At 67.6% G+C, this 109,168-nt stretch carries 102 protein-coding genes (1 of these 102 running past the window's edge); 79 read left to right on the top strand and 23 right to left on the bottom strand.

Annotated elements, in window-relative coordinates; all coding sequences use genetic code 11:
• From ING98_10895 to ING98_10885, 3 genes are all read left to right on the top strand, one after another.
• Nucleotides 1-1,218 (top strand): homoserine dehydrogenase (locus tag ING98_10895; GenBank protein MCA3102375.1); only part of this gene is annotated, 1,218 nt, incomplete at its 5' end.
• A 3-nt stretch (nt 1,219-1,221) separates the two neighbouring features.
• Nucleotides 1,222-2,634, top strand: coding sequence for a threonine synthase (locus tag ING98_10890; GenBank protein ID MCA3102374.1), 1,413 nt, complete (start codon nt 1,222-1,224; stop codon nt 2,632-2,634).
• 33 nt (nt 2,635-2,667) lie between these two features.
• Nucleotides 2,668-3,513: a nitroreductase family protein gene (locus ING98_10885; GenBank protein MCA3102373.1), complete on the top strand. Its 846-nt coding sequence runs from the start codon at nt 2,668-2,670 to the stop codon at nt 3,511-3,513.
• A 13-nt stretch (nt 3,514-3,526) separates the two neighbouring features.
• Here ING98_10885 and ING98_10880 read toward each other — a convergent pair whose 3' ends face one another.
• The 3 genes from ING98_10880 to ING98_10870 form a co-directional block, all read right to left on the bottom strand.
• Complete coding sequence (locus tag ING98_10880; GenBank protein ID MCA3102372.1) at nt 3,527-4,078, bottom strand: cob(I)yrinic acid a,c-diamide adenosyltransferase; 552 nt, start codon at nt 4,076-4,078, stop codon at nt 3,527-3,529.
• Between the two features lie 112 nt (nt 4,079-4,190).
• Nucleotides 4,191-6,338, bottom strand: a complete 2,148-nt coding sequence (locus ING98_10875) for an STAS domain-containing protein (GenBank protein MCA3102371.1) — start codon at nt 6,336-6,338, stop codon at nt 4,191-4,193.
• Nucleotides 6,335-8,089 (bottom strand): SulP family inorganic anion transporter, encoded by a 1,755-nt coding sequence (locus ING98_10870; protein MCA3102370.1) that lies wholly within the window; start codon nt 8,087-8,089, stop codon nt 6,335-6,337. The genes ING98_10875 and ING98_10870 overlap by 4 nt, the downstream gene beginning before the upstream one ends.
• A 286-nt stretch (nt 8,090-8,375) precedes the next feature.
• Between ING98_10870 and ING98_10865 the strand changes: the two genes are divergently transcribed.
• Together ING98_10865 and ING98_10860 are read left to right on the top strand one after the other, a co-directional pair.
• The gene (locus ING98_10865) at nt 8,376-8,744 is read left to right on the top strand and encodes a c-type cytochrome (protein MCA3102369.1); all 369 of its coding nucleotides are present in this window, start codon (nt 8,376-8,378) and stop codon (nt 8,742-8,744) included.
• Between the two features lie 80 nt (nt 8,745-8,824).
• On the top strand, nt 8,825-9,124 hold the full coding sequence (locus ING98_10860; GenBank protein MCA3102368.1) for a cytochrome c: 300 nt from the start codon (nt 8,825-8,827) through the stop codon (nt 9,122-9,124).
• A 54-nt stretch (nt 9,125-9,178) separates the two neighbouring features.
• Here ING98_10860 and ING98_10855 read toward each other — a convergent pair whose 3' ends face one another.
• The 9 genes from ING98_10855 to ING98_10815 form a co-directional block, all read right to left on the bottom strand.
• The gene (locus ING98_10855) at nt 9,179-9,604 is read right to left on the bottom strand and encodes a DUF1841 family protein (GenBank protein ID MCA3102367.1); all 426 of its coding nucleotides are present in this window, start codon (nt 9,602-9,604) and stop codon (nt 9,179-9,181) included.
• Nucleotides 9,605-9,606: 2 nt separating this feature from the next.
• The gene (gene nth, locus ING98_10850) at nt 9,607-10,248 is read right to left on the bottom strand and encodes an endonuclease III (protein ID MCA3102366.1); all 642 of its coding nucleotides are present in this window, start codon (nt 10,246-10,248) and stop codon (nt 9,607-9,609) included.
• A gap of 23 nt (nt 10,249-10,271) precedes the next feature.
• The gene (locus tag ING98_10845) at nt 10,272-11,483 is read right to left on the bottom strand and encodes a CoA transferase (protein MCA3102365.1); all 1,212 of its coding nucleotides are present in this window, start codon (nt 11,481-11,483) and stop codon (nt 10,272-10,274) included.
• 92 nt (nt 11,484-11,575) lie between these two features.
• Nucleotides 11,576-12,310, bottom strand: coding sequence for an rRNA pseudouridine synthase (locus ING98_10840; GenBank protein ID MCA3102364.1), 735 nt, complete (start codon nt 12,308-12,310; stop codon nt 11,576-11,578).
• 16 nt (nt 12,311-12,326) lie between these two features.
• A complete protein-coding gene (locus ING98_10835) occupies nt 12,327-15,974 on the bottom strand; it encodes a DUF748 domain-containing protein (protein ID MCA3102363.1) in 3,648 nt (1,215 codons plus the stop codon).
• Nucleotides 15,971-17,248 (bottom strand): hypothetical protein, encoded by a 1,278-nt coding sequence (locus ING98_10830; GenBank protein MCA3102362.1) that lies wholly within the window; start codon nt 17,246-17,248, stop codon nt 15,971-15,973. Before ING98_10830 ends, ING98_10835 begins: the two co-directional genes overlap by 4 nt.
• Before the next feature lie 211 nt (nt 17,249-17,459).
• Nucleotides 17,460-17,918 (bottom strand): RnfABCDGE type electron transport complex subunit B, encoded by a 459-nt coding sequence (locus ING98_10825; GenBank protein MCA3102361.1) that lies wholly within the window; start codon nt 17,916-17,918, stop codon nt 17,460-17,462.
• A 13-nt stretch (nt 17,919-17,931) separates the two neighbouring features.
• The gene (locus ING98_10820; GenBank protein MCA3102360.1) at nt 17,932-18,687 is read right to left on the bottom strand and encodes an arginyltransferase; all 756 of its coding nucleotides are present in this window, start codon (nt 18,685-18,687) and stop codon (nt 17,932-17,934) included.
• A gap of 28 nt (nt 18,688-18,715) precedes the next feature.
• Complete coding sequence (locus ING98_10815) at nt 18,716-19,498, bottom strand: leucyl/phenylalanyl-tRNA--protein transferase (GenBank protein MCA3102359.1); 783 nt, start codon at nt 19,496-19,498, stop codon at nt 18,716-18,718.
• A 129-nt stretch (nt 19,499-19,627) separates the two neighbouring features.
• On the opposite strand from ING98_10815, the gene ING98_10810 reads away from it, so the two are divergent.
• From ING98_10810 to ING98_10800, 3 genes are all read left to right on the top strand, one after another.
• The gene (locus ING98_10810; GenBank protein MCA3102358.1) at nt 19,628-20,227 is read left to right on the top strand and encodes an OmpW family protein; all 600 of its coding nucleotides are present in this window, start codon (nt 19,628-19,630) and stop codon (nt 20,225-20,227) included.
• 6 nt (nt 20,228-20,233) lie between these two features.
• On the top strand, nt 20,234-22,846 hold the full coding sequence (locus ING98_10805; GenBank protein MCA3102357.1) for a heavy metal translocating P-type ATPase: 2,613 nt from the start codon (nt 20,234-20,236) through the stop codon (nt 22,844-22,846).
• Nucleotides 22,847-22,985: 139 nt separating this feature from the next.
• Nucleotides 22,986-23,852: an MBL fold metallo-hydrolase gene (locus ING98_10800; GenBank protein ID MCA3102356.1), complete on the top strand. Its 867-nt coding sequence runs from the start codon at nt 22,986-22,988 to the stop codon at nt 23,850-23,852.
• Nucleotides 23,853-23,910: 58 nt separating this feature from the next.
• On the opposite strand, the gene ING98_10795 is transcribed toward ING98_10800, so the two are convergent.
• Entirely contained in the window at nt 23,911-24,930 is a 1,020-nt protein-coding gene (locus tag ING98_10795) for a hypothetical protein (GenBank protein ID MCA3102355.1), read from the bottom strand.
• Nucleotides 24,931-25,011: 81 nt separating this feature from the next.
• Entirely contained in the window at nt 25,012-26,463 is a 1,452-nt protein-coding gene (locus ING98_10790; GenBank protein MCA3102354.1) for an amidohydrolase family protein, read from the bottom strand.
• 113 nt (nt 26,464-26,576) lie between these two features.
• Between ING98_10790 and ING98_10785 the strand changes: the two genes are divergently transcribed.
• Together ING98_10785 and ING98_10780 are read left to right on the top strand one after the other, a co-directional pair.
• Nucleotides 26,577-27,869: a M20/M25/M40 family metallo-hydrolase gene (locus tag ING98_10785; GenBank protein ID MCA3102353.1), complete on the top strand. Its 1,293-nt coding sequence runs from the start codon at nt 26,577-26,579 to the stop codon at nt 27,867-27,869.
• A 20-nt stretch (nt 27,870-27,889) separates the two neighbouring features.
• On the top strand, nt 27,890-29,491 hold the full coding sequence (locus ING98_10780) for an acyl--CoA ligase (protein ID MCA3102352.1): 1,602 nt from the start codon (nt 27,890-27,892) through the stop codon (nt 29,489-29,491).
• Nucleotides 29,492-29,560: 69 nt separating this feature from the next.
• On the opposite strand, the gene ING98_10775 is transcribed toward ING98_10780, so the two are convergent.
• Nucleotides 29,561-30,595: a tripartite tricarboxylate transporter substrate binding protein gene (locus tag ING98_10775; GenBank protein ID MCA3102351.1), complete on the bottom strand. Its 1,035-nt coding sequence runs from the start codon at nt 30,593-30,595 to the stop codon at nt 29,561-29,563.
• 336 nt (nt 30,596-30,931) lie between these two features.
• Between ING98_10775 and ING98_10770 the strand changes: the two genes are divergently transcribed.
• The 7 genes from ING98_10770 to ING98_10740 are packed head-to-tail and all read left to right on the top strand — an operon-like array spanning nt 30,932 to nt 38,157.
• Complete coding sequence (locus tag ING98_10770; GenBank protein ID MCA3102350.1) at nt 30,932-31,267, top strand: DUF1028 domain-containing protein; 336 nt, start codon at nt 30,932-30,934, stop codon at nt 31,265-31,267.
• A gap of 38 nt (nt 31,268-31,305) precedes the next feature.
• Complete coding sequence (locus tag ING98_10765) at nt 31,306-32,949, top strand: thiamine pyrophosphate-binding protein (GenBank protein ID MCA3102349.1); 1,644 nt, start codon at nt 31,306-31,308, stop codon at nt 32,947-32,949.
• Nucleotides 32,950-32,995: 46 nt separating this feature from the next.
• Complete coding sequence (locus ING98_10760) at nt 32,996-33,961, top strand: tripartite tricarboxylate transporter substrate binding protein (protein ID MCA3102348.1); 966 nt, start codon at nt 32,996-32,998, stop codon at nt 33,959-33,961.
• A gap of 17 nt (nt 33,962-33,978) precedes the next feature.
• On the top strand, nt 33,979-35,625 hold the full coding sequence (locus ING98_10755; GenBank protein MCA3102347.1) for a GMC family oxidoreductase N-terminal domain-containing protein: 1,647 nt from the start codon (nt 33,979-33,981) through the stop codon (nt 35,623-35,625).
• A complete protein-coding gene (locus ING98_10750; GenBank protein MCA3102346.1) occupies nt 35,622-36,590 on the top strand; it encodes a tripartite tricarboxylate transporter substrate binding protein in 969 nt (322 codons plus the stop codon). Before ING98_10755 ends, ING98_10750 begins: the two co-directional genes overlap by 4 nt.
• A gap of 20 nt (nt 36,591-36,610) precedes the next feature.
• On the top strand, nt 36,611-37,906 hold the full coding sequence (locus ING98_10745) for a M20/M25/M40 family metallo-hydrolase (protein ID MCA3102345.1): 1,296 nt from the start codon (nt 36,611-36,613) through the stop codon (nt 37,904-37,906).
• Entirely contained in the window at nt 37,903-38,157 is a 255-nt protein-coding gene (locus ING98_10740; protein ID MCA3102344.1) for a TIGR02450 family Trp-rich protein, read from the top strand. The genes ING98_10745 and ING98_10740 overlap by 4 nt, the downstream gene beginning before the upstream one ends.
• Here the strand turns inward: ING98_10740 and ING98_10735 are convergent.
• On the bottom strand, nt 38,154-40,244 hold the full coding sequence (locus tag ING98_10735; GenBank protein ID MCA3102343.1) for an acetate--CoA ligase family protein: 2,091 nt from the start codon (nt 40,242-40,244) through the stop codon (nt 38,154-38,156). The two genes, ING98_10740 and ING98_10735, sit on opposite strands and share 4 nt — an antisense overlap.
• A gap of 188 nt (nt 40,245-40,432) precedes the next feature.
• Between ING98_10735 and ccoS the strand changes: the two genes are divergently transcribed.
• The 10 genes from ccoS to hemN all read left to right on the top strand — a co-directional run bounded on the left by ccoS (nt 40,433) and on the right by hemN (nt 48,772).
• Nucleotides 40,433-40,660 (top strand): cbb3-type cytochrome oxidase assembly protein CcoS, encoded by a 228-nt coding sequence (gene ccoS / locus ING98_10730; GenBank protein MCA3102342.1) that lies wholly within the window; start codon nt 40,433-40,435, stop codon nt 40,658-40,660.
• A gap of 180 nt (nt 40,661-40,840) precedes the next feature.
• Entirely contained in the window at nt 40,841-42,286 is a 1,446-nt protein-coding gene (ccoN, locus tag ING98_10725) for a cytochrome-c oxidase, cbb3-type subunit I (protein MCA3102341.1), read from the top strand.
• 78 nt (nt 42,287-42,364) lie between these two features.
• A complete protein-coding gene (gene ccoO / locus ING98_10720) occupies nt 42,365-43,000 on the top strand; it encodes a cytochrome-c oxidase, cbb3-type subunit II (protein ID MCA3102340.1) in 636 nt (211 codons plus the stop codon).
• A 10-nt stretch (nt 43,001-43,010) separates the two neighbouring features.
• Nucleotides 43,011-43,211, top strand: coding sequence for a cbb3-type cytochrome c oxidase subunit 3 (locus ING98_10715; GenBank protein ID MCA3102339.1), 201 nt, complete (start codon nt 43,011-43,013; stop codon nt 43,209-43,211).
• Nucleotides 43,211-44,122, top strand: coding sequence for a cytochrome-c oxidase, cbb3-type subunit III (gene ccoP, locus ING98_10710; protein ID MCA3102338.1), 912 nt, complete (start codon nt 43,211-43,213; stop codon nt 44,120-44,122). The genes ING98_10715 and ccoP overlap by 1 nt, the downstream gene beginning before the upstream one ends.
• Complete coding sequence (ccoG, locus tag ING98_10705; protein MCA3102337.1) at nt 44,106-45,560, top strand: cytochrome c oxidase accessory protein CcoG; 1,455 nt, start codon at nt 44,106-44,108, stop codon at nt 45,558-45,560. The genes ccoP and ccoG overlap by 17 nt, the downstream gene beginning before the upstream one ends.
• 61 nt (nt 45,561-45,621) lie before the next feature.
• Nucleotides 45,622-46,209, top strand: coding sequence for a FixH family protein (locus tag ING98_10700; GenBank protein MCA3102336.1), 588 nt, complete (start codon nt 45,622-45,624; stop codon nt 46,207-46,209).
• The gene (locus tag ING98_10695; protein ID MCA3102335.1) at nt 46,188-46,427 is read left to right on the top strand and encodes a hypothetical protein; all 240 of its coding nucleotides are present in this window, start codon (nt 46,188-46,190) and stop codon (nt 46,425-46,427) included. The genes ING98_10700 and ING98_10695 overlap by 22 nt, the downstream gene beginning before the upstream one ends.
• A 64-nt stretch (nt 46,428-46,491) precedes the next feature.
• Nucleotides 46,492-47,250, top strand: coding sequence for a sulfite exporter TauE/SafE family protein (locus tag ING98_10690; protein MCA3102334.1), 759 nt, complete (start codon nt 46,492-46,494; stop codon nt 47,248-47,250).
• Between the two features lie 82 nt (nt 47,251-47,332).
• Complete coding sequence (gene hemN / locus ING98_10685) at nt 47,333-48,772, top strand: oxygen-independent coproporphyrinogen III oxidase (protein ID MCA3102333.1); 1,440 nt, start codon at nt 47,333-47,335, stop codon at nt 48,770-48,772.
• A 50-nt stretch (nt 48,773-48,822) separates the two neighbouring features.
• Here the strand turns inward: hemN and ING98_10680 are convergent, their stop codons facing one another.
• Both ING98_10680 and fnr read right to left on the bottom strand, forming a co-directional pair.
• Nucleotides 48,823-49,101, bottom strand: coding sequence for a hypothetical protein (locus ING98_10680; protein MCA3102332.1), 279 nt, complete (start codon nt 49,099-49,101; stop codon nt 48,823-48,825).
• A 132-nt stretch (nt 49,102-49,233) separates the two neighbouring features.
• Nucleotides 49,234-50,010, bottom strand: coding sequence for a fumarate/nitrate reduction transcriptional regulator Fnr (fnr, locus tag ING98_10675; GenBank protein MCA3102331.1), 777 nt, complete (start codon nt 50,008-50,010; stop codon nt 49,234-49,236).
• 277 nt (nt 50,011-50,287) lie between these two features.
• Between fnr and ING98_10670 the strand changes: the two genes are divergently transcribed.
• The 20 genes from ING98_10670 (at nt 50,288) to ING98_10575 (ending at nt 68,766) form a co-directional block, all read left to right on the top strand.
• Nucleotides 50,288-51,346 (top strand): hypothetical protein, encoded by a 1,059-nt coding sequence (locus ING98_10670; GenBank protein MCA3102330.1) that lies wholly within the window; start codon nt 50,288-50,290, stop codon nt 51,344-51,346.
• A gap of 79 nt (nt 51,347-51,425) precedes the next feature.
• Nucleotides 51,426-52,622, top strand: coding sequence for a PAS domain-containing sensor histidine kinase (locus tag ING98_10665; protein ID MCA3102329.1), 1,197 nt, complete (start codon nt 51,426-51,428; stop codon nt 52,620-52,622).
• Nucleotides 52,622-54,061: a sigma-54-dependent Fis family transcriptional regulator gene (locus ING98_10660; GenBank protein MCA3102328.1), complete on the top strand. Its 1,440-nt coding sequence runs from the start codon at nt 52,622-52,624 to the stop codon at nt 54,059-54,061. Before ING98_10665 ends, ING98_10660 begins: the two co-directional genes overlap by 1 nt.
• 109 nt (nt 54,062-54,170) lie before the next feature.
• Complete coding sequence (gene fliE, locus ING98_10655) at nt 54,171-54,500, top strand: flagellar hook-basal body complex protein FliE (protein MCA3102327.1); 330 nt, start codon at nt 54,171-54,173, stop codon at nt 54,498-54,500.
• Between the two features lie 23 nt (nt 54,501-54,523).
• The gene (fliF, locus tag ING98_10650) at nt 54,524-56,230 is read left to right on the top strand and encodes a flagellar M-ring protein FliF (protein MCA3102326.1); all 1,707 of its coding nucleotides are present in this window, start codon (nt 54,524-54,526) and stop codon (nt 56,228-56,230) included.
• 73 nt (nt 56,231-56,303) lie between these two features.
• Complete coding sequence (gene fliG / locus ING98_10645) at nt 56,304-57,302, top strand: flagellar motor switch protein FliG (GenBank protein ID MCA3102325.1); 999 nt, start codon at nt 56,304-56,306, stop codon at nt 57,300-57,302.
• Nucleotides 57,303-57,317: 15 nt separating this feature from the next.
• Nucleotides 57,318-58,076, top strand: a complete 759-nt coding sequence (locus tag ING98_10640) for a flagellar assembly protein FliH (GenBank protein ID MCA3102324.1) — start codon at nt 57,318-57,320, stop codon at nt 58,074-58,076.
• Nucleotides 58,073-59,512 (top strand): flagellar protein export ATPase FliI, encoded by a 1,440-nt coding sequence (gene fliI, locus ING98_10635; GenBank protein MCA3102323.1) that lies wholly within the window; start codon nt 58,073-58,075, stop codon nt 59,510-59,512. The genes ING98_10640 and fliI overlap by 4 nt, the downstream gene beginning before the upstream one ends.
• A 13-nt stretch (nt 59,513-59,525) precedes the next feature.
• On the top strand, nt 59,526-59,984 hold the full coding sequence (gene fliJ / locus ING98_10630) for a flagellar export protein FliJ (GenBank protein ID MCA3102322.1): 459 nt from the start codon (nt 59,526-59,528) through the stop codon (nt 59,982-59,984).
• 118 nt (nt 59,985-60,102) lie between these two features.
• Nucleotides 60,103-61,245 carry a flagellar hook-length control protein FliK gene (locus ING98_10625; protein MCA3102321.1) on the top strand — a complete coding sequence of 381 codons (1,143 nt, stop codon included), beginning with the start codon at nt 60,103-60,105 and terminating at the stop codon, nt 61,243-61,245.
• Between the two features lie 148 nt (nt 61,246-61,393).
• Entirely contained in the window at nt 61,394-62,017 is a 624-nt protein-coding gene (locus tag ING98_10620; GenBank protein ID MCA3102320.1) for a flagellar basal body-associated FliL family protein, read from the top strand.
• Between the two features lie 43 nt (nt 62,018-62,060).
• Nucleotides 62,061-63,068 (top strand): flagellar motor switch protein FliM, encoded by a 1,008-nt coding sequence (gene fliM / locus ING98_10615; GenBank protein ID MCA3102319.1) that lies wholly within the window; start codon nt 62,061-62,063, stop codon nt 63,066-63,068.
• Nucleotides 63,022-63,486: a flagellar motor switch protein FliN gene (fliN, locus tag ING98_10610; GenBank protein ID MCA3102318.1), complete on the top strand. Its 465-nt coding sequence runs from the start codon at nt 63,022-63,024 to the stop codon at nt 63,484-63,486. The genes fliM and fliN overlap by 47 nt, the downstream gene beginning before the upstream one ends.
• Nucleotides 63,483-63,905 carry a flagellar biosynthetic protein FliO gene (fliO, locus tag ING98_10605; GenBank protein ID MCA3102317.1) on the top strand — a complete coding sequence of 141 codons (423 nt, stop codon included), beginning with the start codon at nt 63,483-63,485 and terminating at the stop codon, nt 63,903-63,905. Before fliN ends, fliO begins: the two co-directional genes overlap by 4 nt.
• A gap of 5 nt (nt 63,906-63,910) precedes the next feature.
• The gene (gene fliP, locus ING98_10600; protein ID MCA3102316.1) at nt 63,911-64,666 is read left to right on the top strand and encodes a flagellar type III secretion system pore protein FliP; all 756 of its coding nucleotides are present in this window, start codon (nt 63,911-63,913) and stop codon (nt 64,664-64,666) included.
• Nucleotides 64,663-64,932: a flagellar biosynthesis protein FliQ gene (gene fliQ / locus ING98_10595; GenBank protein MCA3102315.1), complete on the top strand. Its 270-nt coding sequence runs from the start codon at nt 64,663-64,665 to the stop codon at nt 64,930-64,932. Before fliP ends, fliQ begins: the two co-directional genes overlap by 4 nt.
• Nucleotides 64,933-64,960: 28 nt before the next feature.
• A complete protein-coding gene (gene fliR / locus ING98_10590; protein MCA3102314.1) occupies nt 64,961-65,758 on the top strand; it encodes a flagellar biosynthetic protein FliR in 798 nt (265 codons plus the stop codon).
• 118 nt (nt 65,759-65,876) lie between these two features.
• Entirely contained in the window at nt 65,877-66,779 is a 903-nt protein-coding gene (locus tag ING98_10585) for a 4-hydroxy-tetrahydrodipicolinate synthase (GenBank protein ID MCA3102313.1), read from the top strand.
• Between the two features lie 47 nt (nt 66,780-66,826).
• The gene (gene bamC / locus ING98_10580) at nt 66,827-67,942 is read left to right on the top strand and encodes an outer membrane protein assembly factor BamC (protein ID MCA3102312.1); all 1,116 of its coding nucleotides are present in this window, start codon (nt 66,827-66,829) and stop codon (nt 67,940-67,942) included.
• Between the two features lie 47 nt (nt 67,943-67,989).
• The gene (locus ING98_10575) at nt 67,990-68,766 is read left to right on the top strand and encodes an MBL fold metallo-hydrolase (GenBank protein ID MCA3102311.1); all 777 of its coding nucleotides are present in this window, start codon (nt 67,990-67,992) and stop codon (nt 68,764-68,766) included.
• 691 nt (nt 68,767-69,457) lie between these two features.
• Here ING98_10575 and ING98_10570 read toward each other — a convergent pair.
• Nucleotides 69,458-69,967: a hypothetical protein gene (locus ING98_10570; GenBank protein MCA3102310.1), complete on the bottom strand. Its 510-nt coding sequence runs from the start codon at nt 69,965-69,967 to the stop codon at nt 69,458-69,460.
• Nucleotides 69,964-71,109: a cupin domain-containing protein gene (locus ING98_10565; protein MCA3102309.1), complete on the bottom strand. Its 1,146-nt coding sequence runs from the start codon at nt 71,107-71,109 to the stop codon at nt 69,964-69,966. The genes ING98_10570 and ING98_10565 overlap by 4 nt, the downstream gene beginning before the upstream one ends.
• An 83-nt stretch (nt 71,110-71,192) precedes the next feature.
• Here ING98_10565 and ING98_10560 point away from each other — a divergent pair, with 83 nt between their 5' ends.
• Both ING98_10560 and ING98_10555 read left to right on the top strand, forming a co-directional pair.
• Entirely contained in the window at nt 71,193-71,684 is a 492-nt protein-coding gene (locus ING98_10560) for a peroxiredoxin (protein ID MCA3102308.1), read from the top strand.
• A gap of 82 nt (nt 71,685-71,766) precedes the next feature.
• Complete coding sequence (locus ING98_10555) at nt 71,767-72,249, top strand: peptidylprolyl isomerase (protein MCA3102307.1); 483 nt, start codon at nt 71,767-71,769, stop codon at nt 72,247-72,249.
• A 78-nt stretch (nt 72,250-72,327) separates the two neighbouring features.
• Here ING98_10555 and mutS read toward each other — a convergent pair whose 3' ends face one another.
• Nucleotides 72,328-74,925: a DNA mismatch repair protein MutS gene (gene mutS / locus ING98_10550; GenBank protein MCA3102306.1), complete on the bottom strand. Its 2,598-nt coding sequence runs from the start codon at nt 74,923-74,925 to the stop codon at nt 72,328-72,330.
• Nucleotides 74,926-75,346: 421 nt separating this feature from the next.
• Between mutS and ING98_10545 the strand changes: the two genes are divergently transcribed.
• The gene (locus ING98_10545; protein ID MCA3102305.1) at nt 75,347-75,667 is read left to right on the top strand and encodes an H-NS histone family protein; all 321 of its coding nucleotides are present in this window, start codon (nt 75,347-75,349) and stop codon (nt 75,665-75,667) included.
• A 321-nt stretch (nt 75,668-75,988) separates the two neighbouring features.
• On the top strand, nt 75,989-77,644 hold the full coding sequence (locus ING98_10540; protein MCA3102304.1) for a methyl-accepting chemotaxis protein: 1,656 nt from the start codon (nt 75,989-75,991) through the stop codon (nt 77,642-77,644).
• 25 nt (nt 77,645-77,669) lie between these two features.
• Here ING98_10540 and ING98_10535 read toward each other — a convergent pair whose 3' ends face one another.
• Nucleotides 77,670-78,521 carry an inositol monophosphatase gene (locus ING98_10535; protein MCA3102303.1) on the bottom strand — a complete coding sequence of 284 codons (852 nt, stop codon included), beginning with the start codon at nt 78,519-78,521 and terminating at the stop codon, nt 77,670-77,672.
• Between the two features lie 101 nt (nt 78,522-78,622).
• Here ING98_10535 and ING98_10530 point away from each other — a divergent pair, with 101 nt between their 5' ends.
• The 13 genes from ING98_10530 (at nt 78,623) to ING98_10470 (ending at nt 89,321) form a co-directional block, all read left to right on the top strand.
• A complete protein-coding gene (locus ING98_10530; GenBank protein ID MCA3102302.1) occupies nt 78,623-79,411 on the top strand; it encodes an RNA methyltransferase in 789 nt (262 codons plus the stop codon).
• Between the two features lie 138 nt (nt 79,412-79,549).
• A complete protein-coding gene (gene iscR / locus ING98_10525; GenBank protein ID MCA3102301.1) occupies nt 79,550-80,041 on the top strand; it encodes a Fe-S cluster assembly transcriptional regulator IscR in 492 nt (163 codons plus the stop codon).
• Nucleotides 80,038-81,186 (top strand): cysteine desulfurase, encoded by a 1,149-nt coding sequence (locus tag ING98_10520; GenBank protein ID MCA3102300.1) that lies wholly within the window; start codon nt 80,038-80,040, stop codon nt 81,184-81,186. The genes iscR and ING98_10520 overlap by 4 nt, the downstream gene beginning before the upstream one ends.
• A 40-nt stretch (nt 81,187-81,226) precedes the next feature.
• Complete coding sequence (locus ING98_10515) at nt 81,227-81,547, top strand: iron-sulfur cluster assembly accessory protein (GenBank protein ID MCA3102299.1); 321 nt, start codon at nt 81,227-81,229, stop codon at nt 81,545-81,547.
• 164 nt (nt 81,548-81,711) lie between these two features.
• Entirely contained in the window at nt 81,712-83,148 is a 1,437-nt protein-coding gene (gene sufB, locus ING98_10510; protein ID MCA3102298.1) for a Fe-S cluster assembly protein SufB, read from the top strand.
• On the top strand, nt 83,145-83,924 hold the full coding sequence (gene sufC, locus ING98_10505; GenBank protein ID MCA3102297.1) for a Fe-S cluster assembly ATPase SufC: 780 nt from the start codon (nt 83,145-83,147) through the stop codon (nt 83,922-83,924). Before sufB ends, sufC begins: the two co-directional genes overlap by 4 nt.
• Nucleotides 83,925-83,926: 2 nt before the next feature.
• Nucleotides 83,927-85,276, top strand: coding sequence for a Fe-S cluster assembly protein SufD (gene sufD / locus ING98_10500; GenBank protein ID MCA3102296.1), 1,350 nt, complete (start codon nt 83,927-83,929; stop codon nt 85,274-85,276).
• Nucleotides 85,273-86,529, top strand: coding sequence for a cysteine desulfurase (locus ING98_10495; protein MCA3102295.1), 1,257 nt, complete (start codon nt 85,273-85,275; stop codon nt 86,527-86,529). Before sufD ends, ING98_10495 begins: the two co-directional genes overlap by 4 nt.
• Before the next feature lie 15 nt (nt 86,530-86,544).
• Nucleotides 86,545-87,009: an SUF system NifU family Fe-S cluster assembly protein gene (locus ING98_10490; GenBank protein MCA3102294.1), complete on the top strand. Its 465-nt coding sequence runs from the start codon at nt 86,545-86,547 to the stop codon at nt 87,007-87,009.
• Nucleotides 87,010-87,085: 76 nt separating this feature from the next.
• Complete coding sequence (locus ING98_10485; protein MCA3102293.1) at nt 87,086-87,646, top strand: NifU family protein; 561 nt, start codon at nt 87,086-87,088, stop codon at nt 87,644-87,646.
• A 7-nt stretch (nt 87,647-87,653) separates the two neighbouring features.
• Complete coding sequence (locus ING98_10480; GenBank protein ID MCA3102292.1) at nt 87,654-87,974, top strand: non-heme iron oxygenase ferredoxin subunit; 321 nt, start codon at nt 87,654-87,656, stop codon at nt 87,972-87,974.
• 79 nt (nt 87,975-88,053) lie between these two features.
• Nucleotides 88,054-89,064, top strand: a complete 1,011-nt coding sequence (locus ING98_10475; protein ID MCA3102291.1) for a metal-dependent hydrolase — start codon at nt 88,054-88,056, stop codon at nt 89,062-89,064.
• 17 nt (nt 89,065-89,081) lie between these two features.
• Nucleotides 89,082-89,321, top strand: coding sequence for a BolA family transcriptional regulator (locus ING98_10470; protein ID MCA3102290.1), 240 nt, complete (start codon nt 89,082-89,084; stop codon nt 89,319-89,321).
• 32 nt (nt 89,322-89,353) lie between these two features.
• Here the strand turns inward: ING98_10470 and ING98_10465 are convergent, their stop codons facing one another.
• Complete coding sequence (locus ING98_10465) at nt 89,354-90,487, bottom strand: PQQ-dependent sugar dehydrogenase (protein ID MCA3102289.1); 1,134 nt, start codon at nt 90,485-90,487, stop codon at nt 89,354-89,356.
• A gap of 377 nt (nt 90,488-90,864) precedes the next feature.
• On the opposite strand from ING98_10465, the gene ING98_10460 reads away from it, so the two are divergent.
• The 15 genes from ING98_10460 to ING98_10390 form a co-directional block, all read left to right on the top strand.
• Nucleotides 90,865-93,159, top strand: a complete 2,295-nt coding sequence (locus tag ING98_10460) for an NADP-dependent malic enzyme (protein ID MCA3102288.1) — start codon at nt 90,865-90,867, stop codon at nt 93,157-93,159.
• A 25-nt stretch (nt 93,160-93,184) separates the two neighbouring features.
• The gene (fumC, locus tag ING98_10455; protein ID MCA3102287.1) at nt 93,185-94,597 is read left to right on the top strand and encodes a class II fumarate hydratase; all 1,413 of its coding nucleotides are present in this window, start codon (nt 93,185-93,187) and stop codon (nt 94,595-94,597) included.
• Between the two features lie 248 nt (nt 94,598-94,845).
• Nucleotides 94,846-96,732: an allophanate hydrolase gene (atzF, locus tag ING98_10450; GenBank protein ID MCA3102286.1), complete on the top strand. Its 1,887-nt coding sequence runs from the start codon at nt 94,846-94,848 to the stop codon at nt 96,730-96,732.
• A complete protein-coding gene (locus ING98_10445) occupies nt 96,729-96,920 on the top strand; it encodes a DUF4089 domain-containing protein (GenBank protein MCA3102285.1) in 192 nt (63 codons plus the stop codon). The genes atzF and ING98_10445 overlap by 4 nt, the downstream gene beginning before the upstream one ends.
• Nucleotides 96,917-98,338, top strand: a complete 1,422-nt coding sequence (locus ING98_10440; GenBank protein ID MCA3102284.1) for an AtzE family amidohydrolase — start codon at nt 96,917-96,919, stop codon at nt 98,336-98,338. The genes ING98_10445 and ING98_10440 overlap by 4 nt, the downstream gene beginning before the upstream one ends.
• 42 nt (nt 98,339-98,380) lie before the next feature.
• The gene (hpxZ, locus tag ING98_10435; protein ID MCA3102283.1) at nt 98,381-98,770 is read left to right on the top strand and encodes an oxalurate catabolism protein HpxZ; all 390 of its coding nucleotides are present in this window, start codon (nt 98,381-98,383) and stop codon (nt 98,768-98,770) included.
• A 14-nt stretch (nt 98,771-98,784) separates the two neighbouring features.
• A complete protein-coding gene (locus tag ING98_10430) occupies nt 98,785-99,639 on the top strand; it encodes an ABC transporter ATP-binding protein (protein ID MCA3102282.1) in 855 nt (284 codons plus the stop codon).
• Entirely contained in the window at nt 99,636-100,436 is an 801-nt protein-coding gene (locus ING98_10425; GenBank protein MCA3102281.1) for an ABC transporter permease, read from the top strand. Before ING98_10430 ends, ING98_10425 begins: the two co-directional genes overlap by 4 nt.
• Before the next feature lie 115 nt (nt 100,437-100,551).
• Complete coding sequence (locus ING98_10420) at nt 100,552-101,586, top strand: ABC transporter substrate-binding protein (protein MCA3102280.1); 1,035 nt, start codon at nt 100,552-100,554, stop codon at nt 101,584-101,586.
• Nucleotides 101,587-101,608: 22 nt separating this feature from the next.
• Nucleotides 101,609-103,906, top strand: coding sequence for a xanthine dehydrogenase family protein (locus tag ING98_10415; GenBank protein MCA3102279.1), 2,298 nt, complete (start codon nt 101,609-101,611; stop codon nt 103,904-103,906).
• A complete protein-coding gene (locus ING98_10410) occupies nt 103,903-104,388 on the top strand; it encodes a (2Fe-2S)-binding protein (GenBank protein MCA3102278.1) in 486 nt (161 codons plus the stop codon). The genes ING98_10415 and ING98_10410 overlap by 4 nt, the downstream gene beginning before the upstream one ends.
• Entirely contained in the window at nt 104,385-105,293 is a 909-nt protein-coding gene (locus ING98_10405; protein MCA3102277.1) for an FAD binding domain-containing protein, read from the top strand. The genes ING98_10410 and ING98_10405 overlap by 4 nt, the downstream gene beginning before the upstream one ends.
• A gap of 430 nt (nt 105,294-105,723) precedes the next feature.
• Complete coding sequence (locus ING98_10400) at nt 105,724-107,340, top strand: ABC transporter substrate-binding protein (GenBank protein ID MCA3102276.1); 1,617 nt, start codon at nt 105,724-105,726, stop codon at nt 107,338-107,340.
• Between the two features lie 5 nt (nt 107,341-107,345).
• Nucleotides 107,346-108,359 (top strand): ABC transporter permease, encoded by a 1,014-nt coding sequence (locus ING98_10395; protein ID MCA3102275.1) that lies wholly within the window; start codon nt 107,346-107,348, stop codon nt 108,357-108,359.
• Nucleotides 108,352-109,168, top strand: the 5' portion of a protein-coding gene (locus ING98_10390) for an ABC transporter permease (GenBank protein ID MCA3102274.1). The gene runs 35 nt beyond the window's last position; only the first 817 of its 852 coding nucleotides appear in the window; the start codon lies at nt 108,352-108,354; its stop codon lies beyond the right edge, outside the window. Before ING98_10395 ends, ING98_10390 begins: the two co-directional genes overlap by 8 nt.

The following is a 109,168-nucleotide window of genomic DNA, read 5'->3' as shown; positions in this document are numbered from 1 at the left end:
GTCGCCGACAAGGACCTGCCGCGCGCGCGCGCGCTCGTGGCCGGCTGCACGCCGGCCGGCGAAGCAGCGGCACAGGTGGTCGATGATGCGTTCTCGGTGGTGCGCGATCCGGACGTCGACATCGTCGTCGAACTGATCGGTGGCTACGGCATCGCGAAAGAGCTGATCCTGGAGGCGATCGCCCACGGCAAGCACGTGGTCACCGCCAACAAGGCGCTGCTCGCGCTGCACGGCAACGAGATCTTCGGCGCCGCGCAGGCCAAGGGCGTGATGGTGGCGTTCGAGGCAGCCGTCGGCGGTGGCATCCCGATCATCAAGGCGCTGCGCGAGGGCCTCACCGCGAACCGCATCGAGTGGATCGCGGGCATCATCAACGGCACCAGCAACTTCATCCTGTCCGAGATGCGCGACAAGGGGCTCGCGTTCGATGCGGTGCTCGCGCAGGCGCAGAAGCTCGGCTATGCGGAAGCCGATCCGACCTTCGACATCGAGGGCATCGATGCCGGGCACAAGCTGACCATCATGTCGGCGATCGCCTTCGGCGTGCCGATGCAGTTCGATCGGGCGTACACCGAAGGCATCACGGCACTGAGCGCCGACGATATCCGCTACGCCGAAGAACTCGGCTACCGGATCAAGCTCCTCGGTATCACGCGGCGGGTAGGCGAGGGCGCCGGCGCGGGCATCGAACTGCGCGTTCACCCGACGCTGATCCCCGCCAGGCGGCTGATCGCCAACGTCGAGGGCGTGATGAACGCCGTGCTGGTGAAGGGCGACGCGGTGGGCCAGACGATGTACTACGGCGCCGGCGCAGGTGCCGAGCCGACTGCATCGGCCGTGATCGCCGACCTGGTCGACGTCACCCGCCTGGCGACGGTCGACCCGGAGAACCGGGTGCCCCACCTCGCCTTCCAGCCCGACCGCATCTCGAACCTGCCGATCCTGCCGATCGCGGACATCGAGACCGCCTACTACCTGCGCATGCGGGTGCAGGACAAGCCCGGCGTACTCGCCGACATCACGCGCATCCTCGCCGACCGCACGATCTCGATCGACGCGATGGTGCAGAAGGAGCCGGCCGCAGGCGAGAGCGAGGCCGACATCATCCTGCTCACGCATCGCACCGTCGAGCGCAACATGGATGCAGCGATCGCCAGCATCGAGGCGCTGCCGACGGTCGCCGGCCGGGTCACGCGGCTGCGCCTGGAAGAACTCTAGGCCGTGCGTTACCTCAGTACCCGCGGCGGGATGGCGCCGGCGAGTTTCCGCGAGATCCTGCTGGAGGGGCTCGCACCCGATGGCGGCCTCGCGATGCCGGAGTCCTGCCCGCAGGTCGACCGTGCGACGCTCGCACGGTGGCGCGGGCTCGACTACCCCAGCCTCGCGTTCGAGATCCTGTCGCTGTTCATCGACGACATCCCGCCGACCGCGCTGCGCTCGATCGTCGAGCGGACCTATCGGGCGGAGGTATTCGGATCCGATGCGGTGACCCCGTTGATCGAACTGCAGTCCGGCCTGCACCTGCTGCAGCTGTCCAACGGGCCGACGCTCGCGTTCAAGGACGTCGCGATGCAGTTGCTCGGCAATCTCTTCGAGTTCGTGCTCGCCGAGCGCGGGGAGTCGCTGAACATCCTCGGTGCCACGTCCGGCGATACCGGCTCGGCCGCCGAGTACGCGATGCGCGGCAAGCGCGGCATCCGGGTGTTCATGCTGTCGCCCCACGGCGCGATGAGTCCGTTCCAGACGGCACAGATGTTCTCGCTGATGGATCCGAACATCCACAACATCGCGATCCGCGGGGTGTTCGACGATTGCCAGGACATCGTCAAGGCGGTCAGCGCAGACCTCGCGTTCAAGGCACGCTACCGGATCGGCACGGTGAATTCGATCAACTGGGCGCGGCTGGTGGCCCAGGTCGTCTATTACTTCAAGGGCTACTTCGCCGCGACCCGTTCCGACGACGAGACCGTTTCCTTCTGCGTGCCCTCCGGCAATTTCGGCAACATCTGCGCTGGGCATGTGGCGCGCCGGATGGGGCTGCCGGTGCACCGGCTGATCCTTGCTACCAACGAGAACAACGTGCTCGACGAGTTCTTCCGGACGGGCACCTACCGTCCGCGCAGCTCGCGGGAGACGCGGCAGACGTCCAGCCCGTCGATGGACATATCGAAGGCCTCGAATTTCGAGCGCTATGTGTACGACCTGGTCGGCGGCGACGGTTCACGCGTGCGGGCCCTGTGGCGCGAAATAGACGAGCGTGGCGCGTTCGACCTCGCTGCCTCCGGCGAGTTCGCGAAGGTGGCGCAGACCGGTTTCGTATCCGGGCACAGCACCCATGCAGACCGCCTGCGCACGATCCGCAGCACGTTCGAAGGCAGCGGACGCATCGTCGATACCCATACCGCCGATGGCATCAAGGTTGCACTCGAACTGCGCGAGCCGGGCGAGACTGTGGTGTGCCTGGAAACCGCGCTGCCCGTGAAATTCGAAGCGACGATCATCGAGGCGCTCGGCCGTCCGCCGTCGCGCCCATCCGGGTTCGATGCGCTGGAGTCCGCTCCGCTGCGCTTCGAGGTGATGGATGCCGATACCGTCGCCGTGAAACGCTATATCGAGGCGCGCTGCGCCGACTGACCGGCAGGCAGGCCGTGAACGGGAACATGGACCATGACTGATCCGGAACACGAACTGGCCCGGCTGCTCGCAGAACGGTTCCAGGACGCGGGCGACCTCGATACGGGCTTCGCGAACGAAGGCCATGTCCGCATGGCCGCGCACGCCTCGATGCGCGACTGGGCAGATCGGCCCCTGCCGGAAGGCATGCTGCGCACGCTGGCGGCGATCGCGCTGTCCTCGCCCAGCAAGAGCGACATGCAGAGCCGCGACATCGTGGTGGTCACCGATCCGCAACGCAAGGCAGGGCTGGCCGCCCTCACGGCGCCGGATGCATGGATCGCCGCCGCCCCCGCGTTGCTGGTGTTCTGCGGCAACCACCGGCGGCAGCGCCAGATCGGCGAGTGGCGAGGCGTACCGTTCGCCAACGACCACCTCGACTGGTTCTTCAATGCAGCAGTCGACGCCAGCCTCGTGCTCGGCTCGTTCATCGTCGCGGCCGAGGCGGCCGGGCTGGGCTGCTGTCCCATCAGCCAGATCCGCAACCGCGCCGAGGCGGTGAGTACCTTCCTCGGATTGCCCGAGCGGGTGTTTCCGGTAGCCGGCCTCGCGGTCGGCTGGCCGGGTGCCGTGGCGCAGGTGAGTCCGCGGCTGCCGCTGAAGCTCACCGTCCATGCCGACCGCTATCGGGACGAGGGTGAAGCGGCGACACGCGCGGCAGTGGACGACTATGACCGCTGGCGCGATGGCCGCCAGCCATACCGGCGCCAGCGGCGCGTGCGCGACCTTGGCGTAGCCGCGTTCTACGGCTGGTCGGAAGACAAGGCCCGCCAGTACTCGGTCCCTGAGCGTGCCGACTTCGGGGCATACATCCGCGCGCGGGGATTCAAGCTCGATTGACGGTGGCCTGCCGTCAGAGTGTGCGGCCCTTCTGCCAGAGCACGTCCGCAATCCCGGCATCGCGGTTGACGACACGGCACATCACGAACAGCAGGTCGGACAGGCGGTTGAGGTAGTGCTGAGCCAGCGGCGAGACGGGCTCGGCCGCTACCAGTGTCACCATCCGCCGTTCTGCTCGCCGTGCAAGCGTGCGCGCCAGGTGGCAGGCCGCTGCCGCCCGCGATCCGCCCGGCAGGATGAAGTCTTTCAGTGGTTCAAGGTCGGCGTTGAACCGGTCGAGCACCTCTTCGAGCCGGCTCACATGGCGCTCCGTGACTGCCGTATAGCCCGGTATGCTCATCTCGCCACCGAGATCGAACAGGTCGTGCTGCACGGCGGTCAGGCATTCGCGTACCTCGGCCGACACCGGTTCGGCCAGTACCAGCCCGATCGCGCAGTTGAGTTCGTCCACCACGCCGAGCACCTCGACCCGCGGCGCGTCCTTTGCAACCCTGCTGCCGTCGCCAAGGCCGGTGTCTCCGCCGTCGCCGGTACGTGTATAGATCCTGGTGAGGCGGAAGCCCATTGCCGTCGTCCCTGGCGCCTGCCCTGGCTGCCTTGAATGTCCTGGGTACTGCCGGTGTCGCAAGTGCCCTGGCGCAGGCGCCCGCCCGGTCGGAACCGCCGACCGAGCGCGATTATAGGGGTGGCGTGCCTTCCGTCGAGGGTGATCGGCTTGCCGAAGCTGGCGCGGCAGCTGGCCGTGACCCTTCGGTTTCGAGTCGGGCACCGATCGAGGGGTCGGGCGTGCGTTGCGCGATCGCCTCCATCGCCTGCCCGGACGTCCTGAACAGGTTGGCTGCGCCGATCTTCTCGCGCAGCCCGGTGCGGTCGAACACCTCCATCACCTGCAGCTTGACGCCGCACAGCGACAGGGTTGCTCCGCTCGCCGCCAGTCGCTCCGACAGGTGCTCCAGCACCTCCACCCCGGAGGCATCGATCGCGTTGATGCCATCGGCCACGATCAGCACCTCGCGCGCGTCCGGCGCGGCGGCCACTGCCTCCAGCACGCTGTCCTCGAAGTACGGGACGTTCGCGAAGTACAGAGAGCCGTCGAAGCGCAGGACCACCAGTTGCCGGCTGGTCGGCAAGCCATGCAGCCGTGCGTCGCGCAGGGTGCCGTCCGGATGGCGCGCCAGAACGGCCATGCGCGGGCGCATCGTGCGGTACAGGTAGAGCAGGATCGCGAGTGCGGCGCCCAGCAGCACGCCGTAGTCGATCGCGGGCGCGAGCAGCAGCGCTGCAAAGAAGGTCGTCCAGGCCGCGATGCCGTCGTGCCGGTGCGCGCGCCAGGCATGGTTCATCGCCCTGAAGCCGATCAGGCTGGTGATCGCCATCATGATCACCGCCGCGAGCACGGCCTGCGGCAGGTGGTAGAGCATCGGGGTCAGCGCGAGCAGGGTCACCAGCATCAGCAAGCCGGTCACCACGCTCGACATCCCGGTGCGTGCGCCGGCGCTGATGTTCACCGCCGAGCGCGAGAACGAGCCCATGGTCGGGAATGCCTGGGTGAGGCTGCCCGCGATGTTGGCAAGGCCCTGTCCGAGGAGTTCCTGGTTGGCATCGATCCGTTGCCGGGTGCGCGCCGCCATCGCCTTGCCGATCGACACCGCTTCGACGAATCCGATCAGCGCCATCACGAGCGCGGCGCCGAGCAGCGAGCGTACGGCTTCCCAGGAAAACTGTGGCAGGGCGGGCGACGGCAGTCCGGGCGGGATCGTGCCCACGACCTCCCCGCCGCCGGACAGGTGCACGGTACCGCCGCGGATGGCGCGGATGCGCCAGGTCTGCCGTCCCGCCTCGCCGCCGCTGACGCTGCCGGACGGGTTGAGCGTGGCGATCGATCCGTCCGGTGCCATCGTGGCGTGGAAGGCCAGTTGCCGCAGGTCGCGCAGGCGCTGGGCGTTCTCGCGTTCCACGTCCGAGCGTTCGAGCTGCTTCAGTTCGAGCTCGTGGCGGCGGGTCAGCGCATCGCTGCGCGACAGGGCGGGGGCCGCTGCCGCGCGCAGGCCCTCGATGCGTGCATCGAGTTCCCGAATCCGTGCCGCCGCCTGCTGGTAGTCGCGGGCGATCGCCAGCACGTGCGGGTCGCCGAAGGCTTCGACCGGTGCGCTGCCGTTGCGCTCGAAGCCGATCGCCCAGCTGATCGCGGTGCCGAGCGCGACGGCCACGAGCACCCCGGGCCAGCGCGGCAACCAGCGGCGGAAGCCCCAGATCACGGCCATGGCCCCGACGCCGATGGCCAGGCTGGGCAGGTGGGCATCCGGGAGCTGGAGCAGCATGCGCCAGATGTCGCCGAGGAAGAAATCGCTGCGGCCGAGTGGCAACCCGAGCAGCTTGTTCAGCTGCGACAGGCCTATGATGATGGCCGCCGCCGAGGTGAAGCCGAGGATCACCGGATGCGACAGGAAGCTCACCACGTTGCCCATCCGGCACAGCGCGAGCACGAGCTGGATCGCGCCCACCATGAAGGCGAGCAGGATGGCGAGGGCCACGAACTGCTCCGATCCGAGGGTGGCCAGCGGGGCAAGGGCCGATGCGGTGAGGATCGAAGACACTGCGGCAGGCCCGGTCGCCAGCTGGCTGGACGATCCCCAGAGCGCGGCAACGATCACCGGCAGGAAGCCGGCATACAGACCGTAGTACGCGGGCACGCCTGCCAGCTGGGCATAGGCCATCGACTGCGGCACCAGCACCAGTGCGACGCTGATGCCGGCAACGATGTCCGCGCGCAGCGCACTGCGCTGCAGCGGCCACCAGTGCAGGAACGGCAGCAGCCGCTTCATCGGGCGTCCTGCGCCGGAGCGGCGGGCGCTGCCAGGCGGCACTCGTCGAACGCACACCCGGTGCATGCCGCGCAGGTGGCCGTGTTCCGCCGCGCGAGGATCGCCGCGATTGCGTCGCCCTTGCGCTCGAACACATGTCCGGCGCCCAGTGCCGCCAGCGCGCCCGAGCGTTCCAGCATCTCGCGCACCGTCGGCTTGAGCGCCGCCAGGTACAGGCCGCCGCCCGCGGCAGCGAGGCGGTGCGCCTCGACTTCGATCATGTGCGCCCCGGCGATATCCATCAGGTTGATGCCGTCGCCCAGCAGCAGCAGGTTGCGCGGTTGCCCGGCAGCGCCGGTGAGCTCGAGCAACCGGTCGCGTACGTGTTCGACCGCACCGTAGAAGAGCGACCCGTCGACACGCAGCACCAGCAGCTGGGGGCATCCGGCCGGCGGAGGTGCCGAGGCTGACACCGGCACGAAGCGCCGGGTGCCATCCGCGTCGGAAGCGGGCACCAGCTGCACCAGGGCCGGCTTGGAGGTACGGTTCAGGTAGAGCATCAGCGACAGCATCACGCCTGCGAGTATGCAGAACTCGAGGCTGATGAGCACGCCGGACAGGAAGGTCAGTACCAGCACGGCCGATTCGGTGCGGCTCGCCTGCAGGATCTGCCGTATGCCCTTGAAGTCGATCAGTCCCCAGGCGACGACCATCAGCACCGCCGCCATTGCCGCATGCGGCAGGTATGCCGCGAGCGGCGCGACGGCGAACAGGATTGCCAGCAGGAAAAGGGCGGATGAGGCCGCGGCCAGAGGCGAGCGCGCGCCGGCGTCGTAGTTCACGCCGCTGCGGTTGAACGAGCCGCTGGACGGGTAGCTGGAGAAGAACGCGCCGGCGATGTTCGACAGCCCCTGCCCGGTGAACTCCTGGGTGCTGTCGATGCGCTGGCCGGAGCGCACGGCGATGCTGCGCGCGATCGACACCGCCTCGGTCAGCGCGAGGATGGTGATCGCGAGCGCGATCGCGCCGGTCTCCCGTATCGCCGCAGTCGACAGGTCGGGCAGCGACAGCGGCGGCAGGGACGCGGGCAGCGCGCCCACAGTCGTGATGCCCGAGCGTCCGCCGCTGGCCGCATCGATGGCCAGCGCGGCCAGTGCACCGATCGCCATCGCGATGATCATGTACGGCCATCGTGGTACGTAGTGCCGCAAGGCAATCGCGCAGCCGAGGGTGACCAGGCTGACCAGCGTCACCTGGAGATCGATCCCGTCCACACGCAGCAACAGCGCACCCCAGGTCTCGAAGAATCCGGCACCGCGCGGGATGTCGATCCCGAAGAACGTCTTGAGCTGGGCATCGATGATCACCACTGCCGCTGCGGCCATGAAGCCGACGATCACCGTATGCGAGATGAAGTTCACCAGCGTGCCCAGGCGTGCAAGGCCCATCGCCAGTTGCATCGCGCCGACCAGCAGGGTCACCGTCAGCGCCAGCTCGACGTAGCGTGCGCTGCCCGGCTCCGCCAGCGGCGCGAGCGAAGCGAACAGCACGATCGAGATCGCGTTGGTCGGCCCCGAGACCAGATGCCAGGACGAGCCGAACAGTGCAGCTATCACTGCAGGTACCATCGCACAATAGAGGCCGTACTCGACAGGCATCCCCGCCAGGGTTGCGAATGCCACGCACTGGGGCAGCACGATCACCGCGCCGGTCAGCCCGGCGAGCAGGTCGGCGCGGGCCGACTGGCGAGTGATGCCGGGCAGCCAGCGCATGAATGGCAACAGGCGCAGGATCGTGCGGGGCAGGGCGTTCGAATCGGTTAAAATCTGCGGCACGGCGTCCGGATGTCCCGAGGGAGAGTTGGAGGGCGTCACCGCGACAAGGCAGTGCAGCTCCCGCACAGCATCCGTCCCTGCCCGATTATCTGGCAAGCGGCAGGTCCGGGCAAACCGCGTCGAGGCTCCGGCCGGCGCCGGATCGCCGCGTGCTCGATTGACCGTCCCCACCCGATTCCATTACAGTCCGTGCCACTTTGCGGTGCGAGAAAGCAGTGTATCGATGAAGAATGCAGTGAGCGGCAGTTTCATCGGCCTTGCAGCCATCCTCCTTGGAACGACGGCGGTTCCGGTGTCCGCCCAGTCGCCCGTCGGCGATGCACGCGTGGGTGCACAGCGTGCAGCCATGTGTGCCGGTTGTCACGGCATCGGCGGCCTGCGTAATGCCTACCCCGATGTCTTCCATTTCCCGAAGATCGGCAACCAGTATCCGGAGTACATCGTGTCCGCGCTGCAGGCGTATCGCAGTGGCGAGCGCAGCCACCCGACCATGCGCGCGATTGCCTCTTCGCTGACCGACCAGGCCATGGCCGATCTGGCTGCGTTCTACGGGCAGGGCGGCCTGCGGGCAACCACGGCTTCCGGCAAATGAGCATGACCACGATGACCCCGATCCGATCAGCCGTCCGCGTCCTGGGCGCGAACACCCTGCGTCTGGCACTCTCGGCCGGCATGACCTGCGTATTCCTGGCCTCGCCGGCGATCGCGCAGAACGCGCAGCGCGGTGCCGAACTGTCCAAGCCCTGCGCGGCGTGCCATGGCGCCGACGGCAACAGCATCGCGCCGAACTTCCCGCGCCTTGCAGGCCAGTACGAAGACTACCTGGTTCATGCGCTGAGGTCCTACCGCACCGGCGCACGCAAGAACGCGATCATGAGCGGCCAGATCGGCAATCTGACCGAGCAGGATTTCCGCGACCTGGCCGCGTTCTACGCGCGGCAGAAGGGGACGCTGGCAGTCATTCGCCAGTAGCAGGGCCGTCCATTCCCGGCACGCACGGCGAGGCGCTCCGGGCGTGCCGTGCCGTCATGCCTTGCGCTGCACGCACTCCAGGTAGGCGTCGCCGTCGGGTGGCACGTTGTCGCGTTGCGCGTGCCACATGGTCTCGGCAAGGCATTCGATCAGCGCATGCTGGGCGGCCATCGGGTCGCCATGCCGTGCCAGCACCCGCTGGTAGGCGGCGAGGATGCCCGACGGCTGGTCGATCGACAGTTGCTCTGCGAGCGCGAGGTGCAGGTACAGGTGCAGGAACGGATTGACGTTGCCGCCCTCCGGCAGGAAGTCGCGCGTATCGGCTGCCGGTGCGGCTTCGAGCAGCGGGTGGTATTCCGGATGCTCGGCGATGATGTCGGCCGTGATCGCCTCCAGTGGCGTCAGCGGCTCGCGCGCCCGGTGCTTGCGCCATGCATCGGCGAGGAAACCGCGCGCTTCGTCGCGCGTGGGCTGGAACAGGCTCATGCCGGGGCTACCGTCTTGCCCCGGTACTCGCACAGGTCTCTGATCAGGCAGCCCGGACAATCGGGCCGCACGGCCTTGCACACGTAGCGACCGTGCAGGATCAGCCAGTGGTGCGCATGCTGCAGGTATTCCGGCGGCACGACCTTCAGCAACCGGCGCTCCACCTCGAGCGTTGTCTTGCCCGGCGCGAGCGGGATCCGGTTGCCCAGCCTGAACAGGTGAGTGTCGACCGCGATCGTCGGATGGCCGAACGCGATGTTGAGGATCACGTTGGCCGTCTTGCGGCCCACGCCGGGCAGCCGTTCCAGGGCTTCGCGGTCATCCGGGACCTCGCCGCCGTGGTCAGCCAGGAGGATGGCACAGGTCTGCGCGACATGCTTCGCCTTCGAACGGAACAGACCGATGGTGCGGATGTACCCTTCGATGCCCGCCTGCCCGAGCGCGAGCATTTCGCGCGGCCCGGGCGCGTCGCGGAACAGCGCCGCGGTGGCGAGATTCACGCTGCGATCGGTTGCCTGCGCCGAGAGGATCACCGCTACCAGTAACTGGAACGGCGTCTTCCAGTCGAGTTCACCCTTCGGATGCGGATTCGCCTGCGCGAACCGCTCGAAAATCGTGCGCCGCTTCGCCGGATTCACCGTTGGTCGGTCCTGGCTGGCGGTCAGGCCGGCTTGCGGTGCTTGTCGAACACGATCGAATCGGCGAACAGCGAGTCGATCTGCCCGGGCGCGTAGCCCAGTTCGCCCAGCACGTCCGCGGTGTGCTGCCCGAGCCAGGGAGCCGCTGAACGGAACTGCTGTGGCGTGCGCGAGAACTTCACCGGGTAGCCGATGTTCTTCATCTTGCCGATGATCGGGTGTTCGACGTCGAAGAACATCTCGCGCGCCTTGATGTGCGGGTCTTCGACCGTTTCGTCGAAGGTATAGACCGGGCCACCCGGGACGGCGGCCTTGTCGAGCAGCGGTACCCAGTGCCCGGTGGGCTGCGTGACCAGCACCTTCTCGATCTCTTCCTGCAGTGCATCCACGTTGGCGAGCCGGCTCTGCAGGCCCTTGAAGCGCTCGTCCTGCAGCAGTTCGGGACGCCCGAGCACGTCGTTGCAGAAGCTTGCCCACATCTTTTCGCTGTTCGCGCCCACGGTGACATAGCCATCGGCGGTGCGGAACGCCTGGTACGGTGCGGAGCGGCGGTGGCGGGTACCGTTGGCCATCGCCACCTCGCCGGCACCGAAGAACGCGGCCGACTCCCACATCATCCACGCAAGGCCGGCGTCGACCAGAGAGGTCTCCAGGTACTGGCCTTCGCCGGTGCGCAACCGGTGGATGTACGCCGCCAGGATCGCATAGAGCGCGGTGATGCCGCCTGCGATGTCGTTCATCGCGATGCCGACCTTGGCGGGACGGCCACCCTGGTCGCCGGTCATGCGCATGATCCCGGTCATGCCCTGCGCGACGATATCGTAGCCGCCCTTCTTCGCATACGGGCCGGTCTGGCCGAAGCCGGAGATCGACGCATAGATGATCTTCTCGTTGATCTTCTTCACCGACTCGTAGTCGACGCCCATGTGGAACTTCGCGTCGGGGCGCATGTTCTCCAGGATCACGTCGGCCCCGGCCGCCAGCTTCATGAACACTTCCTTGCCGCGCGGGCTCTTCAGGTCCAGCCCGATGCTGCGCTTGTTGCGGTTGACCATCGCGAAGCAGTAGCTCTCGTCGTTGATCTTCGGCGACAGGCGGCGCGACAGGTCTCCTTCCGGGAAGTTCTCGACCTTGAGCACTTCCGCACCCATGTCCGACATGGTCATCGTGCAGAAAGGCCCGGCCAGCACATTGGTCAGGTCGATCACCTTCACGCCATCGAGGGGAAGTGCCATCGTTGCTTGCTCCGCTTGCGGTCGGACGGACCGGGAGGCGGATTATAGCGGCGGGGCTGCCGTCGCCGCCGTGGCGGGTCATCCGCCAGCGGTCAGAACCGTTCCTCCGGACCCAGGTAGCGCCACTGGCCCACCGGCAGGTCTCCCAGCCGCAGGCGGCCGATGCGTACGCGCTTGAGCCCGGTCACCCGCAGTCCGACGAGCTCGCACATGCGGCGGATCTGCCGCTTGCGTCCCTCCTGCAGCACGAAGCGAAGCTGGTCGTCGTTCTGCCAGCCGACCTTCGCCGGCTTCAGCTGCACGCCGTCCAGCGCGAGGCCGTGGTTGAGCAGCGCCATGCCTTGTGCCGACAGGCTACCCTCGACCCGCACGAGGTATTCCTTCTCGATCGAGCTGTCGGCCCCGATCAGCTGGCGCGCGATGCGGCCGTCCTGGGTCAGGACCAGCAGCCCGGTCGAGTCGATGTCCAGCCGTCCGGCCGGGGCAAGTCCGCGCAGGTGCGCCGGTTCGAAGTGCAGTGGCGCACGATCGCCCGCGAAGCGGTTGCCGGGGCAGAACAGCACGACCGCGGGCTTGTAGCCCGCCTCGGCCTGTGCGGATACATAGCCCACCGGCTTGTTCAGCAGCACCGTCACCCGCTCATGCTGCCTGGCAGCCGCGGCTGGCGACAGCGTGATCTTCTGGTGCGGCAGGATGCGCGTGCCCAGTTCCTTCACGACGACGCCGTCCACGCTCACCCAGCCGCGCTCGATATAGGCGTCGGCCTCGCGCCGCGAGCAGAGCCCCTGCGCGGCCATCAGCTTGGAGACTCGGGTCTTCTCTTCCATCGTACCGTCCCGCTGGTCAGCGGATGGCCAGGTCGACGCGTGCGCCGGGCGGTTGCGCCTTCGCGCCAGCGGCGTCGGCCGAGGGCGTCCTGCCCTGGACCAGGAACACGCGCTCGGGCGAGAGCGCTGCTTCCTTCACCAGGTAGTTCTCGACGGCCTGGGCGCGCGCCGTTGCCAGTTCGCGCAGGTCGTCCGGCGTGACCTGTGTGTTCGTCAGCATCAGCGTCTCCATCTCGGGTACCGGCAGATCGCGCAGCATCCCGATCGCGTTGCGTGGCTTGGGGAACCTCGCCTCCCGATAGGCTGCGCGCAGGTAGTTTTCGTACTCCTTCGGCTCCATCGGAACCGTACCGATACCGACGGTGCTTTCGCCCTTGCGCACCAGGTCGCGCACCCTCTGCGCCTGCACGGCCGCCGCGAGCTGTGCACGCCGGTAACCTTCGCGGTCGCGCTCGGCATCCACGCGACCGGTCAGTTCCAGACGCAGCGATGGGCGATCCGCGAGCGCCTTCCCGAGCGTCGACAGCCGCTTCCGGGCGGCCTCCGACAACACCACGCTGCCCGGTTCGAATTCGACCACGGACAGTTCTTCAGTGCTGCCGCCGCCCAGCGAGGCGAGCAGGGAAAAGGGCGCGGTCACCGCGCGCGTGATCAGGTTGCCCAGGATCTGCCAGATGATCGGTCCGATGCGGAACTGTGGATCGTCGAGCGTTCCGGTGATGGGCAGGTTCAGGTCGATCTCGCCGCGTCTGTTCTGCAGCAGCCGTACCGCGAACAGGATCGGAAGCTTGACTACCGAAGGCCCTTCGATGCGCTCGGTGCCGAAGGTCAGCTGGTCGAGGAAGATGCGATGCTGCGCGTCGATCTTGCGGCCCTCGACCTTGTACGCCAGGTTGAGCGTGAGGCGGCCGCGCTCGATGCCGTAGCCGGTGTATGTGGTCGAATAGGCCGACAGCGTCGACAGCTCGGCACCGCGCACCGCCCCTTTGATGTCGACGAACAGGGGGCTGGCGAGCGGGTTGATGCGGCCGATGATCTCGACCGGTGCACTGCCGTCGAGTTGTCCGCGCAGTTCGAGGTCGGCAGCCGTACGGGGGTCCGATGTCAGTGCCGAAACCGCACCTGTCATGCCGGTGAGGTTGAGGCGGAAATTCGGGCGCACGAAGAGGTCGGAAAAATTGATATGGCCGGATGCGACCGAAATCCGTCCGATCTTCACCGGCAACGCCGCCTGTGCCGCTGCTCCGGTGGCACCGGTCGGCGCGCTCGCGGGGGCCGTCGGCGTTGCCGAAGCAGCCGGCGCCGGCGTGGCGACCGGATCGGTACGCACGATGTCCCGCAGGTTGAGCCTGCCCTTTTCCGACAGGATGATGCGGGCGAAGAAATCCGACAGTGCGATCTCGCCGATGGCCACCTGCGTCGGTCCGGCGGTCACGTTGATCGCGCCGAAGTACAGCGATTTCCAGCGCAGCAGTTCCTCGTTGGTCAGCCTTTCGAGTGCCGCGAAGTTGGCGATGTTTGCCTCGCCGGTGAAGCCCGCGCGCGGCGGGTCGACCGACAGGTCTGCATTCAGCGAACCCTTGGCCGACAGATCTCCGCCGGTGATAACGATGTTGAGCCGCTCGGTGAAGTACGGCTGCAGCGGCAGGATGCCGATCGAGCGCGCGTCGAGGTCGAAGCTGCCGGCCCGTGGGTCGAGCGCGAACTGCCCCCGCGCGGACAGGCTGCCGCCGCGGTTGATCGTCGTGCGCAAGGTCGCCTTTGCGCGTGCCCCCTTCGCGCTGCCGAGGTCGTCGACCGTCATGGCCAGATCGGACAGCACGATCGCTACTGGTTCCGGTGGCATGCGATCGTCGAAGCGGAGATTGACCCGCTCGGCCACCGCGCGGCGCAGGACCCACGTCCAGGGCGGGGCGGTATGGGTGTCGGCCGCGGCCGGCAGCCCGGTGGGTGCAACTGCCGCAGTCGGTGCCGGTGCTGGTGCCGGTGCCGCGGGCTCGGCGAGCAGCGAGGCGAGGTTGATCCGTCCGTCCTTGTCACGGTCGATGCGGACACTGGCGTCGCGCAGGTTGAACTCGCCAACGGTAGCGCTCCGGCGCGCGAGATCGACGTCGACGCCCGCCACCGCGAGCAGCCGCGCGCTGACCAGCGGCTCCTTCTCGCCGCTGCGCCGCGCGCGCAGGTCGGCGATCGAGAGCGACAGCGCCTCCACCGCTGCATCGATGCGATTCCCCTCGGCTGCAGCACGGAAGCGCGTGCGCAGGTCCACCTTCGCCTCGTCTATGTCGAACCGCACGAGGGGTGCGTAGTAGGGTGCGTAGTTACGCGGACGTACCCCGGTCAGTTCCAGCGTGCCCTCGGTGCCTGCCGGTGCGACCGCGACCGCAGCTTCCAGCGCGAGCGTCTCGCCGAAGCCGGTACGGATCGACGCGGCGAGTCTGGCCGGATCGGCCTGCGTGCTGGACAGGCCCACCAGCGACAGGTCGATATCGGCGAGTTCCGTCCGGAACGGGGACTGCAGCGAACGGTCGGTGAACGCGACGCGAGCGTCGTTCAGCTCGAACCGGTTCACGGAATAGCGCAGCGGTTGCGCCGGCGTGGCCTGCAGATCCTGGGGCTTCGGACCCGCCGCGTTCGCCTTCTCCGGGCGCGGGGCGAGGGCCAGCAGGTTGAGCAAGCCATCGCGGCCGCGCACCGCCTCCACCGACAGGCCGGTGACGGTGATCTTCGACAGGTCGATGTCACGCGCGAAAACATCGATCGATTCGATGTCGACATCGAGCAGCGGCAGCGACAGCAGCGGTACCTTCGCGCCATCGGCTACCGCGAGGTCGCGCAGGCGCGCGGTGCCGGAGACGGTGAGCCGTTGCGGCTGACCGGTTGCGCGGATGAAGTACAGGCGCAGGTCGGTGTCGAGCGTCCCGGACGGGATGTCGAATGCGAGCGTCGCGGGCACGTAGCGGAGATAGCGCCCGATCGGCAGGCGGTCGAGCGAAAGCTGCAGCGAACTCTCGAGCGTGTCCAGGAAGGGTGCGGTCTCTCCCTTCAGCTCGACGTCAGTGCCGTCGACGCTCGCCGAGAACGATGGGGTGACCTTCACCGCGACCCGCGTCGGCAGGTTGGACAGGAAGGGAATGCCGAGGCGGATCGCGGTAACCGCGTGCCGGGCATCCTCGACGCGGTCGTCGATGTCGACCTCGCCACCGGACAGTTCGATGTTGTTCAGCGAGAAGTACGCCTTGCCTTCGCTCCTGGGCCGCTTTGCCAACGTTTCGAGGATGTCCGTGAAGTTGAACCGGCCACCCGGCAGCCGTACGATCTTCAGCCGGGGTGCGCCCAGCCTGAGCGCGCCGACGACCGGGGCCAGGTTCCAGAGTGAACTCGACTCGACGTTCACGTAGAGTTCGTCGAGCGATGCGAACACCTCCTTCGAACCCGCTTCGTAAAGGCGGAAGCCGGACACGGTCGCCGACAGCGCGAACGGATTGACGGAGATCCGCTCGATCGAGACCTCCCGCCCGAGGGCCTCGGACGCCTTCTTCACGATCAGCGATTTCGCGACCGGCGGCACGATGAAGTATCCGGCCAGCACGAAAAGCACGAACAGCCCTGCCAGGTACAGCGCCAGCCTGCGCAGCCGTGGGCGAAGAGAGGATATCTTCATGGCGCGTAGACCCACAGGTCGGCCATCAGCGTGCAGCCCGGCACCGGCAGCGGCCCGGCTACCTGTATCGCCGACAGCGGCAGGTCGAGCCCTGGCAGCCGCCGCTGGAACGTGCGCCATGCCGCGTCGAGCCCCGAGAGGTCTGTCATGAACAACTGCAGCCGCACCATGTCGTACAGCGACGTGCCGGCAGCGTCGCACAGCGCCTCAGCACGGTCGACGATCGCGTCGACCTGGGCTTCGACCGTGCATCCGAAGTGCGGCTGCCGCGGATCTGGCAGGCATCCGGGCAGCGGGCCATCGGCATCGGCTGCGAGCAGGGCGGAGCAGAGCAGCAGGTCCCCGACCAGGACCGCAGCCGGTTGCCCGTCGATGCCGGTATGGAACCCGGCATCGATGTTGTGCCGGCGCGTCCTCGCGCCATCTACCAGCCCGATCGCATTGATCTCGAGCCGGGCATCCTCGATCGCGAATCCGGGCGTGGAGGTCGCGATGTAGCTCACCGCCGGACGCGCCGTCGCGTCGGGAAACCAGCGATGCCACACCTCGTTGAATGCCGGCAGGTCGTTCATGTCGCGCAGGTAGACCTGCGCCTTGACCATGGAGGCGATCGACGAGCCGGCACCCTCGAGCGCAACGGCGATCTTCTGCTTCATCGCATAGTCGGCCTCCAGCTTGATGCGCGTGCCCTTCCACAGGTGCCCGTCGGGCACCTTCGCCTCCGGCGCGATGCCGCCGAGGTCTCCCGGCTGGTGGGCTGCCATGAAGCCGGCAATGAAGACGAAGTCGCCCGCGCGTACCACCGGCGCGAAGCCGGACGTCGAGGGCACGTGAAGTCCCGGCGGATAGACTGGCTCGATCGGCGCGTCGAAGCGGGGTGTGAGCGCGACGAACTGGGCGTCGAGGTCGGCACCGTCGAGCAGCAGCCCGGGCATCAGCACCGAGGTGGTCGGGGGGACGAGCGTCCTGAAGCGGCGCACGCGTTCGGTATGGTAGTGGCTCACTGCGGCCCAGGTCGTGAAGTACTGGTCGCTGCGCACGATACGGGCGAGCGAACTGCCGCCGGCTGCGAGTACCTGCTCGAGACGGTCGAACACCCCGGCCGATTCGCGCAGGTGCTTCGGTGCGCCGGACAAAGGCGCCCGGCTGCGCAGTACGTCGGTGGCGACGCCGCCGGTCGCGGGGTCGGTGGCCATCTGACCGGTTGCGAACACCCAGCGGCCGGCCTGCACGCCGCGTGCGAAGCGAAGCCCGAGGTCGGGGCCAAGGGCCATCGGCAGCAGCGATCGCGTCCGCGCGCGGGCGGCACCGGCCGTGGCAGACGGTCGAACGGGTCGTCGGGTGCGAGCGGTTGCAGACGGCGCCGGGGTGGATCGGTGTCGGGGCATGGGCGTCGGAAGGTGCATTGAACCCGCGTAGGCTACACGATGCGCAGTGGCGCGCGCGGGCTGCATCGGTAGCCATGCCCGGACGTGCCGTGCGCGGTCACTTGCCCTCCGGCAAGCCCGCACAAGCCAGTCGCTCGCGTGCTCGCGCGAGCGCACGCTCGACCACCGCTCGCCTGCGTCCGGTGTCCGTGCCCGCGGGCTCCGCCGCCAGCCCGGCGAGTTTCATGCGGGCCTTCTCTGCGAAACGCGCAGCGCGCTCGGCGGGCTCGCGCGCCAGACGGCGCTGGCGGAAGCGATGGCGCTCGCGCACCAGCGCCGGATCCGGGCGCGCCTGGCCAGCGGGGCGGTCCACCATCGTGATGCAGTCCACCGGGCACGGCGCGATGCACAGTCTGCAGCCGATGCATTCGGCGGACAGGACGGTATGCATCTGTCGGCTTGCGCCCACGATCGCATCCACCGGGCACTTCTGCATGCAGATCGTGCAACCGATGCAGGCGGCTTCGTCCACGAGCGCGACCTGCAGCGCGGCATGTCTTTGCACCGGCTCGGTCATCGGGTCGGGCGCCTCAGCGCATGACGCTGGCGCTGCGCGGCAGCGGCTGCCAGCGCCCGTCGATCAGGCCCTCCATCGGCTGGAAATTGATCTTGTAGGCCATCTTTTGGCTCTGGCTGATCCAGTAGCCGAGGTACAGGTACGGCAACCCGAGCTGGCGGCAGAGATCGACCTGCCAAAGGATGTTGTAGGTGCCGTAGCTGGCGCCGGGCGAATCGGGCTCGAAGAACGTGTAGACGGAGGACAGCCCGTCATGGAGGCGGTCGATGATGCTGACCATGCGCAGCGTGCGTGCGTCGCGCTCGGGCTCCCGGAACTCGACCAGGTGCGATCGGATGTTGCTCTGGAGCAGGAAGTGGCGATACTGCTCGCGGCTGTCATGGTCCATCCCGCCGCCGGAATGGCGCAGCGCCTGGTAGCGCAGATAAAGAGCGTAATGCTCCGGCGCATAGCGCAGCTCGAGCAGTTCCGACGCCAGCCCTGCATGGCGCGCATGCGCGCGGCGCTGGGATCGCGTCGGCTCGAACGCATCGACGAGGATGCGCACTGGCACGCAGGCCCTGCAATTGTCGCAGTACGGGCGATAGGTGAACGCACCGCTGCGGCGGAAGCCCGAGCGCACCAGTTCACCGTAGACCGCAGCGTCGATGAGGTGGCTCGGCGTGGCGACCTGCGACCGCGCCATGCGGTCAGGCAGGTAGCTGCACGGGTAGCGTGCAGTCGTGTAGAACTGCAACACCGAGATCGGGAAATCGTTGAGCCGGGTCATTGTAGATTCAGCGTCGGTCCATCTTCGATCAGGCGTCGATCGAGCCTGATGCGGACGGTCGATCACCCGCGCCGACGCCGGTATCGATGCCCCTGCAGCCAGCAGGCCACGCGCACGGAAATCTCCCTGCGGCAGCGGACCGGTCTTCACCCGCACGGTCGTAGTGTAGCAACTCCACAAGCCGTGCTGCGAAATCTGTCCGTGGGATCTCGCGGGCCCCGAAGCTGGCCAGGTGGTCGGTGCGCATCTGGCAATCGATCAGCCCGAAGCCCCAGCAATCAAGCTGGCGCACCAGGTGCACGAATGCGATCTTCGACGCATCCGGCACTCGCGTGAACATGGATTCGCCGAAGAACACTCGGCCTAGCGCGATCCCGTAGAGCCCGCCAGCCAGCCGGCCGTCGATCCAGGTCTCCACCGAATGCGCATGGCCCTGCTCATGGAGCGTGCAGTAGGCATCGATCATCGCCGGAGTGATCCACGTGCCGTGCGCTCCGTCGCGAGGGGCGCTGCAGGCCTCGATGACCTCGCGGAATGCGGTGTCGACGCGCACCTCGTGGCCGGGCTGGCGCAGCCGCTTGCGCAGCGACCGGCGGACATGCAGTTCCGGCGGCAACAGGACCATGCGCGGATCCGGGCTCCACCAGAGGATCGGATCCCCCGGGCTGAACCAGGGAAAGATGCCCCGTGAATACGCATCGAGCAGGCGTCCCGGCGACAGGTCGGCCCCGGCTGCGAGCAGTCCGGGCGGACGGGCCAGTGCTGCCTCGAGCGGCGGGAACGGGTGGTGGGGTTTCAGCCACTTGACCATCGGGCGATTCTACGCGGTGCCGCCGGAGTGCAGCGCGGTTGATACAGATCAATCCGGACCGGCGCCGGCTGGTCCAGGATTGCATCGAGGTTCCCGTGAGCTTGGTCATCCCTGAAGGAGGACGGAGAAATGAAGACTGCCCGATCGCTTGCCGCAGCTGCACTGATGGTCGCCGGATCTGCCGCGTTCCTGGCTTCCGCCGATGCCGATGCGCAGCTGATGGTGCGTGGCCGTGCGCTGTACATCGCGCCGCAGGAACGCTCGTCGCCGCTCGACATCGGGGTCTCGAACGAGGTCACGCCGGAGCTGGACCTGAGCTGGTTCTTCACGCCGAACATCGCGGTCGAACTGATCCTGGCCACGCAGCGCCACAACGTGAGCAACGCCGGAGTCGATATCGGCAGCCTCAAGCACCTTCCGCCGACGCTGATGCTGCAGTACCACTTCACGCCGTCACAGGACTTCAAGCCCTATGTGGGTGTCGGCGTGAACTACACGCGCTTCTACGACGTGAGCCTCAGTGGCGGCACGCTGACCGTCGACCGGTCCAGCACGGGCGGCGCGATCCAGGCGGGCTTCGACTATCGCCTCTCGGGACAGTGGTACCTCAACATCGACGTGAAGAAGATCTGGATCGAGACCGACGTGAAGACGACAGCTGGCGCTCTCGTGTCGAGCCTGAAGATCGATCCGTTGCTGTTCGGTGTCGGCGTCGGCTACAAGTTCTAGGCGCCGATGATGCGGGAGGCGGGTGCCGCTGCCAGCTGTTTCCACTGCGGACTGCCTGTCGGATCGCCAGGCCTGGCCGTGCGCATCGGTGGCAGCCTGCGCGAGATGTGCTGCGCGGGTTGCCAGGCGGTCGCACAGGCGATCGTCGATGGCGGCCTCGAGCGCTATTACGAGCATCGTGCGTCCCTGCCCGCCTCCGCCGCGTTGGTCGTGCCGCCGCAGTTGGCGCAGCTGCGCCTCTATGATGACCCGGCTGTGCAGGCCGGTTTCGTCCGTCCGGTCGAGGCCACCGGGCGCCGCGGAGGCGTGCGGACGGAGCCTGTGCACGATGAACGCGAAGCTGCGCTGCTGATCGAGGGCATCACCTGCGGCGCCTGCGCATGGCTCACGGAGCGCACGCTCGAGCGGGTGCCCGGCGTCACTGGTGTCGAGTTCAACTACGCTGCCCGTCGAGCTCGGGTGCGCTGGGACGCCTCGCGCGGCTCGCTGTCGTCGATCCTCGCGGCGGTCGCGGCCATCGGCTACCGGGCAAGTCCGTACGACGCCTCGCGCATGGACGACCTGCACCGGCGCGAGCGCAAGCGTGCGCTTTCCCGGCTGGCCATCGCGGGCCTGGGCATGATGCAGGTGATGATGTATGCCGTGCCGGTATGGCTCGCAGATGGCGACATGACCGGCGATGTCGACATCCTGATGCGCTGGGCCGGGCTGATCCTGACGCTGCCGGTCCTGGTGTATTCGGCTGCGCCGATCTTCGGGTCCGCCTGGCGCGACCTGCAGGCGCAGCGTGTCGGCATGGATGTCCCGGTGGCGATCGGAATCGCAGGGGCATTTTTCGCCAGCGTGTTCGCGACGGTCACGGGCAGCGGCGACGTGTATTTCGATTCGGTGACGATGTTCGTGTTCCTGCTGCTGGGCGCACGTTTCCTGGAATCGCAGGTGCGCGCCCGCGCCGCGCGGGCCAGCGATGAACTTGCCCGACTGATTCCCGCCACTGCAACGCTGCTGCCCGCCTGGCCGGAACCGCAGCCGGTGGAGACAGTGCCGGTTGCGCGCTTGCGGGCGGGCGACGTGGTTCTGGTGCGGCCCGGGGAACGGATCCCGGCGGACGGGCGCGTACTGGATGGGGCCGGAGAGGTGGACGAGGCACTGCTCACCGGCGAGAGCCGCCCGGTGCTGCGCGACACGGGTATGCCGGTCACCGGAGGCGCGGTCAACCTCGTCACCCCACTGGTGGTGAAGGTCGAGCACATCGGAGAGCAGACGGTACTTGCCGGCATCGTCCGGCTTCTCGACCGCGCGGCGGCCGAGAAGCCGCCGCTTGCGGCACTGGCCGACCGTGTGGCCGGGCAGTTCGTGCTGTGCCTGCTGCTGGTGGCCGCGGTAACCGCGCTCTGGTGGGGCGTGCACGATCCTGCCCGCGCCCTCTGGATCACGGTCGCGGTGCTGGTGGTCACCTGTCCGTGTGCGCTGTCGCTCGCCACGCCCGCGGCGCTGGCGGCTGCCGCCAGCGGCCTCGCGCGTGCCGGACTGCTGCCCACGCGCGGCCATGCGATCGAGACGCTGGCGCGCGCGTCCGTATTCGTTTTCGACAAGACCGGCACCCTCACGACCGGCAGGCTGCGGGTCAGCGCCTGCCTTTCCGCGTCTGGTGCCCGGTTGTCGTCGCAGGCACTGTGGTGCCGGGTGGCTGCGCTGGAGCAGCGTTCCGAACATCCGATCGGTCGGGCGCTCGCCGCGCATGTACTGCAGGCGGCAGGCGGCGGCGTCGCAGGCGTGGCTGCGCCGCGTGTCGAACGGCTGCGTCATGTCCCGGGTGGCGGCGTCGAGGGGGTGGTCGACGGGCAGCTGCTGCGGCTGGGTACGCCCGAGTTCGTCGCCGAGGTGTCCGGAGCGCCCGCGTCGCCCTTGGAAACCGACGCGCTCGCCGCGATGCAGCGCGGCGAGACATGCGTGCTGCTCGGCGATGGCCAGGGCGTGCTCGCGACCTTCCTGCTCGCCGACCAGTTGCGCCCGGGCGCGCGCGAACTGGTCGCGGGGCTTCGCGCGAGCGGCGCGACCGTGATGCTGCTCTCCGGCGACCAGCCCCGGACCGTGGCGTCGGTGGCGGAGGCACTGGGCATCGTGCTGGATGCGCAGCATGTGCGCGGAGGCCTGTCACCGGAGGCGAAAGTCGAGTTCGTGCGCGGGCTGCAGGCCGACGGCGCGGTGGTGGCGATGTTCGGCGACGGCGTGAACGACGCGCCGGTGCTGGCACAGGCACAGGTATCGATCGCACCCGCAACCGGCACGCAGGTGGCACAGGCCGCCTCGGACATGGTCTGGCTCGCCCGTGGCGACCAGGCGGACATGCGCTCGCTGCTGCATGCGATCTCCATGGCGCGCCGCACGCTCAGGGTGATCCGCGGCAACCTGCTCTGGGCTGCTGGCTACAACCTGGTTGCGGTACCGCTGGCAATGGCCGGCCTGGTCACGCCCTGGGTCGCGGCAATCGGCATGTCGGCCAGTTCGCTGCTGGTGGTGGGCAATGCGATGCGGCTGCTCCGGCGCGAAACGCCCGTTGCGCAGGGCCCGCTCCTGTTGGCCTGCGATACGCTGCCGGTTTCGCCGCCGGCATGACCTCAAGATCGGTCCGGCGCCCTGCCTGTACCTTGCTGGGCATCAACGCCTGCCCAACGAAGCCGTGCTTTGAACAAGCTGGGCCTGAGCCCGGCCAGAGCGCCCTGAAGGCCGATCGGAGAATGTGATGCATGCACGCATGGATGCCCAGCCGCGGGTCGAGTCGCTGTACGACCCGGTTACCTGCACCTTCACGCATGTCGTGCACGCGGGCGAGGGCAGCGCGTGCGCGATCATCGACCCGGTGCTCGATTTCGATCCGAAGTCGGGGCGTATCTCGCATGCGTGCGCAGGACGCGTGGTCGAGGCGGTCCAGCGCCTCGCGCTTCGCGTCGAATGGATCCTCGAGACCCATGCTCATGCCGACCACCTGAGCAGCGCGCGCTGGCTGCGCGAGCGGCTGGGTGGTCGCATCGCGATCGGTGCTTCGATCAATTCGGTGCAGGCGGTGTTCTCGAAGCTGTTCAACCTCGGCCCCGGGTTCGCCACCGACGGCTCGCAGTTCGACCATCTGTTCATGCCCGGCGAATCGTTCGCGATCGGCAGCCTGCAGGCGGTCGCGATGTGCGTCCCGGGCCATACGCCCGCGGATTGCGCATATCGGATGGGGGATGCCGTGTTCGTCGGCGATACGCTGTTCCCCCCGGATGTCGGCACCGCGCGCTGCGATTTCCCGGGCGGGGATGCGGCCACGCTCTACAAGTCGATCCGATCGCTGCTCGAACTGCCGTCTCAGACGCGGCTCTTCGTGTGCCACGACTACCCTCCGGCCGGGCGGGAGCCGTGTCCTGTGACGACGGTGCAGGCGCAACGCGCAGGCAACATCCATGTACGGGACGGCATCGGCGCCGCCGAGTTCGTCGCGATGCGTGAACGACGCGACGCGACGCTCGCCATGCCGGTGCTCATCCTGCCGTCGATCCAGGTGAATATCCGCGCCGGCGAACTGCCGCCGCCGGAGGACAATGGCGTGCGCTACCTGAAGCTGCCGATCGACGCGCTCTGAACGCGTCGTACCCTGTTCGCGACGATCGCACGGGCGCTGTACACCGGGATCCGTGGTTTCAGGACTGCGCGGTTGCCGACGTGACGGCGGGTCGGTCGTGCAGCGCCCGCCAGGCAGCCACAGGCCCCGGGCTGCCTGCGGCGGCGAGGCGGCGCAGTACGACGCGCAAGTGCGCACGTGCGCGGCGTTCCGACGGGCGGGGGAAGGATTGCGGTGCCTGTCCTGCGGCGATCGCCGCTTCGACCTGCCCGCGCAGCGCCCGTTCGTCGGCCAGTCCGAACCGTTGGAACAGCCGGCCGGACGCGTCGTCCGCCTCGCGCGAGTAGGGCGTGCGCCGGCCGAGGCCGTCGCGCCATGCGCCTGGCGGGTGGAGCATGAGTATCGGTTGCCAGCCGGGAGGGATCGGCGTGTTCGCGGAATGGGTGCGGCCGCTCGCCAGCAGCGCCGGCAGCAGATGGGTGTGCGGTCCCTCGGGTGATCGCCCATCGGGCATCGGTATCGGCGCCGTGACTTCGATACGGCCGGCAGGCGACAGCAGGACCCGGTGCGGTTGCGCATGCAGGAAGGCCGCCATCAGCGCGTGCAGGATGTCGCCGCTGGCCGCCTGCCCGGCCGCTGCGTGCAGCGCCTCGATCGCGTGCGGATCGGTGGTGCGTACGCAGAACCGGACCGCCCCCAGTCCGATGCCCAGGTCGTAGAGCGCCATGGTCCGGTCGGTCGCGCGCAGGGCCTGGTGGTCCGGCCCCAGCGGTGTCACAACGCCGCCAGACAGCGGCTCGATCGCCGGCATGCACAGTGCCAGTTCGCTGCTCCAGGTGTCCGGGTCGCTGCCCGGGATGTCGTAGGCCATGACCCGTGCAGACCCGCGCGGGGCGATCCGGATCGCCCCGCGGGCGGTGACCATCGACACGGCTCCCGCATCCTCGACGCGCACTGCAGGCTCGTCGGCATCTCGGTGGAATTCGCCGATCGCGCCGAAGGTGCCGATGCTCCAGCCATTGCACGGGTCATCGAGCGCGGGCTGGAGCAGCGCAAGCAGTGCGGTCGGGTCGAGCAGTCGAGTGTCGTTGTCAGCCATCGTATCGGTTTCCATGGGGCTGCGCTCCAGAACGACGTCGCCCAACGATCGCTCCTCGGCGGCGGGTGGCAGGTGAAGCGTTCAGGGAAACAGTTCGCCCATCCGGCGGGCAAACGCATACAGGTCCCGGTTGCGTTCGCGGATGGCGGCAAGCATCGGCCGCGCCTGCGCGAGCACGCCGGCGGCGTCGAACGCGGTGATACGTCCGGCCTCGACCAGCACCCGACCGTCCACCAACACCGTGTGCACCGAAGCACCCGTTTCGCCAAAAACCATCTGCCGGACCGGATCATTGACCGGCGTCCATTCCGGGCGTTCGAGGTCGTAGAGCACGATGTCGGCGCGGCAGCCGGCCTCGATGCGGCCGAGGTCGGGCAGGCCGACCGCAGCTGCGCCGCCCGCCGTGGCCATCGCCAGCGCCTGCCGGGCGGTGACCCACCGGCGGCGGTCCGGTTCAACCACGCGCCCGAGGCAGGCGGCGAGCCGCATCGCCTCGTGCAGTTGCTGGTTGTCGTTGGTCACGTTGCCATCGCTGCCCAGGGCGACGGTCACGCCTGCAGCGACCATGCGTCCGATCGGTGCAATGCCGGTGCCGAGTTTCAGGTTGCTTTCGGGGTTGTGCACGACCACCACGCCGTGGCGAGCGAGGCGCTCTATGTCGGGGTCATCGATCCAGATCGTATGCGCACAGGACAGCTTCGGCGACAGCATCCCGAGCCGCTCGAGGTGCTCGACCATCGTGCAGCCATGGCGTTCCTGGGCGAGGCGTGTCTGCACCTTCGATTCGAGCAGGTGCGTATGGATGCCGACGCCGAAGCGCGCCGCGATGTCGCGGCTCATCTCGAGCAGTGCGTCCGTGCAGCGGACCGGATTGGTCGGTGCCGGGAACACGGACAGGCGCTGTTCCGGCGCGTGGTAGCGGCTGATCGCGTCCTCGGTCAGTTCGCGCGTCTCGGCCAGCGGCTTCGGTGGCAGCGGCGCGACCCGTTCCAGTTCCGCGGCAAGCCCGGCCGGCAGTTGCATGTCGCGCGGGAAGATGTCGCCGAACGTATCGTCGAAGATACGCACCGCGAGCACCATGCGCATGCCGCTGTCGCGGTAGGCCCGTACCGCGGCCGCGATGTCCTCGGGACCGAAGTTCTGCGCCGGGAAATGGTCGATCGCAGTTGTCACCCCCGACAGCAGCATCTGCGCAGCGTTGAGCATCGCGCTGATGTAGACCTCGTGTGGCGTGCGTGCGCTGGTGTCCGCCTGGTTGAGCCACATGAACGCCGGGTGGCTCTCGGTATCCATCGTGCCGGCGAGCAGCGCGCCGGGGGAGTGCGTATGGGCGTTGACCAGGCCGGGTGCCGCGAGCAGGCCGCGTCCGTCGATCACGCGGTCGGGTGCCTGCGCCCCGCCATCGACCGGGCCGCCATGCGCGTGCACCGAGACGATGCGCCCGTCCACGATACGGATGTCGCCCCGCTCGATGAACCGTTCCTGCCTGTCGAGGGCAAGGATCGCGACGTCTCGAATCAGCAGTGAACTCAAGATAGACTCCGGGAGGCATGGCGGCGCCATGGGTCGTGATCTGTGATCACAGGCGGCCGCACTTACCGGGCAGCGCCCGGGGTGATGCGCGGACTATAGAACAGGCAGCCACGATGAGCGAATCGAATCGGGTTTCGGCGGCGGCAGTGTCCCCGGCGGCGCAGGCGCTGGCCAGGCAACTGGCGCCGCAGGTCTCCTTCGAGCGGGCGCGCACCGTGCTGCAGGAACTGCTGCGCGTGCCCAGTCCGCAGACCGCACTGCTGGAGGCCGAGCCGCAGCTGCGCGAGTTCATCCGTACCGCGATGATCCCGCGCATGGCTGGGCTGGGCTTCACGCGGGTGCGGCAGGACGCGCTCGGCAACATGATCGCCGAGATGGGGCCAGCGAACGCGAAGCGGTCGCTGATGCTCGTCATGCATGCGATGAACCAGCCGCCGTCCACCATGCCCGATCCGTACGGCGCCGTGGTTATCGACGGGCGGCCGCATGGCATGCCCGGCGAGGCGGTGCTCGGCAAGGGTGCCAGCGAGCAGAAGGGCACGCTGGCGGCGGTCATCCATGCGATCGAGGCGGTGCGCGACTCGGGCGTGCCGCTCGACGGCCGGCTGGTCCTTTTGTGCCTGGTCTCCGGAGAAACCGGCGATCCGCTGGCGATCAGTCATGTGGTCGAGAAGGAGGGCGTGCGGGCCGACCTCGCCTATGTCTACGGCAACGCCATGCAGTTGCAGCTCGGCAACCGTGGCCGGGTCGACGTGACGGCCACCGTCGCTGGGTCCCCGAGCCATTCCAGCCGGCCGAACGAGGGCGCGAACGCGATCGTCGGTGCGATGGAGTTCCTGCGCCGGCTGGCCGTCGAGATCCCGAACACGCGCAGCCATCCGGGACTGGGCACCGCCTGGCTCACCTGCAACGGCATCGAGAGTTTCCCGAAATCCACGCATACGGTGCAGGGAACCTGCGTCGTGAAGCTCGACCAGCGGCTGCTGCCCGGCGACGATCCGCAGGCGGCCGTGGCGAAGATCGAGGCGGTGGCTCGCTCCATGGATGACTGGCCCGATCCGATCTCCGGCAAGCCGTTCCGGGTGGCGGTCGAGGCGGGTGCCTACATGTACCCGAGTCTGGTGGCGGTGGACTCGTTGCCGGCGCGGCTGCTTCAGGCGGCCTGCAGCGCGATGCTCGAGCGCGAGGTCGGTACCTTCTACGGGCAGTCCGCGCACGACCAGGGCTACCTGAACCACATGGGCATCCCCACGGCCAACTTCGGCCCGGGCGAGCAGTCGTTCGCGCACACCGACCTCGACCTTGCGTCGGTCGACAAGGTGCATGACGCGGCAAAGGTCTACGCGTGGCTGATCGCGGGCTACCTCGGCCGTGACGCAGCCTTCGGCAGCGATCCTTCGCAGTGAATCCGTCCCTGGGAACCAGCATGTCCGACCATCAAGCCAATCGCGCCGGAAACCTCGGCTACTTCTTCGACGCCTCGGTGGCGCGCACGCCCGACAAGACGGCCATCTACGATCTGTACGGCGGCACGGAGCGGCAGGTTACCTACGCGATGCTCGACGAGCGGGCGGACCGTGTCGCCGGCCTGCTCCACGGACTGGGCATACGGGCCGGCCAGCGCGTGGGCATGGTGGTCGGCAACCGCTCCGAGTTCCTCGAGATCTTCTTCGGCACGATGCGCACCGGCGCGATCCCGGTGCCGATCAATACCCGCCTCGCCCGCGATACGCTGGCGTTCATCCTCGAAGACGCCGAGTGTGCGGCCGTGTTCGTGGAGCCGGCGGCGCACCCCTGCGCGGTCGAGGTGGCACAGTCCGCAGGCATCGCGCATTGCATCTCGACCGAAGCGGTCAACGCACCGGGATGGACCACCTACGCGCAGGCGCGCGATGGCAGCGCGCGCTTCGATGCGCCGCCCCGCCTGGCCGCAGACGCGCAGGCCTTCCAGCCCTACACCTCGGGTTCGACCGGGCTGCCGAAGGGCGCGATGATGACCCACGCGGGCATGCTCTGGTACGTCGATTACAACCAGCGCTACTGGCCGACCTCAAGCGAGGCGCGCGGGATGATCGCGTTGCCCCTGTTCCACAAGAACGCGATGCGCGGCACGGTGAAGCCGGCGCTGTTCGCTGGCGCCTCGTTCGTGCTGATGCCCGGCTACGACCCCAAGGGCTACCTGGAGGCGCTCGCGAAGTACCGCTGCACCTACTCGCGCGGCGTGGCCGCCGTGTTCACGATGCTGTTGCAGCAGCGCGACCTGATCGCCTCGCTCGATCTCTCGGCGCTGAAGAGCCTCACCATCGGGTCAGCCGTCGTCACGCCGGAACTGATGGACGAGGTCGAGCGCGCGCTGCCCGGTGTCAAGGTCGGCGAGAGCTACGGGCTCACCGAAGGCGGCAGCCCGTTCCGCGTCCCGCTGGACGGGCGGCCGGTGAAGCGGGGTTCGGCCGGCGTGCTCGCGCCCGAGATCGGCATCCGGCTCACCGCAGAGGACGGCTCGGAAGTGGATGTCGAGACGCCGGGTCCGGTAGAGGGCGAACTCTGGCTGAAGTCGCCATACAACTGCATCGGCTACCACAAGCGGCCGGATGCCACGCGCGAAAAGCTGGTCGACGGCTGGCTGCGCACCGGCGACGTGGTGCGACGCGACGCAGACGGGTACTTCTTCTTCAAGTCGCGCATGGACGACATGTTCTCCTGCGGCGGCGAGAACATCTATCCGAAGGAGGTCGAGGACCTGCTGTTCCGGCATCCTGCCGTCGCCAATGCGGTCGTGGTCGCGGTACCGCATGCGGTCAAGGGCTGGGTGCCCGCGGCGATGGTCGTGCTCAACCGGGGCGCGAGCGCCGATGCTGACGCGATCCGTCAGTACTGCCTCGACAACGGTCCCAAGTACGCGCACCCGAGGCTGGTCACGATCGTCGCGGAGGCCGAACTGCCGCTAAACGGTGCGGGGAAGATCGACCGGCGCGCGGTGAAGGCTGCGATGGAAGGTTCTGCGCGTGGCACCAGCCTGGCGGGCTGAACGCCTGCAGGCAGCGCGCAGACCGCGGTACGCAGAAGGACGTCGCCTCCCGTGTACCGCGCCATCCGGTCACTCCGGCACGAGTCCGGCGGCCTTGATGACCTTGCCCATGCGTGCGAAGTCCTCGCGCGCGCGCGCGCCGAGTTCCTCCGCCGAGACGGGCCACGGGTCGGCGCCGAGGGTGGACAGGCGTTCGCGCACGTCCGGGGCCGCGAGCGACTTGACGATCACCTCGTTGAGCCGTGCCACGACCGCCGGCGGCATGCCGGCCGGCCCGAAGATGCCTGACCAGAAATTCAGCGTCGCCTCGGGGTAGCCTGCCTCGGCGATCGTCGGCACGTCGGGCAGCAGCGATGTACGCCTCGGCGAGAGCATCACGACCGGGCGCACGGTGCCGGTCTTGATATGCTGCAAAGCCGAGGGCAGCGTATCGACCACCATCGTGATGTTGCCGGCGAGCACGTCCGGGTAGGCGACACCGGCGCTCTTGAACGGTACATGGGTCATGTCGACGCCAGTCAGCGAACGCAGGATCTCGCCGGTGAGGTGGCCGATGCTGCCCAGGCCGGAGGAACCGTAGCTCAGTTTGCCCGGATTGGCCTTCGCGAACGCAATCACATCCTTCAGCGACTTCATCGGCTGGTTCGCGCCGATCGACAGGATGTTCGGGGACAGTGCGATACCGCCGATCGGGGTGAACGCGGTCTGGGTGTTGTACGGCACCTTCTTGAGCATGTGCGGTGCGATCGACTGCGTGGTCAGGCTGGACAGCAGGATCATGTAGCCGTCGGGATTTGCGTTGGCCACGACGTCGGCACCGACCGTGCCGCCGGCGCCGCCCCGGTTCTCGACGATCACCGTCTGTCCGATCACCTCCGACATCTTCGCCGCCATCACCCGCCCGAGGATGTCGGATACCCCGCCGGCTGCGAATGGCACCATGAACCGGATCGGCCGGTTCGGATAGGGTGCACTCTGGGCCGCGGCGAGGCCGGGAAGCGTGGCGGAGAGGACCGCCAGCGCGCTCGACGTCGCCAGCAGTGCCCGGCGACCGATGCCTGCGGGCGGGAAGGTTGCAGTGCTGCGGGATGACATGCGTGACATGCAGTTCTCCTCTGTTGTGGTGGCAACCCGATGCACGTTCTGTACCAGCGCGAAGGCACCCGGCAGGCGCCCTACGGGAAGAATGCATCGATCCCGGCATGCAGACGGCCGAGCCGGCATCACGATGGTGCGCCGGACCGCACGGCTGGTCCATCCGAATGCACGATCGGTGCATCCAGCCGATCCCGCCAGCCGGAGTGGCGAATGGCGCTCTCTCGGGCAACGGGCGCCTGCGCGCGGCATGCATCGGCTGGCGCGGGTCGCGGTTGCCAAGAGCGGCGCAGCCGGGGTAACGTGTGATCACAGCAGGTGTCCTGCTGCGTCCCGGAGCTGCCTTTGCTTATCGCGTCCCTGTCCACCCCTGCATGCGTGCCGCGCAGCTACCTGCTGGCGCAGGGGTTCCCGGCGGCGGCGGCGCTGGCGCATATCGCCGGCAGCGACCCGTGCATCGAGTTCCGGCAGATATGCGTGATCGACCGCGACGGTAATGCCGTCGCCGGGACCGGTGCGAACAACAAGGTCTGGTGCGGTCACGCGCCGCAAACTGGTCGCGATGGGCAACTACCTGACCGGCGAGCGGACCGCGCAGGCGATGGCGGCGCCATGGGAGGCCACCGCCGCGCTGGAGAAAACGAATGGATGGAGAAACAGGGCAAGCTATACATCCTGTAGACCCTGCAGAATGAAGCATTCACAAGAAGGAGCATGCAATGCCCGTCACCGGTTCCGAACTCGTCGCCCAGGCCCTGGAGAAGCACGGCGTCGACACCTTCTTCTTCCTGATGGGCGCGCCGATGCTCGGCGCCGAGAAGGCCTGCATTGATCGAGGCATGCGCGGCATCGACGTGCGCCACGAACAGGGAGCGGCGATGATGGCGCATGCCTATTCGCGCGTCGCGAACAAGTCCGGGGTGTGCATGGCCTGTTCCGGGCCCGGCACGATCAACCTGGTGAGCGGTCTGGCCACCGCGCTGATCGACTGCGCGCCGGTTGTCGCACTCGGCGGATCGAGCCCGTGGAGCGAATGGGGCACCGGCAGCTTCCAGGAGATCGACCAGGTCGCGCTCGCGCGCCCGATGGTGAAATGGGCCGAGCGTTGCTACGAGACGCGCCGGATCCCCGAGATGATCGACCTGGCGTTCCGCACGGCCTGGGCAGGCAAGCCCGGCCCGGTCTACCTCGATTTCCCGACCGACGTGCTGCTCGGCTCGGTCGACGAGGCGGCGGTGGTCTGGCCGAAGGTCAGCGGCCCGGTGCGCAGCCGCCCGCAGGCCGACGCTGCCGGCGTGGAAGCGGCGATCGGCATCCTTGCCGCAGCCGAGAAGCCGGTCGTGCTGTCCGGCAGCGGTGTGCTCTGGTCGGATGCAGCACCCGAACTGCGCTCGTGGATCGAGGCGAGCGGGATGCCGTTCTACACCACGCCCCAGGGCCGCGGGGTGGTTCCGGAAGACCACCCGCTTTGCTTCCCGAACGCGCGCTCGACCGCCCTCAAGGAGGCCGATGCCATCCTGGTCGTCGGTACCCGCGTGAACTACGTGTTCGGCCACCTCAAGCCGCCACGCTTCCGCGCCGATGCCAGGGTGATCCGGATCGACGTCGATCCGGGCGAGATCGCCTCGACGCAGCGCCTCGACGTCGGGCTGGTCGGCGATGCGAAGGCCGTGCTGCTGCAACTGGCCACTGCGGCGCGGGGACGGGTCGACGCGGCACGCTATGCCGGCTGGCGCGAGCGGCTGCAGTCGATCAACGTCGACAAGCAGGCGGCCCAGGAGCGCGACCTGTCGACCGACCAGATGCCGATCCACCCGCTGCGGCTGTGCAAGGAAGTGCGCGATTTCATGCCGCGCGAGGCGATCCTCTGCGTCGACGGCCAGGAAATCCTGAACTACGGCCGGCAGTCGATCCCGACGCACGTGGCGGGGCATCGGCTGAATTCCGGTCCGTTCGGCACGATGGGCGTCGGCATGCCGTTCGGGGTGGGTGCGAAGATGGCCAAGCCCGGCACGCCGGTGATCGTCCTGCATGGCGATGGGTCGTTCGGCCTTAACGGGTTCGAACTCGATACTGCGATCCGGCATCGCATCCCCGTGCTCGTGGTGATCAGCCTGAACGGTGGCTGGACCGGCGACGCGGAACGCAAGAAGCCGGGACGCGACCTCGGCTACACCCGCTACGACCAGATGGCGATCGCCCTGGGCGCGCATGGCGAGTATGTCGAGCGGCCGGAGGACATCCGCCCGGCGCTCGAGCGCGCCCAGCGTGCGGTCGATTCCGGCATCCCGGCGGTGGTCAACGTCGTCACCGACTATCGCGCACGCGCGGCGACCGTCCGTTTCTCGCAGATGAACACCTGACCGCAGTGCCCCGGCTCGCGCCGGATCTTAAACGGAGGAAATCGCCATGATCAGGATCCTCGCCATCGGTCTCACCGCTGCCGGCTTCGCTGCGCCTGCTGCTGCCCAGTCCTGGCCGGCCAAGCCGGTGCGCATGGTGATCGGCTTCGCGGCCGGCGGCAGCGTTGACCTGGTCGGCCGCATCATGGCGCCGCGCCTGGCCGAGATGCTCTCGCAGCCGGTGATCATCGAGACGCGCGCGGGCGCCGGTGGGAACATCGCCGGCGAAGTGGTCGCACGCGCGCTGCCCGACGGGTACACGATCCTGCTCTCCAGCGGTGGTGCGCTGGGAGGCAACCTCGCCATCTATACCCGGATGCCGTATGACCCCCTGAAAGACCTCGCGCCGGTCGGCATGCTGGTCTACCAGGGCAACGTGCTGATCGTGAACCCCTCGGTGCCGGCGAAGACGGTGGCTGACTTCATCACGCTCGCGCGCATGCGCCCGGGCGTGCTCAACTACGGGTCGGGAGGCAACGGTTCGTCGCAGCACATGTCGGGCGAACTGTTCGCCAGCCTGGCGAAAGTGAAGATGGTGCACGTTCCGTACAAGGGTGGCGCGCCGGCGATGGTCGACCTGCTCGGTGGCCAGGTCGACCTGATGTTCCAGACCATCCCCGAGGCACTCCAGCAGGTGAAGGCCGGCAAGGTGCGTGCGCTCGGCGTCACAGGCAACCGTACCTCGGCGGCCTTGCCTGGCGTGCCCACCATCGCGCAGGCTGCGCTGCCCGGATTCGAGTTCGAAGGCTGGATGGGCGTGGCCGTGCCGCCCGCGACGCCGGCGGCGATCATCGGCCGGTTGAATGCCGAACAGAACCGGATCCTCGGCGAGAAGGACACGCGCGCGCGGCTGGCCGAAGCCGGCCTGGACATCGCCGGCGGTAGCGCTGAACAGATGGCGGCGATGATGAAGGATCAGGCTGTGCGCATGGTGCGCCTGGCGAAGGAAGCCGGCATCCCGCCGGTCGACTGATCGATGGTGGCAGATTGATGGCAGATGGCAATTCCTGGGATTACATCGTCGTCGGTGCCGGTTCGGCGGGCTGCGTGCTCGCCAACCGCCTGTCCGAAGACCGGCATGCGAAGGTGCTGCTGCTGGAGGCGGGCGGGGCCGACTGGCATCCGCTGATCCACATCCCGCTCGGTGTCGGCAAGCTGCACGAGCACGAATTGTTCGACTGGGGGCTGCATACCGAACCGGAGCCGGCGCTCGATGGCCGTTCGCTGGAGGCGATGCGAGGCAAGGTGCTCGGCGGGTCTTCGTCGGTCAATATCATGACCTGTACCCGCGGCGACCGGAACGACTACGAGCGCTGGGCGCGCCAGGGCGCAGCCGGCTGGGCATACGCCGACGTGCTGCCGTATTTCATGCGCAGCGAGCGCTGGGAAGGCGGCGCCAGCCAGTACCGTGGTGGCGACGGGCCGACCGGCGTTCAGTGGTCGCGATTCAGCGATCCGCTGAACGAGGCCTGGCTGGAGGCCGGGCGCTCGGCCGGCTATCCGCTCACTCCTGATTTCAACGGTGAGCGGCACGAGGGCTTCGGCCGCGGGCAGTGCTTCATCGACCGAGGGCGCCGCTCGTCGGCGGCCGTCTCGTACCTGCGGCCGGTGCGGGCACGCGCCAACCTGAAGGTGGTGACGGGGGCCTGCGTCACGCGCATCGTCATCGAAGACGGCGCCGCCACCGGCGTCGAATATCGTACCCGTGGCGATGCGGGCCGGGCGCATGCTTCGCGCGAGGTGATCGTCTCGGCAGGAACCTTCAACACGCCCCAGGTGCTGATGCTGTCGGGCATCGGCCCGGCCGCGCACCTCGAGGCGCACGGTATCCGGGTGCTGGCCGACCTTCCGGTTGGCCGTAACCTGCAGGACCATGTGGCCGTTGCGCTGGCCTTCTCGCGCCAGGCACCGGGACCGTTCCAGGCCGAACTGCGCGCCGACCGGATGATCGCGAGCATGCTGCGCGCGTGGCTCACGGGCACCGGACCAGCCACCATGCTGCCCAGCGCGCTGTATGCGTTCGTGAAGTCGCGTCCGGAACTGGAGGTGCCCGACATCGAGTTCATGTTCCGCTGTGCGCCTCAGAAGCCCGCGATGTGGTTCCCGCTGCTGCATCCGGCCGGTGCTGATGGCTACGGCATCCGTCCGGCGCTGCTGCATCCGAAGAGCCGCGGCGAGGTCACGCTGCGCTCCGCCGATCCGTCCGAACGGGTAAGGATCCTGTTCAACCTGTTGTCCGATGCGCAGGACATGGCCACGCTGGTCGAAGGGTACGAGCGTGCGCGCGACCTGGCCCTGTCCGGGCCGCTGGCACCGTTCCGCGGCCGCCAGCTCGCTCCGGGGCCGGAGGTACGCACGCGCGCCGAGGTCGAGGCATGGATCCGGCGCACCGCGGTCACCGTGCATCATCCGGCGGGGACGTGCAGAATCGGCTCCGGGCCGGATGCCGTGGTCGACCCGTCGCTGCGCGTGCATGGCATCGAGCGACTGCGTGTGGCCGATGCGTCCGTGATGCCTGACCTCGTGTCCGCGCACATCAATGCCTGCGTGCTGATGATCGCCGAGCGTGCAGCAGACCTTGTTCGCGGGCATTCGATGCCCGTGGCGGAATCGACTCGAACGGGAGTGAACGCATGAAAAATCGCTTGATCGCAGTCGGGGCGCTGCTGGCGCTGGTGGCCTGCGGTGCCGTGTCCGCGCAAGGCTGGCCGAACCGGCCGATTCGCCTGATTGTGCCGTTTGCCGCCGGCGGGCCGTCCGACGTCGTCGGCCGCGAGGTAGCCGCCCGACTGCAGGAAAACCTCGGTCAACCGGTGATCGTCGACATCCGTGCCGGGGCGAACAGCACCATAGGCGCGACGATGGCGGCGAAGGCCAACCCGGACGGCAACACGCTGCTGATCGGCTCGGTGGGCACCTTCGCGATCAACATGGTCAACTACAAGGATCCGGGCTACGACTCGCTGCGCGACTTCGACCTGCTCAGCCTGTCTGCCAACACGCCCAACGTGCTGGTGGCGAGCACCAGGGTGCCAGCGACCAGCGTCAAGGAAGTGATCGCACTGCTGCGCGCGAACCCGGGCAAGCACACGTTCGGCGTCGCCGGGCTGGGCTCGTCCGGCCACATGACCTCCGAGCTGCTGATGCTGCGCACGAAGACCAGCGCGATCATCGTGCCGTTCAAGGGGGCCGGCGCGACCATGGGCGCGATGCTCGGCGGCGAGGTCGATCTGACCTTCACCAGCCTGGGCAGCGCGGCCAACCACATCCGCAGCAGTCGCCTGCGCGCGCTGGCGGTCACCAGCGGCAAGCGCATCGCGCAGTTCCAGGATGTCCCGACCCTCGCGGAGCTTGGCTACAAGGACATGGAGATCCTTTCATGGCAGGGCTTCGCCGCGCCGCGCGGGTTGCCGCGCGACATCTTCCAGCGGCTGGAGTCGGCGCTGATCGCGGTGGTCACGAACGGGCAGGGCCGCACCAACCTGGAGAACCTGGGCTGGGACATCGACGGCACCACGGGCGCGGTGTTCCGCGACAAGCTCGCCCGCGAGATAAAGCTGTGGCGCGAGGTGGTGACCACGGCGAAGATCAAGATCGATTGAGCGTTTCTACTGGAGGAAGCATGGCACTGGACACCGACGCGGCCAAGCGCGTGCTGGCACACATCGACCGCGACGAACTGGCGCGACTCGGCTGCGACCTCACCGACATCCCCAGCCCGACCGGGCAGGAGAAGCAGGTGGCCGATTTCATCGTCGACTGGTTCCGCCGGCAGGGCCTGAAGGCGATCACCCAGGAGGTCGAGGCAGGTCGGCCGAATGCGGTCGGCATCCTCAAGGGTTCCGGCAATGGGCTCAGCCTCGGTTTCAACGGGCATACCGACACCAGTTTCACCGGCACCGACGAAGACCTGCGCATGGTGCGTTCGGTCGAGCCGCAGTCGGAACTGCGCGGTTCCATCGTCGACGGACGGGTGGTGCGTGGGCTGGGCATCTCGAACATGAAGGGTGGTGTCGCCTCCTTCATGATGGCGGCCAAGGCGCTCAAGGCGAGCGGCGTCGAGCTAAAGGGCGATGTCGTATTCGCGGCGGTGGTCGGCGAGATTTCGCGTACGCCGGTCGGGCCGTGGCAGTCGAAGGAGTACCGTGGCGAGGGGGCGGGCACCCGTCACCTGCTCACGCATGGCATGCATACCGACTACGCGGTATGCGCCGACTGTTCCGACCTGAACATCGTGTGGACGCAGACCGGTGTCGTGCAGCTGAAGATCGCCACCTATGGGAAGGCCGAGGCCGCGTGGGGTTCCGACCGCGCGACGATGCCGATGTCGGAGCTGAACGCGATCGTGAAGATGACCCGGGTGATCGCCGCGGTCGAGCAGTGGGCGGACGGTTTCGAGCGCGACAACGTGTACCACTCGCCGACCGGACCGCTTTTCCCCAAGGTGAATATCGGTGCGATCGAAGGCGGCGCACCGTACCGCCCGAACTACTTCCCCGGCGTATGCACCATCTATGTCGACATCCGGATGCCGCCCCAGGTGCGTCCGGTCGAGATCAAGGCGCAACTCGAGCGCGTGCTCGACGCCCTCGGCATCGAGTACGAGATGGACCTGTACAAGTCGCTGCTCGGCCACGAGGGCAAGGGGGTGGAGCCGCTGGTCACCGCTGCCGAGGGCATCTATCGGCACCTGTTCGGCGAGGCGATCCGGCACGAGGCACCCGACCGTGCCAGTATCTGGACCGACACCAATGTGTACAACGAGCTGGGCATCCCGGCCATCAAGATCGGCCCGCGCGGGCGACGGATCGGTCCGCGCGCGGAAGAGATCGAGATCGACGTGATGGTGAAGGCCGCGCAGATCTACGCGCTGATGGCACTCGACATCTGCTCCCGGCCTCGGCCGGCGAGGGGATGACCGCGCCGGGTTCACCCGACCGCAACCGGGTCGATCCGAAGAAGCTGCTGCTCGGCAAGTGGACGGCGGTGGTGCCGCGCGACCGGGAGAAGCACTTCCTGGTCGTCAAGGTACTCGACCCGGACGTTGCTGGCGGGGCGCCGACGAAGGTGCATCTCGAGGCCGTCCTCTCGCGCCGGGTGCTGACCGTACCCTGGCGCGAGCTGGAGGACCCGGCGGTTTGGAAGCAGGGCTGGGTGCAGGTGTCCTAGGCGAGGATCATCCGTGCGTCGGCGATGACCAGTCCGTCTGCGGTCGCGATCACCGGGTTGAGATCGATCTCGGCGATGCCGGCGCCGCCGGCTGCGGCGATCCCGGCGACCTTCACCAGCAGCGCTGCGAGCGCGTCGCGGTCGACGGCAGGCAGGCCGCGTACGCCGTCGAGCATCTTCCGTGCACGGATGTCGCCGATCATCTCGAGCGCGTCGTCCCGGCTCACCGGCAGCGCACGGAACACGACGTCGCGTACCGCTTCGACGAAGATCCCGCCGACGCCGAACAGCAGCACCGGGCCGAATTGCGGGTCCTGGGACACGCCGACGATCAGTTCGATACCGCGCGCGGCCATCGGCGCGGCGAGTACGCCTTCGACACGCGCCCCCGGGACATGGTGTCCGACCGCGGCGCGGATCTCGGCCGTTGCGGCGCGCACTGCTGCCTCGCCTTGTACGCCCAGTCGGACGCCGCCGGCGTCGGACTTGTGCAGTACGTCCTGTGACACGACCTTCAGCGCCAGTGGCCGGTCGCCCAGCGCCGCGATCGCGGCTGCGGCATCCCCGGCGTCGCGCAGCAGGAATGACGGTGCAAGGTTGACCCCGCAGGCGGTGAGCAGGTCGCGCGCTTCGGTCTCCAGCAGCGCCGTCCGGCCTGCGGCACGGGCACTGGCGACCACCGTCGCTGCAGCGGCCGGCAGTGGCGCGGCCGCCGCCGCAGGCGGCGACGCCATCCGGCGCCGTGCCTCGGAATAGTCTGCGGCGGACGCGAGGCACTGGGCCGCGATCTCGATGTGCCGGTAGAAGGGCACGCCGGCCCTGCGCAGCACGTCGAGCGCCGGCGTCCGGTAATGCGCGTAGTGCGATTGCACCACCACCGGCTTGCCGTGCCTGTGCATCAGGTCTGCGAGGTCGCGCGCGACCTTGAACTCCATCTCGGCCACGCCTTCGCCGTAGCGCCGGGCGTAGCCGCCGAAGAAACCGGTCAGCATCAGGGCGTCGACGTTCGGATCGGCCAGGATGGCCTCGCCGCACAACCCGTAATACTCGGCGCGCGGATCGGTGCCGCCCCCGGCATCCACCGGGTTCGAGATCGCGGAGGCGTTCGGCACGATCTCGTGGATGCGCGCCTGGGTCGCCTCCGACAGCGGAGCGATCACCAGCCCGCGTTCGGACAGTGCTTCGGCGGCGACCGTTATCACGCCACCGCCCTCCGACAGCACCGCCACGCGGCGCGAGCGCATCGCCGGCAGCAGATGCAGCGCCTCGGCCACCGGATACAGGCAATCGGATCGTTCGAGCAGCGTGATACCGGCCTGCTTCAGCACGCCGGAGGCCACGGTGTAGTCGCCAGCGAGCGAGCCGCTGTGGGACCGCGCGGCGCGTACGCCTTCGGCGGTGCGGCCGGCCTTGAACATGACGATCGGCTTCTTCGGCGTGACGCTGCGCGCAGCCTCGATGAACGCGCGGCCGTCCTTGAAGCCCTCGATGTAGGAGATGACCGCACCGGTATCGGGATCGTCGCCCATCGCGGACAGGTATTCATGGAACTGGATGTCCGACTGGTTGCCCACGGAGAGCAGGGTGTTGAAGCCGAAATACTGGTGGAACTGCGCCTCGGCGAGGATCGACAGCATCACGTTCGCCGAATTGGCGAGCATTGCCGCCGGACCGCGCGGGATGTCGAACCAGGCGATCGCGTTGCAGGCCTCGCGTGCGGTGAAGATGCCGTTGGTATTCGGCCCGATCAGCCGCACGCCGTACCGGCGCGCGACCGCAACCGTCTGTTCTTCGAGCAGGCGGCCGGCTTCGCTTGCCTCGCTGAAGCCGCCGGCAAGCAGGAGCGCACCCTTGACGCCCTTGCGGCCGCACGCCTCGATCACCTCGGGCGCAGCCTTCGCAGGCGTGCATACGAGCGCCAGGTCGACCTCACCCGGTACCGCCTCGATCGAGGGGTAGCACTTCAGGCCGAGGATCTCGTCCGACTTCGGATTGATCGGGAGTATCTCTCCCTTGTAATGGTCGGTGATCAACGTGCGGATCGCCCGGTAGCCTCGCTTTTCCGGATCGCTCGACGCACCGATCACGGCCAGGCGCCTTGGGTTGAGGATGCAATCGAGGGGGTTGGTAGAAGTGGACGGGGAGGTCGGCATGTCGGCGGCTCTGATCTGTGCGGATGGGTTGGCAGGAGTCTAGACCGAGGGGCCGACACCGACAACGCGCCCCTGCCAGCGGATGCTCGCCCGTACGGCTCGGAAATGGGCATCATCGGCGGATGGACATCCTCTACCTGCTGATCCCGCTGTCGGTGGTGCTCGCGATCGCGATCGGTGCTGCGTTCTGGTGGGCCGTTCGCAACGATCAGTTCGAGGATATGGAAGGTCCGGCGCAGCGCCTGCTGCTCGACGACGATGACCGGGTCGCAGCGCCGGAGTCAGGGCGGACTGCACCGCCGGACGCAGAGGCGGCGCCACCCGCATCGCCACCCGCCTCGCGGCGCTGAGGCAATGCCGCGCGTGGGCAATGGTGCTGCCGGCGCGCCGGGCACCGCACATGCGATTCCCCGGGCGGTTTTCGGGCCCGGGTTGATCCATATCAACAAAGGGTCCCCGCTGCATGGCGATGATTGGACGCCGCCATCGAAAAGGGCGGCGCAACCCGTACCCGGATGGAGTACATGACCATGCAGGCGGCACCAGCGGACAATCCTGAAGAAACCTACAACTACCGGGTAGTACGCCAGTTCGCGCTGATGACTGTGGTCTGGGGCGTGGTGGGCATGCTGGTCGGGGTGATCATCGCGGCGCAGCTGGCCTGGCCCGAACTGCTGCCCTCTGTGCCATGGCTCTCCTACGGGCGGTTACGGCCGCTGCACACCAACGCGGTGATCTTCGCCTTCGGCGGTTGTGCGTTGTTCGCGACGTCGTACTACGTCGTCCAGCGCACCTGCCATGTGCGGCTGCTCTCCGACCGGCTGGCCGGGTTCACGTTCTGGGGCTGGCAGGCCGTGATCGTGCTCGCCGCGGTCACGCTGCCGCTGGGCATGACCCAGGGCAAGGAATACGCCGAGCTCGAGTGGCCGATCGACCTGCTCATCGCGGTGGTGTGGGTCAGCTATGCGGTGGTGTTCTTCGGCACGATCATGAAGCGCCGCATCCCGCACATCTATGTCGCCAACTGGTTCTTCGGCGCGTTCATCCTGACCGTCGCGATCCTGCACATCGTGAACAGTGCGTTCAGCCCCGCCTCGTTTACCAAGTCGTACTCGGCCTATGCGGGCGTGCAGGACGCGATGATCCAGTGGTGGTATGGACACAACGCGGTAGGCTTCTTCCTGACCGCAGGCTTCCTCGGCATGATGTACTACTTCATCCCGAAGCAGGCTGGCCGGCCGGTGTACTCGTACCGGCTGTCGGTGGTGCACTTCTGGGCGCTGATCTTCACCTACATGTGGGCCGGGCCGCACCACCTGCACTACACGGCCCTGCCGGACTGGGCGCAATCGCTCGGCATGGTGTTCTCGCTGATCCTGCTCGCGCCGTCATGGGGCGGGATGATCAACGGCATCATGACGCTCTCGGGCGCATGGCACAAGCTGCGCACCGACCCGATCCTGAAGTTCCTCGTGACCTCGCTGTCGTTCTACGGCATGTCGACGTTCGAGGGGCCGATGATGTCGATCAAGACGGTAAATGCACTGTCGCACTACACGGACTGGACCATCGGGCACGTTCACTCCGGCGCGCTCGGCTGGGTCGGCATGATCTCGATCGGCAGCATGTACTACCTGATCCCGAGGCTGTTCGGCCGCACCGAGATGTACAGCGTGCGCGCCATAACCCTGCATTTCTGGGTGGCGACCATCGGCATCGTGCTCTACATCACCGCGATGTGGATCGCCGGCGTGATGCAGGGCCTGATGTGGCGTGCGGTCAATGCGGACGGCACGTTGACCTATACCTTCGTCGAGAGCGTGAAGGCCACCTGGCCCTACTACGTGGTACGGCTCGCCGGTGGGGCGCTCTATCTGGGTGGCATGCTGGTGATGTGCTGGAACGTGTGGAAGACCGTAGCCGGTAGCCGGCCGGTCAACGCCGCGATCCCGGCGCCTGTAATGGCACACGCATAAGAGGGCAGGGCGCCGGCCGGCGGCTGCCGGGACCGGTCGGACGGCAACGCAGTGACGAGAGGTACCGAGATCATGGGCATGGATGGCGGACATCAGGCGATCGAAAAGAACATCGGCTGGATGGTGCTGCTGGTGATCCTGGTGGTGAGCGTGGGTGGACTGGTGCAGATCGTGCCGCTTTTCTTCCAGCGCACGACCACCGAGCCGGTCGCGGGGCTGAAGCCCTACACGGCGCTGCAGCAGGCGGGCCGTGACGTGTATGTGCGCGAGGGCTGCTACAACTGCCATTCGCAGATGGTGCGCCCGTTGCGCGCCGAGACCGAGCGCTACGGGCATTACTCGGTGGCCGGTGAGTTCGTCTACGACCATCCGTTCCAGTGGGGCAGCAAGCGCACCGGCCCCGACCTGGCACGGGTCGGTGGGCGCTATTCCGACGAATGGCACCGCATCCACTTCAACAACCCGCGCGACGTGGTGCCCGAGTCGAACATGCCCGCCTATCCATGGCTGGCACGCACGCCGGTCGACGGTGCGTCGCTCGGCAGCCACCTGCGTGCGCTCGCCCGCGTCGGCGTGCCGTACGGCGAGGAGGAGATCGCCGGCGCGCAGAAGGCGGTGGAGGGGCGCAGCGAACTCGATGCGCTGATCGCCTACATGCAGGTGCTGGGCACCAGCCTGAAGGCCGGTACCGCCCCGATTGCAGCCAACCCCTGAGGCATGCGCGATGACCACCGGTGACCTGCAATCCATCCTTACCCTGATCGCATTCGTGACGTTCGTCGGCATCGTCGGCTGGGCATGGTCGGCGCGGCGCCGCGACGCCTTCGGCGAAGCAGCGCGCATTCCGCTCGATGACGATGCGCCGTGCAGGCCCTCCGCGCAGGCGAAGCCGACGGTCGATTCCGGATCAAGGGAGGTCAGGTAATGGCTGATTTCATCTACGGTTGGGTCGGCATCGCGATCGCGGTGGTGAGCATCGTCTCGATCATCGCCTGTGGCTGGTTCCTCAAGGCGAACACCACTCGACGGCTGCCGGCCGGTACCGACCCGGGTACCACCGGCCACCTGTGGGACGGCGACCTCGCGGAATGGAACAACCCGTTGCCGAGGTGGTGGATGTTCCTCTTCTACCTCACGATCGTGTTCGGGTTGCTCTACCTGGCGCTGTATCCCGGGCTGGCCGTCTACGGCGGGGCACTCGGCTGGAGTTCCGCCGGACAGCACACGGCCGAGTCCCGCCGCTGGGACAGCCGGTACGCGGCGATGTTCGACGTCTACCTCAAGCAGGACCTCGCGGTGGTTGCCCGCGATCCGGCGGCGCGCGAGATGGGCCAGCGGCTGTTCGTCAACTACTGCGCCCAGTGCCATGGCTCGGATGCCGGCGGCGCGAAGGGCTTCCCGAACCTGCGCGACGCGGAATGGATCTGGGGGGGCGAGCCGATGCAGATCCATGAGTCGATCGCGAAGGGACGCCAGGCGATGATGCCGCCCCAGGCAGAGAGCATCGGTGCCGAGAACGTCCGGGCGGTGGCAAACCATGTTCGCTCGCTGTCGGGCCTGCCGCACGACGCCGAGCTCGCGGCCCGGGGCAAGGTGAAGTTCGAACAGGTCTGCGTGGCCTGCCACGGGATGGATGCCAGGGGCAACCCGGCGCTCGGCGCGCCCAATCTGGCCGACAGGATCTGGCTGTACGGAGCGTCGGAGGAAACCATCATCGAGACGATCACCCAGGGCCGCAACGGGGTCATGCCCGCTCAGGGCGAATTCCTCGGGGCCGGCAAGGTGCACGTGCTGGCGGCCTACGTCTGGGGGCTTTCGCGTGACGGGCGGAAGTAGCGCCCGAGATCACGAGGCGGTGGCGGCGCCCCCCGATGCGGGCGGTGCCGCCGCCGCGACCGACGAGTCTTTGTTCGAGATCCGCCGGAAGATCTACCCGCGTGCGGTCACCGGCTTCCTGGCTACTCAGCGCGTGCTGCTCGTGGTGCTTACCCAGCTGGCCTTCTACGGCACTGCCTGGCTGGAGTGGAACGGCCGCCAGGCAGTGCTGTTCGACCTGGCCGCACGCAAGTTCTACATCTTCGGCTTCGTCTTCTGGCCTCAGGACTTCATCTTCCTGACCGGCCTGCTGGTGATCTGCGCGCTGTCGCTGTTCCTGTTCACGGCGATCGCCGGGCGCCTGTGGTGTGGCTATGCCTGCCCGCAGACGGTCTACACCGAGCTGTTCCTGTGGATCGAGCGCAAGGTCGAGGGCGACCGGATGGCGCGTATCCGACTCGACGGGCAGCCGATGTCGGCACGCAAGCTCAGGCTGAAGGCAGCCAAGCACCTGTTGTGGGGGCTGCTCGCGTTGTGGACGGGGTTCACCTTCGTCGGCTACTTCACGCCGATCCGCGCACTCGGCGCTTCCGTCGCATCGCTCTCGCTAGGGCCCTGGGAGACGTTCTGGATGCTGTTCTACGCTTTCGCCACCTGGGGCAACGCGGGCTTCATGCGCGAGCAGGTGTGCAAGTACATGTGTCCGTATGCGCGCTTCCAGAGCGTCATGTTCGATTCGGACACGCTGGTCATTACCTACGATGCACGCCGAGGCGACCCCCGCGGCGCGCGTGGCAGGTCTGTCGATCGACGCGCGAAAGGCCTCGGCGACTGCGTCGATTGCGGCATCTGCGTCCAGGTCTGCCCGACCGGCATCGACATCCGGGACGGGCTGCAGTACGAATGCATCGGCTGCGGCGCATGCGTGGATGGCTGCAACCAGGTGATGGAAAAGATGGGTTACCCGAAAGGGCTGATCCGTTACTCCACCGAGAATGCGCTGGCCGGCCGTTACGACGACCGCGAGATCCTTGGTCGCCTGATGCGTCCGCGCACGCTGCTCTACGCGGCGCTGCTGTTCGCGGTCTCGCTCGCCGTGGTGTCCGGCATCGTGCTGCGCACGCCGGTGAAGATGAACATCATCCGCGACCGCGGCGACATCGTGCGTGAGCTCGAGGATGGCCGTCTCGAGAACGTGTATCGCGTGCAGATCATGAACACCCGCGAGGATGCGCGCAGCTTCGTGCTGTCGGCGCGCGGCATCGATGGCGTCGAACTGGTCGTCACCGAGGCTCAGCCGATCAGGATCGGCTCCGCCGGTTCGCGCATCGTGCCGCTGGAGCTGCGCGTGCCTCGCGCCGCCGTCGCGCCCGGATCCACGCCGGTCTGGCTGAAGGTGGAAGCCGCCGACGATGCCGGTGTCGCGAGGGAAGAGAAGACCGTGTTCATCGCACGCTGAGGCTTGTTGCACCTCGCCCTTGCATCAATGTCCGACCATGCCTGCTTCGCTGGAGTCCGCCATGCCCCTTTCCGATGCCCCCATCCCCGCGCCTGCGATGGCCGAAGGCCACCTTCCGCGGCCCTGGTACCGGGAGCCCTGGCCGTGGCTGCTGTTCTTCCCGCCGGCAGTCGCCGTGGTCGCCGGGCTGGTCACCATGGCGATCGCGATCGATTCGTTCGATGGCGTGGTTTCCGACGACTACTACCGCCAGGGCCTGGCGATCAACCGGTCGATCGATCGCGAGGCCGACGCTCGCGCGCGAGGACTGTCGGCACGGCTGCAGTTCAATCCGTCCGGTGACCGGGTCAGGGTAGCGGTATCGGGAGACGTCTCCGCCGACCGGGTGCTGCGCCTGTACCTTGTGCGCGCGGCGCGCAGCGGCGATGACCAGCAGATCGATCTGGCGCCGGTGGTGCCCGGCGTGTACGAGGGCCGGCTGCTGCGCCCGCTGCACGGACGCTGGCACCTGCACCTGGAGGACGCCGGACGCCGGTGGCGCATCTCGGCCACGGCACAGATGCCCGCCGAGCGGGCGATCGGCCTGGAACCGGCGCCACTGAGCGCGCCAGCGATGGAGGAGCCACGATGGAGCAGTCCCGGAAAATGATCCTTATCCTGTGGCCGTCGTTTCTTGCTGCCTGCGCCGCCGAGGCGGCGTTCTTCACCGTGTTCGATCCGGCGGACCTGCACCCGTTCGGCGACCCGGTCGCGGTGGGCGCGCTGTCGGCTTATACGATCGGCTTCTTCATGTTCTGGCTGTTCGCCTCGGTGGCCAGTGCGCTCACCTGGTTCCTGCAGGGCGGCTCGGCGGGCAAGTGCCGATGACAGCCAGAGGGCAGACCTGGCGGGCCGGCACCCTGGAGCAGCGGCACTGATGGAGCCGGTGTCGATGCTCTGGCCGACGCTGGCATCGGCTGCGCTGGTCGGTCTCGCCGGTGGCGTGCATTGCATCGGGATGTGCGGCGGCATCGTCGGCGCGTTGTCCGGTGCGACCGGGCAGCGGCACCCGTCGATGCGCCTGCACCTGGCCTACAGCGCGGGGCGAGTGGCCAGCTATGCGTTCGCAGGCGCGCTGGCCGGTAGTGCCGGCGGCGTGCTCGGTTGGGCGGGAAGCGCAGCGCTCGGCGCGCGCGGCAGTGCGCTGGGACAGTCGCTGTTCCTGCTGGTGGCCAGCCTGATGCTCATCGTGCTCGGTCTCTACCTGTCCGGCCTGGCACCGGCGGTGCGCCATGTCGAGTCGCTGGGCGCGGGGCTCTGGCGGCGGCTGCAGCCGATCGCACGTCCGCTGCTGCCGGCGGCGACCGTCCCGCGAGCGATGGCAATCGGCGCCGTGTGGGGGTTCCTGCCCTGCGGCCTGGTCTACGCAATGCTCGCGACCGCGGTGGCGACCGGCAGCGCGGCGCGTGGCGCTGCAGTCCTGGCCGCGTTCGGACTCGGTACCTTGCCTAACCTGCTCGCGGTCGGGTTCTGGCTGTCGCGTTTCCGCGCGATCGTGCGTTCGCCGCGGGCGCGGCTCGCAGCGGGTCTCGCGGTCTGCCTGTTCGGGCTGTACGGGCTGCTGCTGTTCGGACAGTCTGCACTGTCGGGTGGCGAAGCCCCGGTACACCACCATCACGGTGCATCGGATGCAGCAGGCGCCCGCATTTGACGTGGATCAACGTGGCCCCGACATGGCCGGGTCACACTGGCCTCGTCGTTGCAGATCCGTACCGGCGGCAGCGACAGGGACGATGCATGACCGGTGCGAGTCCAGCGGAGGGTTTGCAATGCCCGATCTCGGTTTCGATCCTGCCCTGGTGCAGCGCCTCGACCGTCCAGGGCCGCGCTACACGTCATACCCGACGGCCGATCGCTTCAACGACAGCTTCACCGCAAAGCATTATGCGGTGCACGCGCGGCGGCGCCATCTGGGTGGACAGCATCGCGGTCTTTCCCTGTACGTGCATGTCCCGTTCTGCCGTACCGTCTGCTTCTACTGCGCCTGCAACAAGGTGGTCACCGGTGACCGTACACGTGCGATCCCGTACCTGCAGCACCTCGAACGCGAACTGGAGATGCAGAGCGAACTGTACGAAGGCGGTGGACGCCGGGTCGACCAGTTGCACTGGGGCGGCGGCAGCCCGACCTTCCTGACCCTCGCGCAGATGCGGCGGTTGATGAAGAGCGTACGCGGCAATTTCACGCTCGCGGAGGACCATGCCGGCGACTTCGCGATAGAGGTAGATCCGCGCTTCACGCGCGAATCGACCGTGGCAGGCCTGCGCGCGATCGGCTTCAACCGGCTGTCGCTGGGTTTGCAGGATTTCGATCCGGTCGTGCAGCAGAAGGTGAACCGGATCCAGTCCCTCGAGGAGACCGCCGCGGTGGTCCGGGCCGGGCGCGAGGAAGGTTACAAGTCGATCAACGTGGACCTCATCTACGGCCTGCCCGCGCAGACGGCTCAGACGTTCGACACGACGCTGTCGAAGGTGATCGACCTTGGGCCTGACCGCATCGCGCTCTACAACTACGCGCACCTGCCGCACCTGTTCAAGCCGCAGCGGCGGATCTCCGCTGCGGACCTGCCGGGCGCCGTCGAGCGGCTCGACATCCTCCAGCATGCAGTGCGCCGGTTCGGTGACGCCGGCTACCGTTACATCGGCATGGACCATTTCGCCCGTCCGGATGACGAACTGTCGGTCGCCCAGGTGCAGGGCCGCCTGCGGCGCAACTTCATGGGCTACACCCCGCACCCCGACGCCGACATCATCGGCGTCGGGGTATCGGCTATCAGCAGCGTCGGCGCGTCCTACAGCCAGAACGTGCACCGGGTCGAGGCCTACTACGAGTCGATCGATGGCGGGGAGCTTCCGGTCGAGCGTGGCATCGAACTGGACCCGGACGATCTGCTCAGGCGCACCATCATCCACGGGCTGATGTGCCACTTCATGCTGTACGTGCCGTCGATCGAACAGGCTTACCTGATCGATTTCGACAGCTACTTCGCGCGTGAACTGGAAGAGCTGCGGGGGCTGGAGGCGGCGGGCCTGCTGACCATCGAGCCCCCCGGCCAGCCCGAATGGATCACGGTGACGCCCAGGGGCCGATTCCTCGTGCGCAACCTCTGCATGGTGTTCGACCGGCACCTGCGCGACCGTCCGGTCGACGGCCGTTACTCGAAGGCCGTATGACGGCCGTACGCGACCGACGCCCTTGCAACCGTGCAGCCTGGAGGGGACGGTCAGTGGTCGTCGCGCAAGTGCGGTTCGTAGCCGTGCGTCGGCTCGCCGGTGTCGGGATCGATGAAGTCATCGATCCCGATCTCGGCCTCGACTTCATGCACCGCGTCCACGTCCGCGGCGGCGGCGAGGTCGTCCACGCCGTCCCCCAGTGGTCCCGGGGAATCGCGATCGGCGATCGCCTCGGTACGGGTGCGGAACGGACCGACGAGCGCATCGGTCTCGCTGTCGCGCCAGAAGAAGCCCTCCGCGCCTTCGACGATGGACGACTGGTGGATCACCGGCGAACCGGCGTTCGACTGCTGCTTGTTCGCGGGCGCGGGTTGTCTGGCGCCGTTGCTTGCCCTGGACCTGGCCATGGATGCTCCCCTGAGTCGACCCTCAGGTTATCGCGTGTATCGCCCCCTGGCAAATCACTCGCGTACTTCAATGATCGCACGCAGGGCCTTGAAATCGAGGATCTCGATCTCGCGCCGCTCGATGCGGATCAATCCCTCCGCGCTGAAGCGCGAGAACAGGCGGCTGACCGTCTCCAGGGTAAGGCCCAGGTAGCTTCCGATCTCCTCGCGCGTCATCCGCAGCCGGAAGCGCATCGCCGAGTAGCCGAGGTTGGCGAAGCGCTGCGACAGGCCGATCAGGAAGGAACTGAGCCGTGCATCTGCCTTCATGCCCGCGAGCAGCAGCATCAATCCCTGGTCGCGCATGATGTCCCGGCTCATGATCTTGTGGAAATGGTGCTGCAGCGTAGGGATCTCGCGCAGCAGTTCCTCGAGATGCTCGAAAGGCAGCACGCAGACCTCGCTGTCCTCGAGCGCCACCGCACTGAAGTTCTGGCGATCGGTGCTGATCGCATCCAGGCCGAGGATCTCCCCGGACAGGTAGAAGCCGGTGATCTTTTCCGAACCGTCTTCCGACAGGTCGATCGTCTTGAAGGCGCCGGTGCGCACTGCGTAGAGATTGCGGAAAGGGTCGCCGATGCGGTAGAGCGACGACCCGCGGCGCGTGGTGTGCCGGGAGGAGATGATCCTGTCCAGTCTGTCGATGTCCGCAGGGGACAGGCCGACCGGAAGGCAGAGTTCCTGCAGGCTGCAGGAACTGCAGGCCGCCTTGATGGTCGCGGGCGAGGGGACGATCGGAATGGTCGCGTGGACAGGTCGGGTCGATGTCAAGGGAACTCTGCCTTTTTCCATTCGGTGCCAGGCCGCCAGTCCACCGCAGCAGGATCTGCGGGTGGCCTGTCGATCCGGTACTGCGGGGATATTCCGGCGGACGATGGCAGTGCGCGGGTGCGCGGCAAGGGCTGCGCTCTCGACGGTCGCCACGATCCTGCATTGGATGCTACAGTTAAGGTAACACTTGCCGATATACACTGTACTGGCAGGGTCGCATCCGTAATCCCCTGCGCCTGATACCTATTGTGCAGTCGTCTGTGCGGCACCGCCGCGCAGGCAGTCATTCCAGAGCGTAATGGACACAGCCCCGACTCCCTTCCGTTTCGACACCGACGCATGGTCGGTGGACGAGAAAGACTTTCCCGCGGAAGGTTCGAACGCGGATCGGCTGCACTTCTGCCTGAATTATGCCGTGCTCGCGCCGTCCTGCTTCAATACCCAGCCGTGGTTCTTCCGGCTGACCGGCGCGGCGCTCGAGTTGTTTGCCGACCGGTCGCGCAGGTTGCCGATGGCCGATCCCGATGGACGCGCGCTCATGATTGCTTGTGGGGCCGCACTGTTCAATCTGCGTTGTGCGCTCCGGTACCTCGGCCTGCAACCGAAAGTCACGCTGCTGCCGTGGCTCAATGACGGCGATCCGCTGTCCGGCAGCGAGGTGCCGCTGGCCCGGATCGAACTCGACGGCACCTGTACCTGTCCGGCGGCAGAGCGAGTGCTGTTCCAGGCGATCCGCCGGCGCCGGACCTACCTCGGCGCGTTCGACCCGGCCCCGATCTCCCAGAACCTGATCGACGCCATGCAGGACCAGGCGCGCCACGAGGGCGCCTGGCTGGGCATGCTCGAGGACGTAGAGGCCAAGGCCGATGTGTCCCGCATCGTTGCAGCAGCCGACCGGCGCCAGCTCACCCAGCGCAAGTACCGGACGGAACTGGCCAAGTGGGTACGGCGCGGCGCGCATCTGGTGCCACCGATGCCGCCCGGCGTGCTCCAGCTCGGGGCGCACGGCGAGTTCGCGCTTCCGTTCGGGGCGTTCCTCGACCCGGATCTGTCCGGGCAGGCCGGAACCGACCTGATCGAATCCACACCCGTGATCGGGGTGCTCGGTGCAGATGGTGACACCCCGATCGACTGGCTGCATTCCGGGCAGGCACTGCAAAGGACGGTACTCTGGGCGCGTGCGGCGGGTGTCTGGGCCAGTTTCCTGTACCAGCCGATCTCCCATCCCGAGTCCCGAATGCAGGTCGCCCACCTGGTCGATCGCAATCATCCGATGCTGCTGATCCGCTTCGGCCGTGTCCCGCAGCAGGCGCCTTCGCGCGCGCTGCGTTCTGCGCGCTACGTGATCGGTAACTGAGCGCGCATCGGATCCGCGACGCAGACAACCGCGCGCCGGCTCGCTACACTGGCATTTCCGTCTTACGTCGAAGCACCGAGTGGCTGACCTGCGTCCGGAGCAACTGGAAGAGGCTTTCGCCCTGTTCAGCCAGGCCTCGGCCGAGCTGACCAGTGCCTATCAGGCGCTGCAGGGCCGCGTCGAGCAGCTTACCGGTGAACTGGCAGCGACGAACAGCGAACTGCGCGTGCAACTGGCTGCGAAAGATGCGCTGTCGCGCCGGCTTGCCGCGCTGCTCGCCGCGCTGCCCGGCGGCGTGGTGGTGCTCGACGCCAGTCACCGTGTCACCGATACGAATCCGGCAGCGAATCACCTGCTCGGGCCGCTGGCCTCCGGCCAGGCGTGGGATGAACTGATCGCCGGGGTGCTTCGACCCACTGCAGCGCCGGACGAGTTCGAGGCGGTACCGCCTGTCGCCGCGGCGGGAACGGCCATGGAGCCGGGGGATCTGCACCGAATCCGGCGGGTACGCCTGTCAGTGAGTGAGCTTCCCGACGGCGGATCGATTGCCCTGGTGAATGACATCACCGCCGCGCACGCCCTGACCGGGCAACTCGAGCGTGCCCGGCGGCTGTCTGCGATGGGGGAAATGGCGGCACGGCTCGCGCACAACCTGCGCACGCCGCTGGCCACTGCGTTGCTCTATGCGGGGAACCTGGGTCGCACCACCATCCCGGAGGCCGAGCGGAGCCGATTTGCCGATCGTACCGTCGACAGCCTGCGCAGGGTGGAGCGCATGATCCAGGATATGCTTCGCTTCGTACGAGGTTACGAGGATGAGTTCGAGCCCTTCGTTGTCGGCGAGCTCTTGCGCGAACTGGCACAGGTAATCGAGCCGCAGATGGCGCGGCGGGGAGTGAACTTCGAAATCGTCGATCGCAGCGAAGGCGGGCAGATCCAGGGCAACCGCAAGGCAGTCGCCGGGGCCCTGCTCAACCTGCTCGAGAACGCACTGCAGGTCAGCGATGCCGGCGGTCGCGTGACGCTCGGCGCAGGCCCGCACGGACGCGCGATGGATTTCTCGGTCGACGACACCGGGCACGGGATCGATCCCGCGGCGATGGACCGGCTGTTCGAGCCGTTCTTCACGACCCGGGCGGACGGTACCGGCCTCGGACTGGCGATCGTGCGCGGCGTGGCCACTGCCCACGGCGGCGAGGCACTGGTGGAAAGCCGTCCGGGCGAAGGCAGCCGGTTCACGCTCAGGCTGCCGGCGAGCGCGGGGGCGGTGGCATGATGAAGCTGCTGCCGGTGTTGATCGCGGAGGACGACGCCGACCTGCGCGAGGCGCTGTCGGCGACGCTTCAGTTGAATGGCTACACCGTGATCGAGGCCATCGACGGCGAGAGTGCACTGGTTGCGCTGGCCCGCGACCCGGTCGGTCTGCTCATCAGCGACGTGCAGATGAAGCCGATGGACGGCCATGCGCTGCTGGCGCGGGCGCGCAGCGAATACCCGGACGTGCCGGTGATCCTGATGACCGCATACGGGATGATCGACAAGGCGGTGTCGGCAATGCGCGCCGGCGCCGTGAACTACCTGACCAAGCCATTCGAACCTGGTCGCCTGCTGGAAGAGGTCGCCTGCCATATGCGGCCGGCGCCGGCGGCAGCCGGCCGACAGCGGCGTGTCGGCGGCGATGGCGTGGTTGCGCACGATCCATCCACCCGCGCGGTGCTCGAACTCGCACGGCGGGTGAGTGCGACCGATGCGACGGTGCTGATCACCGGCGAGTCCGGGACGGGCAAGGAGGTGTTCGCGCGCTTCATCCATCGGCATTCCAGCCGCGCGGCCGCTCCGTTCGTGGCGATCAACTGTGCCGCGATTCCCGAAAACCTGCTCGAGGCGACGCTGTTCGGGTACGAAAAGGGTGCGTTCACCGGCGCGAGCCAGGCGACGCCAGGCAAGTTCGAGCAGGCGCAGGGGGGCACCCTGCTGCTGGACGAAGTGTCCGAGATGCCGCTGCCGCTGCAGGCCAAACTGCTGCGCGTGCTGCAGGAGCGGGAGGTCGAGCGGGTGGGTGGCCGCCGGCCGGTGCTTCTCGACATCCGCGTGTTGGCGACCTCCAACCGGGACATGGCGGTCGAAGCGCGGGCCGGGCGTTTCCGGGAAGACCTCTACTACCGGCTGAATGTGTTCCCGATCGAACTGCCGCCGTTGCGTGCGCGCCCGCTCGACATCCTCCCGCTGGCACGGCAGGTCATCGCGCGGTTCGCAGCTGGCCGCGAGATCGGCCTGTCGCCCGCGGCCGAGTGTTCGTTGACCACCCACAGGTGGGCCGGTAACATCCGGGAACTCGAAAACGTCCTGCAACGTGCGTTGATTCTTGCGTCAGGGGCGGTGATCGAGGTCGGTGACCTGCACCTGCCCGCCGCCGTGGGGGCGGCAGGGATTGCCGGCGGGTGGCAGGAATTGCCGCCGTCTCCGGCGGTTAGCGATCCCGCGGATCGGGAAGCCAGTGTCGCGCTGGCGTCGCCGCCTGAAACGCTGGATATCAAGTCGCTTGAACGCAGGCACATCCTCGATGCACTGGCCGCCGCCGGCGGTTCGAGGCGGAAGGCGGCAGCCCGCTTGCAGATGAGCGAGCGGACGCTGCGGTACAAGCTGGCGCAATACCGCGCCGCCGGTTGGCTCGACGGCGCAATGCAGGACGATGATGACGGCTCGGGCGCGTGAATCGGAACGTCTGGACAACCGGTGGCACGGGCATTGCTGTAGCCTTCGGTACACGGTATTCCGATCCTGATCCAACCGAGCCGGTGAACCTGGCAGCGAGCCTCTCCCGATGAGCACTTCCGGTATCGACCAGATGATGCGCGAACTGCGCTCCGCCGCCGCCCAGGCCGGCGGTGGTGCGCGCGACGGCGCCGATGCTGCGGCGTCTGCCGGCGCGCCCGACTTCGCCGCGATGCTGCGTTCATCTATCGACAGCGTGAATGCCGCCCAGCAGGACGCCCAGAAAGTCCAGCGGGCCTTCGATGCAGACGCACCCGAGGCGAACCTGCAGGAGGTGGTTGTTGCGATGCAGAAGGCCAGCCTGTCCTTCCAGACGATGGTCCAGGTCCGAAACCGGCTGGTTACCGCCTACCAGGACATCATGAGCACGCAGGTATAGTGGGTTCCGACCAAAGCTAGGCGATGGCGCAGGCTCCCACTTCCCCCCCAGCCCCGCCGCCCGCCTCGACGCCTCTACTGCAGGGGTTCTTCCGACTCACCAATGTTCAGAAGGTCGTGGTGCTGGTGGGTGTCGCGGCTGCGGTTGCGATCACCGTCGCGTTCGTGTCTCTGGCGCGCACACCCGACTACAAGGTGCTGTTCAGCAACGTCACCGATCGGGATGGTGGGGCGATCATCTCTGCCCTGCAGCAGATCAACGTGCCCTATCGTATGTCCGAAGGGGGTGGCGCGATACTCGTTCCCTCCGACCGCGTCTATGAATCCAGGCTGAGGCTGGCCCAGCAGGGTCTGCCGCGCGGGGGCTCGATAGGCTTCGAACTGCTCGAGAACCAGCGGATCGGTACCAGCCAGTTCGTCGAGCAGGTCAACTTCCAGCGCGCGCTCGAGGGCGAACTGGCACGCACGGTCCAGGCGCTGGGTTCGGTACAGGCGGCCCGCGTGCACCTGGCGATTCCACGGCCGAGCGTGTTCGTACGCGACCAGCAGAAGCCCAGTGCTTCGGTGCTGGTGAGTCTGTTTCCCGGGCGCGCGCTCGATCCGGCGCAACTGGCCGGGATCACCCACCTGGTTGCCAGCAGCGTACCGGAACTCGCGCCTTCGGCCGTGACCATCGTCGACCAGGCCGGCAATCTGTTGACGCAGAACCCGAGCGCCCGCGAGGGCAATGCCGGGCTCGATGCCGGGCAGTTGAAGTACGTGCAGGCGGTCGAGCAGAATTTCGTGCGCAGGATCGAGGCGATCCTCACGCCCATCGTCGGCCCCGGCAATGTGCGCGCGCAGGTCACGGCCGAGCTCGACTTCTCTACCGTCGAGCAGACCGCCGAGACCTACAAGCCTAACCCGTCCCCGGAGCAGGCAATCCGCAGCCAGCAGACGGTCGAGACCGTCGGCGACAACCCGCGCGATGCGAGCGGGGTCCCCGGGGCGCTGTCTAACCAGCCCCCCGGCACCGCGACCGCGCCGCTCAATGCACCTGGCAAGGGTGCTGCGAAGGGCGGGGCGGCCGAGCCAGCTTCGCCGGGCAACACGCACCGGGAAGCCACCACCAACTACGAGCTCGACAAGACCATCACGCATACCCGGGCCGAGGTCGGGGCAGTGCGGCGGCTTTCGGCTGCGGTGGTGGTCAACCACCGCCGCGAGTTGAAGGAGGGCAAGGCCGAGGCCACCCCGCTGCCCGAGGCCGAGATCGCGCAGCTGAACAACCTGGTGCGGCAGGCGATAGGCTTCAATGAGAAGCGCGGAGACACCGTGAATCTGGTCAATGCCGCGTTCAACGAGGTCGAGCGTGTCGAGGTGGAAGGGCCGACGCTGGTCACCGAAGTCACCCGGCGGCTGCTGGGCAACATGAACACTGTGCTGTGGACGCTTGCTGCCATCGTGGCGGCGCTGTTCGTCTACCTGATGGTCCTGCGCCCGGTGCTGCGCGACCTGGCAAGGGCAGGCGAGCGCGACCTCGCAGCGCGGGAAGCTTACGCCCAGGCGATGGCTGCCGCTGCCAGCGCCGCTGAAGCCGCTCCCGCCGGAGAGGGGGATACCGGCACCGCGCCGCCCATCCGGACCGGCGGCCGGGGGTTCGAGGCTGACCTGCAGGCGGTGAAGGATCTGGCAAAGCAGGAGCCGCAGATCGTCGCCAACGTGGTCAAGGACTGGGTCGGCCGGGAATGACTGCCGGCCGCTGCCGGGCGGCGGACGGCGCCGGAACCGGAACCGGAACCGCTGGGACAAGTATCATCACGCCATGAGCGAAGACGGTATCCGGAAAAGCGCGATCCTGCTGATGTCCATCGGCGAGGAGGAGGCGGTGGAGGTATTCAAGTACCTGTCTCCGCGCGAGGTGCAGAAGCTTGGCGCAGCGATGGCCGAGCTGCAGAACGTCGAGCGCGAGCAGGTCGAGGGCGTCCTGCGCGACTTCCGCGAGCAGGCTGGCGTGAAGACCACGATCGGACTGAATTCGGACAACTACATCCGCTCCGTGCTGACCAAGGCGCTCGGTACCGAACGGGCCTCGGGTGTGATCGACCGCATCCTGCGCGGCAACGATACCGGCGGCATCGAGGCGCTGAAGTGGATGGATAGTGCGTCCATTGCCGAGCTGATCAAGAACGAGCATCCGCAGGTCATCGCGACCATCCTCGTCCATCTCGAGCGCGACCAGGCGGCCGACGTGCTGACCCATTTCGTCGAGCGGCTGCGCAACGACGTGATGCTGCGAATCGCGGCGCTCGAGGGGATACAGCCATCCGCGCTCAGCGAACTGAACGAGGTACTGATCGAGTTGCTGCAGGGTGCCGGCAAGCTCTCGAAGAGCGCCATGGGTGGCGCCACGGTGGCGGCCGAGATCCTGAACAACCTGGGTACTTCGCTCGAGGCCTCGGTGATAGCTTCCCTGCGCGAGCATGACGCCGAACTCGCACAGCAGATCGAGGACCAGATGTTCGTGTTCGAGAACCTGAACGACCTCGACGACCGCGGTATCCAGCTGCTGCTGCGCGAGGTCCAGTCCGAGTCGCTGATCATCGCGCTCAAGGGCACGTCGAACGAACTGCGCGAGAAGATCTTCAAGAACATGTCGTCGCGTGCCGCCGAGATGCTGCGCGACGATTTCGAATCGAAAGGCCCTGTGAAGCTGTCCGATGTCGAGGCCGAGCAGCGCGAGATTCTCAAGATCGTGCGCCGGCTCGCCGACGAAGGGCAGATCGCGCTTGGCGGCAAGGGCGAAGAGGGTTTGGTCGGCTGACGCCGGCCGGGCGCCATGGCACGGACCATCATCCGCAAGTCCGGCGCGTCCCCTGCGTCCGGCATGCAGCCCGGCGAGCAGGTTCCCGTGGTCGCCTGGCGCATGGACGTACTTGCCCCGGGGAATGACAGCTCGCCGCAGGACGTGCCGCCACCGCCGGTGAGGCCGCCGGAGGAAGAGCTCGCACGCATCCGCGAGGAGGCGCGTGCCGAGGCGTATGCCGCCGGGTTCGCCAGCGGCCTCGCCACCGGCACGCGCGAGCTCGCGGAGCTGACCCAACTGCTCGGCCGGATGCGCGAGGTGATGGAGGACCATGAGCAGATGCTGGCCAACGATGTGATGGGGCTGGCGGTCGAACTCTCGCGGCAGATCATGCGCCACGCGCTGCACGTGTATCCGGAAGTGGTGCTGCCGGTGGTCCGGGAGGCGATCGCCAGCCTGCCCCAGGGCAGCCAGCACCCGCGGTTGATCCTGCATCCGCAGGATGCGGCGCTCGTGCGGTCGGTGCTCGATGTCAACCAGATCACGCCTGCGCCGTGGCGTATCGTCGAGGATGCGCGGCTCGAGCGCGGAGGCTGTCGGATCGAGACAGCCGCGAGCGAACTCGACGCGAGCGTCGGATCGCGCTGGAAAGCGGTGGTTGCATCGCTCGGACGAGAGGACCGCTGGGTGGAACTCGACCCAGCGCAGCGCCCCGAGCGCGCGTCGGGCGCATCGGGCGAGCCAGCTGCCGGTGCTGCGGCAGACCCGAGCCAGCCTCGCGAGGCGCGATGAGCGGCGCCCGCGTTCCGGCGCGGCCGGCGTGGCCGGCGGGACACGCATCCGAACGCTGGACCCGCCTGTTCGAACACTGCGGACAGGCGGTCCGGCAGGCGCAGCCCTGGGTGCTTTCGGGCCGGCTCACGCGGGTCGCCGGGCTGGTGATGGAGACGGTCGGGCTCAAGGTCCCGGTGGGCAGCAGCTGCTATGTGTATTCGCAGACCGGCATGCGGGTCGAGGCGGAGGTGGTCGGGTTTTCCGGCGAACGACTGTTCCTGATGCCGTCGACCGATGTGTTCGGGCTGGAGCCAGGCGCGATCGTGATGCCGATCGACGGCGCCACCCGGCGCTTCCCGAGGCTCGGCGCCGATTTCTATCCGCGCCGGCGCGCGGCCGATCGGGCCCGGCAGGTAGCGGTCGGCGAGAAGCTGCTCGGACGAGTGGTCGACGGCAGTGGACGCCCGCTCGACGACCTCGGGCCGGTGCCGCAGGACCGGCAGTCGCCCCTGTACAGCCGGCCGGTCAATCCGCTCGACCGGACGCCGATCCGCACTGTGCTCGATACCGGCGTGCGCGCGATAAACGCTCTGCTCACGGTCGGACGCGGACAGCGGCTCGGGCTGTTCGCCGGCAGCGGCGTGGGCAAGAGTGTGTTGCTGGGCATGATGGCCCGCTACACCAATGCCGACGTGGTCGTGGTCGGCCTGATCGGCGAACGCGGACGCGAGGTGAAGGAGTTCATCGAGAACATCCTCGGGCCTGAAGGACGTGCGCGCTCGGTGGTAGTTGCAGCGCCGGCCGACACCCCGCCCCTGCTTCGCCTGCACGGCGCGGCCTACGCGACGGCGATTGCCGAGCACTTCCGCGATCAGGGCCTGCAGGTACTTCTGATCATGGATTCGCTCACCCGCTATGCGATGGCGCAGCGCGAGATCGCACTCGCGATCGGCGAGCCGCCGGCCACGCGCGGCTATCCTCCGTCCGTGTTCGCCAAGCTGCCGCAACTGGTCGAGCGGGCCGGCAACGGCCGCTCCGGCGGCGGTTCCATCACCGCCTTCTATACCGTGCTCGCCGAGGGCGACGATCAGCAGGATCCGATCGCCGATTCGGCGCGCGCGATTCTCGACGGCCATATCGTGCTGTCGCGTTCGCTGGCCGACCAGGGTCACTATCCGGCGATCGACATCGAGGCGTCGATCAGCCGGGCGATGAATGAACTGGTTTCGGTGGAGGAGTTCGCGCTGGTCCGGCGCTTCAAGTACTACTACTCGCGCTACCAGCGAAGCCGCGACCTGATCAGCGTCGGCGCATACGTGCGAGGCGGTGACCGTGAACTGGATGAGGCAGTGGCCCGCTATCCTGCACTGGAAAGCTTTCTTCAGCAGGGCCAGTACGAGCGGTCGGACTACACCCAGTCGCGTGGCGCACTGGCCGCGCTGTTCGCGTCGTGAGCGCGGGCGCGCCATGAGCCGGCGTTTTCCCCTGCAGCCGCTGGTCGATCTGTCGGCGGACCGGGTCGAGGTGGCCGAGCGCCGGTTGCAGGCACTCGATGCCGACCGGCGCCAGGCCAGGGAGAAGCTGGCGCAGGTCGAGGCCTACCGCGTGGAGTACAAGGAGCGCCTGCAGCGGGCGCTCTCGGGGGGCATGAACGTGATGCAGGTGCGCGACTGGCACGCGTTCCTGGTCCGGCTGGACGAGGCCTGCGTGCAGCAGGCCGCCGAGGTGGCCGTGCGCGAAGCCGCCTACCTGACCGGCCAGAATGACTGGCTGGAACAGCGTCGGCGGAAGAAGGCATTCGATGCGCTGGCCACCCGCCATGAACGGATGGAAGTCGCCCGCGAGGCCAGGCTGGAGCAGCGTCTGCAGGACGACCATGCCCAGACGATGCTGCGCGAGGCACGGCGAGACGAAGCGGAGCGATAGCGGACCCGCCGACCACGGCGACCGCTGTCGCGCGGAAGAAGGGATGCGAGGGGGGCAGCAGGTGGCATGCGGTTTGCAGAAGGGTTGGCACCCCGAACCTACCACCGAGGTATTTGCCGTGAATGCTGCCGTTGTAGCAGGTCCTGCCATCAGCCCCATGCAGGGTACCAACCCGGCGCAGGCTGCAGTCGACATGCCTGCGGGCGAACTCGATGTATCCCTGCCTGAAGGTGCCTTCAAGGACGTGCTCGAGAAACGACTGCAGTCCGGCAATGGGCTGATCGCCGACAAGTTCGCGCTGGCGACGGATGACCCGGAGGTCGTGTCCGATCCATCTGCTCTCCCGCAACTCATTGATTCCAATCGGTTGACCAACGAGGCGGTGGTGGCCTTCCTTGCCCTGCAACCGACTTCGAGCCTTCCCGCTGCGCCCGCCGGGGGGGGCACCGTTCCCGATCCGCTGCTGCCGGTTGCCGCTCGGGTAGCCGTCGCCGAATGGACGCCACCGAAGGGTCTCGCCGCTGCGACTGTTCCGGCCGACCGTGGGGCCGGCGAGGCCTCCGACGTATCTGCCGAACCGGATCCGCGTGCGGCAATCGGTGCCGGGACCGGCAAACCGTTGCCGCCGACGGCGGCCGGGCCTGGCGCATCCTTCCGCGGCCTCCTGGCGGAAGCCGCCGTCGCCAGCCGTCCCGTCGATGCCGGGGTAGCGCTACCGGTCGCCGTCGATACGCCACCTGCCTTGGCAGCAGGGGGGGCACCGGTATCCGGTACGGCCCAAGGCATGACCCAGCCCGCCGACGTGCGGGTTGCCAGCACCCAAGTGGCCGTACCGTTCGGTCGCCCCGAGTGGACGAACGCCATGAACGAGCGAGTCACCTGGCTCGTCGGGCAGCGGATGCAGTCGGCGGACATCCAGATCAATCCGCCGCAGTTGGGCCCGGTCGAGGTGCGGATCACGATCCAGAACGACCAGGCGAACGTCTTCTTCACCTCGCACAACGGCGCGGTGCGCGAGGCAATCCAGGCTGCGCTGCCGAGGCTGAACGAGATGCTTGCGCAGGGCGGGTTGTCCCTCGGTCAGACCTCGGTCGGTGCCGAATCCTTCGCTGGCCAGCATCAGGCGTCGCGCGATGGCAATGCCCGGCGCCAGGACCACGACCTGGCCGGCGGCCTGCTGGCGACCCAGGCCGTCGGTTCAGCCGGGCAGCCAGCGGTGACGATGTTGCGGGGGCGTGTCGGCATCGACATGTTCGTCTGATCACGATGCAGGGGGCAGTGAAAAGCCCCTTCTTCTAGAACCTTATTGCGCTCTCGTCATCCTGCACATAAACTCCGCACGCAAAGATGTTGTTTTCTAGTGAATTTTCAACTGGAATCTGCGGCAGCGGGTTTGTCCGGGGCAGGCGATGGCAAAGGCGGCGGCGAAAGCCAAGACAGGTGAAGCAGACGACACGGACGGCCCGAAGAAAGGCAAGGGAAAACTCTTGCTGATCATCTCGCTCGTCGTCCTGCTGGCGGCGGGCGGCGGGGGCGCGTGGTTCTTCCTGCAAGGCAAGAAAGGGCAAGGCGAAGAAGCTGCCGAGCCCAAGGCCAGACCCAAGGCACCGGCCGTCTTCGAGAAGCTCGATCCGTTCGTGGTCAATCTGGCTGATCGCGGCCGCTACCTGCAGGTGGCAATGGAACTCAAGGTGGCCGATGCGAAGGTCGCCGAGGATATCAAGAAGGTGCTTCCGGAGATCCGCAACGGCATCCTGATGGTGTTGTCCGGCAAGCGCGCGGAGGACGTATCCAGCGCCGAAGGGAAGCTGCGGCTGCAGCTCGAGATTCGCCGGGCAGCCAACAAGCCGCTGGGTATCGATTTCGTACTGCCCCCGCTCATGAAGACCTTCCCCGAGGGAACCGAGCAGGCGGTCATCGACGAGGCAAGGGCGGAGTTCGAGAAGGCGTCCGAGGCTGCCCGGGCTTCGCTCGCCAAGGTCGAAGGCGCCGGCGTGACCGACGTGCTGTTCACGTCCTTCGTGATCCAGTAGCCGCAGCCGGCCCTCTCCAGCCAGCCGACGTCCAGCGCAAACGATGGCAGAAGACATACTCTCCCAGGACGAAGTCGACGCGCTGCTGCGCGGCGTATCCGGCGACACGGAAGAGCGGCCGGTCGGCGATGACTCGTCGAAAGGCGTGCGGCCGTACGACATCGGCCGGCAGGAGCGCATCGTCCGCGGGCGGATGCCCACACTGGAACTCATCAACGAGCGCTTCGCCCGACTGCTGCGGATCTCGCTCTACGGTTACCTCCGGCGTTCGCCCGAGATTTCGGTCGGCCCGGTGCGGGTCATCAAGTACAGCGACTTCACCCGCAACCTGCCGGTCCCGACCAACCTGAACCTGGTGCATGCGAAGCCGCTGCGCGGCACGGCGCTGTTCGTGCTCGACCCCAACCTCGTGTTCCAGATCATCGATTGCCTGTTCGGCGGCAACGGCAAGATTCGCACGCGAGTCGAGGGGCGGGATTTCACGGCCACCGAACTGCGCATCATCCAGAACATCCTCAGGCTGTCGTTCGCCGACTTCGAGAAGTCGTGGCATTCGGTGCAACCGCTCAAGTTCGAGTATGTCCGGTCCGAGATGAACACGCAGTTCGCCAACATCGCTACCCCGACCGAGGTGGTGGTGGTCTCCACGTTCACCATAGACCTCGGGTCCGGCGGGGGCGAGTTCAACGTGTGCATGCCCTATGCTATGCTGGAACCGCTGCGCGACCTTATCTACAGTGGCATGCAGGCAGATCGCGGCGAGACGGATGCTCGCTGGGTCACGATGCTCAAGCGCCAGATCCAGGACGCGGAGGTGGACCTTGTCGCAAATCTCGGTACTGCCACGGTGACGCTGCGAGACCTGATGCAACTGGAGGTCGGGGACGTGATCGGCCTCGATATGCCGGCCTCGATCGTCGCGGATATCGATGGCATACCGGTGCTCGACTGTTCTTACGGCATCACCGAGGGCCGTTACGCGCTCAAGGTGAACCGCTTCGTCAATGCGCCGACGGTGGCGATACGCGACGGGAGTGGCGGCGGTGGCTGAACCGGGATCCGACGCGACTGGCGGTGGCGAAGACATCAGCGCCGATGACTGGGCTGCCGCGCTGGCCGAGCAGGAAACCAGTGCACCCGCGCCGGGCGACCTGGCCCAGCCAGCCGCGTTTCCTCAGCTGAAGAACGATGCGCCGGGGGGGCCTTCGGGCAACCTCGACATGATCCTCGACATCCCGGTGATGATCACCGTCGAACTGGGGCGCACGAAGATTCAGATCCGCAACCTTCTCCAGCTCGCCCAGGGTTCGGTGATCGAGCTCGACGGCATGGCGGGCGAGCCGATGACCGTGCTGGTCAATGGCTGCCTGATCGCGCAGGGCGAGGTGGTGGTGGTGAACGAGAAGTTCGGCATCCGCCTGACCGACATCATCACGCCCGAAGAGCGCCTGCGGCGACTGAACCGATGAGCCTGGCGCGCGCGCTGCTGTGCATGGCGCTCGGCCCGGCCGTCGGCATCGTGCATGCAGCAGATGCGCTGCCGCCGTCGCCGGTGACCTTCGCCGGACTGCTGCAGGTGCTGCTCGGACTCGCGCTGGTGCTCGCCGCGATCGTCGCCACCGGCTGGCTTCTGCGCCGTATCGGTCCGTCACAGAGCGCCGGCGGGTTGCTGCGCGTGGTCGGCGGCGTGATGGTCGGTCCGCGTGAGCGGCTGGTGGTGGTCGAGGTCGGCGAGCAGTGGCTGATCCTGGGTGTCGCCGCCGGCAGCGTGAACCTGCTGCAGACCGTGCCGAGGGGCACCGCAGACGCGGGGTCATCGGCGGCGGGCCAGTCGTTCGATCCGGCCTGGCTGAAGCGCCTGCTGGCTGGCGGCAGGCCCCCGCGTTGAGCGCGGTGCGCGACTGCACCCGCCGGGTGGCCCTTGCGGCGCTGGCTGCGGGGCTGGGGCTGGCGGCGATCGGTGCATCGGCGCAGGGACTGCCAGCGGTCACCTCGACGCCGGGTGCCGGCGGCGCACAGACGTATTCGCTCACCATCCAGACGCTGCTGTTCCTCACCGCGCTGACGTTCATCCCGGCCGCGGTGCTGATGATGACCGCCTTTACCCGTATCGTCATCGTGCTGTCGCTGCTGCGGCAGGCGATCGGCACGTTGCAGGCACCGCCCAACCAGGTGCTGATCGGCCTCGCGCTGTTCCTGACCTTCTTCGTGATGGCACCGGCCTTCGAGAAGGCCTACCGCGATGCATACCTGCCTTTCTCCCAGAACCAGATCGATCTGATGACCGCGGCGGAGCGTGGGGTGGCGCCGTTCCGTGACTTCATGCTGAAGCAGACGCGCGAGTCGGATCTCGCACTGTTCGTGCGCCTGTCCAACACGCCGCCGCTGCAGGGGCCGGAGGAGGTCCCGCTGAAGGTTCTGGTGCCTGCGTTCATCATCAGTGAACTGAAGACCGCGTTCCAGATCGGGTTCGTCATCTTCATCCCGTTCCTGGTGATCGACATGGTCGTGGCGAGCGTGCTGATGTCCATGGGCATGATGATGCTCTCGCCGGTGATCATCTCGCTGCCGTTCAAGCTGATGCTGTTCGTGGTGGTGGACGGCTGGAACCTGCTGATCGGCTCGCTCGTGCGCAGCTTCCAGATATGAATCCGGAAGACTTCATCTCGATCGCGCGGCAGGGCCTCGAGCTCACGATCATGCTGTCGATGCCGTTGCTGGTCGCCGCGCTGGTGACCGGCCTGCTGGTGAGCGTGTTCCAGGCCGCCACTCAGATCAACGAAATGACGCTTTCGTTCATCCCCAAGCTGCTCGTGATGTTCGCAGTCGCCGTGCTCGCGGGACCCTGGATGCTGCAGTTGCTGGCCGACTACACGCGCCGGCTGTTCGAGAGCATCCCCGGCCTGGTCGCGTAGGACCGGCGGTCCGACCGGCCCGCGCGCGATGATCGAACTGACCACGGCACAGTGGAACCTGCTCCTCGCCACGTACCTCTATCCGTTCGTGCGCGTGATGGGCTACATCTCGGCCGATCCGGTTCTCGGTAACCGGTCGGTGCCGGTCCGGCTGAAGGTCGGCCTGGCCCTCGCGATCTCGGTGGCCATCGCACCGGCCCTCCCGCCGCTGCCGCCGCTGGAGCCCGCCTCGCCGATCGGCCTTGCCATCCTCGCCCAGCAGATGCTGATCGGCGTGGCGATCGGATTCGCGGTGCGCGTGATCTTCGCCGCGGTCGAGATGGCGGGGCAGGTGATGGGATTGCAGATGGGGCTCGGTTTCGCCACCTTCTTCGATCCGCAGACCTCGGCGCAGGTGCCGGTGATCGGGCAGTACCTCGGCCTCATGTCGGTGCTCGTGTTCCTGTCCATCAACGGCCACTCGCTGGTGCTGTCCACGCTGATCGAAAGCTTCCGGATCCTGCCGATCGGTACGCTCGGCTTCGACAGCAACGGCTTCGCAGCCTATGCGCGATGGGGCGCGCAGATCTTCCTCGTCGGCTTCACGCTGGCGCTGCCGGTGATCGCGACGCTGCTGATCGCCAACTTCGGGATCGGCATCATCTCGCGTGCGGCGCCGCAGATGAACATCTTCGCCGTGGGTTTCCCGTTCATCCTGCTGGTCGGTTTCGCGTCGATCTACCTCATGATCCCGTACTTCCTGCCGATCCTGGACCGGCTGTTCTCCGCCGGCGTCGAAACACTCGTCCTGCTGCTGCGCAGCCTCGCGATTGCGCCGCCGCGCTGACCGCCGAAGGGGTGAGCGGGTCCGGGGCACAATGCCGCGCATGTAAGGTCCTGTAACGTCCGCCTGCCGGTGGCGCTGTTGGGTAGAATCGCGGTTTTCCCGCGGCGGGAGTCCGTCCATGTTTTCTGGCAGCCTGGTGGCGATCGTCACCCCGATGTTCCCCGACGGGAGCCTCGATCTCGACCGCCTGCGTGCGCTCATCGACTGGCATGTCGCGGAGGGAACGGAGGGGATCGTGATCGTCGGTACGACCGGCGAATCCCCGACCGTCGACTACGAGGAACACTGCCTGCTGATCCGGACTGCGGTCGAGCACGCCGCCGGTCGCCTGCCGATCATCGCGGGCACCGGCGCGAATTCGACCTCGGAGGCGGTCGAGCTGACGCGTTTTGCCCGCGAGGTGGGTGCTGCGGCCGGCCTGTCGGTGGTGCCCTACTACAACAAGCCGACTCAGGAAGGGCTCTATCGGCACTTCCGTACGATCGCCGAGTCCGTCGATCTGCCGCTGATGCTGTACAACGTGCCCTCGCGCACGATCTCCGACCTGTCGGTCGATACGACATTGCGGCTGGCCGAGGTCCCTGGGGTCATCGGGCTGAAGGATGCCACCGGCGACCTCTACCGCACGACCGACATCGCGCGGCGGGCACCACGCGGCTTCTGCGTGCTGAGCGGGGACGACGCGACCGCGATGGCGGCGATGTTCTGCGGCATGCACGGTGTGATCTCGGTCACGACAAACGTGGCGCCCCGCGCGATGCGGGCGCTTTGTGATGCGGCGCGGGCCGGCCGGGTGTCCGATGCGCGCGAAGTCAACGATCGCCTGCTCGGTCTGCACAGGCATCTGTTCGTCGAGGCAAACCCGATCCCCGTGAAATGGGCGCTCCAGCAGATGGGGCTTGTAGAAGCCGGCATCCGGCTGCCGCTGACCCCGTTGTCGCCCACTCATCATGAAGTCGTTCGCGGGGCGTTGCAGCAGGCAGGCGTCATCCCGGCGACCGGCAATGGAGTCCGTTCATGACGTACCGAAAGTCGAGCGTGTCCGCCGCATCCCGGGCCCGATGCTTCATGGTGCTGGCAACCGCGCTGGGGCTGGGTGGCTGCCAGACCGTATCTGGCCTGCTGGATGGCCAGAGCGGCGATTACCGTAAATCCGGCCGCCTTCCCCCGCTCGAGGTGCCGCCCGATCTCGTGCGGCCCAATGCCGATACCCGGTTCAATGTGCCTGAAGTCGGCGCCGGCGCCGCAAGCGCGACCTTTTCCGACTTCGACAAGCAGCGCAAGGGCACGCCGGCGGCAGGTTCCACGAGCGTGCTGCCGCAGGTCGAGAAGACGCGTATCGAGCGTTCCGGCAACGAGCGCTGGCTGGTCGTGCCCGACGCGCCTGAGAAAGTCTGGCCGCTGGTGCGCCAGTTCTGGCTTGAAGCGGGATTCCTGCTGGCGGTCGAGACGCCCGAGGCTGGCCTGCTCGAAACCGACTGGAGCGAGAACCGGCCGCGTGTGCCCGAAGGCGGCATTCGCGGGCTGTTCGATCGCGTGATCTCGAGCGCGCGCTCCACCAGCACGCGCGATCGATTCCGTACCCGGCTCGAGCGTGGGGCGGACGGCAGCACCGAGATCTACGTGAGCCATCGCGGCATGGAAGAAGTCCAGGTCGGCGTCAACAGCCCCGAGTTCAGGTGGCAGCAGCGGGCGAGCGACGTCGATCTCGAGGCCGAGATGCTGCGAAGGATCATGGTCCGGTTCGGCGCGCCAGAAGCCGTGGCCAAAGCCAACGTCGCGCAATCGAAGGGACCGGTCGCTGCGCGGGCACAGATCGTGAAGGGCAGCGATGGCACGGCGATCTTGTCCGTCGCCGATGATTTCGACCGGGCATGGCGCAGGGTCGGCCTGGCACTGGACCGGGTCGGCTTCACGGTCGAGGATCGCGACCGGTCGAAGGGGCTCTATTTCGTCCGTTATGCCGATACCGATGCGGCGCCCCAGAAGGAGGACTATCTGTCGAAACTCGCGTTCTGGCGCGGCGACGCGACGCCCCCCCGGAAGGCTGAACAGTTCCGTATTCTCGTCGGCAATGCCGAGGGCGGAACCACCCGTGTGCAGGTGCTCAATCGCGACGGTGCGGCCGATCGCTCCGAGACAGCTCAGCGCATCCTGACCGTACTGCTGGAGCAGTTGCGTTGATCCGGCACCGCCGGGCGGAGGCCTCGGGTACACCGGGTCGCTGAGCGGTGCGGTTCTGCTCGCTCGGCAGCGGCAGTACCGGGAATGCCTGGCTGGTCGAATCCGGCAAGACGCGCGTCCTGATCGACTGCGGCATAGGCCCCGATCGCCTCACCGCCCGGCTGCTGCGGGCGGGGATCGATGCCGCTTCGATCGACGCGATCCTGGTCACCCACGAGCATGATGACCATGTCGGCGGGGCAGCAGCCTTCTCTCGCCGCCATTCGATTCCAGTTCATGCGACATACGGAACCGTGCAAGGCTCGGGTGCTGCCCTGGCCGGTATCGACCGCCTGCTGGAACTCGAACCGTCCGGGCGCCTCTCGATCGGCGACATCGAGGTCCTGCCGGTCGCCGTGCCGCACGATGCACGGGAGCCGGTGCAGTACGTCCTGGGTGACGGCGTTGTGCGGCTGGGCGTGATCACGGATCTCGGATCGATCACACCGCATGTCATCGCTGCGTTTTCCGGGCTCGATGCGCTGGTGCTGGAAGCCAACCATGACGAAGAAATGCTGCGCCAGGGGCCGTATCCGAAGTTCCTGAAGGAGCGGGTCGGCGGTCGCTACGGGCACCTGTCCAATGCCGTGGCTGCGCGGCTGCTCGGTGCGGTCGCTGGAGACAGGCTGCAGCATGTCGTGGCTGCGCACCTGTCGCTCAAGAACAACACGGCGCTGCTTGCGCGCAGTGCTTTCGCCGCAGCCCTTGGCTGCGCTGGAGACTGGATCGCCATCGCGACCGAAGACGGACTCGACTGGCGGGAGATCACGCCGGTACGCGGGTGAGCCGTACGGGGCGCCTCAAGCGCATCGCTCCCGGCGCTCCAAAGAAAAAACCAGCCCTGCGGCTGGTTTTTTCGACGCGCCCCGATGAACGGGGTTGGCGGACATCACTTCTTCGGTGCGTCCTTGGCTGCATCTGCGCCAGGCATCGGAGCCGGGCCGGCCCCCGGTGCTGCCGACGGGGAGTCTGCTGCCGGGCCACTGGCGGCCGGTGCTGCATCGGGCGCAGGGGTCGGAGCGGGCGCCGGAGCCGGCGCGGGGGTCACGGCAGGTGCCGGTGCCGGAGCAGCCGGCTTCGGCGGCTCTTCCTTGCCGCAACCTACCAGGACGGCAGACAGGGCAACAGCGATGAGGATCGAGCTTTTCATGTTCTTCCCTTGTGAGTGGCGATAGTCGGAGTCGTTGTGTGCAGAGCGGAGTGTTCGGAGTGGGTGAGCACGCGTGCGTCGCGACAAACCGACCGGCGCGACACAGGACCTGCCGCGCGGTGACGTTCCCGATCGACCCTCGAAGGCCATCGGAAACCGATCGTTCATCCGGATGTCACTGCTGACATTCAGACAGGCCGCTTGCCGCCCGATGCTTGCTCGGTACACTCCAACCGAACGCGATAATGCTATCACAGCCGATGTGCAGGAATGCACACAGGCTGGCGGATATGCAACGGCCTTCGCAGCCTGTGGACGTGCGTGCCTCAGAGGCCGAGCACGGTCGAAGCGACCGCAGGGACCGATGCATCATGGATCTGAGCGAGCCGTTCATGCAACGGTTGTACCGCGATCGGATCGTCCATGATCAGTACTGAGCGGGAGGACGCGTGGTGCGGCCGGCGCAGTGCGTGCTGTCCGTCCACCACCAGCAGTGGATCGGCTGCCGAGCGCGCTGCCTCCGTCGTCTGCCAGATCGCCATCGCATCGCTGAAGCGGCGCATCAGGGTGCACAGGCGGGGGCAGTTCGCGGGTACCGTCCCTGCATCGTGCAGCAGGATGCGCAATCGCGCATTACGGTTGCCGGCGAGGAACCGGTCGAGCAATTCGATGCGTTGCGGACGGTCGAACGGACGACGCAGCGACACATCGAAAAGCCACACCTCGCGTTGTGCCCGGCCGAGCAGCCGGTCGAACGCCGCGTCGTAGTCGGCGAGCGTGTCGAGCCGCTGGTAGGACGGAGGCGGTGTGTCGGCGCCTGGCAACGGGTCGTTCATCGCAACACAATGTAGCCGGAGCAGTACCAGTCGTAAAGGGCCTCGATCCATGCAGCGTCTGTGCGCGCCGCGGGGTCGAGTTCGCGCCGGTCGGCGAGCTGCGCCGCGCTGCGCATGGCACGTGCCGGCAGCGGCCGTGATTCGCCGTTCATGTACACGCAATGGCCCCGATGGAGCATTGCAGTGGCGGGCACCAGCACGATGCGCTGCCGCTGCAGTCGTGCTGCGAATGCCTCGATCGACCGCGGCTGTGAGGGTGCCCGGAACCGTACATGGGGCTTCGGCTCGGTAAGGTACTCGCCGAGGAAGGTTTCGAACATCGCTTCGTCGAAGGCCGCGCTGCCGAGCAGGTCGCGGGCGCGCTGCACGAACTGGTCGGACAGCCAAGCGGCAGACCGCTGCACCCGCAGGTCGGGGTCTGCATAACGTTCATCGCGATCGAAGCGGTCCTCGACGAAAGACAGCCAGCCCTGCAGCAGCTCGCCCGCAGAGGGGGCGCGAAAGCCTATCGACCAGGTCGCGCATGCATCCAGCGCGACGCCATCGTGGGCAACACCGGGGGGCAGGTAGAGGAAGTCGCCGGGCTCGAGCAGGAATTCATCCTCAGCCTCGAAGTGCGCGAGCTGTTTCAGCGGCGCATCCTCTACCGGCGTTTCGTCGAACGTGCGAGCGATGCGCCACAGCCGACGGCCGCGCGCCTGTAACAGGAACACATCGTAGGAATCGACGTGCGGCCCCACGCCACCGCCGGGCGAGGCGTCGCTGACCATCAGGTCGTCGCGGCGCGCGAGCGGAATGAAGCCGAATGCGTCCAGCACCGGCATGACCCCGGGCACATGCAGGTTGACACCCTGCACCAGGATGGTCGCATCCGGCCGGTCGAGGCGGGCCAGTTGCCGGTGGCCAAGGGGGCCGTGGTCGACCCGGTAGCGGTCGCCGCCGCGCGCGGGCCCATGCGACACCAGCCGCGACTCGACGTCGTCGCGGCGTGCCAGCGCGGCGAGCCGGTTTCTCGGCAGCACGTCGCGCAACCCGGGAAACGCCCCGCGCACCAGCAGCGGTTCCTTCTGCCAGTGGCGTTGCAGGAACCGCGCGGCATCGAGGCCGCGCGGCCAGTGCAGCATGAGCGCGGTGTCAGTCATCTTCGTTCCTTGATCGAATGTCCGGGCGGGACGCTACAATGGGCCGCAATGCCCGCACGAGACCGATGAGGATCCGTTTCGCGATGTTGCAGCCCGGTGACCGCGCCCCGCCGTTCGAGCTTCCAGATGCCGACCTCGAGGTCGTCGCGCTCGAACAGTTCATCGGCCGTTGCGCGGTCGTACTGTACTTCTACCCGAAGGATGACACACCCGGCTGCACGATCGAAGCGGTCGAGTTCAGCGAACGGCTCGATGAATTCCAGCAGGCGGGGGCGACGGTGCTCGGCGTCAGTCGCGATGATGTCGACAGCCATGGCTGCTTCCGCGACCGTCATGGCCTGGCCGTCCGGCTGCTGTCCGATGTCGACCTCGATGCAGCGCGCGCCTACGGTGTGACCCAGGAGAAGCCGGTGGCAACCCTGGATGGCGTCGTGCGCACGCGCACGGCAGTGCAGCGTTCGAGCTTCCTCATCGACCGGACGGGCATCGTGCGTATCGCCATGTACGGCGTGGGGGCCCGCGGGCACGCTGCCGACATGCTCGACCGGGTCAGGCAACTGCTGCAGCTGCGCTGAACCCGCCGCGCCTGCAGACGCGCTGCGCTCGTACTATGCTCGGCGCCTGTCGAATCGCCGCCCAACCACCGGACTCCTTTCCATGCAGATCGCAAAGAACACTGTCGTCTCCCTCCGTTACCGCCTGTTCGACGCTGCGGATGCACTGCTCGAGGATGCGCAGCAGATCGACTACCTGCATGGTGGCTTCCAGCAGATCTTCGAGGATGTCGAGGCTGCGCTGGAGGGCAAGGGCGTGGGCGATGCCGTACTGGTCGACCTTCCGGCCGATCGTGCGTTCGGCGCGGTCGACCCCGGGCTCACGCGCAGCGAGCCGCGTGATCGTTTCCCGCCGGAGGTGAAGGTGGGCATGCAGTTCGAGGGTGCCGCTCCCGATGGCCACCACAGCGCGATCTACCGCGTCATATCGGTCGATGCCGACACGGTAGCCGTCGACGGCAACCACCCGCTCGCGGGCCGGGCGTTGCGCTTCGACTGCACCGTACTTGCCGTGCGCAAGGCCAGCCGCGAAGAGATGACGCACGGCCATGCGCATGGAGCGCACGGGCACGACCACGGCCACTGATCCCGGGCGGCTGGTACCCGGCGGTCCGATCCTCGCCCCGCTCCGGGGCTTCTGCGCGGCTCTCGCGGCGGGGCGCCGTCAACGACGAAGCGGCGCTGCCAGCTCCACCAGCCGGTAAGCGAGGTCGAGAGCCTCCCTGGGGCTGAGGCGATCGGGATCGATCGCGCTCAATGCCTCGAGAAGGGCCAGCGGTACCGGTTCGCAGGCGGGCGGCGCCGCAGCCGGAACCGGCACGGCTGCACCGGCCCGGTGGAGCTGTGCCAGCGGACGGAACAGATCCGGCGTCTCGCCAGCCCCCACCGACTGCTGTTCCAGTTCATGCAGCCGCGCGCGTGCCGCACGCATCACCGGCGCGGGCAGGCCGGCCAGCTGGGCCACCTGCAGCCCGTAGCTGCGGCTGGCCGGCCCTTCGTTCAGTGCATGCAGGAAAACGATGCGCTCGGCATGTTCGACCGCATCGAGATGCACGTTCGCGATGACCGGCAGTTCTTCCGCGAGCCGGGTCAGTTCGAAGTAGTGGGTCGAGAACAGCGTGAAGCTGCCGACCTCGCGTGCGAGATGCCGGGCGATCGCCCAGGCCAGCGCCAGCCCGTCGAAGGTCGAGGTGCCTCGGCCGATCTCGTCCATCAGCACCAGGCTCGCCGCGGTCGCGTTGTGCAGGATGTTCGACGCTTCGGTCATCTCGACCATGAAGGTCGAGCGGCCTCCCGCGAGGTCGTCCGCCGCGCCGATGCGCGTAAAGATCTGGTCGATAGGGCCGATGCGCGCACCGCTGGCCGGCACGAAGGAGCCGACGTGGGCGAGGAGCACGATCAGCGCGACCTGGCGCATGTAGGTCGACTTGCCGCCCATGTTCGGCCCCGTGATCAGCAGCAGGCGGCGTGCCGGGTCCAGCCGGCAGTCGTTGGCGACGAAGCCGTCCACGCCCTGCTCGACGATCGGGTGCCGGCCGGCACTGATCTCGACCACCGGGTCGTCGGTGAACTGCGGCGCGCACCAGTCGAGCGTGCGTGCACGCTCCGCGAACGCCGACACCACGTCGAGTTCCGCGACTGTGGCGGCCACTACCTGCAGCACCGGCACCGACGGTGCGAGTGCGACGAGCAGTGCCTCGAACAACAGGCGTTCGCGTGCTGCCGCACGCTCGTTGGCCGAAAGGTAACGGTCCTCGAAGGCCTTCAGTTCCGGCGTGATGTAGCGCTCGGCGTTCCTGGTTGTCTGCCGGCGCCGGTAGTCTTCGGGGACCCGTGATGACTGCGCCTGGCTGACCTCGATGAAGAACCCGTGCACCCGGTTGAACTCCACGCGAAGGGTGGCTATGCCGGTGCGGGCGCGCTCGCGTGCCTCGAGCTCGAGCAGGTAGCGGTCGGCGCCAGTCTGCAGCTCGCGAAGTTCATCGAGCTCGGCATCGAAGCCCGGTGCAATCACGCCGCCGTCGCGCAGTTGTGCCTTCGGCTCTGCCGCCAGCCGTTCGTGCAGGATCTGCGCGGGCTGCCCGGGAACTGCCAACGCGTCGGCCAGGTGGCACAGCCGCGGCGCACCGCAGCCTGCCAGCCCGGCGGCCAGTTCCGGCAGCAGCGCCAGGCTGTCGCGCAGCGCAGCGAGCTCCTTCGGGCGCACGTTGGCGAGCGCGATGCGTGCCGCGATGCGCTCCACGTCGGCGAACCGGGCAAGGCAGTCGCGCAGTGCCGGCGTGCGGTCGGCCAGCTCGGCCACTGCCGCGTGCCGGTGTGCGAGGCAAGCGCGGTCGCGCAGCGGCGCATGCAGCCATCGGCGCAGGAGGCGGCTGCCCATCGCCGTTCGGGTGGTGTCGAGCAGCGAGAGCAGCGTCGGCGCAGGCTCGCCGCGCAGGGTCTCGGTGATCTCGAGGTTGCGGCGCGTCGCCGGATCGATGCGCACCAGGTCCGAGGGGGCCTCCACCCGCAATTGCTGCAGGTGGGCCAGTGTCGCGTCCTGCGTGGCCCGGGCATAGCGCAGCAGTGCCCCGCTCGCGCCGAGGGCCACGGTCAGCCGCTCGGCACCGAAGCCGGACAGATCGCGTACCCCGAACTGTTCGCACAGCGCGCGGCGTGCGGTATCGGCATCGAAGTGCCACGGCGGCAGCCGCCGCAGCGCCACCGGAGAGCTGGCGCTGCCCTGGAGCGCTTCGGCGAGCGGCGCGGGGAGATCGTCCGCGACCAGGAGTTCTGCCGGCCGCAGCCGTTCCATTTCGGCCTGCGCGCCGGCGGCCGGCAGTTCGGTGACCGTGAAGCGGCCGGCGGCCAGGTCGAGGCTGGCGATACCCGCCAGCGGGCCGGCGATCCACAGCGCGGCGAGCAGGGCTTCGCGCCGGTCCTCGAGCAGTGAGCTGTCAGTGAGCGTGCCCGGCGTGACGATGCGGGTCACCCTGCGTTCGACCGGACCCTTGGCTGTCGCCGGATCGCCGATCTGTTCGCAGATCGCCACCGACTCGCCGAGCTTCATCAGCCGGGCGAGATACTGGTCGGCGGCATGGAAGGGAACCCCGGCCATCGGGATCGGTTCGCCGGCGGACGCACCGCGGCGCGTCAGTGTGATGTCGAGCAGCCGCGCTGCCTTGCGCGCGTCGTCGAAGAACAACTCGTAGAAGTCGCCCATCCGATAGAACAGCAGCACGTCCGGATGGCCAGCCTTGATGCGCAGGTACTGCTGCATCATCGGCGTATGCGGCGATTTCGCCGATTCGCCCGACGCGGCGTCTTTGCCGGGTTTCAAGCTGCAAGCCCCTGGATCGGTGATGGAAACGGCTTGCAGGGGCTGCTGGATGGTTTTTGTCTGTCGTTCACTATTCGCTCAGGATAGTCGAAGCCAGCCGGGAAGATAGCGCGCAATCGGGAGGCTATCGACTTCAGGCAATCGAATCGCTCTGTTCTCGCGCCGACACCGGGGCGCGGAAGTGCACCGTCCATGCGGCAGCATCGTCGGCTCAGATCTCACTCGACGGCCGTTTGCCGACTTCGTTCATTCCCACTTAACTTTCCGGCAGATGGCGTCGATACCATCGAGGCGACTCGTTCGATAAAGAGCAGGCGCGTATATACTGAAGCTATCCGATCCTCTCAAAAGCGACCCCGACATAATGCCAAAACTGAGCCTTGCCACTGTGCAAAAGCGCATTGCCGCGCTGCAAAAAACAGCAGAAATCCTGAAGAAAAAAGACAAGCAGCCTGCGATAAAGGCCATTCTGGCGATGATGGCCAAACATGACGTGAGTATCGGCGAGTTGCGTGCCGCACTCGAAGGTGGTGCAGCCCGGAAGACACGCTCTAAGACGCCAGTCGCTGCAAAGTTCAAGGATCCGCAAACCGGAAAAACCTGGTCCGGGCGCGGCAGGACGCCGGTGTGGCTGAGCGAGGCGGAAGCGGCGGGCAGGCAGCGCCAGGATTTCCTGATCAAGTAGCACTCGCAGGCAGCCGTTGCACGGGCGACCGGATTCATCGATCCGGCGGCGCGCGCGGGTTCGACCAGTTCCTGCCACGTTGCACTGCTGCGGCCAACGGCGCGGCTCAAGGTGCGCGCCGGACTGCCGATAAGGGTCCTGGGTGTCGACATCCTGACAGGCGGATGTCTGTTCGCCACCCAGGAACCCGGTGACCGCGCCACGGCCGCCGGCACGCGAGTCGGGCGCGATCGGCTCGTCGATCTGCAGCCCGATCGGCGTCTCGGTGGCGCCAGGCCGTCACTGCCGGCACCCGGCCGGCCAGAGAAAGCAGAGGCTGCGATGCGCAACTACCCGCCCGTCATCGACGAAGAGACACAGGTACCGGACGGCCGCTTCATCTACAGCCGCACCGACGTCGACGGTACCATCGTCGCCGCGAACGACCTGTTCGTGGAACTGTCCGGCTTCAGCCGCGAGGAACTGGTCGGCCAGCCGCACAACGTGGTGCGCCACCCGGACATGCCGAAGGAAGCGTTCCGCGACCTCTGGCGCAACCTCAAGGCGGGCGATCCCTGGTCCGGATACATCAAGAACCGGCGCAAGGATGGCGGGTACTACTGGGTCCATGCATTCACCTCGCCGCTGCGCGAGAACGGCAAGGTCGTCGGCTACGAGTCGGTGCGGCGCAAGGCGCCACCGGAAATCCTGCGCCATGTCGCTGGCGCCTACCGGCGGCTCGACCAGGGCGCGCCGCTGGCCATCGAGCAGGGCCGCATCGTGCGGAAGGGGCTGTGGGGCGCGATCGGCGGCATGGGGCTCGGTACGCGCCTGCGCTGCGCGATCGGTGCCGGGGTGCTGGTGACGCTGTTCCTGTTCGTGCGCAGCCTCGTTGCCCTGTCCGCGCTCGATGGCGGCCTGCCGGTCGGGCTGACGGTGGAACTGTCGGTGGCCTTCGCCGCCGCGCTGGTGCTGTCCGGCTACCTCGGGTTCGGCGTGGTGGGCTGCCTGCTGAGGGATCTCGGGAGCCTGCGCGACGCGATGAGTGCCACCCAGCGTGACGGCGACCTGCGCCGGGTGGTACGCCTGGAGCGCCGCGACGAACTGGGCCGCATGGCCGACGCGTACAACGCCATGCTGGCAAACCTGCAGGCGATACTCATCAATGTACAGCAGGCGGCGCGCGACACCGGCATGCAATCGCGGTCGGTCGCCGGAGCCAGCGACAGCGTCGCCCGCGAGGCGAGCGTGGTGAGCGACGCCGCCGCCTCCACCGCTGCGGCCGTGGAGCAGGTTACAGTGGCGATCGGTGAGGTCGCGGGCAACGTCGAAAAGGCAACGCAGGCGGCGCGTGCCAGTGCAAGCGATGCAGAGCACGGCATCGACATGTCGCACCGTGCCGCAGAAGACACACGGGCACTGGCCGATACGGTAACGAGCACGGCCGTGACCGTGCAGCGGCTGTCAGCCTCGGCTGCCGAGATCGGCAAGATCGTCGCGGTCATCTCCGGCATTGCCAGCCAGACCAACCTGCTCGCCTTGAACGCGGCGATCGAGGCGGCGCGGGCAGGTGAGCAGGGGCGTGGCTTCGCAGTCGTGGCGGACGAAGTGCGCAAGCTTTCCGAACGCACCAACCAGTCTACGGCCGAGATCGTCGGCATCATCGCCGCGCTGAACAGCGAAACCAGGGCTGCCCTCGAGGGCATCAAGGCCGGCGATGCGCAGGTCCATGTCAGCGTCGAGCGAGTGGTCGCGACCGGGCAGGCCCTGGAAGGCATCAAGGCTTCGACGGCGGCCAGCCTCGGGCTGATCGGCGGGATCGAACTGGCGACCCGCGAGCAGTCGAGCGCGGCCGACGACATCGCGCGAAATGTCGAACAGATCGCGCTGATGTCCGAGAACAGTGCGTCTGCGGTACGCGGCATCGCCGACGCGTCGCAGGCGCTTGCGGCGGTGGCTGCAGGACTGAACGAAACGCTTGCGCGGGTCCAGGTCTGAGGGGGCGTTGCCAGGCCGTCCGGCGTCAGGCGTCCGGCGCGGGGGTGGCTGGTTGCGACGCTTCTGCTTCGCCCGCACGGACCGGGCGATAGCGCGCTGGCAGGTGGGGCGCGAGCGTGGTCAGCAGTTGCCCGAACACCTTCGGCGTACCGGCGATGACGGCGCCGGACTCGAGGTAGCCCGGTTCGCCGCGCGCGTCGCCGATCAGTCCACCGGATTCGGACACCATCAGCGCACCGGCGGCGATGTCCCACGGCGACAGGCCGAATTCCCAGAACCCATCGAAGCGGCCCGCAGCCACGTACGCAAGGTCGAGCGACGCGGCGCCGGCGCGGCGGATGCCTGCACACCTGGGCATCACTGCCTTCAGCATGCCGAGATAGCTGTCGAAGTCGGACAGCTCGCGGAACGGGAAGCCGGTGCCGATCAGCGCGTCGGCCATCTGCGTGCGCCGGCTGACCCGAATGCGCCGGTCGTTGAGGAAGGCACCGGCGCCGCGCGACGCGGTGAACAGCTCGTTGCGTACCGGGTCGTAGATCACCCCGTGCGTCAGCACCCCTTTGTGGCGCAGCGCGATCGAGACCGCATAGTGCGGCATGCCGTGCAGGAAATTGGTGGTACCGTCGAGCGGATCGATCACCCACTCGTACTCGCCGTGTCCCGAACTTCCGCTCTCTTCCGCCAGGATCGCATGGTCCGGGTAGGCCTTGCCGATCACGTCGATGATCGCGGCTTCGGCATCGCGGTCGACTTCGGATACGAAGTCGTTCGGCGATTTGCTGCGCACGGTCAGCACATCGAGGTTCTGGGAGGCACGATTGATGATCGCACCGGCACGGCGGGCGGCCTTGACCGCAGTATTGAGCATCGGGTGCAGCATGGTGGCCTTTCGGTGCGCACTGGCCGCGGAGTCCGCGGATCCGGGGTGCTGGCGGGTTGCGCCGGGCATGGTGACGAAGGCGGCGGAGTCTAGCACCCTTGGCGACCGATCCCTCCCTGCCGCCCCTGGAGCGCCTGTCGCGGGTGCGCGTGGTGCTGCATTCTCCCCGTCATCCGGGCAACATCGGCGCCGCGGCCCGGGCGATGAAGACGATGGGTCTGTCCCGCCTTTGCCTGGTCACGCCCGAGCGGTTTCCCGACGACGAAGCCTACCGGCGCGCCTCCGGTGCCCGTGACCTGATAGACGCGATCGGCCTGCATCCGGACCTCGACTCTGCGGTGGCCGGCTGCGTGGCCGCGGTCGCGGTCGCGGCGCGTCCGCGCGACCATGCGCCGGTGTCGATGCCGCCGCGCATGCTGATGCCACGGCTGCTCGACCTTGCCGCCCATGGCGAGGTGGCGCTGGTATTCGGCAACGAGACCAACGGTCTTGCGCGGGTCGACGTGAACCGCTGCGACTTCCTCGTGCGCATTCCGACCGGCGGCGAGTACGGGTCGCTGAACCTGGGCGCGGCGGTGCAGGTGCTCTGCTACGAGCTGCGCATGGCGGCCCTCGCGGCGGCGGGCGAGGATGGCGCGCGCCCGGACGACGGCCTCGACTCGCCGCTGGCCACGCATGAGCAGGTGGTCCAGTTGCTGGACCATGCCGAGCGCACGCTGGTCGCGCTCGACTTCCTGGTGCCGGGCCGGCCGAGCCGCCTGATGGAGCGCATCGCCCGGCTGGCGCGCAAGGCCCGGCTGGAGCAGGAGGAAGTGAACATCCTGCGCGGGGTACTTGCCGCGGCCGAGGCGGCGCGCGCTGCCGCTGGCGACAGGCCGTCCCGATAGACCGCCAGCGGCGCGCTGTGCGGCGACTGGCCGGGGCAGAGGCCTGAACGCGGACAGGCCGCCTATAGTTGACCAAATTGATCGGGTTTAAGTACCATTACCCGGTGGTCAACACTGTTCCCGATGGCGGAGGCCGGCATGCGATTGACGACTAAAGGACGGTTCGCAGTGACTGCGATGATAGATCTCGGGCTGCGCTATGGCGGCCAGCCGGTCACGCTCGCCGAGATCAGCAATCGCCAGCGGATCTCGCTGTCCTACCTCGAGCAATTGTTCGGCAAGCTTCGGCGCCACCAGCTCGTCGACAGCGTGCGCGGGCCGGGCGGTGGCTACAAGCTGACCCGCTCGCTCGACGAGATGTCGGTCGCCGACATCATCCTCGCCGTAGACGAGCCGATCGACGCCACCCAGTGCGGCGGCCGCGAGAACTGCCACGACGAGCAGAAGTGCCTGACCCACGATCTCTGGGCCAGCCTGAACTCGCACATCTTCGACTATCTGCGCGCCATCAGCCTGAAGCAGCTCGTGGATTCGCAGCGCGAACGTGCCAACGACACCCACGTGATCAAGTTGCGCGAGCGGCGCGAGTCGCTGGCGCGCGACCTCGGAGCGGTGGTCGGGTTGTCGTGAGCGCACCGGTCTACCTCGATCACAACGCGACCACGCCGATCGACGAATCGGTGCTGGAGGCGATGCTGCCGTTCCTGCGCCGGCAGCACGGCAATGCATCGAGCCGCCACGAGATGGGGACGGTCGCCCGGCGTGCCGTCGATCGCGCACGCGAGCAGGTCGCCGCCGCGGTCGGTGCGCGCCCGTCGCAGGTCGTGTTCACCAGCGGTGGCACCGAGGCCAACAACCTGTTCATCAAGGGCGCTGCTGCCATGCTCCAGCCGCAGCAGATCGTGGTGAGCGCGATCGAACATCCGTGCGTTGCGATGCCGGCCAGGGACCTCGTCCGTGCCGGATGGACGCTGCACCGCCTGGCCGTGGATGCCGCCGGAGTCGCGGATCTCGACGACCTGGACGCCGCGTTGCGCCTGCCGACCGGCATCGTGTCCACGATGCTCGCGAACAACGAGACCGGCGTGCTGCAACCAGTCGCCGCGATCGCCATGCGTGCGCGCGCAGCCCGGGCCTGGATGCACAGCGATGCCGTGCAGGCGCTGGGCAAGGTGCCGGTCGACTTCGAGGCGCTCGGCGTGCATGGTCTTACCGTGTCGGCGCACAAGCTGCGCGGGCCCAAGGGTGCCGGCGCGCTGGTCCTCGACAAGCGCATCGAGCTCAAGCCGCTGCTGCATGGCGGGGGGCACGAGTCGGGCATGCGTTCCGGCACCGAGAACGTCCCGGCGATCGTCGGTTTCGGCGTCTCGTGCGACCTTGCAGTTGCGCGTCTGGCAGCCTTCGAGGCCCACTGCACGGCCCTGCGCGACGAACTGGATGCGCGGCTCCTGGCCGCCGGTGCGACGGTGTTCGGACGTTCGGCACCGCGGGTGCCGAACACGACCTGTTTCGCGATCGATGGCATCGACGGCGAGACGCTGGTGATCGAGCTCGACCGGCTCGGTTTCTGCGTGGCCAGCGGATCGGCCTGCTCGAGCAGGAGTACCGAACCGTCCGCGACGCTGCTGGCGATGGGCGTATCCCCGGATCTTGCGCGCGGCGCGGTACGGGTCAGCCTCGGACCGGATAACGACGCGCAGCAGATGCACGATTTCGCGGCGGCCGTGGCGGCGACGGCAGACCGGCTGCGGCGCCTCACGGCCATGGCCGTCTGAGCGCGGTGCCGGCAGACAACGAAAGACGAAGGAGAGCGAGATGGCAATCACCCTGACCGAGAACGCGGCGAAGCACATCCGCCGGCAGGTCGAGAAGGCGGGCGGCATCGGCCTCAGGCTGGGCGTGAAGAAGGTCGGCTGTTCCGGCCTCGCGTACACGTTCGACATCGCCAGCGAAGTCGGTCCCGATGACGAACGCTTCGTGTCGCACGAGGCGCAGGTGCTGGTCGAGCGGAAGAACCTGCCGTTCCTCGATGGCACCTCGGTCGATTTCGTGCGCAAGGGGCTGAACGAGAGCTTCCGCTTCGAGAACCCGAACGCCAAGAGCGAATGCGGGTGTGGCGAGTCGTTCAACGTCTGAGGGGCCCAGGCCCGGCTCGGTCCCGCACGGACACGCCGGGTATTCTTGATCGAATTGGTCAACAATAAGATAATCCTGACTGTTCCACTAGGGAATAGCCGCAGGACGGTGGTCACGACCCAGGGTCGTATGGCCGTCCGGTAACCGACGACCGCGGAGCATCCATGAGCGCAGTCCTTCAGCAACTCGTCAGCCAGCCGTACAAGCACGGCTTCGTCACCGACATCGAATCGGAGACCGCGCCGCGCGGCCTGTCAGAAGACGTCATTCGCATGATCTCGGCGAGGAAGGGCGAGCCCGACTGGCTGCTGCAGTTCCGGCTCGAGGCGTACCGGCACTGGCTGACGATGACCGAGCCGACCTGGCAGAACGTGTCGCATCCGCCGATCGACTACCAGGACATCATCTACTACTCGGCACCGAAGCCCAAGAAGAAGCTGGCCTCGATGGACGAGGTCGACCCCGAACTGCTGAAGACGTTCGAGAAGCTGGGCGTGCCGATGAACGAGCGCGCGGCGCTCGCCGGCGTGGCGGTCGACGTGATCTTCGACTCGGTCTCGGTGGCCACCACCTACAAGGCGAAGCTGGCCGAAGTCGGCATCATCTTCTGCTCGATCTCGGAGGCGGTGCGCGACCATCCGGAACTGGTACGCAGGTACATGGGTAGCGTGGTGCCCACGTCCGACAATTTCTATGCGGCGCTCAATTCGGCGGTGTTCACCGACGGCTCCTTCGTGTTCATCCCGAAGGGCGTGAAGTGCCCGATGGACCTGTCGACCTATTTCCGGATCAATACCCAGGATTCCGGCCAGTTCGAGCGCACGCTCATCGTCGCCGAGGCGGGTGCCTCGGTCAGCTACCTCGAGGGCTGCACCGCGCCGAAGTTCGATACCAACCAGCTGCATGCGGCGGTGGTCGAACTGGTCGCGCTGGACGACGCCGACATCAAGTATTCCACCGTGCAGAACTGGTATGCGGGCGACGAGAACGGCGTCGGCGGCATCTACAATTTCGTCACCAAGCGCGGGCTGTGCCAGGGCCGCAACTCCAAGATATCCTGGACGCAGGTCGAGACGGGCTCGGCGATCACCTGGAAGTATCCCAGTTGCGTGCTGCTCGGCGAGGGCTCGTCGGGCGAGTTCTACTCGGTCGCGCTGACCAACCACATGCAGCAGGCCGACACCGGCACCAAGATGATCCATGTCGGGAAGAACACCCGCAGCAAGATCGTCTCCAAGGGCATCTCGGCGGGCCGATCGAGCAACAGCTACCGCGGGCTGGTGAAGATCGGCGCCTCGGCCGACGGTGCACGCAACTATTCCCAGTGCGATTCGATGCTGATCGGCGACCGCTGCTCGGCCAACACGTTCCCGTACCTGACCGTGCAGAACCCGGCCAGCATCGTCGAGCACGAGGCCACGACCTCGAAGATCGGCGAGGAACAACTCTTCTATTTTGCCCAGCGCGGGGTCGATGCCGAGCAGGCGATCTCGATGATCATCAACGGCTTCTGCCGCGACGTGTTCATCCACCTGCCGATGGAATTCGCCGTCGAGGCGACCAAGCTGCTGGGCCTCAAGCTCGAAGGATCCGTAGGATGATCGACGCCAACGCAGCGACGCTGCTCGAAGTCCGCAACCTCCATGCAACGGTCAACGGCGTGCCGATCCTCAAGGGGCTCGACCTGACCGTGCGGGCCGGCGAAGTGCACGCGATCATGGGCCCGAACGGCTCCGGCAAGAGCACCTTCTCCAAGGTGCTGGCTGGCCACCCCGCGTACGAAGTCACCGGCGGCGAGGTGTTGTTCGAGGGGCGCAACCTGTTCGACCTGTCGGCCGACGCGCGCGCGCGGGCCGGCGTGTTCCTCGCATTCCAGTACCCCGTCGAGATTCCCGGCGTGACCAACAGCGCGTTCCTGCGCCTGGCCTACAACGCGAAGGCGATCGAGGAAGGGCGCGACGAACTCGATCCGCTCGAGTTCGACGACCTGGTGCGCGAGAAGGCGAAGCTCGTCGAGATGGACCCGAGCTTCCTCGACCGCAGCGTGAACGACGGCTTCTCCGGCGGCGAGAAGAAGCGCAACGAGATCCTGCAGATGGCGATCCTCGAACCGAAGCTCGCCATCCTCGACGAGACCGATTCCGGCCTCGACATCGATGCGCTGCGCATCGTCGCTGGTGGCGTGAACGCACTGGCCAGCCCGGCGCGTGCGATCGTGATGATCACGCACTACCAGCGGCTGCTGAACTACATCGTGCCCGACCACGTACACGTGATGGCGGACGGTCGGATCCTGAAGAGCGGCGACCGCTCGCTCGCGCTGGAGCTCGAGAGCCGCGGCTACGACTGGGTGACCGGCGCGCGGCAGGCGGCCTGATCGTGGCCGCGATGACCGATCCCGATATCCCGTTCCCGTCGCTGGGTACCTGCGCGCTGCCGCCGGTGCCGGGCGCGGGCGATGGCGACTGGCTCGCCGGAGTCGTGGCGGCGGCACGGGCTGCCGCCGGCCGCCTGCCGGTACCTACGCCGCGTGACGAGGCGTGGCGCTTCACCGATATCGCGCAACTCTCGCGTCAGTCCTACAGGGTCGATGCCGATGCGGCCGTGCTGCCGGATGCGGTGGCGCTGCTGCCGTTCGTGATCGACGAAGCTGCCGATGCGCGGCTGGTGTTCGTGGATGGCGTGTTCGCGCCCGGTCTGTCGGCCACCGGCGCGCTGCCGGCCGGCGTGCGGCTGCGGCCGCTCTCCAGCATGCTGGCCGGGGCCCGCGACGGCGATGGCCCCTCGGGCGCCGAGGCCGAGGTGCGTGCGCACCTCGCGCGGCATGCCGCGTTCGAGACCGATTTCTTCAGCGCGCTCAACACCGCGCGCCTGTCCGACGGGGCGGCCGTGGTCTGCGACCGAGGCGTGCAGGTGGCGGGCGCGATCCACCTGCTTTTCCTGTCCACCGGACGTCCCGCACCCGTTGCGGTCCAGCCGCGGGTACTGGTGGTCGCCGGGGCCGGCAGCGAACTGACCGTCGTGGAAGAGTATGCCGCGCTCGGCGAGTCGATCGTGTTTACCAACACGGTGGCGGAGTGCGTGGTCGGTGCCGATGCGTCGCTCCGGCACGTGCGGCTGCAGCGCGAGAACCGCGCGAGCTTCCATGTCGGCCGCTGCGCCGTGTCCATCGCGCGCGACGGCCGCTACCGCTCGGTCAGCCTGAACGTCGGCGCCAGGCTGTCCCGTCTCGACCTCGCCGTCACGCTGGACGGCGAGGGCGCGCAGGCCCATCTCGACGGGCTGGCGCTGCTCGAGGCGCGCCAGCATGCCGACTCCCACACCCTGCTCGGCCATGCGAAGCCACATGGCACCAGCCGCCAGCTGCACAAGTGCGTCTGCGATGGCGGGTCGCATGCCGTATTCAACGGGCGCATCCTGGTGCGGCCCGATGCACAGCATACCGATGCGGCCCAGCAGAGCCGCGGGCTGCTGCTCTCGCCTAAGGCACAGATCAACGCGAAGCCGCAACTCGAGATCTTCGCCGACGACGTCAAGGCCGCGCATGGCGCCACCGTCGGCCAGCTGGACGGAGACGAACTGTTCTATCTGGCCAGCCGCGGGCTGCCGACCGCACAGGCGCGCAAGCTGCTCACCTATGCGTTCGCCGCCGAGGTGATCGAGCGCATCCCCGTCCGGTCGCTGGTGTCGAGGCTGGCCGCGCAATTGATGGCAAGGAGTGGCTTGTGAAGGGTCTCGACACGTCCGATACGCTCGACACGTTCAACATCGACCGCGTGCGCGCGGATTTCCCGATCCTCTCCATGCGCATCGGCGACAAGCCACTGGTCTACCTGGACAACGCCGCCAGTGCGCAGATGCCGCAACGGGTGATCGACCGCATCGTGCACTACCAGACGCGCGAGCACTCGAATATCCATCGCGCAGTGCACTACCTGTCGGAGACTGCCACTGCCCAGTACGAGGCGGCGCGCCTGAAGGCGCAGTCCTTCATCAATGCGCCGTCCGAACGCGAGGTCATCTTCACCAGCGGTACCACCGACGGCATCAACCTGGTGATGCATGGCTATGGCCGGAAGTTCATCGGCGCCGGCGACGAGATCGTGGTCTCGGCGATCGAGCACCACGCGAACATCGTTCCCTGGCAGATGCTGTGCGAGGAGCGCGGCGCGACGCTGAAGGTGATTCCGGTCAACGACGCAGGCGAGCTGTCGTTCGAGGCCTACCTGGGCCTGCTCGGGCCGAAGGTGAAGATGGTCGCGATCACCCATGTGTCCAATGCGCTGGGTACCGTGGTCCCGGTGCGCGACTACATCGAGGCGGCGCATGCGTCGGGTATCCCGGTGCTGGTCGATGGCGCCCAGGCTGCGCCCCATATCCCGGTCGACGTGCAGGCGCTGGGCTGCGACTTCTACGTGTTCTCGGGCCACAAGATGTGCGGGCCGACCGGCATCGGCATCCTGTACGGCAAGTCCGAGTGGCTGGAGAAGATGCAGCCGTTCAAGGGCGGTGGCGACATGATCGCGTCGGTCAGCTTCGAGAAGACGACATACAACACGCTGCCGTTCAAGTTCGAGGCCGGCACGCCGCCGATCATGGCGGCGATCGCGCTCGGCGAGGCGCTCGACTACCTGCGCGGCATCGGGCTCGAGACTATCGCGCGGCGCGAGCACGAACTGCTCGCCTATGCGACCGAGGGCGTGTCGAAGATCAGGGGTATCCGCATCATCGGCACTGCGGAGCGCAAGGCAGCCGTGCTGTCGATGGTGATGGACGGCATCCATCCGCATGACCTCGGCACGCTGCTCAACGAAGACGGGGTGGCGATCCGGACCGGCCACCATTGCGCGCAACCGGTGATGACCCGCTACCGCATTCCCGCCACCGCGCGCGCGTCGTTCGCGTTCTACAACACGTTCGGCGAGGTCGACGCACTGGTGGCCTCGCTCGAGCGCGCGAAGACCGTGTTCGGCGTCGACTGAACAGGGCACCTCGACATGTCCGCGTCCAACCAGCTTTATCAGGAAGTCATCCTCGACCACAACCGCAAGCCGCGCAACTGGGGTACGGTCCCCGATGCGAACCTGCGCGCGGAAGGGCACAATCCGCTGTGCGGCGACCATATCGTGCTGACGCTGTCGGTCGGCGCAGCACGCACGGTCGACGCGGTCGGTTTCGAAGGCGATGGTTGCGCGATCTGCAAGGCCTCCGCGTCGATGATGACCGTGGCGGTCAAGGGGCGGCCTGTGGGCGAAGCCGAGGCGATGGTGCAGCAGTTCCGCGACATGGCCACCGGCAAGCTCGACCCGGAACGCGACGAAAACCTGCTCGGCCGGCTGAAGGTGTTCTCCGGGGTGAAGGACCTTCCATCGCGGGTCAAGTGCGCAATCCTGCCGTGGCACACCCTGCACGCCGCGCTGAACAATGATGCCGTCACCTCGACGGAAGGCGACGCCGCCTGACTGCTGCTGGCGCGCTCCCCCGTCTGCCGGGGCCTCGCAGCCCTCCACTCCGATCCCGTCCACGCCTCCCGTTCAGATGCCCAAGATCGCCGAAGTCGAATACACGCCGAATCCGAACGCCCGAAAGTTCGTGCTGAAAGAGCCGCTGACCTGGGGTATTGCGCGCTCGTTCGATCATGCGGGTGCCGCCGAGGCCGATCCGCTGGCCTCTGCCCTGTTCGACATCGCGCATGTGACGAATGTCTACTATGTCGACCACTGGATCACCGTCACTCAGGACGGGCTGGCACCGTGGGACGAGCTGCTGCGCGAGCTCGCGGTACCGATCCGCGAGGCGCAGGCGGCCGATTCCGCCACCGAGCACCTGGTGACAGCGGCGGCCGTGGCCCGCACCGACATGGACGCGTCCACGCTGGAGCGGCTCGATCGGATCAATGCGCTGCTCGACGAGCAGATCCGACCCTACTTGCAGAACGACGGCGGCAACCTCGAGGTGATCGACCTCACCGACACCCAGCTCACGGTGCACTACCAGGGCGCCTGCGGCAGCTGCCCGAGTTCCACCTCCGGGACCCTGTCTGCGATCGAGAACATCGTGCGCACGATCGAGCCCGAACTGGAAGTCGTCGCCGTATGAGCGCGGCATGAGCGACTGGACGATCGTGGCGCCGGCGGCCGAGATCGAGCCCGGCGGCTACCGCAGCGTCGACCTCGACGGCACCGCCGTCGCCGTCTTCAACGTCGGTGGTGCGTTCTTCGCGATCGAGGATGTCTGCACCCATGACGGCGGTCGCCTGGCCGGCGGTACGGTCGAGGGCGACCAGGTGGTGTGCCCGCGCCATGGGGCGCGCTTCTGCATACGCACGGGCGCTGCGCTCAGCGCGCCGGCCTACGAGCCGACGGCCTGCCTGCCGGTGCGGGTGGAGCAGGGCGAAGTACAGGTCAGGGACGACCGGTGGGACTGACCAGCGAGAGGCTCGCCTGGACACGCTGACCCACGCGCTGACCGGCGTCCTCGCGGCTCGCGCCCTCGCTTCCGTGCCGGTGTCCCGCGGACTGGAAGCGCCCTCGGGGCCAGGGTTGGCCGCGTGCATGGGCGTGGGCTTCTTCGCCGCGGTCTTTCCGGACATCGACGGCGCGCTGGCCCTGCTGTCACCCACGGCGTATCTCCTCGGTCATCGCGGCCTGACGCACTCGCTGCTGCTGCTCCCGGTCTGGGCGGCCTTGCTGGCGTGGCTGTTCAGCAGCTTCGGGCGCAGGCGCGAATGCCTGAAGCCCTTCTTCGTGATCAGTGCCGCCGCGCTGGCGGTGCATGTCGCTGGCGACGTGATCACCAGCTTCGGCACGCTGCTGCTCTCGCCGCTGTCCGACCGGCGCTTCGCGCTGTCGAGCGTCTTCATCATCGACCTCTGGTTCAGTGGCATCGCTCTGGCCGGAGTCGTGGGCTCGCTGCTGCTGCCGCGCTGGCGCCTGCCGGCGGTGGCCGCACTGGCGGCGCTTTGCGGTTACGTCGCGTTCTCTTCGCTGCAGCACGATCGCGCGATCGAGGTCGGCCTCGCGCGGGCCGCGGCCAACGGCTGGCCGGATGCGACGGTGAGTGCCATGCCGCGGCCCGTATCCCCGTTCAACTGGATGGTGACCGTCGAGAACGGCGAGCGCTACGAGGTCGCGCAGGTCAACCTGCGCCGCGCGGAACCGCTGGTGGCTGGCGAGGACGCCGGGTTCCTGCGCCGGCTCGACGCGGCCTACCGCCCGGTCGAACTGGCCACATGGGTAACGGCGACGCGCTTCGGCATCGACGAGGATGCGCGCGAAATCGCGCAAGCCGTGTGGGACCAGCCGGGTTTCGAGACGATGCGCTGGTTCTATGCGCTGCCGGCGCTGTATGCGATTCAGCGCGCGAGCGGCGAGCAGTGTGCATGGTTCCAGGACCTGCGCTTTGCGGTACCCGGCCGCGCCTCGGTACCGTTCCGGTATGGCATGTGCCGCGCCAGCCCGTCCGCACCGTGGCAGCGTTTCGAGATGGTCGGCGAAGACGGGCGCCGGCCGTTCTGACAGGAGGAATACCCACGATGGTCACGCCGGAGCAGGTCAAGCAGTACATCGAGCAGGGCATGCCCTGCGAGTTCGTCGAGGTCAGCGGCGATGGTGCCCATTTCGAGGCGGTGATCGTCAGCACGTTGTTCGCCGGCAAGAGCAAGGTGCAACAGCACCAGGTGGTCTACAAGGCGCTCGGTGACCGCATGCGCGAAGAAATACACGCGCTGTCGATGCAGACGCTCACGCCCGAGGCGTGGAACGCCCGCAGCTGAATACGGTATCCCGGCCGGGCCGGAGCCGTGCCTCAGCGTGAAGCGGGCTCGAGTCGCAGCAGCCGGCCGGCGCGCTCGTCGGTGAGCAGGTAGATCAGCCCGTCCGGGCCGACGCGCACATCACGGATGCGCGCCACGCCCGGCAGCAGTCGCTCCTCGTGCACGACCTTCTCGCCGTCGAGTTCCAGGCGATGCAGCGCCTGTCCGCGCAGTGCGCCGACCAGCAGGTTTCCCCGCCATGCGGGGAAGGCGCTGCCCGCATAGAAGGCCATGCCCGAGGGGGCGATCGACGGCGTCCAGCGCGTCAGCGGCTGCTCCATGCCGGCCCTGGCGGTACCTTCGCCGATCCGGGTGCCGATGCCGTAATTGACTCCGTAGGTGATGATCGGCCAGCCGTAGTTGCGGCCTGCCCGCATCACGTTCACTTCGTCGCCGCCCTGCGGGCCGTGCTCGTGCGTCCACAGTTCACCGGTCACCGGATGGATGGCCGCACCCTGCATGTTCCGGTTGCCCAGGGTGAACTTCTCCGGGCGGGCGCCAGCCACCTTGACGAAGGGATTGTCGGCTGGCACCCGGCCGTCGTCGTGCAACCGGATCACCGATCCGGCGTGATCGTCCAGCCGTTGCGCGCGCTGCATCTCACCGCGGTCGCCGAGCGTGATGTACAGGAAGCCCTTTGCATCGAACGCAAGCCTGGAGCCGAAGTGCTGGCCGCGCGTGGACCGCGGCACCATCCGGAACACGCTCTTCACGTCCTCGAACACCAGGCGACCGGACTGTTCGACCAGCCGACCGCGTACCACCTCAGTGCCGACGCCGTCGGCATCGCCGCTCGCCAGCGACAGGTAGATCCACCGATTGGCCGCGAACTGCGGGTGCAGCGCCACGTCCAGCAGCCCACCCTGTCCGACCACCGCTACCCGCGGCAGCCCTTCGACCGGACGCGGATCGACCACGCCATCGCGGCCGACCACGCGCAGCCGGCCCGGCCGTTCGGTGACCAGCATGCGCCCGTCGGGCAGGAAGGCGAGGCTCCACGGGAACTCGAGCCCGGCGGTGAGCGTGTTCACCCGCAGCGCGCCGCGCTCGCCCTGCACGATCTGCATATCTGCCGGCTGGGCCGATGTCGGGGCAGGCAGCGTCGCCGCGAGTGCCGCGGCGAGCATTGCCGGCGCGAGGCGCAGCAAGGGCCCTCGCGCAGTGGCAGGCCGGGCGCGGGCAGGGCAGGCGGGACGGGGGGCGCGCGAAGCGCGGTTCAACGACGGCAAGGCCATGGCGATGCTCCATGCAGGTGCGCTGATGATCCCGCAGGATAGCAATGTCGTGCAGCGTGCGGCACTGTCCGTCGGCACTGGCGGCACCCTCGCGAGGGCGATCTGCCGTCGGTATACTCGGACGGTTTCCGTCTCGAACCTGGGGCGGGTTTCCCGGCCGCGGTCATCGGGGCCGCTGGGCCGGGGGCGGGACAGTTCCGGCCCCGACCCGCGCGACCGCGGACCGCCCTATCAACATGCCGACCGAAGGTCACGAAGGAGCGCCGTACATGCCGCCCGACCAGGAAATCCGCGCCGCTGCGCTCGACTACCATCGCTTTCCCCGCCCCGGGAAGATTTCGGTTACCCCGACCAAGGGCCTGACCAACCAGCGCGACCTCGCGCTCGCCTACACGCCCGGGGTCGCTGCCGCCTGCGAACTGATCGCGGCCGACCCTGCCGAGGCGCGCAACATGACCAGCCGCGGCAACCTGGTCGCCGTGATCACCAATGGCACTGCAGTGCTCGGGCTCGGGGCCATCGGCCCCCTGGCCGCGAAGCCGGTGATGGAAGGCAAGGCGGTCCTGTTCAAGAAGTTCGCGGGCATCGACGTGTTCGACATCGAGATCGACGAGCGCGACCCGCAGAAACTCGTCGATGTCATCGCCGCCCTCGAGCCGACCTTCGGTGGCATCAACCTCGAGGACATCAAGGCGCCGGAGTGTTTCTACGTCGAGCGCAAGCTGCGCGAACGGATGAAGATCCCGGTCTTCCACGACGACCAGCACGGAACCGCGATCATCGTCGGCGCGGCCATCCTGAACGGCCTGAAGGTGGTCGGCAAGGATATCGACAAGGTGCGCCTCGTCGTCTCGGGCGCCGGTGCCGCCGCGCTCGCCTGCCTCGACCTCCTGGTCAGGATGGGGCTGCCACGCCGGAACATCACCGTCACCGACATCGAAGGCGTGGTGTACAAGGGCCGCACGAAACTGATGGACCCCGACAAGGACGTCTACGCGATCGACACCGAAGCCCGCACGCTCGGCGAAGTGATCGCGGGAGCCGACGTGTTCCTTGGCGTGTCCGCCGGCAATGTACTCAAGGCCGAGATGGTCAAGCAGATGGCCGACCGTCCACTGATCCTCGCCCTCGCCAATCCGAACCCGGAGATTCATCCTGCGGAGGCAAGGGCGGCGCGGCCGGATGCAGTGATCGCGACCGGCCGCTCCGACTATCCGAACCAGGTCAACAACGTCCTCTGCTTCCCGTTCATCTTCCGTGGCGCGCTCGACGTCGGCGCGACCAGCATCAACGAAGAGATGAAGATCGCCGCCGTGCGCGCGATCGCGGAACTGGCCCAGGCCGAACAGTCCGACATCGTGGCCGAGGCCTACGGTACCGATTCGTCGCTGTCCTTCGGGCCCGACTACCTGATCCCGCGTCCGTTCGACCCGCGGCTGATCCTGAAGATAGCGCCCGCCGTGGCGAAGGCGGCGGTGGCCAGCGGCGTGGCGACCCGCCCGCTGACGGACTGGGACGCCTACGAACAGGAACTGAAGCAGTTCGTCTATCAGTCAGGCTTCGTGATGAAGCCGCTGTTCAGCGCCGCGAGGCACTCCCCCAAACGCGTGGTCTATGCCGAGGGCGAGGAAGAGAAGGTCCTGCGCGCCGTACAGATCGTCGTCGACGAGAAGCTCGCGCGGCCGATCCTGATCGGGCGCCCGGACGTGATCAACACCCGCATCGCGCGCCTGGGCCTGCGCATCCAGGAGGGCCGTGACTTCGAGATGGTCAACACCGAGAGCGATCCGCGCTACCGCGAATACTGGCAGCTGTACCACCAGATCATGGAGCGCGACGGGGTATCGGTCGAGTACGCCAAGCTCGAGATGCGGCGCCGTCCGACGCTGATCGGCGCGACGCTGGTGCGACAGGGTGAGGCCGACGCCATGCTTTGCGGTACCGTGGGCATCTACCAGCACCACCTGCGCTATATCGAACGCATGATCGGGCTCAAGCCGGGTGCCAAGACGTTCGGCGGCATGAATACCCTGATGCTGCCCAAGCGCACGCTGTTCATCGCCGACACCTACGTGAACTACGACCCGACCGCGGAGCAGCTGGTCGAGATCACCACGATGGCCGCCGAGGAAGTGCGCCGGTTCGGCATGGTGCCCAAGGTTGCACTGCTGTCGCATTCGAGCTTCGGCAGCCACGACTCGCCCTCCTCGCGCAAGATGCGCGAAGTGCTGGTCAGGCTGCGCGAGGTGGCGCCGGGGCTCGAGGTCGAGGGCGAGATGCACGGCGACGCCGCGATCTCGGAGGCGATCCGCAGCGCGCAGTTCCCGAACTCGCAGCTCAAGGGCGAGGCCAACCTGCTGATCATGCCGTCGATCGACGCCGCGAACATTGCGTTCAACCTGCTCAAGCAGGCGGCCGGCGATGGCATAACGGTCGGGCCGATCCTGCTCGGGGCGGCGAGGCCCGCGCACGTGATCACGCCGAGCGCCACGGTTCGACGTATCGTCAACATGACCGCCGTGGTGGTGGTCGATGCCGCCGGCAAGCCGGCGCTGTCCCTGTAGTGAACAGGCAGTGGAGGAAGGAAAGATGAGTACCGACAACGCCACCGGATTCCGGGAAGAGAAGGACACGATGGGCATCATGCGGGTGCCCGATGCGGCGCTATGGGGCGCGCAGACGCAGCGTTCGCTGGAGAACTTCCGCATCTCGTCGGAGAAGATGCCGATCGACCAGGTGCATGCGCTGGCGATGGTGAAGAAGGCCTGCGCGGCGGTGAACGCCGAACTCGGACAGCTGCCCGCTGAAAAGGCGCAGGCGATCATCGCCGCCGCCGATGAGGTGCTGGCCGGCACGCATGACCGTGAGTTCCCGCTCGCCGTGTGGCAGACCGGCTCCGGCACGCAGAGCAACATGAACGTGAACGAGGTGCTGGCCAATCGCGCCTCCGAACTGATGGGCGGCGTGCGCGGCGAATCGCGCAAGGTGCACCCGAACGACGACGTGAACCGGGGCCAGTCCTCGAATGACGTGTTCCCGACCGCGATGAGCGTGGCGGCGGTGATCGCGCTGGAGAAGCAGCTGAAGCCGGCGGTGCGCAGGCTGCGCGATACCCTGTCGGGCAAGTCGCAGGCCTTCATGACCATCGTGAAGATCGGCCGTACCCACCTGCAGGACGCGACGCCGCTGACGCTCGGCCAGGAGTTCTCCGGCTATGTCGCCCAGCTCGATCAGTGCCTGAAGCATGTCGAGCAGACCCTTCCGCACCTGTGCGAGCTCGCCCTCGGCGGCACCGCGGTGGGCACCGGGCTCAACGCGCATCCGAAGTTCGCCACCGGCGTCGCCGCCGAGTTGTCGCGGCTCACCGGCTACCCGTTCGTGACCGCACCGAACAAGTTCGAGGCGATGGGCGCCAATGACGCGATCGTCTTCGCGCACGGCGCGCTGAAGACGCTCGCGGCCTCGATGATGAAGATCGCCAACGACGTACGCTGGCTGTCGTCCGGCCCGCGCAGCGGACTGGGCGAGATCGCCATTCCCGAGAACGAGCCGGGCAGCTCGATCATGCCGGGCAAGGTCAACCCGACCCAGTCCGAGGCGATGACGATGCTCTGCTGCCAGGTGATGGGCAACGACGTCGCGATCAACATCGGTGGTTCGATGGGCAACTTCGAGCTGAACGTGTTCAAGCCGATGATCATCCACAATTTCCTGCAGAGCGTCCGGCTGCTCGCCGACGGCATGGTGAGCTTCAACGACAACTGCGCGGTCGGTATCGAGCCACGCCTCGACGTGATCGACCGGCTGATGCGCGAATCGCTGATGCTGGTGACCGCACTGAACCCGCATATCGGCTACGACAAGGCGGCCTACATCGCCAAGAAGGCGCACAAGGAAGGCACCACGCTGCGCGAAGCCGCGGTTGCCTCCGGGCACCTGACCGGCGAACAGTTCGACCAGTGGGTGAAGCCCGAGAAGATGGTCGGCACGCTGAAGTCCTGAACACGGGCAGGCAGTCCCGGTGCATGGATGCGGGCAGACGCTCGCAGGGCATGCAAGGCCGGGGCTGTCGCCTCATAATGGTGCAGTTTTGGCGGATATGCCGCATGTCGGTGCTCCGCGGCAGGAAACAGGCACCCGCGGACGGCGGCGGGTCCCTGCACGGTGATGGCACGGCGATTGCAATATTCTGCCGTCGTGTGTCCTTGTCGACTTTTCCACGGTGTGCCTCCAGTGTCCTGTCCATCCCGATGAAGCTCCACGACCAGTCCCTGGATGTGCTGACACTGCGCGCGGCGCTGGCCGCCGGTACCGTCAGCGCACGCGATGTCGTCGAGGCCGTCATCGCCCGGATCGCTGCGCGCGCCGACGATCCAGTCTGGATCAGCCGCGAGAGCGATGCCGCGCTGCGCGCACGCGCGGCGGAACTCGACCGATTGCCCGCAGCGAGCCGCACCGCGCAGGGTCTGCCGCTGTTCGGCATCCCTTTCGCGGTCAAGGACAACATCGATGTCGCCGGCTTGCCCACCACCGCAGGCTGCAGCGCCTTTGCCTACCGGCCTGAAGCCACGGCTACGGCGGTGCAGCGGCTGCTCGATGCCGGTGCCATCCATGTCGGCAAGACCAACCTCGACCAGTTCGCCACCGGGCTGGTCGGCGTACGCAGTCCGTATGGGGTGCCGGTCAACACCTTCGACCCCGCCTTCGTGCCGGGCGGATCCAGTTCCGGGTCGGCGGTCGCGGTGGCTGCCGGGCTGGTGAGCTTCTCGCTGGGCACCGATACCGCCGGTTCCGGCCGGGTACCGGCAGCCTTCAACAATATCGTCGGACTGAAACCGACCCGCGGCCTGGTGAGCAACCATGGCACGGTACCCGCCTGCCGCTCGCTCGACTGCATCGCCGTGTTCGCGCACAACTGCCTGGACGCCCGCGCGGTGCTCGATGTCATCGCCGCCCCGGATCCGCTCGATCCATGGTCGCGCAGTGCGCCCGCGGATGCCTCTGACGCCGCGATGACCGATCCGCGCGGACTGCGCTTCGGCGTGCTCGCGCCAGCCGACCGCGAATTCTTCGGCGATGCGCGTGCCGCCGCTGCCTACGATCGCGCTATCGATGCGCTGGTGGCACTGGGTGCGGTACCCGTGCCGTTCGACTACACACCATTCGCCGAAGCGGCAGCACTGCTCTACCACGGCCCCTGGGTCGCCGAACGCTATGCCGCGATCCGGGCCTTCATCGAAGCGCAGCCGCAGGCGCTGCACCCGGTGACCCTGCAGATCACCGAGGGCGCACGTCGCTTCAGCGCCGCCGACACCTTCGAGGCAATGTACCGTCTGCAGGAACTGCGCGCGGTCTGCGGCAAGCTCTGGCGCGGCGAAGGCGCGATCGACCTGATGCTGCTGCCCACCGCGCCGACGATCTATCGCCTCGACGAGGTCGAGGCCGAACCGTTGCTGCTCAATACCCGGCTCGGGCGATACACCAACTTCGTGAACCTGCTCGATCTCTCGGCGGTAGCGGTTCCTGCCGGCCTGCGTGACGACGGGCTGCCGACTGGTGTCACGATGGTCGGCGAGGCGTTTCGGGAACATGCACTGCTCGATATCGGCGTCCGGCTGCAGGCCGCGCTGAACGCTTCCAGCGGTGCCTGCGGCTTGCCGGTGCCGCACGCCGTCGGTTCTGCAGCGCCCGCGCCGCGCCCGTCGCCGCCGACGGTAAGCCTCGCGGTGGTCGGTGCCCATCTGTCGGGCATGCCGTTGAACGACCAGCTCACCAGCCGCGCTGCACGCCTGGTCGCTGCGACCACCACGGCGCCCGGGTACCGTCTGCATGCATTGCCCGGCACGGTGCCGCCGCGGCCGGGGCTGGTCCGGACCGGCGCCAGCGCGCAGGGTGGCACGACCGGCCAGCGCGCATCGATTGCCGTCGAAGTCTGGGAATTATCGGTCGAGGCGTTCGGCGCATTCGTCGCCGAGGTACCGCCACCGCTGGCGATCGGTACCGTCACGCTCGCTGACGGCAGTGAGGTCAAGGGCTTCGTCTGCGAACCGGCCGGCCTGGAGGGAGCGATCGATATCTCCGCGTTTGGTGGCTGGCGCGCCTACTGTGAGCACGTCGCGGGAGCACCCGCACGATGACCGATCCGAAAGCGGTCGACTGGTCCGCCTACGTCGACATCGCATCGGCCGCAATCGGCCTGCCGATCGACGCGTCGGTGCGCGCCGGGGTGGTGGCGAACCTGGAACGCATGGCGCAGGTGGCCCAGGTGGTCGACTCGGTCGTCCTGAACGATACCGACGAGGCTGCAGGGGTTTTCCGTCCGTGAACGAGTCGTCCGACGCGGGCCATCCGGTCGCTGCCGAGACGGCTGCATCGATCGCGTGTGGCGTTCGCGAGGGACGCATCCGCGCACTCGACGTGGCCCGCGCGGCGCTGGACGGCATCGACCGGCGCAACGCCCGCTACAACGCATTCACCGAAGTGACGCGCGCGCGCGCGCTGGCGGAAGCGGCAGCGGTGGATACGGCAATTGCCCGTGGCGAGGTGCCCGGTCCGCTCGCCGGCGTGCCTTACGCGGTGAAGAACCTGTTCGACATCGAGGGCCTGGTCACGCTCGCCGGATCGCGCATCAATCGCGACCGTACGCCCGCCACGGCCGATGCCAGCGCGGTTCGCCGGCTGCGTGCTGCCGGTGCCGTGCTGGTGGGCGCGTTGAACATGGACGAGTACGCCTACGGGTTCACTACCGAGAACAGCCACTACGGGCCGACGCGCAATCCGCATGACCCGGCGCGGGTGGCGGGCGGATCGTCAGGCGGCTCTGCGGCTGCCGTCGCCGCGGGAATGGTGCCATTCACGCTGGGCACCGACACCAACGGCTCGATCCGCGTGCCCGCGTCGCTGTGCGGCCTGTTCGGCCTCAAGCCGACCTACGGACGGCTGTCGCGCGCCGGCGGCTACCTGTTCGTCGGCAGTCTCGACCACATCGGCCCGCTCGCCCGATCGGCCACCGATCTGGCACTCGCCTACGATGCGATGCAGGGGCCGGATGCCTCGGACCCGGTCTGTGCGCAGCGGCCGGTCGAGCCCACCCTGCCCGAGCTCGGGCGCGGCATCGACGGGCTGCGTATCGCGGTGGCAGACGGTTACTTCGCCCGCCCGATGGCGGACGAGGCGCGCGCGGCGGTGCAGTCGGTTGCCGCAGCGCTTGGTGCGACGATGCGCGTGGACATTCCGGAGGCCGGGCGCGGCCGGGCTGCGGCGTTCCTGATGACCGCGATCGAGGGCAGCCTCCTGCACCTGCCCGACCTCAAGGCTCGCGCGGGCGAGTTCGACCCGCTGATCCGCGATCGGATGCTCGCCGGCGCGCTCGCTCCGGCGCAGTGGCTCTGGCAGGCGCACCGGGTGCGTCGGTACGTGCGCGATCGCGCGCTGCAGGTGTTCGATCGCTGCGACGTGGTGATCGCACCCTGTACTCCTGTGTCGGCGCCGGTGATCGGCACCGAGTGGATCACACTGGAAGGAGAGCAGATGCTGGCGCGGCCGAACCTCGGCCTGTTCACCCAGCCGATTTCCTTCCTGGGATGGCCCGTGGCCGCGGTCCCGGTCGCCCGCCCGTCCGGTGCGCTGCCGATCGGCGTGCAGGTGATTGCCGCGCCCTGGCGCGAGGATCTCTGCCTGCGCGTGGCCGCCCGACTCGAACGCCTCGGCATTGCGGCCGCACCGGCCGTGCTGCCACACTGAACGCATGACTCACGAATGCAACCTGCACCCGAAAGCAACCTGATGAGCCTCGAAGTCAATATCCCGGACGTGCTGGCGGAAGTCACCGCGGCCTTCTACCGCTATGAAGACGCACTGGTAAACAACAAGGTCGACGTGCTCGACGAGATCTTCTGGGACCACCCGAGCACGCTGCGCTACGGAGCGACCGAGAACCTGCACAGCTACGAGGAGATCTGCGAGTTCCGTGCCTCGCGTCCTTCGCAGGGCCTGATGCGTACGCTCGAAAACACCCGCATCACCACCTACGGACATGATTTCGCGGTGGCCAACACCGAATTCAAGCGCCCGCCCGGCGACAGGATCGGCCGCCAGAGCCAGACCTGGATGCGTACGCCCGCGGGCTGGCGCGTCGTGGCGGCGCATGTGAGCATCATGATCGAACCCAAGTGACCACGGGGACCGCGATGGACGCGACCGTCGATTCAGGCAATGCAGCAGCCACCTCGGGTACGGTGATCGCCGACCCGTTCATCCGCTTCGACGACGTCAGTCTGCGCTATGGCGGCCCGGGCGGCACGCTCGCCGTCGAGGGGGCGACGATCGATATCCCGAAAGGCGGCTTCGTGTCGATCGTCGGGCCGTCGGGATGCGGCAAGTCGACGCTGCTGAAGATGGTGTCCGGGCTGATCGCACCCACCGCGGGCCGGGTGGTGGTCGGCGGCAAGCCGGTGACTGGTCCGCTCGGCTTCGTCGGCATGGCGTTCCAGAACCCGACGCCGCTGCCCTGGTATAGCGTGATCGACAACGTGATGCTGCCATTGCGCATCGTCGAGCCCTACCGCAGTACCTTCCGCGCGCGCTACGACGAGTACCGCGCGAAGGCCGAGGCCCTGCTGGAGATGGTCGGGCTGAAGGGCTTCGGCGAGAAGAAGCCGTGGCAACTCTCCGGCGGCATGCTGCAGCGGGCATCGCTCTGCCGTGCGCTGATCCACGAGCCGGCGCTGCTGCTGCTCGACGAACCGTTCGGCGCGCTGGATGCGTTCACCCGCGAAGAGCTCTGGCAGGTACTCCAGGAACTGTGGCTTGCCCGGCGTCCGACCGTGATGCTCATTACCCATGATCTTGCCGAGTCGGTGCTGCTGTCCGAGACCGTGTTCGTGATGAGCGCGCGTCCGGGCCGCCTGCTGCACAGCGAGGCCGTGCCTTTTGCGCGTCCGCGCGGGCTCGACGTGATGTACGAACCGGAGTTCGTGTCGATGGTCCACCGGCTGCGCACCCGCATCGGCAACGCGCGCGCCGATGGCATGAAGGGAGCATGAAGATGAACGCATCCCTGCTTGCCAATCGCTACGTGATCAAGGCGTTCCCGGTCGTCTTCGTGGCCCTGATCTTCATCGCCTGGGAACTGCTGGTCGTGCTGACCGGCATCAAGTCGGTGATCCTGCCTCCGCCGAGCGCGGTGATCTATGACCTGGTCACCAAGTTCCCGCTCATCTGGCCGCATGCGGTACAGACGCTGTACACCACGATGGTCGGTTTCCTGGGGGCGATCGTCGTCGGCGTACTGCTGGGCGCACTGATCGGGTCGTCCCGGCTCGCGTACGAAGCGTTCTATCCGGTACTGATCGGCTTCTCCAGCATTCCGAAGGTCGCGGTGGTGCCGATCTTCGTGCTGTGGTTCGGCGTCGGCACCATACCGGCCATCCTCACCTCGCTGGTGATCTCGTTCTTCCCGATCGTGGTGAACGTCGCCACCGGGCTCGCCACCACCGAGCCGGAGCTCGAAGACGTGCTGCGTGCGCTGGGCGCGAAGAAGCGCGACATCCTGCTGAAGGTGGGGTTGCCGAGGGCGATGCCGTACTTCTTCGCATCGCTGAAGATTTCGGTCACGCTCGCCTTCGTCGGTACCGTGCTGTCGGAGACGGTCGCCGCCAACAAGGGCATCGGCAACGTGATGATGGTGGCCAGTGCCAACTACCAGACCGCTCTGGCGTTCGGTGCGCTGCTGCTGCTGGCCATCATGGGGGTGATCCTGTACGGTGTTTTCGCGCTGCTCGAGACCCGCTTCGCGGGGTGGTCGCAGCGCAAGGCCGACCTTGCATTGCAGAGCCACTGATGTCTCGTACCGGACGGCGGACAAGCACCACCCAGCCCGGCAAAGGATTCGACACCCGGCCATGAGTCATGGTCGCCCACTGACACTGTCACGATTCAACCGAGGAGATTGACGAATGGATGCACAGAAGCGCAAGACACTCACGACCGCAGCGGCACTGCTGGCGTCGTCGCTCGCCGCGCCCTCGGCGCTTGCCCAGGCCAAGGTCGCGATCCGCTTCCAGCTCGATTGGGTGTGGCAGGGGCCACACGCCTTCTTCCTGCTCGCGCAGGACCGCGGCTACTTCGCCAAGGAAGGCCTGGACGTCACGTTCGACCAGGGCAAGGGTTCGGGCGTGGCCGTGAACTCGGTGGCCAGCGGCGTGTACGACGGCGGCTTCGGTGATACCAACGCGCTGATCCGGCTGGCCGCGCAGAAGCCCGGCGAGCAGCCGGTCGCGGTCTACATGCTGTACAACCGCGCACCGTTCGTGATCGCGACGCTCGCGTCGTCGGGCATCAGGACGCCTCGCGACCTGGAGGGCCGCACCCTGGGTGCGCCGGCCGGTGACGCGGCGCTCGGCCTGCTGCCGGTATTCGCCAAGGCGAACGGTGTCGATGCCAGCAAGGTGAAGATCACCAACATGGCGCCGAACCTGCGCGAGCCGATGCTGCAGAAGAAGGAAGTCGACGCGGTCGCCGGCTTCATCAACACGATCTGGTTCGCGGCCCAGGCGGTCGGGCTGAACCCGGAGAAAGACCTGAACATTTTCCGTTATGGCGACATGGGTGTCGCCGGCTACGGCAACTCGATCATGTTCTCGCAGAGGTTCGTGAAAGAGAATCCGGAGGCGATCCGTGGTTTCCTGCGCGCGCTGACGCGCGGGGTGCAGGACGTGCTCGCCAATCCGGATGCCGGCGTCGACGCGGTGATGAAGCGCGATCCGCTGCTCAATCGCGACAACCAGCGGCAGCGGCTGCTGGCGGCGATCCAGAACGACGTGCTGTCGCCGGAAGTCACCAAGGTCGGGCTGGGCGACGTGGTGGACGACCGCTTCGCCCGCGGTGTCGCGCAGCAGGTGGAAGCGGCCGCGCTGCCGCGTGCGCCGGCGCAGGCAGAGGTGTTCAATCGCAGCTTCCTGCCTGCCCGCGACCAGCGGCTCGTGAAGTAACGCTCTGCGGGGGCCGTCACCGATGACCACTCCGGAAAGGCGTGACGGTTTCCCCGGAACCCGGGGCGCAGTGGGCGCTCCGGTCGTGCGCAAGGACGCTGCGGCCAAGATCCTGGGCGAGGCCCGGTATGTCGACGACCTCGTGTATCCCGGCATGCTGCACGGAGCCACGGTACGTACGCATGCGGCTGGCGGCACGATCGAGCGCATCGAGTTCGGTGCCGGCGTCGACTGGTCGTCGTTCGTCGTGGTTGCCGCGTCGGACATCCCGGGCCTCAATGCGACCCGGATGATCGAGCAGGACCAGCCGGTGCTGGCCTGCGACCGTTTCCGCCATGCCGGCGAGCCGGTGCTGCTTCTCGCGCATCCCGACCGAGCTTTGCTGCGCGAGGCGCTGGCGGCGGTGACGCTGCACGAGATACCCGACCCCGCGCCGGTGTTCTCGATCGACGATGCGCTGGCGCTGCGCGGCGAGGTGTGTCCCGGCAACGTCTTCCGCGACTACCTGATGTCGCGCGGTGACCTCGCGGCAGGCGAAGCGGCGGCGGAGGTCGTGTTCGAAGGGCGCTTCGAGACCGGGGCCCAGGAACATGTGTACATCGAGCCGCAGGGCATGATCGCCCATGTCGATGCCGGCGGCGTGCTGGTGGTCGAAGGATCGATGCAATGCCCCTACTACGTGCTGGACACCCTGACCGCGGTCACCGGCCGCGATGCGGGCGCGGTACGGGTCGTCCACTGCACCACTGGCGGTGGTTTCGGCGGCAAGGAGGAGTATCCGTCGCATATCGCCGCGCACGCGGCCCTGCTGTCGCTGAAGGCGGGCGGGCGCCCGGTCAAGCTGGTGTACGACCGCGCCGAGGACATGCTGGCCACGCCCAAGCGCCACCCGTCACGCACCCTGGTGCGTATCGGGGCCCGTCGCGATGGGCGACTGTCGTTCCTCGACATGGATTTCGCGCTCGATGGCGGCGCGTACACGACGCTGTCGCCGGTCGTGCTTTCGCGCGGCGTGATCCACGCGCCGGGGCCCTATGCCTGCGCGAACGCGCGGGTACGGGGGCGGGCGGTCGCCACCAACCACCCGCCGAACGGCGCGTTCCGGGGCTTCGGCGCGCCGCAGAGCATCTTCGCGATCGAGCAGGCGATGGACGGGCTCGCGCGCCAGCTGGGCATGACGCCGCTGGAGCTGCGCCGGGTGAACATGCTGCGCCCGGGTGACCGCTCGGTGCCCGGCCAGCTGATCGACGACACGACCGACTTCGATGCCGTGCTCGAACAGGCCCTGCGCGAGAGCGACTACCTTGCCCGGCGCGATGCGTTCGCGGCATTCAATGCCACGAATGCCGCCGCCGGGCGTCCGCTTCGCAAGGGCATCGGGTTGGCCACCTTCCACCACGGTGCCGGCTTCACCGGTAATGGCGAGGTCGTGCTCGCTTCCGAAGCACGGGTGCGTGCGAATGCCGACGGACGCGTGCAGGTGGTCGCATCCAGCAGCGAGATGGGCCAGGGCAACACCACCACGCTGTGCCAGGTCGTCGCCGGCGCGTTGGGGCTGCCGCTCGACTGGGTAACCCAGGCGCCGGTCGACACGCACGACGTACCCGATTCCGGCCCGACGGTCGCCTCCCGCACCTGCATGATCGTCGGGCAGATCGTCGAGCAGGCCGCACGCGGGCTGCGCGCCGAACTCATCGGCAAGGCCGGGCTGCCGGCCACCGCGGCCGACGAGCATGCATTCGCCGCAGCCTGCGCACGCTATCTCGACGGCCATCCCCGGCTGGAGGCACAGGCGCGCTACGAGCCGCCGGCGAACGTCGCATGGGACGAGACCGTGTTCGAAGGCTCTCCCTACGCGAGCTACGCCTGGGCCACCTACGTGGCCGAGGTGGACATCGACCTGACGACCTGCGAGATCGCGCTATCCGGGTTCACCGCGGTGCAGGAGGTGGGCCGCGTGGTGAACCCCGTGATCGCGGCCGGGCAGGTCGAGGGCGGCGTGGTGCAGGGCATCGGTTTTGCCTTGTTCGAGAAGGTGGTCCGCGACGGGAACGGGGCGATGGCCAACAACCGGATGACCAACTACATCATTCCGACCACGGTGGATATCCCGCCAGTGCGCGTGTTCTTCCAGGAACAACCCGGGGGCATCGGTCCGTCCGGTGCCAAGGGACTCGGCGAACTGCCGATGGACGGCCCGGGTCCGGCGATCCTGAGCGCGGTGAATTTCGCGCTCGGGACGCGTATCGCCTGCCTGCCGGTACTGCCCGAAGACGTGATGGCGGCACTGCAGCCAGCGCTCGCGCCGGAGGCCGCATGAACTTCGCCCGTACGCTGGCATTCACGCTGAACGGGCGCGCGCTGTCCGGCGCCGACGGATCGATCGCATCGCCGTCGATGCGACTGCTCGACCTGCTGCGCCTGCAGGCCGGGCAGACCGGCACGAAGGAGGGCTGCGGCGAGGGGGAGTGCGGCGCCTGTGCCGTGCTGGTCGACGGCGAGGTCGTGAACAGCTGCCTGGTACCCGTGGGACAACTGCACGGCCGCACGGTGACGAGCATCGAGGGCCTGCCACGCACCGATCCCCTGCTCGAGGCGTTCGCACGGGCCGGCGCCACCCAGTGCGGGATCTGCACCCCCGGCATGATCCTCGCTGCGCGTGCGCTGCTCGACCGCCAGCCTGATCCGTCCCTCGATGAAGTCCGCGAAGCGCTGGCGGGCAACCTGTGCCGCTGTACCGGCTACGCGCGCATCTATGCGGCCGTACTCGATGCCGCCACCGTCCGCGGCGGCGACGCATGAATCCCGCAGCAGCCGCAGCGGGCGAGTGGTACCGCCCGGCATCGCTCGCCGACGCGCTCGCCATCAGGGCGTCAGCAGGGGGTGCGGTGGTCGCGATCGCCGGTTGCACCGATCTCATGGTCGGATGGAATGCCGGTGGCCGTCGGCTGCCATCGGTGCTGGACCTGTCCGCGCTGCCGGAATTGGGCGCGATCGAGGTCGGCCCGGACGCGGTGACCATCGGTGCCGCAGTCTGCTGCGCGCGCATCGCCGCGCATCCTGCCATTGCAGGCCGTCTGCCGATGCTGGCGTCCTCGGCCCGTCAGACCGGTTCGATCGCGATACAGAACAGGGCCACGCTCGGCGGCAACATCATGAACGCGTCGCCGGCGGCCGACAATCCGCCGGTGCTGCTGGCCTACGGCTCCCAGGTCACGCTGGCCAGCGTACGCGGAAGCCGGACGCTCGACTACGCGGCATTCCACACCGGGTACAAGCGCACCCTTGCCGAGCCCGATGAACTGCTGGTATCAGTGACTTTACCGTATCCGGCACCCGGCGCATCGAGCCACTACCGGAAAGTCGGAACGCGCAGGGCGCAGGCGATCAGCAAGGTGGCGCTCGCGGCGCTGATCGAGACGACTGACGGTGCCGAGGACCGTGGCCGGCAGGTGCGAGATGCGCGCTTCGGATTCGCCTCGGCCGGTCCGGTACCGCTGGCTGCACCGGCCTTGTCTGCAGCGATCCGCGACAGGCCGTTTTCCAAGATCGACCGCGCCCTGGTCGAACATGCGCTCGCATCCGATCTCTCGCCGATCGACGACATCCGTTCGACGGCCGCCTATCGCCGGCAGGTCGCGGTGAACCTGGTGATGGCTGCGCTTGCTGAAGCCTGGCAGGCGCCGGAGCGCGCGCGCCCGCTCTAGAAGGCGTTACGCGCGCCTTCTTTCTGTCCGTCGATACGGATCGGCAGGGCGTCTCGCTCGGCCGGCGCCGTGCACCGGCGGCTTGTGCTCGCGTGGTGCAACTTCTCCGGCGGCGCTTCATCGTGGTGCGGATCTTCCGTATCGACGTGCGCGTGGGATGCCTGAAGTCCAGCAAGGTCGCTCGCCGTCGACGCGGTGCGGTCGATCGATCCGCACGGCGCCGGCGCACGCGGTGGCTACAGCCCGGCCAGCGCTGCGGTTCGGAGTGGATGCCCGCGCGTAGATGGCATGCATGTTGCTGACATGGAAGGGCCGCGACCTGTTGGTATACCAGTTGGTGTGCCAGCCGTTTCGGGGCCGTGTCCGCCAGCACCCCCGTCCCGGGATCGACGCATCCACCTGCATCGGTTCCCACGTTATCGGAGAACCCATGAATCGACGCCGCTTCATCAAGTCCGTTGCCGCTACCGGCAGTGCAAGCACCGTAGCCGCAGGCTCGTCCGTTGCCCTCGCCCAGGATGCAAAGCGCGAAACGCTGGTGGTCGCCAATGAATTCGGTCCCAACAGTCTGGATATCCACGGCGTCGGCGCCAACCGGCCCGCCTACGGCGTGGCAGTCAATGCCTACGACCGGCTGATGACGTTCGGGCGCAAGAAACTCCCGGACGGAACCGTTTCCTATGACTACAGCAAGCTCGAGCCGGAACTGGCCGAGAGCTGGCAGGTTGCGAAGGACGGACAGTCGGTGACTTTCAAGCTGCGCCGCAATGCCACATTCCACGATGGCACACAGGTGACCGCGAAGGACGTCAAGTGGTCCTACGATCGAGCGCTCGGCATGGGCGGGTTCCCGCAGTTCCAGATGCGCGCGGGATCGCTCAACGAGCCCAAGCAGTTCATCGTGGTGGACGACTTCACCTTCCGCGTCGAACTCGACCGGCGGGACAAGATGGCGATGCCCAACATGGCGGTGCCGGTGCCCTCGATCTACAACTCGGCGCTGGCGATGAAGAACGCATCCGACAAGGATCCGTGGGCAGCGGCCTGGTTGCGCAACAACACCGCTGGCGGCGGTGCGTTCCGGGTGGAAGCCTGGCGCCCGGGACAGGAGCTGATCTACAGCCGCTTCGACAACTGGAAGAGCGGTCCGCTGCCCCGGCTGCGGCGCATCGTCCAGCGTGAGGTACCCTCCGCCGGCAATCGCCGGGCGTTGCTCGCGCGTGGCGACATCGACATGACCTACGAACTGCCGCCGAAGGACTTCCTCGAGATGGCGAAGGAGTCCGGCCCGGTACGCGTGGTCTCGACGCCGGTCGAGAACGCGCTGTTCTACATCGGCATGAACACCACCCGCCCGCCGTTCAACAATCCGCTGGTGCGCCAGGCGATTGCCTACGCGCTGCCGTACGACCGGATGAATGACATCGGCTTCTGGGGACGCGGCACCAAGATGTGGGGCGCGAAGTCGAACACGCCGACGAAGGCCGAATGGCCGGTGCCGCACGGCTACAGCACCAACGTGCCGCGTGCGCTCGAGCTCATGAAGCAGGCTGGCATGCCGGACGGTTTCGAGACCACACTTTCGTTCGACCTCGGCGGCGCGACCATCGGAGAACCGGTGTCGATCCTCATCCAGGAAGCGCTTGCCCGGATCAACGTCAAGGTTTCGATCAACAAGGTGCCTGGCGCCAACTGGCGCGCCGCGCTGCTGAAGAAGGACATGCCGCTGATCTTCAATCGCTTCGGCGGCTGGCTCAACTTCCCCGAGTACTTCTTCTACTGGTGCTACCACGGCCAGAACGCGGTGTTCAACACGATGAGCTACCAGAATCCGGCCATGGACAAGCTGATCGACGCGGCCCGCTTCGAAACCGACCCCAAACGCTACGAGGCACAGGTCAGGAACTTCGTCGAGATCGCGTTCACCGACGTGCCGCGCATCCCGATCATCCAGCCGGCCTTCGATGTCGCGATGCAGAAGTACGTGCAGGGCTACATGTACTGGTTCCATGTGCAGGCCGACTACCGCACGATCTTCAAGGCCTGACGCGCGTGCTGCGGCTCATCGGCAGACGGCTGCTGGCGGCGATCCCGAACGTCATCGGGATCGTCATCGTGACCTTCATCCTCACTCGTGCGCTGCCGGGCGACCCGGCCGCCTTCTATGCCGGGCCCGCCGCGACCCAGGAGGCGGTCGAGCAGGTGCGCGCGAAGCTGGGGCTAGACCAGCCGCTGTGGGCGCAGTTCGTCGACTACATCGGTGACCTGGCGCAGGGCGACCTCGGCCTTTCGGTCTCGACCGGGCAGCAGGTTCTCGACGAGATCCTGCGTCGGCTGCCTGCATCGCTCGAACTGACGCTGCTCGCACTGCTGGTCGCCTGTGCCGTCGCGCTGCCGCTGGGCATCGTCGCCGCCACCCGGCCCGGTTCGTGGATCGACCACGCGTGCAGGTTGATCACGACGCTCGGCGTCTCGCTGCCGATCTTCTTCACCGGCCTGCTGCTCGCCTATGTCTTCTACTACCTGCTCGGCGTCGCGCCGCCGCCCGTCGGGCGCCTCGATTCGATGTTCGCCCCGCCGCCGCACATGACCGGCTTCTACCTGGTCGACAGCCTCGCTGCGGGGGACTTTGCGTTGTTCGTCGCGGCCGGCAAGCAGATGATCCTGCCGGTGCTAACCCTCGCGATCTTCGTGCTGGCCCCGATCGCGCGGATGACCCGGGCGGGGATGCTCGGCGTGCTCTCCTCCGACTTCATCCGTACCGCGCGGGCGAGCGGGCTGTCGTCGTCGACCGTGCTCTATCGCTATGCGTTCCGGAACGCGATGCTGCCGGTGGTCACCACCATGGGCATGGTGTTCTCGTTCATGCTCGGGTCGAACGTGGTGATCGAGAAGGTGTTCGCGTGGCCGGGCATAGGGTCGTTCGCGGTCGATGCGCTGGTGCAGTCCGACTATGCGCCGGTGCAGGGCTTCGTGCTGGTGATGGCGCTGCTCTTCGTTGCGATCAACCTGATGATCGACATTCTCTACACGGTCATCGACCCGCGGGTGAGCATCGATGACTGAACTCGCCGGCCTGCGCCATGTACGCTACGTGCTTGCGGACAATCCGGTCACCGCCGGTGCGTTCGCCCTGTTCGGTTTCTTCGTCCTGCTCGCGCTGTTCGGCCCGTGGCTTGCGCCATTCGACCCGCTCGCCACCAGCCCCGACAAGGTGCTGCAGCCGCCGTCGGCCGTGCACTGGTTCGGCACCGACCAGCTCGGCCGTGACATCCTGTCCCGGGTGATCGTCGCCACGGGCCTCGACTTCGGAATGGCGCTCGCAGCGGTGCTCCTGTCGTTCGGCCTCGGGTGCGCGCTGGGGGCCTGCGCCGGATACTACGGCGGCTGGATCGACCGCGGCGTGAGCCGGCTCGCAGACACGATCATGGCCTTCCCGCTGTTCGTGCTGGCGATGGCGATCGTCGCTGCGCTCGGCAATTCGGTCGAGAACATCATCTACGCGACCGCGATCATCAACCTGCCGTTCTACATCCGGGTCGCCCGCTCCGAAGTGAACGTGCGCCGCAATGCCGGCTTCGTCGAGGCAGCCCGCCTGTCGGGCAACACCGAGGCGCGCATCCTGGCCTTTCACCTGTTCCCGAACATCCTGCCACCGGTGATGGTGCAGATCTCGCTGAACATGGGCTGGGCGATCCTGAATGCGGCCGGGCTCTCGTTCATCGGGCTGGGCGTACGACCGCCGCAGCCCGAGTGGGGGATCATGGTTGCCGAGGGCGCAAGCTACATGATCTCCGGCGAATGGTGGGTGTCGTTCTTCCCGGGGGTGGTGCTGATGCTGGCAGTATTCTGCTTCAACCTGCTGGGTGACGGCC

It is taken from the genome of Rhodocyclaceae bacterium, assembly GCA_020248265.1.
Classification (GTDB): domain Bacteria; phylum Pseudomonadota; class Gammaproteobacteria; order Burkholderiales; family CAIKXV01; genus CAIKXV01.
This window is presented reverse-complemented; position numbering and strand designations above follow the sequence as displayed.

Coding starts and splice junctions, on each gene's coding strand:
- ING98_10885 (MCA3102373.1), top strand. CDS start 2,668: ATGACTGATCCGGAACACGAACTGGCCCGGCTGCTCGCAGAACGGTTC.
- ING98_10880 (MCA3102372.1), bottom strand. CDS start 4,078: ATGGGCTTCCGCCTCACCAGGATCTATACACGTACCGGCGACGGCGGA.
- ING98_10875 (MCA3102371.1), bottom strand. CDS start 6,338: ATGAAGCGGCTGCTGCCGTTCCTGCACTGGTGGCCGCTGCAGCGCAGT.
- ING98_10870 (MCA3102370.1), bottom strand. CDS start 8,089: ATGCGCTGGCTGCCCGGCATCACTCGCCAGTCGGCCCGCGCCGACCTG.
- ING98_10865 (MCA3102369.1), top strand. CDS start 8,376: ATGAAGAATGCAGTGAGCGGCAGTTTCATCGGCCTTGCAGCCATCCTC.
- ING98_10860 (MCA3102368.1), top strand. CDS start 8,825: ATGACCTGCGTATTCCTGGCCTCGCCGGCGATCGCGCAGAACGCGCAG.
- ING98_10845 (MCA3102365.1), bottom strand. CDS start 11,483: ATGGCACTTCCCCTCGATGGCGTGAAGGTGATCGACCTGACCAATGTG.
- ING98_10840 (MCA3102364.1), bottom strand. CDS start 12,310: ATGGAAGAGAAGACCCGAGTCTCCAAGCTGATGGCCGCGCAGGGGCTC.
- ING98_10835 (MCA3102363.1), bottom strand. CDS start 15,974: ATGAAGATATCCTCTCTTCGCCCACGGCTGCGCAGGCTGGCGCTGTAC.
- ING98_10830 (MCA3102362.1), bottom strand. CDS start 17,248: ATGGCCCTTGGCCCCGACCTCGGGCTTCGCTTCGCACGCGGCGTGCAG.
- ING98_10825 (MCA3102361.1), bottom strand. CDS start 17,918: ATGACCGAGCCGGTGCAAAGACATGCCGCGCTGCAGGTCGCGCTCGTG.
- ING98_10820 (MCA3102360.1), bottom strand. CDS start 18,687: ATGACCCGGCTCAACGATTTCCCGATCTCGGTGTTGCAGTTCTACACG.
- ING98_10815 (MCA3102359.1), bottom strand. CDS start 19,498: ATGGTCAAGTGGCTGAAACCCCACCACCCGTTCCCGCCGCTCGAGGCA.
- ING98_10810 (MCA3102358.1), top strand. CDS start 19,628: ATGAAGACTGCCCGATCGCTTGCCGCAGCTGCACTGATGGTCGCCGGA.
- ING98_10805 (MCA3102357.1), top strand. CDS start 20,234: ATGATGCGGGAGGCGGGTGCCGCTGCCAGCTGTTTCCACTGCGGACTG.
- ING98_10800 (MCA3102356.1), top strand. CDS start 22,986: ATGGATGCCCAGCCGCGGGTCGAGTCGCTGTACGACCCGGTTACCTGC.
- ING98_10795 (MCA3102355.1), bottom strand. CDS start 24,930: ATGGCTGACAACGACACTCGACTGCTCGACCCGACCGCACTGCTTGCG.
- ING98_10785 (MCA3102353.1), top strand. CDS start 26,577: ATGAGCGAATCGAATCGGGTTTCGGCGGCGGCAGTGTCCCCGGCGGCG.
- ING98_10780 (MCA3102352.1), top strand. CDS start 27,890: ATGTCCGACCATCAAGCCAATCGCGCCGGAAACCTCGGCTACTTCTTC.
- ING98_10775 (MCA3102351.1), bottom strand. CDS start 30,595: ATGTCACGCATGTCATCCCGCAGCACTGCAACCTTCCCGCCCGCAGGC.
- ING98_10765 (MCA3102349.1), top strand. CDS start 31,306: ATGCCCGTCACCGGTTCCGAACTCGTCGCCCAGGCCCTGGAGAAGCAC.
- ING98_10760 (MCA3102348.1), top strand. CDS start 32,996: ATGATCAGGATCCTCGCCATCGGTCTCACCGCTGCCGGCTTCGCTGCG.
- ING98_10755 (MCA3102347.1), top strand. CDS start 33,979: ATGGCAGATGGCAATTCCTGGGATTACATCGTCGTCGGTGCCGGTTCG.
- ING98_10750 (MCA3102346.1), top strand. CDS start 35,622: ATGAAAAATCGCTTGATCGCAGTCGGGGCGCTGCTGGCGCTGGTGGCC.
- ING98_10745 (MCA3102345.1), top strand. CDS start 36,611: ATGGCACTGGACACCGACGCGGCCAAGCGCGTGCTGGCACACATCGAC.
- ING98_10740 (MCA3102344.1), top strand. CDS start 37,903: ATGACCGCGCCGGGTTCACCCGACCGCAACCGGGTCGATCCGAAGAAG.
- ccoS (MCA3102342.1), top strand. CDS start 40,433: ATGGACATCCTCTACCTGCTGATCCCGCTGTCGGTGGTGCTCGCGATC.
- ccoN (MCA3102341.1), top strand. CDS start 40,841: ATGCAGGCGGCACCAGCGGACAATCCTGAAGAAACCTACAACTACCGG.
- ccoO (MCA3102340.1), top strand. CDS start 42,365: ATGGATGGCGGACATCAGGCGATCGAAAAGAACATCGGCTGGATGGTG.
- ING98_10715 (MCA3102339.1), top strand. CDS start 43,011: ATGACCACCGGTGACCTGCAATCCATCCTTACCCTGATCGCATTCGTG.
- ccoP (MCA3102338.1), top strand. CDS start 43,211: ATGGCTGATTTCATCTACGGTTGGGTCGGCATCGCGATCGCGGTGGTG.
- ING98_10700 (MCA3102336.1), top strand. CDS start 45,622: ATGCCCCTTTCCGATGCCCCCATCCCCGCGCCTGCGATGGCCGAAGGC.
- ING98_10695 (MCA3102335.1), top strand. CDS start 46,188: ATGGAGCAGTCCCGGAAAATGATCCTTATCCTGTGGCCGTCGTTTCTT.
- ING98_10690 (MCA3102334.1), top strand. CDS start 46,492: ATGCTCTGGCCGACGCTGGCATCGGCTGCGCTGGTCGGTCTCGCCGGT.
- hemN (MCA3102333.1), top strand. CDS start 47,333: ATGCATGACCGGTGCGAGTCCAGCGGAGGGTTTGCAATGCCCGATCTC.
- fnr (MCA3102331.1), bottom strand. CDS start 50,010: ATGGAAAAAGGCAGAGTTCCCTTGACATCGACCCGACCTGTCCACGCG.
- ING98_10670 (MCA3102330.1), top strand. CDS start 50,288: ATGGACACAGCCCCGACTCCCTTCCGTTTCGACACCGACGCATGGTCG.
- ING98_10660 (MCA3102328.1), top strand. CDS start 52,622: ATGAAGCTGCTGCCGGTGTTGATCGCGGAGGACGACGCCGACCTGCGC.
- fliE (MCA3102327.1), top strand. CDS start 54,171: ATGAGCACTTCCGGTATCGACCAGATGATGCGCGAACTGCGCTCCGCC.
- fliF (MCA3102326.1), top strand. CDS start 54,524: ATGGCGCAGGCTCCCACTTCCCCCCCAGCCCCGCCGCCCGCCTCGACG.
- fliG (MCA3102325.1), top strand. CDS start 56,304: ATGAGCGAAGACGGTATCCGGAAAAGCGCGATCCTGCTGATGTCCATC.
- ING98_10640 (MCA3102324.1), top strand. CDS start 57,318: ATGGCACGGACCATCATCCGCAAGTCCGGCGCGTCCCCTGCGTCCGGC.
- fliI (MCA3102323.1), top strand. CDS start 58,073: ATGAGCGGCGCCCGCGTTCCGGCGCGGCCGGCGTGGCCGGCGGGACAC.
- fliJ (MCA3102322.1), top strand. CDS start 59,526: ATGAGCCGGCGTTTTCCCCTGCAGCCGCTGGTCGATCTGTCGGCGGAC.
- ING98_10620 (MCA3102320.1), top strand. CDS start 61,394: ATGGCAAAGGCGGCGGCGAAAGCCAAGACAGGTGAAGCAGACGACACG.
- fliM (MCA3102319.1), top strand. CDS start 62,061: ATGGCAGAAGACATACTCTCCCAGGACGAAGTCGACGCGCTGCTGCGC.
- fliN (MCA3102318.1), top strand. CDS start 63,022: ATGCGCCGACGGTGGCGATACGCGACGGGAGTGGCGGCGGTGGCTGAA.
- fliO (MCA3102317.1), top strand. CDS start 63,483: ATGAGCCTGGCGCGCGCGCTGCTGTGCATGGCGCTCGGCCCGGCCGTC.
- fliQ (MCA3102315.1), top strand. CDS start 64,663: ATGAATCCGGAAGACTTCATCTCGATCGCGCGGCAGGGCCTCGAGCTC.
- fliR (MCA3102314.1), top strand. CDS start 64,961: ATGATCGAACTGACCACGGCACAGTGGAACCTGCTCCTCGCCACGTAC.
- ING98_10585 (MCA3102313.1), top strand. CDS start 65,877: ATGTTTTCTGGCAGCCTGGTGGCGATCGTCACCCCGATGTTCCCCGAC.
- bamC (MCA3102312.1), top strand. CDS start 66,827: ATGGTGCTGGCAACCGCGCTGGGGCTGGGTGGCTGCCAGACCGTATCT.
- ING98_10570 (MCA3102310.1), bottom strand. CDS start 69,967: ATGAACGACCCGTTGCCAGGCGCCGACACACCGCCTCCGTCCTACCAG.
- ING98_10565 (MCA3102309.1), bottom strand. CDS start 71,109: ATGACTGACACCGCGCTCATGCTGCACTGGCCGCGCGGCCTCGATGCC.
- ING98_10560 (MCA3102308.1), top strand. CDS start 71,193: ATGTTGCAGCCCGGTGACCGCGCCCCGCCGTTCGAGCTTCCAGATGCC.
- ING98_10555 (MCA3102307.1), top strand. CDS start 71,767: ATGCAGATCGCAAAGAACACTGTCGTCTCCCTCCGTTACCGCCTGTTC.
- mutS (MCA3102306.1), bottom strand. CDS start 74,925: ATGATGCAGCAGTACCTGCGCATCAAGGCTGGCCATCCGGACGTGCTG.
- ING98_10545 (MCA3102305.1), top strand. CDS start 75,347: ATGCCAAAACTGAGCCTTGCCACTGTGCAAAAGCGCATTGCCGCGCTG.
- ING98_10540 (MCA3102304.1), top strand. CDS start 75,989: ATGCGCAACTACCCGCCCGTCATCGACGAAGAGACACAGGTACCGGAC.
- iscR (MCA3102301.1), top strand. CDS start 79,550: ATGCGATTGACGACTAAAGGACGGTTCGCAGTGACTGCGATGATAGAT.
- ING98_10515 (MCA3102299.1), top strand. CDS start 81,227: ATGGCAATCACCCTGACCGAGAACGCGGCGAAGCACATCCGCCGGCAG.
- sufB (MCA3102298.1), top strand. CDS start 81,712: ATGAGCGCAGTCCTTCAGCAACTCGTCAGCCAGCCGTACAAGCACGGC.
- sufC (MCA3102297.1), top strand. CDS start 83,145: ATGATCGACGCCAACGCAGCGACGCTGCTCGAAGTCCGCAACCTCCAT.
- ING98_10490 (MCA3102294.1), top strand. CDS start 86,545: ATGTCCGCGTCCAACCAGCTTTATCAGGAAGTCATCCTCGACCACAAC.
- ING98_10485 (MCA3102293.1), top strand. CDS start 87,086: ATGCCCAAGATCGCCGAAGTCGAATACACGCCGAATCCGAACGCCCGA.
- ING98_10480 (MCA3102292.1), top strand. CDS start 87,654: ATGAGCGACTGGACGATCGTGGCGCCGGCGGCCGAGATCGAGCCCGGC.
- ING98_10470 (MCA3102290.1), top strand. CDS start 89,082: ATGGTCACGCCGGAGCAGGTCAAGCAGTACATCGAGCAGGGCATGCCC.
- ING98_10465 (MCA3102289.1), bottom strand. CDS start 90,487: ATGCTCGCCGCGGCACTCGCGGCGACGCTGCCTGCCCCGACATCGGCC.
- ING98_10460 (MCA3102288.1), top strand. CDS start 90,865: ATGCCGCCCGACCAGGAAATCCGCGCCGCTGCGCTCGACTACCATCGC.
- fumC (MCA3102287.1), top strand. CDS start 93,185: ATGAGTACCGACAACGCCACCGGATTCCGGGAAGAGAAGGACACGATG.
- atzF (MCA3102286.1), top strand. CDS start 94,846: ATGAAGCTCCACGACCAGTCCCTGGATGTGCTGACACTGCGCGCGGCG.
- ING98_10445 (MCA3102285.1), top strand. CDS start 96,729: ATGACCGATCCGAAAGCGGTCGACTGGTCCGCCTACGTCGACATCGCA.
- hpxZ (MCA3102283.1), top strand. CDS start 98,381: ATGAGCCTCGAAGTCAATATCCCGGACGTGCTGGCGGAAGTCACCGCG.
- ING98_10430 (MCA3102282.1), top strand. CDS start 98,785: ATGGACGCGACCGTCGATTCAGGCAATGCAGCAGCCACCTCGGGTACG.
- ING98_10425 (MCA3102281.1), top strand. CDS start 99,636: ATGAAGATGAACGCATCCCTGCTTGCCAATCGCTACGTGATCAAGGCG.
- ING98_10420 (MCA3102280.1), top strand. CDS start 100,552: ATGGATGCACAGAAGCGCAAGACACTCACGACCGCAGCGGCACTGCTG.
- ING98_10415 (MCA3102279.1), top strand. CDS start 101,609: ATGACCACTCCGGAAAGGCGTGACGGTTTCCCCGGAACCCGGGGCGCA.
- ING98_10410 (MCA3102278.1), top strand. CDS start 103,903: ATGAACTTCGCCCGTACGCTGGCATTCACGCTGAACGGGCGCGCGCTG.
- ING98_10405 (MCA3102277.1), top strand. CDS start 104,385: ATGAATCCCGCAGCAGCCGCAGCGGGCGAGTGGTACCGCCCGGCATCG.
- ING98_10400 (MCA3102276.1), top strand. CDS start 105,724: ATGAATCGACGCCGCTTCATCAAGTCCGTTGCCGCTACCGGCAGTGCA.